This window comes from Caulobacter sp. GW821-FHT10C03, from assembly GCF_059415485.1.
This window is the reverse complement of the sequence record NZ_JBWKNI010000020.1, coordinates 1-102335: the sequence shown is the minus strand read 5'-3', so window position 1 is coordinate 102335 and position 102335 is coordinate 1. Positions and strand designations below refer to the sequence as shown.

Annotated in this window: 78 protein-coding genes and 1 pseudogene; 35 read left to right on the top strand and 44 right to left on the bottom strand. The window is 69.3% G+C overall.

The window, feature by feature from the left end; translation table 11 throughout:
* Window positions 1-322: 322 nt before the first annotated feature.
* Window positions 323-526 (top strand): annotated as a pseudogene (locus AC07NG_RS21260) (cold-shock protein); the annotation flags it as partial.
* Window positions 527-658: 132 nt separating this feature from the next.
* Window positions 659-853 carry a cold-shock protein gene (locus AC07NG_RS21255; RefSeq protein ID WP_233245359.1) on the top strand — a complete coding sequence of 65 codons (195 nt, stop codon included), beginning with the start codon at window positions 659-661 and terminating at the stop codon, window positions 851-853.
* Between the two features lie 249 nt (window positions 854-1102).
* Here AC07NG_RS21255 and AC07NG_RS21250 read toward each other — a convergent pair whose 3' ends face one another.
* On the bottom strand, window positions 1103-3403 hold the full coding sequence (locus AC07NG_RS21250; RefSeq protein WP_487292172.1) for an NADP-dependent malic enzyme: 2301 nt from the start codon (window positions 3401-3403) through the stop codon (window positions 1103-1105).
* A 417-nt stretch (window positions 3404-3820) separates the two neighbouring features.
* Here AC07NG_RS21250 and uraH point away from each other — a divergent pair, with 417 nt between their 5' ends.
* The 5 genes from uraH (at window position 3821) to guaD (ending at window position 10437) form a co-directional block, all read left to right on the top strand.
* Window positions 3821-4168 carry a hydroxyisourate hydrolase gene (uraH, locus tag AC07NG_RS21245; protein WP_494596192.1) on the top strand — a complete coding sequence of 116 codons (348 nt, stop codon included), beginning with the start codon at window positions 3821-3823 and terminating at the stop codon, window positions 4166-4168.
* Window position 4169: 1 nt separating this feature from the next.
* The gene (xdhA, locus tag AC07NG_RS21240) at window positions 4170-5648 is read left to right on the top strand and encodes a xanthine dehydrogenase small subunit (RefSeq protein WP_494596190.1); all 1479 of its coding nucleotides are present in this window, start codon (window positions 4170-4172) and stop codon (window positions 5646-5648) included.
* On the top strand, window positions 5641-7986 hold the full coding sequence (gene xdhB / locus AC07NG_RS21235) for a xanthine dehydrogenase molybdopterin binding subunit (protein ID WP_494596188.1): 2346 nt from the start codon (window positions 5641-5643) through the stop codon (window positions 7984-7986). The genes xdhA and xdhB overlap by 8 nt, the downstream gene beginning before the upstream one ends.
* Before the next feature lie 155 nt (window positions 7987-8141).
* A complete protein-coding gene (gene xdhC, locus AC07NG_RS21230) occupies window positions 8142-9167 on the top strand; it encodes a xanthine dehydrogenase accessory protein XdhC (protein WP_494596186.1) in 1026 nt (341 codons plus the stop codon).
* Window positions 9154-10437, top strand: coding sequence for a guanine deaminase (gene guaD / locus AC07NG_RS21225; protein ID WP_494596184.1), 1284 nt, complete (start codon window positions 9154-9156; stop codon window positions 10435-10437). Before xdhC ends, guaD begins: the two co-directional genes overlap by 14 nt.
* A gap of 121 nt (window positions 10438-10558) precedes the next feature.
* Here the strand turns inward: guaD and AC07NG_RS21220 are convergent, their stop codons facing one another.
* The 5 genes from AC07NG_RS21220 to AC07NG_RS21200 form a co-directional block, all read right to left on the bottom strand.
* A complete protein-coding gene (locus tag AC07NG_RS21220) occupies window positions 10559-11524 on the bottom strand; it encodes a nucleoside hydrolase (RefSeq protein WP_494596182.1) in 966 nt (321 codons plus the stop codon).
* Between the two features lie 158 nt (window positions 11525-11682).
* On the bottom strand, window positions 11683-13869 hold the full coding sequence (locus tag AC07NG_RS21215; RefSeq protein ID WP_494596180.1) for a TonB-dependent receptor: 2187 nt from the start codon (window positions 13867-13869) through the stop codon (window positions 11683-11685).
* A 221-nt stretch (window positions 13870-14090) separates the two neighbouring features.
* On the bottom strand, window positions 14091-14495 hold the full coding sequence (gene hpxZ, locus AC07NG_RS21210) for an oxalurate catabolism protein HpxZ (RefSeq protein WP_494596178.1): 405 nt from the start codon (window positions 14493-14495) through the stop codon (window positions 14091-14093).
* Window positions 14492-15886 carry an AtzE family amidohydrolase gene (locus AC07NG_RS21205; RefSeq protein WP_494596177.1) on the bottom strand — a complete coding sequence of 465 codons (1395 nt, stop codon included), beginning with the start codon at window positions 15884-15886 and terminating at the stop codon, window positions 14492-14494. The genes hpxZ and AC07NG_RS21205 overlap by 4 nt, the downstream gene beginning before the upstream one ends.
* Window positions 15883-16092: an AtzG-like protein gene (locus tag AC07NG_RS21200; protein WP_492857370.1), complete on the bottom strand. Its 210-nt coding sequence runs from the start codon at window positions 16090-16092 to the stop codon at window positions 15883-15885. The genes AC07NG_RS21205 and AC07NG_RS21200 overlap by 4 nt, the downstream gene beginning before the upstream one ends.
* Before the next feature lie 249 nt (window positions 16093-16341).
* Between AC07NG_RS21200 and AC07NG_RS21195 the strand changes: the two genes are divergently transcribed.
* Window positions 16342-17289, top strand: coding sequence for an acetamidase/formamidase family protein (locus tag AC07NG_RS21195; RefSeq protein WP_494596175.1), 948 nt, complete (start codon window positions 16342-16344; stop codon window positions 17287-17289).
* Between the two features lie 53 nt (window positions 17290-17342).
* A complete protein-coding gene (locus AC07NG_RS21190) occupies window positions 17343-17768 on the top strand; it encodes an SgcJ/EcaC family oxidoreductase (protein WP_494596173.1) in 426 nt (141 codons plus the stop codon).
* On the opposite strand, the gene AC07NG_RS21185 is transcribed toward AC07NG_RS21190, so the two are convergent.
* From AC07NG_RS21185 to AC07NG_RS21170, 4 genes are all read right to left on the bottom strand, one after another.
* Window positions 17765-17890, bottom strand: coding sequence for a hypothetical protein (locus AC07NG_RS21185; RefSeq protein WP_487292184.1), 126 nt, complete (start codon window positions 17888-17890; stop codon window positions 17765-17767). The two genes, AC07NG_RS21190 and AC07NG_RS21185, sit on opposite strands and share 4 nt — an antisense overlap.
* Window position 17891: 1 nt before the next feature.
* Window positions 17892-18461 (bottom strand): TetR/AcrR family transcriptional regulator, encoded by a 570-nt coding sequence (locus AC07NG_RS21180; RefSeq protein ID WP_494596171.1) that lies wholly within the window; start codon window positions 18459-18461, stop codon window positions 17892-17894.
* Window positions 18458-18799 (bottom strand): DMT family transporter, encoded by a 342-nt coding sequence (locus AC07NG_RS21175; RefSeq protein ID WP_494596197.1) that lies wholly within the window; start codon window positions 18797-18799, stop codon window positions 18458-18460. Before AC07NG_RS21175 ends, AC07NG_RS21180 begins: the two co-directional genes overlap by 4 nt.
* Window positions 18800-19045: 246 nt before the next feature.
* Window positions 19046-19657, bottom strand: a complete 612-nt coding sequence (locus AC07NG_RS21170) for a TetR/AcrR family transcriptional regulator (protein ID WP_494596170.1) — start codon at window positions 19655-19657, stop codon at window positions 19046-19048.
* Window positions 19658-20040: 383 nt separating this feature from the next.
* On the opposite strand from AC07NG_RS21170, the gene AC07NG_RS21165 reads away from it, so the two are divergent.
* Window positions 20041-21981 (top strand): glycoside hydrolase family 97 protein, encoded by a 1941-nt coding sequence (locus AC07NG_RS21165; RefSeq protein WP_494596168.1) that lies wholly within the window; start codon window positions 20041-20043, stop codon window positions 21979-21981.
* A 335-nt stretch (window positions 21982-22316) separates the two neighbouring features.
* On the opposite strand, the gene AC07NG_RS21160 is transcribed toward AC07NG_RS21165, so the two are convergent.
* Window positions 22317-24053, bottom strand: a complete 1737-nt coding sequence (locus AC07NG_RS21160; RefSeq protein ID WP_494596167.1) for a glycoside hydrolase family 43 protein — start codon at window positions 24051-24053, stop codon at window positions 22317-22319.
* Window positions 24054-24257: 204 nt separating this feature from the next.
* The gene (locus AC07NG_RS21155) at window positions 24258-25241 is read right to left on the bottom strand and encodes a LacI family DNA-binding transcriptional regulator (RefSeq protein WP_494596196.1); all 984 of its coding nucleotides are present in this window, start codon (window positions 25239-25241) and stop codon (window positions 24258-24260) included.
* 285 nt (window positions 25242-25526) lie between these two features.
* Between AC07NG_RS21155 and AC07NG_RS21150 the strand changes: the two genes are divergently transcribed.
* The 3 genes from AC07NG_RS21150 (at window position 25527) to AC07NG_RS21140 (ending at window position 27755) form a co-directional block, all read left to right on the top strand.
* Window positions 25527-26573 (top strand): LacI family DNA-binding transcriptional regulator, encoded by a 1047-nt coding sequence (locus tag AC07NG_RS21150; protein ID WP_370444001.1) that lies wholly within the window; start codon window positions 25527-25529, stop codon window positions 26571-26573.
* A gap of 38 nt (window positions 26574-26611) precedes the next feature.
* Window positions 26612-27241: a TonB family protein gene (locus AC07NG_RS21145; RefSeq protein WP_494596165.1), complete on the top strand. Its 630-nt coding sequence runs from the start codon at window positions 26612-26614 to the stop codon at window positions 27239-27241.
* 127 nt (window positions 27242-27368) lie between these two features.
* Window positions 27369-27755 (top strand): YciI family protein, encoded by a 387-nt coding sequence (locus AC07NG_RS21140; RefSeq protein WP_494596163.1) that lies wholly within the window; start codon window positions 27369-27371, stop codon window positions 27753-27755.
* Here the strand turns inward: AC07NG_RS21140 and AC07NG_RS21135 are convergent.
* From AC07NG_RS21135 to AC07NG_RS21125, 3 genes are read right to left on the bottom strand one after another with little or no spacing between them, the layout of a single operon-like run.
* Window positions 27752-28684 carry an ROK family protein gene (locus tag AC07NG_RS21135; protein WP_494596162.1) on the bottom strand — a complete coding sequence of 311 codons (933 nt, stop codon included), beginning with the start codon at window positions 28682-28684 and terminating at the stop codon, window positions 27752-27754. The genes AC07NG_RS21140 and AC07NG_RS21135 overlap by 4 nt on opposite strands.
* Window positions 28681-29868: a glycoside hydrolase family 88 protein gene (locus AC07NG_RS21130; RefSeq protein ID WP_494596161.1), complete on the bottom strand. Its 1188-nt coding sequence runs from the start codon at window positions 29866-29868 to the stop codon at window positions 28681-28683. Before AC07NG_RS21130 ends, AC07NG_RS21135 begins: the two co-directional genes overlap by 4 nt.
* Window positions 29869-29870: 2 nt before the next feature.
* Window positions 29871-31148, bottom strand: a complete 1278-nt coding sequence (locus AC07NG_RS21125) for an oligosaccharide MFS transporter (protein ID WP_494596160.1) — start codon at window positions 31146-31148, stop codon at window positions 29871-29873.
* 270 nt (window positions 31149-31418) lie between these two features.
* Between AC07NG_RS21125 and AC07NG_RS21120 the strand changes: the two genes are divergently transcribed.
* The 8 genes from AC07NG_RS21120 (at window position 31419) to AC07NG_RS21085 (ending at window position 46125) form a co-directional block, all read left to right on the top strand.
* Window positions 31419-32843 carry a glycosyl hydrolase family 28 protein gene (locus tag AC07NG_RS21120; RefSeq protein ID WP_494596159.1) on the top strand — a complete coding sequence of 475 codons (1425 nt, stop codon included), beginning with the start codon at window positions 31419-31421 and terminating at the stop codon, window positions 32841-32843.
* Window positions 32840-33118 (top strand): GntR family transcriptional regulator, encoded by a 279-nt coding sequence (locus AC07NG_RS21115; protein WP_492857356.1) that lies wholly within the window; start codon window positions 32840-32842, stop codon window positions 33116-33118. The genes AC07NG_RS21120 and AC07NG_RS21115 overlap by 4 nt, the downstream gene beginning before the upstream one ends.
* 336 nt (window positions 33119-33454) lie before the next feature.
* The gene (locus AC07NG_RS21110; RefSeq protein WP_494596157.1) at window positions 33455-36364 is read left to right on the top strand and encodes a TonB-dependent receptor plug domain-containing protein; all 2910 of its coding nucleotides are present in this window, start codon (window positions 33455-33457) and stop codon (window positions 36362-36364) included.
* A gap of 83 nt (window positions 36365-36447) precedes the next feature.
* On the top strand, window positions 36448-38787 hold the full coding sequence (locus AC07NG_RS21105) for a hypothetical protein (protein ID WP_494596156.1): 2340 nt from the start codon (window positions 36448-36450) through the stop codon (window positions 38785-38787).
* Window positions 38788-38790: 3 nt separating this feature from the next.
* A complete protein-coding gene (locus AC07NG_RS21100) occupies window positions 38791-39453 on the top strand; it encodes a putative 2OG-Fe(II) oxygenase (RefSeq protein WP_494596154.1) in 663 nt (220 codons plus the stop codon).
* A 71-nt stretch (window positions 39454-39524) separates the two neighbouring features.
* Window positions 39525-41837: a heparinase II/III domain-containing protein gene (locus AC07NG_RS21095; RefSeq protein WP_494596153.1), complete on the top strand. Its 2313-nt coding sequence runs from the start codon at window positions 39525-39527 to the stop codon at window positions 41835-41837.
* A 230-nt stretch (window positions 41838-42067) separates the two neighbouring features.
* Window positions 42068-45016, top strand: a complete 2949-nt coding sequence (locus tag AC07NG_RS21090; protein ID WP_494596151.1) for a TonB-dependent receptor — start codon at window positions 42068-42070, stop codon at window positions 45014-45016.
* A 227-nt stretch (window positions 45017-45243) separates the two neighbouring features.
* Window positions 45244-46125 carry a hypothetical protein gene (locus tag AC07NG_RS21085; RefSeq protein ID WP_494596150.1) on the top strand — a complete coding sequence of 294 codons (882 nt, stop codon included), beginning with the start codon at window positions 45244-45246 and terminating at the stop codon, window positions 46123-46125.
* Window positions 46126-46130: 5 nt separating this feature from the next.
* Here the strand turns inward: AC07NG_RS21085 and AC07NG_RS21080 are convergent, their stop codons facing one another.
* The 3 genes from AC07NG_RS21080 to AC07NG_RS21070 form a co-directional block, all read right to left on the bottom strand.
* Window positions 46131-47594, bottom strand: a complete 1464-nt coding sequence (locus AC07NG_RS21080; RefSeq protein ID WP_494596148.1) for a glycosyl hydrolase family 28 protein — start codon at window positions 47592-47594, stop codon at window positions 46131-46133.
* Window positions 47595-47836: 242 nt separating this feature from the next.
* On the bottom strand, window positions 47837-49351 hold the full coding sequence (locus AC07NG_RS21075; RefSeq protein WP_494596146.1) for a tryptophan halogenase family protein: 1515 nt from the start codon (window positions 49349-49351) through the stop codon (window positions 47837-47839).
* On the bottom strand, window positions 49348-50865 hold the full coding sequence (locus AC07NG_RS21070; protein ID WP_494596144.1) for a tryptophan halogenase family protein: 1518 nt from the start codon (window positions 50863-50865) through the stop codon (window positions 49348-49350). Before AC07NG_RS21070 ends, AC07NG_RS21075 begins: the two co-directional genes overlap by 4 nt.
* A 309-nt stretch (window positions 50866-51174) precedes the next feature.
* On the opposite strand from AC07NG_RS21070, the gene AC07NG_RS21065 reads away from it, so the two are divergent.
* Together AC07NG_RS21065 and AC07NG_RS21060 are read left to right on the top strand one after the other, a co-directional pair.
* Window positions 51175-54387, top strand: coding sequence for a TonB-dependent receptor (locus tag AC07NG_RS21065; protein ID WP_494596142.1), 3213 nt, complete (start codon window positions 51175-51177; stop codon window positions 54385-54387).
* 109 nt (window positions 54388-54496) lie between these two features.
* Window positions 54497-55621 carry an endo-1,4-beta-xylanase gene (locus tag AC07NG_RS21060; protein WP_494596140.1) on the top strand — a complete coding sequence of 375 codons (1125 nt, stop codon included), beginning with the start codon at window positions 54497-54499 and terminating at the stop codon, window positions 55619-55621.
* An 88-nt stretch (window positions 55622-55709) separates the two neighbouring features.
* Here AC07NG_RS21060 and AC07NG_RS21055 read toward each other — a convergent pair whose 3' ends face one another.
* A complete protein-coding gene (locus tag AC07NG_RS21055; protein ID WP_494596139.1) occupies window positions 55710-55859 on the bottom strand; it encodes a hypothetical protein in 150 nt (49 codons plus the stop codon).
* A 153-nt stretch (window positions 55860-56012) separates the two neighbouring features.
* Here AC07NG_RS21055 and AC07NG_RS21050 point away from each other — a divergent pair, with 153 nt between their 5' ends.
* Window positions 56013-56513: an FKBP-type peptidyl-prolyl cis-trans isomerase gene (locus AC07NG_RS21050; protein WP_487292206.1), complete on the top strand. Its 501-nt coding sequence runs from the start codon at window positions 56013-56015 to the stop codon at window positions 56511-56513.
* 137 nt (window positions 56514-56650) lie between these two features.
* Here AC07NG_RS21050 and rutA read toward each other — a convergent pair whose 3' ends face one another.
* The 6 genes from rutA to AC07NG_RS21020 form a co-directional block, all read right to left on the bottom strand.
* Window positions 56651-57709 (bottom strand): pyrimidine utilization protein A, encoded by a 1059-nt coding sequence (rutA, locus tag AC07NG_RS21045; RefSeq protein WP_110118773.1) that lies wholly within the window; start codon window positions 57707-57709, stop codon window positions 56651-56653.
* A 165-nt stretch (window positions 57710-57874) separates the two neighbouring features.
* Entirely contained in the window at window positions 57875-58681 is an 807-nt protein-coding gene (rutD, locus tag AC07NG_RS21040; protein WP_494596137.1) for a pyrimidine utilization protein D, read from the bottom strand.
* Between the two features lie 8 nt (window positions 58682-58689).
* A complete protein-coding gene (gene rutC, locus AC07NG_RS21035; protein ID WP_110119273.1) occupies window positions 58690-59079 on the bottom strand; it encodes a pyrimidine utilization protein C in 390 nt (129 codons plus the stop codon).
* A gap of 79 nt (window positions 59080-59158) precedes the next feature.
* Window positions 59159-59860: a pyrimidine utilization protein B gene (gene rutB / locus AC07NG_RS21030; RefSeq protein ID WP_492857338.1), complete on the bottom strand. Its 702-nt coding sequence runs from the start codon at window positions 59858-59860 to the stop codon at window positions 59159-59161.
* Between the two features lie 196 nt (window positions 59861-60056).
* Entirely contained in the window at window positions 60057-61775 is a 1719-nt protein-coding gene (locus tag AC07NG_RS21025; RefSeq protein ID WP_494596135.1) for a sensor histidine kinase, read from the bottom strand.
* A gap of 102 nt (window positions 61776-61877) precedes the next feature.
* Window positions 61878-62927: a LacI family DNA-binding transcriptional regulator gene (locus AC07NG_RS21020; protein ID WP_494596133.1), complete on the bottom strand. Its 1050-nt coding sequence runs from the start codon at window positions 62925-62927 to the stop codon at window positions 61878-61880.
* Window positions 62928-63358: 431 nt separating this feature from the next.
* On the opposite strand from AC07NG_RS21020, the gene AC07NG_RS21015 reads away from it, so the two are divergent.
* Entirely contained in the window at window positions 63359-65836 is a 2478-nt protein-coding gene (locus tag AC07NG_RS21015; RefSeq protein WP_494596132.1) for a glycoside hydrolase family 3 protein, read from the top strand.
* 172 nt (window positions 65837-66008) lie between these two features.
* On the opposite strand, the gene AC07NG_RS21010 is transcribed toward AC07NG_RS21015, so the two are convergent.
* From AC07NG_RS21010 to AC07NG_RS20980, 7 genes are all read right to left on the bottom strand, one after another.
* Entirely contained in the window at window positions 66009-66863 is an 855-nt protein-coding gene (locus AC07NG_RS21010; protein WP_494596131.1) for a LytTR family DNA-binding domain-containing protein, read from the bottom strand.
* Between the two features lie 14 nt (window positions 66864-66877).
* Entirely contained in the window at window positions 66878-67552 is a 675-nt protein-coding gene (locus AC07NG_RS21005) for a DUF2306 domain-containing protein (protein WP_494596129.1), read from the bottom strand.
* A 251-nt stretch (window positions 67553-67803) separates the two neighbouring features.
* Complete coding sequence (arr, locus tag AC07NG_RS21000) at window positions 67804-68205, bottom strand: NAD(+)--rifampin ADP-ribosyltransferase (protein ID WP_494596127.1); 402 nt, start codon at window positions 68203-68205, stop codon at window positions 67804-67806.
* 131 nt (window positions 68206-68336) lie between these two features.
* Window positions 68337-70406: an ATP-binding protein gene (locus AC07NG_RS20995; protein WP_494596125.1), complete on the bottom strand. Its 2070-nt coding sequence runs from the start codon at window positions 70404-70406 to the stop codon at window positions 68337-68339.
* Window positions 70407-70509: 103 nt separating this feature from the next.
* Window positions 70510-70770, bottom strand: coding sequence for an Hpt domain-containing protein (locus tag AC07NG_RS20990; protein WP_492857330.1), 261 nt, complete (start codon window positions 70768-70770; stop codon window positions 70510-70512).
* Complete coding sequence (locus AC07NG_RS20985; RefSeq protein ID WP_494596123.1) at window positions 70767-71147, bottom strand: response regulator; 381 nt, start codon at window positions 71145-71147, stop codon at window positions 70767-70769. Before AC07NG_RS20985 ends, AC07NG_RS20990 begins: the two co-directional genes overlap by 4 nt.
* Window positions 71144-73663: a CHASE3 domain-containing protein gene (locus AC07NG_RS20980; protein ID WP_494596121.1), complete on the bottom strand. Its 2520-nt coding sequence runs from the start codon at window positions 73661-73663 to the stop codon at window positions 71144-71146. The genes AC07NG_RS20985 and AC07NG_RS20980 overlap by 4 nt, the downstream gene beginning before the upstream one ends.
* 184 nt (window positions 73664-73847) lie before the next feature.
* Between AC07NG_RS20980 and AC07NG_RS20975 the strand changes: the two genes are divergently transcribed.
* The 3 genes from AC07NG_RS20975 to AC07NG_RS20965 are packed head-to-tail and all read left to right on the top strand — an operon-like array spanning window position 73848 to window position 76819.
* Window positions 73848-75440 (top strand): fatty acid--CoA ligase, encoded by a 1593-nt coding sequence (locus AC07NG_RS20975; RefSeq protein ID WP_494596194.1) that lies wholly within the window; start codon window positions 73848-73850, stop codon window positions 75438-75440.
* Window positions 75440-76333, top strand: coding sequence for an oxygenase MpaB family protein (locus AC07NG_RS20970; protein ID WP_494596120.1), 894 nt, complete (start codon window positions 75440-75442; stop codon window positions 76331-76333). The genes AC07NG_RS20975 and AC07NG_RS20970 overlap by 1 nt, the downstream gene beginning before the upstream one ends.
* Window positions 76334-76378: 45 nt before the next feature.
* Window positions 76379-76819, top strand: a complete 441-nt coding sequence (locus AC07NG_RS20965) for a hypothetical protein (protein ID WP_494596118.1) — start codon at window positions 76379-76381, stop codon at window positions 76817-76819.
* Window positions 76820-76944: 125 nt separating this feature from the next.
* Here the strand turns inward: AC07NG_RS20965 and AC07NG_RS20960 are convergent, their stop codons facing one another.
* The 3 genes from AC07NG_RS20960 to AC07NG_RS20950 form a co-directional block, all read right to left on the bottom strand.
* Entirely contained in the window at window positions 76945-78282 is a 1338-nt protein-coding gene (locus AC07NG_RS20960) for a GntP family permease (protein WP_494596117.1), read from the bottom strand.
* On the bottom strand, window positions 78279-80585 hold the full coding sequence (locus tag AC07NG_RS20955; protein ID WP_494596115.1) for a glycoside hydrolase family 3 N-terminal domain-containing protein: 2307 nt from the start codon (window positions 80583-80585) through the stop codon (window positions 78279-78281). The genes AC07NG_RS20960 and AC07NG_RS20955 overlap by 4 nt, the downstream gene beginning before the upstream one ends.
* A 110-nt stretch (window positions 80586-80695) precedes the next feature.
* Window positions 80696-80920 carry a hypothetical protein gene (locus AC07NG_RS20950; RefSeq protein WP_487292345.1) on the bottom strand — a complete coding sequence of 75 codons (225 nt, stop codon included), beginning with the start codon at window positions 80918-80920 and terminating at the stop codon, window positions 80696-80698.
* 143 nt (window positions 80921-81063) lie between these two features.
* Between AC07NG_RS20950 and AC07NG_RS20945 the strand changes: the two genes are divergently transcribed.
* Entirely contained in the window at window positions 81064-83349 is a 2286-nt protein-coding gene (locus AC07NG_RS20945; protein ID WP_492857322.1) for a glycoside hydrolase family 3 N-terminal domain-containing protein, read from the top strand.
* A 62-nt stretch (window positions 83350-83411) separates the two neighbouring features.
* Here the strand turns inward: AC07NG_RS20945 and AC07NG_RS20940 are convergent, their stop codons facing one another.
* Window positions 83412-84086 carry an aspartyl/asparaginyl beta-hydroxylase domain-containing protein gene (locus AC07NG_RS20940; RefSeq protein ID WP_494596114.1) on the bottom strand — a complete coding sequence of 225 codons (675 nt, stop codon included), beginning with the start codon at window positions 84084-84086 and terminating at the stop codon, window positions 83412-83414.
* Window positions 84087-84142: 56 nt separating this feature from the next.
* On the opposite strand from AC07NG_RS20940, the gene AC07NG_RS20935 reads away from it, so the two are divergent.
* Window positions 84143-85312, top strand: a complete 1170-nt coding sequence (locus AC07NG_RS20935; RefSeq protein ID WP_494596112.1) for a sulfotransferase family protein — start codon at window positions 84143-84145, stop codon at window positions 85310-85312.
* Between the two features lie 105 nt (window positions 85313-85417).
* Here the strand turns inward: AC07NG_RS20935 and AC07NG_RS20930 are convergent, their stop codons facing one another.
* The 3 genes from AC07NG_RS20930 to AC07NG_RS20920 are packed head-to-tail and all read right to left on the bottom strand — an operon-like array spanning window position 85418 to window position 91184.
* Complete coding sequence (locus AC07NG_RS20930) at window positions 85418-86821, bottom strand: efflux transporter outer membrane subunit (protein ID WP_494596110.1); 1404 nt, start codon at window positions 86819-86821, stop codon at window positions 85418-85420.
* Between the two features lies 1 nt (window position 86822).
* Entirely contained in the window at window positions 86823-90017 is a 3195-nt protein-coding gene (locus tag AC07NG_RS20925; protein ID WP_494596108.1) for an efflux RND transporter permease subunit, read from the bottom strand.
* Between the two features lie 12 nt (window positions 90018-90029).
* Window positions 90030-91184 (bottom strand): efflux RND transporter periplasmic adaptor subunit, encoded by a 1155-nt coding sequence (locus AC07NG_RS20920; RefSeq protein WP_487292349.1) that lies wholly within the window; start codon window positions 91182-91184, stop codon window positions 90030-90032.
* Between the two features lie 190 nt (window positions 91185-91374).
* On the opposite strand from AC07NG_RS20920, the gene AC07NG_RS20915 reads away from it, so the two are divergent.
* A complete protein-coding gene (locus tag AC07NG_RS20915; protein ID WP_110119296.1) occupies window positions 91375-91971 on the top strand; it encodes a TetR/AcrR family transcriptional regulator in 597 nt (198 codons plus the stop codon).
* 31 nt (window positions 91972-92002) lie between these two features.
* Here AC07NG_RS20915 and AC07NG_RS20910 read toward each other — a convergent pair whose 3' ends face one another.
* The 4 genes from AC07NG_RS20910 to AC07NG_RS20895 all read right to left on the bottom strand — a co-directional run bounded on the left by AC07NG_RS20910 (window position 92003) and on the right by AC07NG_RS20895 (window position 97054).
* Window positions 92003-92614: a hypothetical protein gene (locus tag AC07NG_RS20910; RefSeq protein WP_494596105.1), complete on the bottom strand. Its 612-nt coding sequence runs from the start codon at window positions 92612-92614 to the stop codon at window positions 92003-92005.
* Window positions 92615-92658: 44 nt separating this feature from the next.
* Window positions 92659-93528: a rhamnogalacturonan acetylesterase gene (locus AC07NG_RS20905; protein WP_494596103.1), complete on the bottom strand. Its 870-nt coding sequence runs from the start codon at window positions 93526-93528 to the stop codon at window positions 92659-92661.
* A gap of 135 nt (window positions 93529-93663) precedes the next feature.
* The gene (locus tag AC07NG_RS20900; protein WP_494596102.1) at window positions 93664-95301 is read right to left on the bottom strand and encodes a family 43 glycosylhydrolase; all 1638 of its coding nucleotides are present in this window, start codon (window positions 95299-95301) and stop codon (window positions 93664-93666) included.
* A 316-nt stretch (window positions 95302-95617) separates the two neighbouring features.
* Window positions 95618-97054, bottom strand: coding sequence for a sugar porter family MFS transporter (locus AC07NG_RS20895; RefSeq protein WP_494596101.1), 1437 nt, complete (start codon window positions 97052-97054; stop codon window positions 95618-95620).
* Window positions 97055-97455: 401 nt separating this feature from the next.
* On the opposite strand from AC07NG_RS20895, the gene AC07NG_RS20890 reads away from it, so the two are divergent.
* Window positions 97456-99612 carry a TonB-dependent receptor domain-containing protein gene (locus tag AC07NG_RS20890; protein ID WP_494596099.1) on the top strand — a complete coding sequence of 719 codons (2157 nt, stop codon included), beginning with the start codon at window positions 97456-97458 and terminating at the stop codon, window positions 99610-99612.
* 124 nt (window positions 99613-99736) lie between these two features.
* Here the strand turns inward: AC07NG_RS20890 and AC07NG_RS20885 are convergent, their stop codons facing one another.
* Window positions 99737-100705, bottom strand: coding sequence for a magnesium and cobalt transport protein CorA (locus AC07NG_RS20885; RefSeq protein ID WP_494596097.1), 969 nt, complete (start codon window positions 100703-100705; stop codon window positions 99737-99739).
* Between the two features lie 143 nt (window positions 100706-100848).
* Between AC07NG_RS20885 and AC07NG_RS20880 the strand changes: the two genes are divergently transcribed.
* The 3 genes from AC07NG_RS20880 to AC07NG_RS20870 are packed head-to-tail and all read left to right on the top strand — an operon-like array spanning window position 100849 to window position 102259.
* Window positions 100849-101142, top strand: a complete 294-nt coding sequence (locus tag AC07NG_RS20880; RefSeq protein WP_492857309.1) for a PadR family transcriptional regulator — start codon at window positions 100849-100851, stop codon at window positions 101140-101142.
* Window positions 101142-101705, top strand: a complete 564-nt coding sequence (locus AC07NG_RS20875) for a hypothetical protein (RefSeq protein WP_494596095.1) — start codon at window positions 101142-101144, stop codon at window positions 101703-101705. The genes AC07NG_RS20880 and AC07NG_RS20875 overlap by 1 nt, the downstream gene beginning before the upstream one ends.
* Entirely contained in the window at window positions 101702-102259 is a 558-nt protein-coding gene (locus tag AC07NG_RS20870) for a hypothetical protein (protein ID WP_494596093.1), read from the top strand. Before AC07NG_RS20875 ends, AC07NG_RS20870 begins: the two co-directional genes overlap by 4 nt.
* Window positions 102260-102335: the final 76 nt, after the last annotated feature.

Below are 102335 nucleotides of genomic sequence, written 5' to 3'. Positions count from 1 at the left end.
CGGGGTGGAGCAGCCCGGTAGCTCGTCAGGCTCATAACCTGAAGGTCACAGGTTCAAATCCTGTCCCCGCACCCACTTTCCTGATAGACCGACAAGGTCGATGTCGTCCGGCGTCGGCCTTTTTTGACGCCGTCGCTTACCACCCATAGTGGTATTTTGGCGACAGCTGAGCCTCCGCGCGCGAATTTTTCTGGCCAGCGGCCGCTTCCCACCCATAATCTCCGTGCAAAGGGCGTAGCGCGTGCCGCAGTTTTGCGTCATGAGTTGCTGTGGAAGGACGCGGGCCGGCAATTGGCCCGTCGATTGAGGTTTTGAGGATAAGATGGCGAACGGTGTCGTTAAGTGGTTCAACCCGGCCAAGGGCTTTGGCTTCATTCAGCCCGAGGACGGCGGCCAGGACGTGTTCGTCCACATCGCCGCGGTTGAACGTTCGGGCCTGTCGGGCCTGAATGAAGGCGATCAGGTGGCTTACGAGCTGGAAGAGGACCGCCGTTCGGGCAAGACCTCGGCCGGCAATCTGCGCGTGACCGGCCATGGCGCCGTTCCGGCCGGCGGCGCGCCGCGTCGTCCGCAGCGCAGCTTCGACGCTCCCCGCGGCGGCGGCTACGGTGGCGGCGGCGGTGGCGGCGGCGGCACCGGCGAAGCCGGTACGGGCGTCGTGAAGTGGTTCAACAGCACCAAGGGCTTCGGCTTCATCCAGCCGGACAACGGCGGTGGCGACATCTTCGTGCACATCTCGGCCGTCGAGCGCGCCGGCCTGCGCGGCCTGAACGAAGGCCAGCAAGTCGGTTACGAACTCGAACAGGACCGCCGCTCGGGCAAGACCTCGGCCGGCAACCTGCGCATCCTCTAAGGGATCGGTCTATCGGCCGGGCGCGGAGCGTCTGGCCGACTGCCGACCTGGCGAATTAGGCCCCGTCGGGACCTGACTTCTGTCGCTGCGACAGGGGTGGGTTCCGGCGGGGCTTTTTCGTGCGCGTTACACGCCCCTAGGATGGCCTTCCGCCGGCCTGGCGACGCCCAAAAAGAATGGCGGCCTCCCTTGCGAGAGGCCGCCATCCAGATCGCAAGGTCGCCGCCCCGAAAGCCGGTGGAGGCCTGATCAGCCGGCCTTGGCGGCCCGCTCGGCGGCGGCCTGGTTCACGGCCAGGGCGGTCATGTTGACGATGCCGCGGGCGGTGACGCTGGGCGTCAGCACGTGCACAGGCCGGCTCATGCCCAGCAGGATCGGACCGACCAGCAGGGCCTCGGTGGCGGCCGTCAGCAGGGTGAGCGCGATATTGGCCGCGTCCAGGGTCGGCATGACCAGCAGGTTGGCCGAGCCCTTCAGGGTGCTGTCGCCGACCAGGCGGTCGCGCAGGGCCTGGGAGAGGGCGGCGTCGGCGTGCATCTCGCCGTCGACCTCGAGCTCGGGCGCGCCGGCGCGGACCAGCGCCAGGGCCTCGCGCATCTTGCGGGCGGTCGGCGAGTTGGAGGCCCCGAACGAGGAGTGCGAGAGCAGGGCGGCCTTGGGCGTCAGGCCGAAGCGGCGCACCGATTCGGCGGCCAGCAGCGTCATCTCGGCCACCTGCTCGGCGGTCGGGTCGACATTGACGTGGGTGTCGCAGAAGAACAGCGTGCCGTTGTCGAGGATCAGCGACGACATGGCGTAGACCCGGCCGACGTTCTCGCGCTTGGGGATGATCGGCAGGACGTAGGTCATGTGCTGCCACCAGTCGCCGCTGCCGCCCACGAGGGCGGCGTCGACCTGGCCGGTCTGCAGCAGCATCGAGGCGGCCACCGTGCGGCGGCCTTCGACACGGCGCTTGGCGGCCATCGGCGGCACGCCGCGACGGCCGACCAGGTCCTGGTACTGGCCGATGATCGGCTCGAACAGTTCGCGGTCGGCCTGCGGGTCGAGGATCTCGACCGCGCCGCCCAGGTCGAGGCGCAGGCCCATCTCGGCGGCCTTGGCCTTGATGACCTCGCGGCGGCCGATCAGCACCGGCGCGGCGAGGCCCTCGTCGACCACGGTCTGCACGGCGCGCAGGACGCGCTCGTCCTCGGCCTCGGCATAGGCGACGCGGACCTTGGCGGCCTTGGTCGCCTTGCGGGCGCGCTCGAACACCGGACGCATCAGCTGGCCAGAGCGGTAGACGAACAGCTCCAGCTCGGCGCGGTAGGCGTCGAAGTCGGCGATCGGCCGGGTGGCGACGCCCGACTCCATGGCCGCGCGGGCCACGGCCGGGGCGATCTGCAGGATCAGGCGCGGGTCGAACGGCTTGGGGATGATGTACTGCGGGCCGAACATCGGGGCCGCGCCGCCATAGGCCGAAGCGACGACTTCCGAAGCCTCGGCGCGGGCCAGTTCGGCGATGGCCTCGACGGCCGCCACCTTCATGGCCTCGTTGATCTCGGACGCGCCGACGTCGAGCGCGCCGCGGAAGATGAACGGGAAGCAGAGGACGTTGTTGACCTGGTTGGCGTAGTCGCTGCGGCCGGTGGCCATGATGGCGTCGGGGCGCTGGGCGTAGACCAGTTCCGGCAGGATCTCCGGATCCGGATTGGCCATGGCCAGGATCAGCGGCTTTTCGGCCAGCAGCGGCAGCCACTCGGGCTTGAAGACGCGCGGGGCCGAGAGACCCAGGAAGATGTCGGCGCCGGGCAGCACGTCGGGCAGGGTGCGCGCGTCGGTCGGACGGGCGTAGCGGGCCATGTTGTCCGGCATGTCCGGATCGCGGCCGGCGTGGACCACGCCCTTGATGTCGGTGAGGGTGACGTTCTCGACCGGCAGGCCCATGGAGACCAGCAGGTCGACGCAGGCCAGCGCGGCCGCGCCGGCGCCCGAGGTGACCAGCTTGACGTCCTTCAACTGCTTGCCCTGGACGAGCAGGGCGTTGCGGACGGCGGCGGCGCAGACGATGGCGGTGCCGTGCTGGTCGTCGTGGAAGACCGGGATGTTCATCCGCTCGCGCAGCTTGCGCTCGATGATGAAGCACTCGGGGGCCTTGATGTCCTCGAGATTGATGCCGCCGAAGGTGGGCTCCAGGGCCGCGACGACTTCGATGAAGCGGTCGGGATCCTTGGCGTCGACCTCGATGTCGAAGACGTCGATGCCGGCGAACTTCTTGAAGAGGACGGCCTTGCCCTCCATCACCGGCTTGGAGGCCAGCGGGCCGATGTCGCCCAGGCCCAGCACGGCGGTGCCGTTGGAGATCACGGCCACCAGGTTGCCGCGGGCGGTGTAGTCGCGGGCCAGATCCGGGTCCTCGGCGATGGCCAGGCACGGGGCGGCGACGCCGGGGGAGTAGGCCAGGGCCAGGTCGCGCTGGGTGGCCATGCGCTTGGTGGCCTCGATGGCCAGCTTTCCGGGCCGCGGCAGCCGGTGGTAATCCAGGGCGGCTTTACGGAAATCCTCGTCCATCGATCGGTCCTGTTCTGCGCAGCGCGTGGCGCGGGCCGTCTCTTTGTCGCGCTCCCGGGGTTGGGATTACGCACGCGGCCCGTCTGCCGGTGTTGCTACCGGGGTTGGCCGCGCTTTTCCAACCTTACGCAGCGTCCGCCGACCATTTTTTGCGATTCTGCGTCCGTTTGGCTTCGGGCGGGGTCGGCGGGGCGACGCAACGGGCGCGTCTGGTAAGTAATAAAAGACTTATATACGCTCAATCGGCGGGCGCCGGTCGCCGCCTGGCTGGGCGAACCGGCCGCGAACCCGCCACGGGCGGACGGTCCGGCGGCGGCGAGGCTGGACAGCGGACGCGCGCGGTCCCAGCCTCCGAGCATCAACCTCTCTGGAGAGGTCGAAAGAGCGTATGATGACCCCGATCCCGCAGGACCAAGCATGAGCGGCCTGACGACCCACATCCTCGACACCGCCGCCGGCCGCCCGGCCGCCGGGGTGGCGGTGCGCGTCTATCGCCGGGTGGAAGGCCCGCCGACGCTGCTGCTGGCGACGACCACCGACGCCGACGGCCGCGCGCGGCTGGTCGAGGGCGAGGCCCTGGCGGTCGGCGGCTATCGCCTGGAGTTCGAGATCGCCGCCTATTTCGCCGCCAGCGGGGCCAAGGTCTCCGACCCGCCATTCCTCGACGTGGTGACCATCGATTTCGCGGTGGCCGATCCGGCCCAGCACCATCACGTGCCGTTGCTGGTGTCGCCGTTCGGCTATTCGACCTACCGGGGCAGCTGAGATGGGCGGGACGATCCGGTTCCTGCTGAACGGCGAGGCCCAGGAGGCGGCGGGCGTCGACCCGACCACGACCCTGCTGGAGCACCTGCGCGGGCCGCTGCGCAAGACCGGAACCAAGGAAGGCTGCGCCGAGGGCGACTGCGGCTCGTGCACAGTGCTGGTCGGCGAACTGACGGCCGGCGACGCGCTGAAGCCGGTTGCCTGGCGGGCCGTCAACGCCTGCATCCAGTTCCTGCCGATGCTGGACGGCAAGGCGGTGATGACGGTCGAAAGCCTGGCGACCGAGGGTGTGGGCGCCTGCGCGGGCAAGCCGCATCCCGTTCAGCAGGCGATGATCGACAAGCACGGCTCGCAGTGCGGCTTCTGCACGCCGGGGATCGTGATGTCGCTGTACGGCCGCGCGGTCGGGGCCTGCGGGGCGGGGGCGCCGGTCGAGGACGTGCTGGCGGGGAACCTCTGCCGCTGCACCGGCTATGGCCCGATCCTGGAGGCGGCGCGCGAGGTGGTGCGCGAAGAGGCGCCGGACGTGGCCGGTTCGCTGAAGGCGATCCAGCGCGAGACCATGCTGAGTCTGGCGCATGAGGATCCGGTGCGGGGCGTCACCCGCCGCTGGCTGGCGCCGCGAAACCTGTCCGAGCTGGCGGCCGCCGCCGAGGCCAATCCGGACGCGGCCTTCGTGGCCGGGGCGACCGACGTGGGGCTGTGGGTCACCAAGCTGCGCAAGCCGCCCCAGACCCTGATCGACATCGGCCGGGTGGCCGAGTTGAAGACCATCACCCGGGTGGGCGACGCCCTGCGGATCGGAGCCGGCGTTCGCTATGTCGAGGCGATCGAGACCCTGGCCGGCCGCTATCCCAGCCTGGGCGAGATGATGCGGCGGCTGGGCTCGACCCAGGTGCGCAACAGCGGCACGATCGGCGGCAACATCGCCAACGGCTCGCCGATCGGCGACATGCCGCCGGCCCTGATCGCGCTGGGCGCCACGCTGGTGCTGCGCCGGGGCGAGCAGACGCGCGAGATCCCGCTGGAGGACTTCTTCGTCTCCTACGGCCAGCAGGACCGCCAGCCCGGCGAGTTCGTCGAAGCGGTGATCGTGCCGCGCGGCCCGGCGGGGCAGATCTTCAAGGTCTACAAGCTCTCCAAGCGCTTCGACCAGGACATCTCGGCCGTCTGCGCGGCCTTCGCGATCACGGTCGTGGATGGCGTGGTGGTCGAGGCGCGGGTGGCGTTCGGCGGCATGGCCGGCACGCCCAAGCGGGCCGACGCCTGCGAGGCGGCCCTCATCGGTCGGCCGTGGAACCCCGAGACGATCGACGCCGCCGCCGCCAAGCTGGACGAGGACTACACGCCGCTGTCGGACATGCGGGCCTCGGCGGGCTATCGTGCGCGCACCGCGAGGAACCTGCTGGTCCGGGCCTATCTGGAAAGCGCCGAGCCGGGCGTGGCGGCCAGCGTGCTGGCGGAGGCCGCCCATGGCTGATTCCGGCGCTTCGCTGAAAGTCACGCCCTTCGTGGGCGTGCATGCCTCGGTCCCGCACGACAGCGCTTTGCGCCACGTGACCGGGACGGCGATCTATGTCGACGACCTGCCCGAGCCGGCGGGCCTGCTGCACGTGCATCTGGGCATGAGCACCAGGGCCCATGCGCGGATCGTGTCGATGAACCTCGACGCCGTGCGGGCCTCGCCCGGCGTGGTCTGCGTGCTGACCGCCGCCGACATTCCCGGCGAGAACGACGTCAGCCCGGTGATCCACGACGACAGGCTGTTCGCGGCCGGCGAGGTCTATTGCGTCGGCCAGAGCCTGTTCGCGGTGGCCGCGACCTCGATCGCCGCCGCCCGCGCCGCCGCCGCCAAGGCCGTGGTGGAGTACGAAGACCTGCCGGCGGCGATCACGATCGGCGAGGCCGAGGGGCTGGACCTGAAGATCGAGGCCAGCCAGCGCATGGCGCGGGGCGACGCGGAGGCGGCCCTGGCCGCCGCGCCCAACCGCCTCCAGGGCCGCCACGCCATCGGCGGCCAGGATCACTTCTATCTGGAAGGCCAGGCCTCGCTGGCGACGCCGCGCGAGGAGGGAGACGTCCACGTCTGGTGCTCGACTCAGCATCCGACCGAGGTGCAGCACCTGATCGCCCGCGTGCTGGGGCGGCCGGATCATGCGGTGACCGTCGAGGTGCGGCGCATGGGCGGCGGCTTCGGCGGCAAGGAGACGCAAGCCTCGCTGTTCGCGGCGGCGGCCGCGCTGGTGGCGGTCAAGACCGGCCGCCCGGCCAAGTGCCGGCCCGACCGCGACGAGGACATGGTCATGACCGGCAAGCGGCATGACTTCGAGGTGGAATACGACGTCGGCTTCGACGACGAGGGGCGGCTGCTGGGGATCCGGCTGGAGCTGGCCTCGCGCTGCGGGGCGACGACGGACCTTTCGCCGGCCATCAACGACCGGGCGATGTTCCACGCCGACAACGCCTACTACCTGCCGGCGGTCGAGATCGTCTCGCACCGCTATCGCACCCACACCGTCTCCAACACCGCCTTCCGGGGTTTCGGCGGACCGCAGGGCATGGCGGCGATCGAGCGGGTGATGGACGCGGTGGCGCAAGCCACGGGCCTCGACCCGCTGGAGGTGCGCCGGCGCAATCTCTATGGCGCCTATGGAGAAGGAGGCGGCCGAAATCTGACGCCCTACTATCAGGTGGTCGAAGACAACGTCGCGCCGGAACTGATCGAGGAACTGGCCAAGTCGTGCGACTACGCCGCCCGGCAGCAGGCGGTGGCCGCGTTCAACGCCGCAAATCCGATCCTCAAGAAGGGCCTGGCCCTGACGCCGGTGAAGTTCGGCGTCTCGTTCACCACCACCCACCTGAACCAGGCGGGCGCCTTGATCCACATCTACGCCGACGGCTCGATCATGCTGAACCACGGCGGCACCGAGATGGGGCAGGGGCTCTATCTGAAGATGGCGCAGGTGGCGGCGCAGGCGTTTCAGGTTCCGCTGGAGCGGGTGAAGATCACCTCGACCACGACCGACAAGGTGCCCAACACCTCGGCCACGGCGGCTTCGTCGGGGGCGGACCTTAACGGCATGGCGGTGCTGGACGCGGCGGGCAAGCTGAAGGGGCGGCTCACGGCTTTCGCGGCCGAGAAGTGGGGCGTGGATCCCTCGCAGGTGGCTTTCACGCCCGAGGGGGTGAAGGTCGGCGGCGAGACGGTGAGCTTCCCGGATCTCTGCCGCCAGGCCTATCTGGCGCGGATCTCGCTGTCGGCGACGGGTTTCTACGCCACGCCCAAGATCACCTATGACCGCAAGACCCATCGCGGGCGGCCGTTCTACTATTTCGCCTATGGGGCGGCCTGCAGCGAGGTGGTGATCGACACCCTGACCGGCGAGAGCAAGGTGCTGCGCGCCGACATCCTGCACGACGTGGGCCGCTCGCTGAACCCGGCCATCGATCTTGGCCAGGTGGAGGGCGGCTTCATCCAGGGCATGGGCTGGCTGACGACCGAGGAACTGGTCTACGACGCCAAGGGCGTGCTGAAGACCCATGCTCCTTCGACATACAAGATCCCGACGGCGGGCGACCGGCCGCGCGTGCTGAACGTCAAGCTCTGGGAGCCCGGCCGCAACGCCGAGCCGACCGTCCACCGCTCCAAGGCCGTGGGCGAGCCGCCGCTGATGCTGGCGATCTCGGTGTTCAGCGCGATCACCCGGGCGGTGGCGGCGGTGGGGGATCACAAGGTGATGCCGAACCTGGACGCGCCGGCGACGCCGGAGGCGGTGCTGGCGGCGGTCGAGGATGTGAGGCGGCGGGCCAATGGGTGAGGTCGCCGCTTTTTCACACCTCTCCCAAGGGGAGAGGGAGGGGCCCGCCGCGAAGGGGGGGGGGGGGGCGGGGGTAAACCGCTCGCCGTCGAAACCCCTCACCCTCCCACGCCTGACGGCGTGGGCCCCTCCCTCTCCCTATGGGAGAGGTTAAATTGCTCGCGACCCACAAGAACTGGGCCCGCGCGGCCCTGTCGCGCCTCGACGCCGACGACCACGCCGCCCTCGTCACCGTGCTGGCCACCGAAGGCTCGGCCCCGCGCGAGGCCGGGACCAAGATGGTGGTCTGGGAGGGCGGGCAGTCGGGGACGATCGGCGGCGGCAATCTGGAGCACCAGGCGACCAGCCAGGCGCGGCGGATGCTGGTGGGATCCCAGGCCGCCTTCGCGATCCAGGACTATCCGCTGGGGCCGCTGCTGGCCCAGTGCTGCGGCGGCCGGGTGCGGCTGATGATCGAGCGGGTCGAGGCCGCCAGCCGCGACTGGCTGACCGAGGCGGCCCGCCGGATGGACGCCGACCAGCCGTTCGAGCTGCGCACGCGGTTCGACCCAGGCCTGTTGACCAAGACGATCGCGCCCATCGCCGCGCTGGAGGCCGATCCGCCGGCCGTGGTGCTGGGCGGGGCGCCGGCGGCCGCGCGCGGCAAGCGGCCCGACCTGGGCGACGAGCTGGTCGAGCGCAGCGAGAGCCCGCGCCGGCCGGTGCTGCTGTTCGGGGCCGGTCATGTGGGCCAGGCGATCGCGCGGGCCTTCGCGCCCCTGCCGTTCAAGCTCTTCTGGTACGACAGCCGGCCCGAGGCGGCCGAGGTTCCGGGCGTTGTGGTGCGCGCGCCGGCCGAACTGGCGGCCCTGGCCATGGGGGCGTCGCGTGACGCCTACGGCCTGATCCTGACCCACGACCACGCCCTGGACTACGCCCTGGCCTCGGCCGGGCTGGCCGGCGGCGGCTTTGACTATCTGGGCCTGATCGGCTCCAAGACCAAGCGGGCGCGGTTCATGCACCGGCTGCGCGACGACGGCTTTTCGGCGGTGACGCTGAACCGCCTGACCTGCCCGATCGGCCTGCCGGGGCTGAAGAGCAAGGCGCCTGAGGTGATCGCCGTGTCGGTGGCCGCCGACCTGCTGATGCGGCTGGAAGCCGCTCAGGCCAGTAACGACGAGGGTTCAGTTGCGAGCGTTTAGGGCGTCGATCCTCCATCTCCTGGAAGATCCGACCAAGAGCGGGGAAGCGATCGGCTTTCACGAGGACGGGCTGCTGGTCATCGACCAGGGCAAGGTGGTGGCGTGCGGCGACTATGCCGAGTTGGCCCCGGTCCATGCCGATGTCCCGGTCGAGGACCTGACCGGCTGCTGGATCACGCCGGGCTTCATCGACACCCACATCCACTTCCCGCAGGTCGACATCGTCGCCGCTCATGGCGCGCAGCTGCTCGACTGGCTGGAGCAGCACACCTTCCCGGCCGAGGCGGCCTTCGCCGATCCGGGCCATGCGAAGGAGGCGGCGGGCTTCTTCGTCGACGAGTTGCTGCGCAACGGCACGACCACGGCCCTGGTGTTCGGCTCGGTGCACAAGGGCTCGGTCGAGGCGCTGTTCGCGGAAGCCTATGCGCGCGACATGCGGCTGATCGCCGGCAAGACCCTGATGGACCGCAACGCGCCCCTGGGCCTGACCGACACGGTCGAGACCGCCCGCGCCGACATGAAAAGCCTGATCGCCGACTGGCACGGCAAGGGGCGTCTCGGCTACGCCGTCACCCCGCGCTTCGCCATCAGCTGCACCGACGCCCAGCTGGAGATGGCCGGAGAAGTGCTCGCCGAGCATCCGGGCGTCTGGATGCAGACTCACCTGTCGGAAAACCCGCGCGAGATCGACGAGACCGCGCAGCTGTTCCCGGGTTCGGCCGACTATCTCGACGTCTACGAGCGGTTCGGCCTGGTGCAGAAGCGTTCGGTCTTCGCCCACTGCGTCCATCTGCGGGGCGAGGCGTTCCAGCGGCTGGCGGCCAAGGATGCGGCGGTGGCCTTCTGCCCGACCTCGAACCTGTTCCTCGGCTCGGGCCTGTTCCCGCTGGACGAGGCCTGTTCGCACGGTGTGAAGGTGGGCATGGGCACCGACGTCGGGGCCGGCACGACCTTCTCGATCCTCCACACCCTGGGCGAGGCCTACAAGGTGGGGCAGCTGCGGGGCTCGGCGCTGGATCCGTTCCAGGCGCTGTATCTGGCCACCCTGGGCGGGGCGCGGGCGCTGGATCTCGACGACCGCATCGGCAACCTGGCGCCGGGCAAGGAGGCCGACTTCCTGGTGCTGGACCTGGCCGCGACGCCGCTGCTCAAGCGCCGGCTGGCGGCGGCCAAGGGGCTGGAGGACCGGCTGTTCGCCCTGACCGTGCTGGGGGATGACCGCGTCGTGGCGCGGACGTATCTGGCCGGGGTGGAGCGGCATCGCAGATAGGGAAAAGGCCGCGCGATGCGCGGCCCCCTCCGGCCCTCCGGGCCACCTCCCCCAGAGGGGGAGGATTTCGCGGTGTAGATGCTCCCCCTCTGGGGGAGCTGTCGCGGAGCGACTGAGGGGGTTAAGCCACCACCCCGTTCATCGTCCGCGCATAGAGCGCCAGCAGGCGATCCGCGTCCACGGCGATCGCCGCGCTGTGGATCGGCTGGTCGTCCCAGGCCGAGGGGCCGTAGAGCTCGCCTTCCACCTTCTGCAGGGTCTGGCCCAGGGCGATGCCTTCGGTGACCACGCGCACGGAACCGCGGCGGACCTCGAACAGGCTCTCGTCGATGACATAGGCCACGGCGGCGGCGTCGTGGACGCAGCAGCCGACGATGCCGTCGCGGCCGCCGTAGAAGGCGGCGTAGGGCTTGGAGATGGCGTTGAGGAACTGGCCGGCCGGACCGGCCGAGGCTTCCAGGGCCTCCATGTAGTCGGGGCTCATGATCACCTGGGTGGTGACGTCCAGGCCGATGACGGCGACATGCCAGGGGGCGGTGAAGACGCGGTCGGCGGCTTCCGGATCGTTCCAGATGTTGGCCTCGGCCACCGGGGTGACGTTGCCCGGCTTGCCGGCGACGGCGAAGGCGCCGCCCATGATCACCACGCCCTTGAGCAGGGGCGCCACTTCAGGATCGGCGTCGAGCGCCAGGGCCAGGTTGGTCAGCGGGCCGACGGCGACCAGGGTGATCTCGCCGGGATTGGCGCGGGCCAGGTCGATGATCGCCTGGTGGGCCGGCTTGGCTTCCGGCTGGGCGGGAACCAGGCCCGTCAGCTCGACGTCGCCCAGGCCGTTCTCGCCGTGCACGAAGGTGGGCGAGGGATTGCGCGGGCGGACAAGCGGCTTGTCCGTGCCCTTGAAGATCGGCGCGGTCAGGCCGAAGCGGTCCTTCAGATAGAGGGCGTTGCGGGTGGTGGTGTCGATGTCGGCGTTGCCGAACACGGTCGTCACGGCCACCAGGTCGAGGGCCGGGCTGGCCTCGATGAACAGCAGGGCCATGGCGTCGTCGATGCCGGGATCGGTGTCGAAGATGATCTTGGTCGTCATCGGTGGGCGGAACTCTTCTCGTTGTTCTGCAAGCGCTTTTGGACGCCGTGAAAGCCGACCACCTTAGCCGCCGCCAGCGCCGCTAGCATGTCAAAACGACAACGGCCCGGGCGTTTTTCAACGCCCGGGCCGCCATCAGGTCAGTCTGTCGAGATCGCTTAGCGGCGGGCGCTCAGCGAGATGCCGACGATGCGCGGCTCGTTGACGAAGCTGGTCAGGTTGTTGAAGTCGATCGCGCCGCGCAGGTTCACCTCGTTGGTGATGTTGCGGGCGAACACGGCCACTTCATACGCGCCGTCGGTGCGGGCGTAGCCCAGCTTCAGGCCGCCTTCGAAGGTGTTCTTGCTGTTGTATTCCTTGCTCTCGTAGATGAGGAAGTTGGTGTAGCCCTGACGGAACCAGTCGGTCTGAGCGAACAGTTCGCCGCCGTCACCCACCGGCACGTTGTAGCGGGCCGAGAAGTTCAGGATGTATTCCGGCGCGTTCGGGAACGGGTTGCCGTCGACCAGGGCCTGGCTGGAGCCGTTCAGGGGGTCGGTCACCGTGCACTGGGCGAAGGCGCAGGTGGCCACGGCCAGCGTCTTGTCCTTGATTTCGGTGTGGTTGTAGCTGTAGCCGGCGGTGACCAGCAGGTTCTGGGTCACCTTCCACTCGCCGTCGATCTCGAAGCCGTAGGCCTCGCCCTTCTTGGCGTTGATCAGACGGTTGGAGTTGCTGGTCCCGCCGATGGCGGTGAACTGCGGATCGTCGATCGTGTAGGTGAACACCGCGCCGTTCAGGCGGACGCGACGGTCGAACAGCTCGCTCTTAACGCCGGCTTCCCACGACAGGATGGTTTCCGACTGGGCGACCGAGGGCGGATTGCCGAAGGCGATGTCGCGACCCTGGATCGACGGACCGCGGAAGCCGCGGGCCACCTTGCCGTAGACGCTGACGTCGTCGGTGACGGCGTAGAAGGCCGACAGGTCCCAGCTGGCCTGGCTGTCGGAGACCGACACTGGGGCGATCGCGCCGTACGGGTTCGACAGGACGGTCATGTCCTTGTCGTCGTCGGTCCAGCGGACGCCGGCGGTCACCTTCAGGGCGTCGGTGAACTGGTAGGAGCCCTGGCCGAACACGGCCCACGAGGTGTTCTTGTGCTCGAGCGTGGTGGCCGAGACGTAGAACGGGTTGGTCGTGACGGTGAAGGCCGACTTGAAGTAGTAGGCGCCGACCTGCCACGAGACCTTGCCGTCGGTGTCGCTGGCCAGGCGGACTTCCTGGGTGACCTGGTCCAGGTCGCCGATCGAGTCCTGGGTGTCGGAATCGAACGGGATCACGCCCGGGCCGACGCCGGCCACGCCGCCGTCGATGTCGCCGCGGCTCAGGCCCTTGGCGGTCTCGTAGGCGCTGATCGAGGTCAGCTTCACGCCGCCGAAGTCGTGGTCGACCTTCAGCGAGACGCCGGTCGCGTCGTACTTCTGCGGGTTGTTGGCGCCGCCGTTGTAGCTGACCTTGTCGCGGTCGAAGTTGCCGTTAACGTCGTTGCTGCCCTTGGTGATGATGTTGGCGCGGAAGATGGCGGCCGTGCCGTCCAGCGACCGGGTGTGGACGTTGAACAGGACGTCGGTGTCTTCGCTCGGCGACATCAGGATCTGCAGGCGGGCGGCCTTTTCGTCGTAGCCGCCGATCGCGTCCTTCACCTTGGTGTAGGTGTTGTCGATGTAGTTGTCGCGGTGCTGGTACAGGCCCGACAGGCGGATGGCGACCTTTTCCGGAATGATGGCGCCGCCGACGCCGCCTTCGAAGGTGGTCGAGCCGTAGGTGCCGTAGGTGGCCGTGCCGTTGGCCTTGAACGTTTCGCTCGGCTTGACGCTGTCGAACTTGACGATGCCGGCGGTGGTGTTGCGGCCGAACAGGGTGCCTTGCGGGCCGCGCAGGACTTCGACCTGCTCGATGTCGTAGATCGGCGAGCTCTTGAGCACGACGTTCTCGAGGACGACGTCGTCCATGATCACCGAGACCGGCTGCGAGGCGGCCAGGTCGAAGTCGGCGTTGCCCAGGCCGCGGATGTAGAAGCGCGGGGCGGCGCGGCCGTTGGAGCTTTCGATGTAGAGGCCCGGCACGCGGCTCGACAGGGCCAGCACGTCCTCGCCGGCGGCGAAGATCGCGGCCAGCTTCTCGCCCGAGACGGCGGCGACGGAGACCGGCACGTCCTGGATGTTTTCGGAGCGCTTCTGGGCGGTGACGATCACGTCGTCGAGGGCGGTCGGCGCGTCCTGGGCGAGGGCCGGGGCCGCGACGGCGGCGGCCAGCAGGAGCACGCCGAAGGCGGCGCTGTTGCGCAGCTTGGCTTGGGTGGTCATTTCGAAATCCCCTTCGAACACCGGTGGAGGACCCGGTTGCGTGGGGTGCAATGCACAATGGCCGCGTCGAAATCAAAAGGCTTGATGACGACTCCGTCTCACTAGCGTGAAGTTTGTAGGGACCGTGTCACTATTTGACCACGCTGCGACAACGGCGCCCAAAACTAGGTCATAAGTCAGGACATACTTACTTATTGTCCTTGGACGGAGTATCCGCGGGCCTATGGCGCAAGGCGTTGGTCGGCGCCGGCCTGGAGCAGGGAAACGTGCGCCGACACGATTTTCCAGCCGTCTTCGGTGCGCAGCCAGGTCTGGCTCTGGCGACCGGACTGTTTTGCCCCGGTTCGCAGGAATTCGACGTTCGCGATCGCGAAATCGCGCCCAAAAGTGGTGATTTCCGTGCGCAGCCGATCGCGCAGCGGCGAGCCGCCGGTGCGTCCGATTCGAAAGGCGGCGATCTCTTCGAAGCCGTAGAGGTTCTCGGCCACGCCGTAGCGGACGGTCTCCGGCGCGTCGCGGAAGAAGCCGTCCAGCGCCTCGACGTCGTTGGTCATCAGGGCGGTTTCATAGGCGTCGACGGCGGCGGTCACCTCGGCCAGGACGTCGGGGGCGTTGATGACGGTCATGCGGGCTCTCGACGGATGGGAGGACGGTGGGCGGCGATGACGCCGGCGCGCTCCAGGCGCAGGGCGGCGGCGAAGGCCAGGTCTTCGCGCCAGGCGGGCGCGATCAGCTGCACGCCGATCGGCGGCTTGCCGGGGCGGTTCACCGGCGCGGCGATCACGGGCAGGCCGATATAGCTGATCGGCTGGGTGTAGGCGCCCAGGGTCTTGCGCACCGAGACGGGGACGCCGTCGAGATCCATTGTCGCCTGGCCGATCGGCGGGGCCGGGCAGGGGGCGACGGGGGCCAGCAGCAGGTCGAAGTCTTCGAACACGCGGCGCGCCTCGTCGCGGAAGGCGGGGCGATAGCGGCCGGCGGCTTCGGCGACGCCGTCCGGCAGCAGGGCGCCGGCCAGCAGGCGGTCGCGCACGGCCGGGTCGTAGTCGAGGGCGCGTTCAGCTAGGTCGTCGAAATGCAGGCGCCCGCCCTCGGCGGCGGAGAGGGCGAAGGCGGCGGCGCGGGCGGCCTTTGCCCCCGGCAGTTCGACGCCGCGCCGGGCCTGGAGGGCGTCGGCGACGATCTCCAGCGCCTCGACCACCTCGGGGAAGGCGCCCTGCTGGAACCAGCCGCCCAGCACGCCGACGCGCAACGGCTGGTCGGCCAGGGCGTCGAGGCGGGCGGACAGGGGATCGGCGGGCGGCGGCGACAGGTCGTCGAGCGGGTCCTCGCCCTGCAAGGCGTCATAAGCCAAGGCGAGGTCGGCGGCGGTGCGGGCGAACGGGCCGATGTGGTCCAGGCTGTGCACGAACGGGAAGGCTCCGGCGCGCGACAGGCGGCCCAGGGTGGGCTTCAGGCCGAACACGCCGCACAGGCCGGCGGGGATGCGGATCGAGCCGTTGGTGTCCGACCCCAGGGTGAGCGGCAGGAGCCCGCCCGAGACGGCGGCGGCCGACCCGCCGGACGAGCCGCCGGCGATCCGCGTCGGGTCGTGCGGGTTGCGGGTGGGGCCGTCGTGGGCGTTCTCGGTGACGAAGCCGTAGGCGAACTCGTCCATGTTCAGCGCGCCGACCAGCACCGCGCCGGCGGCCTTCATCCGGGCGACGGCCGCAGCGTCGGCGGTCGCGGGAGCGGCGTCGCGGCGGATCTTGCTGCCGGCCAGGGTCGTGTGGCCGGCGACGTCGAACAGGTTCTTGACCGCGAAGGGCGCGCCGGCCAGCGGGCCGGGATCTTCGCCGGCCGCCAGCGCGGCGTCGACGGCGTCGGCTTGGCTTAGCGCTTCGTCCTCGAAGATGGCGGTGAAGGCGTTGAACGGCTCGGCCTTGGCGGCGGCGATGGCCTTTTGCGCCTGTTCGCGGGCGGTGGTGCGACCCTCGCGTACGGCGCGGGTGACGGCCTGGGCGGTGTCGAAACTCATGGCGTGAAAGGCTCGACCGGCGCGTTGGCGTCGGTCAGGCCAGCGAACAGGGCCGTCTGGTCGCGCAGCAGGGCGAGGTTCTCGGCGACGCCGGCGCGACAGCTCTCGGGAATGCGCAGGCCGAGGTCGGCGCTGCGGGAGTCCAGATAGGCGGCGACCTTGGCGTCGGAGAGGTTTTGGAAGGCCGACAGATCGCCGCCCGACATGGGAAGTCACTCACGCTAGAAAGTAATTAGATACTTCATAGCGACCCCACGATAACGCCGCTAGGCCAGACGTTTCAAGGGGCTAGGAAGGATTGATCGCCCGCCGGATGCGTGAGGTCCGTGCAGGCGGCGCCCAGCGGGCAGGCAGGATGGCGAAAGCGGCCGTGTCGATGGTCGCGCCGCTTCGCCGCCGCGCCGATGCGGCCGGAGACTGGGGACCGTTTCTTCGTTTCCGGTTCCGCCGTCGCCATGCACCACCACCTGTCTTCCACGCCGCAGACCGTCCGCTTCGGCATCTTCGACGCGGCCTTCGACCCCGTCCTGACCATCCAGCCGGGCGACAGCGTCACCTTCGACTGCGTCTCGGGCGGGCCCGAGGTGATGCCGGGGCCGGAGTCGTGGCTGACCATCCCGCCGGCCCTGCAGGCGATCCACGACGCCAAATTGGACCGGATCGGGCCGCACATCCTCACCGGTCCCGTGGCCATCGCCGGGGCCGAGCCGGGCGACACGCTGGAGGTCCGTATCGAGGCGGTCGAGCCCAACAACGACTGGGGCTACTGCGCCGTGCGGCCGCTGGCCGGCACGATCCCGGAGGACTTCCCCGACCGCTATGTCAGCCACATCGCCGTCGACAAGGCGCGCGGGGTCTGCAAGCCGCAGTGGGGGCCGGAACTGCCGCTGCGGCCGTTCTTCGGCACCATGGGCGTGGCCCCGCCGGCCAAGTACGGGCACCTGTCCAGCCGCGAGCCGCGCGAGCACGGCGGTAACATGGACAACAAGGAGCTGGGCGCGGGCGCGACCCTGTTCCTGCCCGTCTGGGTTCCGGGCGCGAACTTCTCGGCCGGCGACGGCCATGGCCGCCAGGGCGACGGCGAGGTCTGCGTCAACGCCCTGGAGATGGGCCTGACCGGGACCTTCACCTTCATCCTGCACAAGGCGTCGGACATCGGTGTGGCCACCTGGCCGCGCGCCGAGACCCCGACCCACTACGTGATCATGGGCTTCAACGAGGACCTGGACCTGGCCATGAAGCAGGCCCTGCGGGGCATGATCGACTTCATCGTGGCGCGCTCGAACCTGACCCGCGTGCAGGCCTACCAGTTCTGCTCCCTGGCCGTGGACTTCCGCGTGACCCAGACGGTCAACGGCGAGAAGGGCGTGCACGGCCTGCTGGAGAAGGGCGTTCTGTTCTAGTCGGTCGCCGCGCGGCTGCTATCCTTCCGCCCGCTTCATGACGGGAGGAAGCCATGGCGCCGATGACGCGACCAGAAGACCTGCCGGCGGCGTTCGAGGCCTCCTGGAACGCTCACGACATGGAGGCGCTCGGCGGCCTGTTCGAAGCCGACGCGACCTTCGTGAACCGCTTCGCGACCTTCAGGCGCGGGCTGGACGAGATCGTCGAGCTGCACCGGACCATCCACGAGACCGTCTATCGCGGCTCGGTGATGGCCAATGACCTGCACGCTGTGGACCTGATCGCGCCGGGCGTGGCGGTGGTGCATTTCTGGTCGCACCTGACGACCAGCCAGGCTCATCCGGCCGGTGTCCATGAGGTCGAGACGCTGCTGATGGCGGTGCTGGTCGAGCGCGACGGCGCCTGGCGGATCAAGGCCGCCGAGAACGTGACCTTCACCGATCCGAGGTCGGGCAAGCTTTTGCTGCGCGACGTCTAGGCGGCGGCCGGGGGCTCCTCGGCCTCGACCGGCGCGGTGTCCGCGGGCGGCGCTGGCGGGACCTCGGCCGGCGGTGACGGCTCGGTGGCCAGCAGGGCCCAGTGGGTGCGGAAGAAGGTCATGTCAGTTCTCCCGGGTCATGGCGATGAGGCGGGCCTGCAGCGCCTGCGGCGGTTCGCTGCCCGGATCGCCGTCGTGCAGCACGCGGGCGAACCAGTAGCCGTCGGCGGCCAGGCGAACGACGTGCAGGTGCGGATCGAGGTCGGTGGCGGCGTGGCGCACGAGGCGCGCGTCGATCCAGTCGCGCCAGCGGCGGCGCAGGGCCGGGTCGGTGACCATCGAGATCGACAGGGCCTGGCCGCTGAGCGCCATGTCGCAGCACTCGAAGGTCGAGACGACATAGGCGCGGGTGAAGCAGCCGTGCGTCCCCTGGCCTTGTTCGTCGTCGGCCATCAGCCGGTCCAGCGCCTCGTCCATCTGTTCGAGCATGAAGTCGAAGACGGCGTCGATCAGGGCCTGCTTGCTGGCGAAGTGGTGGAAGAGGCCGCCCTTGGTGACGCCGGCGCGGTCGGCCACGGCCTGGACGGTGATCCCGCCCAGGCCCTGCTCCTCGGCCAGGGCGACGGCGGCGTCCAGCAGGGCGCGGCGCACCTGCTCGGGCTGCTTGGGGCGGTTGTAGGCGGTGGTGTTCATCCGTGGGCCACGCTGCGCGAGAAGAGCTGGGTGACCAGCACGCCGGAGACGATCAGGCCGATGCCCAGCAGGGCCGGCGCGTCGAGCTTCTGGCGGAACAGCACGACGCCGATCACCGCCGTCAGCACGATTCCGACCCCGCCCCAGATGGCGTAGGCCACGCCCAGCGGCACGTGCTTGAGGGCCTGGGACAGGAAGTAGAACGCGGCGGCGTAGAGCCCGGCCATGGCCAGGGTCGGGACCAGCCTGGTGAACTGCTCCGACTTCTGCAGGAAGGTGGTGCCGGCCACCTCGGCGGCGATGGCCGCGGCGAGCATGGCGTAGGCGGAAGCGGGGATCGACACGGGCGGGCCTCGGTGGTGACGACTCAAGATACCGCTTGGTCGGTTTGTTTTCAAGGTGGGTGCAAACGATCCTTCTCCCCTTGCGGGAGAAGGTGTCGGCGATAGCCGACGGATGAGGGGTCTCTCAGAACCCGGCGGCCGCACCCAGTCGGTCGGCCCATAGGGCGGTAAGGGTGTTCGACCCCTCACCCTCCCACGCCTGCGGCGCGGGTCCCTCCCTCTCCCGCAAGGGGAGAGGGATCAGAGGCCCAGCAGCCGCCTCACCACGAACTCCAGCATCTCGGGCGTCAGGGGGCGGCGGGTGGCCTGGTTGTTCATGGCCAGGCCGCTGATGACGTCGATGATCAGGTCGGGATCGATCTCGGGGCCGATCTGGCCGCGCTCGACGGCGCGTTCGACGACCTGGCGGTTGTAGGCGCGGCGGCGCTGGAAGTCGTCGCTGGCGCCGTGGAAGAGCTCGGGCCGCACGCGGCTCTCGGCGATCAGGAAGCTCATGCACGGCCCCACGACCGGGTCGTTGTAGAGATCGATCATCGCCTGGCCCAGGGCGACGAGGTCGGTGACGACGTCGCCGGTGTCGGGCAGGCGGGCGAACAGGAAGGCCTCGTTGAAGGCCTCGCCCACCGCCTGCATCGGCGTGGCCCAGCGGCGGTAGAAGGTGGCGCGCGGGGCGCCGGCCTTGTCGCAGATCTTCTCCAGGGTCAGGCCCGACATGCCGTGGGCGGCCAGCACCTCCAGCGCCGCGCGCTTGAGGCGCTTTTCCACCTCGGGGTCGCGCGGCCGGCCGGGGCCGCGGCGGGGAGCGGGCGTGTCGGCGGGCGGGGCGGGCGTCTGTCCGGCGTCGAAGTCCATGACCGCAACCTAAAGGTAAATGCGAACAGCGGTCAAAAAAAGCGGCGCATCCTGGGGAGGATGCGCCGCGAAAACGCGCGATCCTGGGAAGGCTGTCCGCGCGAGGTCCGGGTCGCTGTCAGAACTTGCCTCGCGGCCCGGCGCGGGCGCTGGCAAGGTAAGGTCTCTGCGTCGATGTGGTCATACCTTAATTCGGCAATGAGGTAAGGCCAATAGTTGGCGTGGTCGAGCAGGCGTCGAGCGGCGGCTTGCGTGATATTTTTGATATCGATATCAGTTTGTCGATCCCGGTTTGGTCGCGGTGCGGCCGGCCGGGCTGTGAACGATAATCGACCGCCCGCGCGCCGATGCGCCGCCGAGGTGGAAGGGGAGGAGGCGACGCGATGAAGCCCACACGCCGCGACCTGGTCGCGCTGGCCGCGATTTCCGGCGCCGCGACGGCGGCCCAGGCGGGAGAGACCGCGCGGAGTCACCAGATCGCCTCGCCCGACGGCCGGTTGAAGGCGGTGGTCGACGTCTCGGGCGCGATCCCCCGCTGGAGCGCGACCTATGACGGCAAGCCGCTGCTGCTGCCGTCGGACCTGGGGCTATGGCTGGCCGAAGGGCGGCTGCTGGGCGAGGGCGCGAAGCTGGCCGGCGTCACGCCGCAGGTCTTCGAAGGCGACTGGTCGCCGCCGTTCGGGCAGTCGGCCCGCTACGACCAGTCGGGCCGCCAGATCACCCTGCACATGGTCGATCCCAAGGCGGGGATCCGGTTCGACATCGTCCTGCGGGTGCTGAACGGGGCGGCGGCGGTGCGCTACGTCCTGACGGGCCTCGCCAAGGGCGAGAGCCTGGCGCTGATGGGCGAGCGGACGGGCTTCCGCTTTCCCGATACCGCGCGGCTCTACGCCAGCCGCGACGAGGGCGACATCCACGTCTCCACCCAGGGCGGCCTCGCGCCGCTGGAGCATCCGGACCTGACGGGCTCGTCCGACAAGGGACCCTATGCCGATCTGCCGATCACGGTGGACGTCGGCAACGGCGTCTACGGCTTCATCGCCGAGTCCGACCGGCTGCACTATCCGCGCTGCATGGCGCGGGCGCACGACAAGGGCGGCCTCGTGACCTACCTGATGCGCTATCCGGGCCGGGCGACCGGCTGGGGCGGTCAGGACGACACGCCGGAGGAGGCGACCTTCGAGATTGCCGTGGGCCAGAAGACGCCGTGGCGCGTGCTGCTGGCGGCCGACAGCGCCAAGGGGCTGATCGAACGCCACCACGTGGTGCCGACCCTGGCGACGCCGAACCAGCTGGGCGACGTCTCGTGGGTCAGGCCCGGCCACGCCTTCCGGATCATGAAGCCCTATTCCACCGAGGCCTCGCTGAAGGCGGTCGATTTCGCCCAAAAGCGCAACATCGCCTACGTGCTGTTCGACGCTCACTGGTACGGCGACGGGACGGACGCCTCTGACCCCACCGCGCCGATCGCGGCCTTGGACCTGCAAAGGGTGATCGACTACGCCAAGGCGAGGGGTATTGGCGTGCTGGTCTATATCGACCGGGTGGCGGTGACCAAGGCGCTGACCGACATGTGCCGGCGCTACCAGCGCTGGGGCCTGGCGGGGGTGAAGCTGGGCTTCATGTGGGAGGGCCGGCAGTCGGACGTCGATTTCATCACCAAGGTGGTGCGGGCGTTCGGCGAGCACGGCATGGTCGTGAACCTGCACGACAACCTGCGGCCGGCCGGGCTGGAGCGCACCCTGCCCAACTACCTGACCCTGGAGGGGGTGAAGGGCAACGAGCAGTTCCCGGCCCCGCGCCACCACGTGAACCTGGCCTTCACCCGCCCGATCGCCGGGCCGATCGACTACACGATCTGCTACGCCCAGGAGCGCAACCAGACGACCAACGCCCACCAGCTGGCGCTGGCGGTCACCTGCTACAGCCCGCTGACCCTGCTCTACTGGTACGACAAGCCCGAGAAGTACGAGGGCCAGCCCTGGCCCGAACTGGAATGGTTCGACGCCTGCCCGACCACCTGGGACGAGACCCGGGCGATCGCCGGGGAGCTGGGCGAATACGTCGTCATCGCTCGCCGCAAGAGCCGGACCTGGTTCCTCGGCGCCCTGACCAACGAGATGGAGCGGCGGCTGGACTTGGATCTGGGCTTCCTGGGCGCGGGTAAGTGGACCGCCGTGCGCTACAAGGACGGCGACCTCGCCCGGCCGGCCAACCGCACCAAGGTGGTGATCGAGCGCCAGGCGGTGGAGGCGGGCACACGTCTTCGGTTGCAGCTGAACGCGGCGGGCGGGCAGGCGATACGGTTCGAGCCGGTGGGGTGAGGGCGGGGCGGCATTCAGAGCCCTTGGCCATTTTTCACCGAGCATCCCCGCGAAGGCGGGGATCCAAGCTGGCGTTCAGGATGAGGCGCGGCCGTTGATCACCCGCGGAATTCGGCTTGGATCCCCGCCTTCGCGGGGAACTGACGGACTGGGATGGCAGCCGGGACTGAAGGCAAAAAAACGGGGCGCCGGGCAGACGGCGCCCCTTGGTCTTGGAGTCGGGAGGAACTTGCATCCAAGAAGTGAGCGCCGCAGGGTGGCGCTTCAAGATTTGATATCGATACCAATCTATGTGATCGCTGTCAATCGGCGTTCGGCGAGAGCGGTGAGCGCCTCTACCGCGTCACCCAAAATCCGTCGAAGTCCGTCCAGCCGATCCGCGTCGCGGTGTTGGACGGCGTGCCGGCCGGGGCCTGGGCGAAGAGGCCGACCTGGCTGCCCACCCAGCGCCCCGGGCGGCTGACGAAGGGCGCGCCGACGGGGGTGAAACTCTGGCCGTCCAGGCTGTAGCTGAGGGTCACCTTGGCGTGCAGCGAGCGCAGCATCGAGGGCCAGTAGGGCGAGAACTCCGGCGGCGGATCGGCGACGACCACCGGCTCGGCGGTCATTCGCAGCCAGACGGCGGCCGGGGCCTTGGCTTGCACGACCTCGACCCGCTCGGGCTGGAACTTGTCGGCGCCCAGGCGGTCGACGCGCACCAGGGCGGGGCCGGCGGCGGTGTTCTGCAGGCCGATCCAGGCGTAGTCGGACCCGAACATCACGAGGCCCGCCCGCTCGCCGACCGCCTTGGGCGCGAAGTCGAGTTTCGTGGTCACGGTGAAGCGTTCGGCCGGCAGCTTCTGGGTCAGCAGGGCGCCTGTCTCCCACAGGTTTTCCGGCGAGGAGATCGCCTTCAGCCGCAGGCGGCCGGGCGCGGCCTTTAGGTCGGCCCAGTCGTCGGCCGGATTGGCGTTCCACTGCCAGCCCAGCGACAGGGCGCCGTCGAAATCGTCGCTGTCCTGCGGCGCGAGCAGCGGGGAGGGGGTCTTGGTCGCCGGCTTGCGGTGAGTCAGCACCGGCTGGCCTATGCCGTCGCCGTCGGGATCCTCGCCGATGACGGGCCAGCCGTCCTTCCAGGCCATGGGCTGCAGCCAGACCCGGCGGCCGTAGGAGTCGGCGTCCTGGAAGTGCAGGAACCAGTCCTCGCCGGTCGGGGTGCTCACCCAGGCGCCCTGGTGGGGGCCGTTGACCTGCGTGGGGCCCTGGTCGAGCACGTCGCGGCCCTCGTATGGGCCTGCCAGTTTGCGCGAGCGGAACACGCCCTGCCAGCCGCCCTTCACGCTGCCGCTGGGCACGAACAGATAGTACCAGCCATCCCGCTTGTAGAGCTTGGGGCCTTCGGTGGTCATCCACGGGAACGGGCCGCGCGAGGTCTGCACCTTGGGCTGCTTGTCGCCCTCGACCAGGGTGATCGTCTCGCCGACCGCGCGGTCGCCGGCCTTGTTGAGGCGGCGGGCGGTGATGACGTTGGCGAAGCCGGCGCGGCTGCGGGCGAAGGCGGTGACCAGCCAGCCCTGGCCGTCGTCGTCCCAGAACGGGGCCGGGTCGATGACGCCGCGGCGGTCGTCGACCAGCACGGGCTTGGACCACGGTCCGGCCGGGTCCTTGGCCTTGACCAGGAACACGCCGAAGTCGGGATCCGGATAGTAGATCAGGAACTCGCCGTTGCGATGGCGGATGGCCGGCGCCCAGACCCCGCCGCCGCGACGCGGCGTAGAGTGGTGCGCCACGGGGGTGATCTGGGGCAGGGCGTGGCCGATGATCGTCCAGTTGACCAGATCGGTCGACTTCAGGATCGGCAGGCCCGGCGCGTTGGTGAACGACGAGGAAACCAGGTAGTAGGCGTCGCCCACGCGGACGGCGTCGGGGTCGGAATAGTCGCCGGCCAGGACCGGGTTCCTGTAGGTCCCGTCGCCCAGGTCGGGCAGCCATGCGCGCTCGGTTTTGGGCGGTTCGGCCGCCGAGACCGGAAGCGCCGCCAGCGCCGCCGCGAGCAGAATCCACCCGCCGAATGCTCGACCCAAGCCCGCCATCACGCCTCCCGGTGTTCTTATTTTGATATCGTTATCATTGACGAAATGCCTTGTCATCCCGGCCGTAGCGAAGCGGAGCGCCGGGATCTCCCACGGCGGCCACATCTGAAGCGTGGGAGGTCCCGGCTCTACGGACCGCTGGCGCGGTCCTTCGGCCGGGATGACAAGTTTTCTGGCCTCGCGATGGAGCGTGGAGCCCGGCCTCTAGGACGGCGGCGGAGCCGTCGAGGCGCGTTCGATCAGCTGAAGTTGCGCCTGCACGTGGCCGCCGGGGTCGGCGCCGGGGCGGGAGAGGTCCATGGCCAGCTGCACGGCCGAGGCGGCCATGTCGGCGATCGGCTGGCGGATGGTGGTCAGCTCGGGCCAGACGGTGGTGGCCACCGAGGTGTCGTCGAAGCCGGCGATGCTGAGGTCGCTGGGGATCGACAGGCCAAGGCCGTGGGCGACGGCGCTGACGGCGGCGGCCATGTCGTCGTTGGCGGCGAAGATCGCCGAGGGCCGGCGGCGCAGGTTGAGCAGGTGTCGGGCCGCCTCCAGCCCGCCGCGATAGCTGAAGCCGCCGTCGGCGACATAGGCCTCGTTCACCGCTAGGCCGGCCTGCGCCATCGTCTCGCGGAAGCCCTGCTCGCGGCGCTGGGCCGTGGAGTGGGCCGGATCGCCGCGTACGAAGGCGATGTCGACATGGCCAAGGTCGATCAGATGACGCGTCATCATCCGCGCGCCGGCGAAATCGTCGATGAACACGGCCGGCGCGCCCTCGCGCGGAAAGGCGGTGGCGAAGCTGACGGCCCCGACGCCGGCCTTTTCCAGCGACTCCAGGATCGCGGCGTCATCGCACAGGGGCGGGGGCAGGATCACCGAGCCGACGCCGGCGTCGACCAGCTTCTGCACGGCCTGGGCCGGGGTCGGGTGGGCCTGGCTGGGCTCGATCAGCAGCTGGCAGCCGCTCTGGCTAGCTTGTCTAAAAGCGCCCATCAGGTAGTTCGACAGGTTCGACGAACTGGCGTTGGAATACAGCATGCCGATCAGCGAGACGCCGGTGCGGGTGGCGCGGGCCAGGGAGTTGGGCCGGTAGCCCAGGGTCTTGATGGCTTCCTCGACCTTGTCGCGCACGGCCTGGCGCACGTGCGGATAGCCGTTGACGACGCGAGAGGCGGTCATGGAGGAGACGCCCGCGGCCTGCGCCACGTCGTGGATGGTCGGCGCCTGTCGCCTCTGCGTGCTCAAGGAGTCCTCGCCCAAACTGCGACTCTCTACGGGTCGCGGCGCAGTCTAGCGAACACCGCACCGATAAGTCCAAGCGAGAGAAGGAGAAGCGCCCGGCAGCCGAACGCGCGTTTTTGCGCTGGCGTGGGCGGTGAGCGCCGTTAGGATAGATTGTTATCGTGAACAATCGCGATGCGTTCCGAGGATGGTGCGTTGGTGAAGAGTCCCCGCAAGGCCAGGCCGGCGTCCGGCGCGGAAGCGACGACCGTGACCGCGCGACCGGCCCCGCCCCGGACCTCCACCATCCACGACGTCGCCCGCCACGCCGGGGTCGGCTCGATGACCGTCTCGCGGGTGATCCGGGGCACGGCCAATGTCAGCCCGGCCATGCGCGAGCGGGTAGAGGCCTCGGTGCGGGCCCTGAACTACCAGGTCAATGTCGCGGCCCGGGCCACGCGCTCGCGCGCCTCGGCCGCCCGGGTCGGCATCCTCTACAGCAACCCCAGCGCCTCCTATCTCAGCGACATCATGATGGGCGGGCTGGAGCAGAGCTCGAAGCTGGCCAGCCACCTGATCCTGGAGCGCTGCGAGGGCCTGGCCGGCCAGAAGCAGGCGGTGAAACGGCTGCTGGCGGCGGGGGTGGACGGGGTGATCCTGCCGCCGCCGCTGTGCGACTCGCGCCAGACCATCGCCATGCTGCGGGCCGAGGGGGTGACGGTGCTGGCCTTGGCGACGGCGCGGCCGATGGTCGACGTCTCCAGCGTGCGCATCGACGACTTCGAGGGTGCGCTGGCCATGACCCGCCACCTGATCGCCCTGGGCCATCGCGACATCGCCTTCATCAAGGGCGACCCGCAGCACACCCCGACGCAGCTGCGCTACGAGGGCTTTCTGGCGGGGATGGCCGAGGCGGGGCTGGACGTGCGGCCCGAATGGGTGGCCCAGGGCCTCTTCACCTACCGCTCGGGCCTGGCGGCGGCAGAAAAGCTGTTCGAGGCGCGCCTGCGGCCCAGCGCCATCTTCGCCAGCAACGACGACATGGCCGCCGCCGCCCTGGCCGTGGCGCACGGCCGCCAGATCGCCGTGCCGCGCGACCTGACCGTCTGCGGCTTCGACGACACGGCTGTGGCCACCACCGTCTGGCCCGAGCTGACCACCATCCACCAGCCGATCGCCGAGATGGGCCGGGCGGCGGTCAGCCTGATCGTCGAGGAGATCCGCGCCCGCAAGCTGGGCGGCGATCCGGCGCCGGTGCACCACCTGCTGCCCTTCACCCTGATGGACCGCGCCTCGTCCGACGCCGCGCCGCCCTGAGGTGGCGCCGCGCGGCGGCCATTGCTAAGCTTGCGCGCATGAAGAGCGTTCTGCGTGTGATCGCCGGCCTGGCCGGCTCCCTGGTGCTGTGCGGCGTCGGCGCGGCTGACGAGAAGAGCGACAAGCCGTCCTGGCCGCAGGAGCGGATCAAGACCCTGGAGTTCCGTTGCTCGGTGATCGAGGGGCCGAAGCTGACGGCCTGCAAGCCGCTGAAGGCCGAGAAGGTCGATCCGCGTACGGTCGAATACTCCAAGGCGGCCGTCGAAGGCCTCGAAAGCTGCAAGATCGACAACTTCAAGCCGGGGACCAAGGTCACCTACGCCTATCCCTATGTCGATGATCCCAACTATCTCGACGATCCGATCAATCCGCACGTCATCAAGCGCCCGGACTATGCCGAGCCGCCGCCGCTCGCGCTGATCAAGCGGCTCTATCCGGAGCAGGCCAAGGGCAGCGGCGTGACGGGGCGGGCGGTGATCGCATGCCGTGTCGGTCTCGATGGCCGCGCGACCGACTGCAGGATCGCCGAGGAGACGCCCGTCGGCCTGGGGTTCGGCGAGGCCGGGCTGATCGCGCTGAAGGCCTTCCGTTTCACGCCTAAGCTCTATGACTGCCGGCCCGTCGACGACGGCAATATCCGGATGCCGATCGTCTTCTCGCCGCGCTGAGCGCCGCGGCCACGCATCGAAAACTTGCAGGGGCTCTGTCGGCGCGGGAGGGTTTGGATCGTCGTTCCGGGCGAGAGGTCGGCGTGGTCGGCCCCTAAGGCTGTTGGCCTAAGCGAGGAGACGAGCGATGCGAGTGATGGTGCTGGTCAAGGCCACCGAGGACAGCGAGCAGGGCTTCGTCCGCTCGCCCGAGACGATGGCGATGATGGAGGCCATGGGCCGCTTCAACGACGAACTGGCGGCGGCCGGGATCCTGGTGGCGGCCGACGGCCTCAAGCCCTCGTCGGCGGGCAAGCGGGTGGCGTTCGACGGCGCGACCCGCACGGTGATCGACGGCCCCTTCGCCCAGCCGCGCGAACTGGTCGCCGGCTTCTGGCTGTGGGAGGTCAAGGATCTGGACGAGGCGGTCGCCTGGGTGAAGCGCTGCCCCAACCCGATGCCCGGACCCAGCGAGATCGAGATCCGGCCGGTCTACGAGCTGGCGGATCTGATGGGGGATGACGCGCCCGCCTAGGCCACCTGCTCGCTCAGCAACTGGCGCGCCTCCTCCAGGCTCCACAGCCGCGCGGCGCCGCGCACGCCGGAGGCGTCGCCCCAGACGGCGGGCTTGATGCGGGTGCTCCAGCGGTCGGCGAACACGCGCCCGGCGACGAGGCCCGGCAGGCGCTGGCAGACCTCGGGCACGTTCGACAGGCCGCCGCCGACGACGATGGCGTCGGGGTCGAGGATGTTGCACAGCACCGCCACCGAGCGGCCCAGGCGGTCCATCAGCCGGTCGAAGGCGGCGGTGGCGGCGGCGTCGCCGGCTCGCCAGGCGGCGATGATCTCCTCGCCGCTGCGCGTAAGTCCCGTCGCCTCCTGGAAGTCGCGACGCAGGCCCGTGCCCGACACCCACATCTCCAGGCAGCCGTTCTGGCCGCACCAGCAGCGGGGGCCTTCGCGCTCGTCGGCGCTGGGCCAGGGCAGGGGCATGTGGCCCCACTCGCCGGCGATGCCGTTCTCGCCCTCGATCAGCTTGCCGTCGACGACGAGGCCGCCGCCGCAGCCGGTGCCCAGGATGATGGCGAACACCACCCGCGCGCCCGCGCCGGCGCCGTCGACGGCTTCCGACAGGGCCAGGCAGTTGGCGTCGTTGGCCAGCCGCACCGGCCGGGCCAGCGCCTGCGACAGGTCCTCGCGGAAGCGGCGGCCGTTCAGGTACAGCGAGTTGGCGTTGCGCATCACGCCGGTGGCCGGCGAGATCGAGCCGGGCGCGCCGATTCCCAGGGTGCCGCGCGCGCCGAGCTTCTGCTCCAGCTCGCCGACCAGGTCGCGGACGACGCTCAGGGCCTTGTCGTAGTCGCCCGGATTGGGAACGCGGGCCTTGGCCAGCACCTTGCCGCTGGCGTCCAGGGCGGCGGCCTCCACCTTGGTGCCGCCGAAATCCACGCCGATCTGAATCACCAGTAGGGCTCCCAAACCCGGGTGAGGCGGACCAGCGCCTCGAGGAAGAAGTAGTCGCCCCACAGGCAGGCCTCGTCGACGCCGACGCGGTTGGGCATGTGGTAGACGCCGTGGGCCAGGATCCCGGTCCCGGGCTCGCCCAGCGGCAGCAGGTAGCGCTCGCCCAGCGTCTCGACCATGGCCAGGGCGGCGGCCTCGTAGGTCTCGCGGTCGGGATCGGCCAGCGGCAGGGCGCGGGCCAGCTCCAGCAGGCCGCAGGCGGCGATGGCGGCGGCCGAGCTGTCGCGCTCGGCGTCCGTGAACACCAGGTCCCAGCAGCAGATCAGGTCGCCTGGCAGGCGGTTGAGGAAGTAGTTGGCCAGCCGCGCCGCCAGGGCGATCAGGGCCGGATCGGCCTTGTAGCGATGCACCAGCGGGAAGCCCGAGACGCCCCAGGCCTGGCCCCGCGCCCAGCACGAGTCGTCGCTGAAGCCCTGGTGGGTGCTGCCGCGCAGCGGCGCGCCCGATTTTGGGTCCATGTAGAAGGTATGGAAGGTCGAGGCGTCGGGCCGCACGATGTGGCGGGCGGCCTCCTCGATGTGACGATCGGCGGCGATCCTGAAGGTCGGGTCGCCGGTCTCCTCGCTGGCCCAGTAGAGCAGGGGCAGGTTCAGGTTGCAGTCGATGATCATCCGCCCGGCCTGCTCGGGATCGGAAAGATCGCCCCAGGCCTGGATGATGCCGGCGGCCGGCAGGTAGCGGGTCATCAGCCGGCGAGCCGCGGCCAGGGCCGCCTGGCGGGCGCCGATGTTGCCGGTCAGCTTCCACCCCGCCACGCAGGACAGCGAATAGAGGAAGCCCAGGTCGTGGTGGTCGACGTTGATCTCGCGGTCGATGCGGTCGCGGAAGCTCTCGACCTGGCGCTCGGCGGCCTGGCGGTAGCGGGGCTCGCCGCTGGCCTCGAAGGCCAGCCACAGCATCCCGGTCCAGAAGCCGTTGGTCCACTCGGTGTTGTCCATCGGCGCATAGACCCCGCCCTCGCTGGAGGGCCTGGGAAAGGCGTCGGTGAAGCGGTCGAGGCTGACGTCGATGCGGGCCAGGACGGCGGCGATGATGGCGTCGAGCCTGGCCCGGTCGGGGCGCGGGCGCGCCAGGATCTCGTCGGCGCGGGCGATGGGCTCGCGGGCGGTGGTGGTGTCGGGCATCTTCAGTTGACCTTGGCCACGTCGGCGCCGCCGAGGTCGGCCTGGGCTAGAGCCGGATCGGGCTCGGCGTCCTTGGCGGGCCGGTCTTGCGGCGGGGTGGGCGAGAGGGCGAACACCGAGGCGACCCAGAAGGCGGCCGCGAACAGGGCGATCAGCAGGTAGGTGCTGGGGAAACCGATCAGGTCGTAGCTCTTGCCGACGATCGGCGACAGGATCGCCAGGCCCAGCGAGTGCCCGAAGCTGACGCCGACCAGATAGAGCGTCGAGGCCAGGCGGCTTTCGAAGTGGAAGGCGATGTAGCGGAAGATCGACACCACCAGGATCGGCAGCTCCAGCGAGTGCAGCATCTTCATCGCCGAGATCGGCACGGGGCCGTGCACCAGGCCCGAGCCCGCGATGCGCACGATCATGATCGCCGCGGCCAGCAGCAGGCCGTTCTTGGCCCCGATCCTGTTCACGACGAACGGCGCGACGAACAGCATGCCCGCCTCGAGGAAGATCTGGGCCGAGTTCAGGTAGCCGAACATGGCCGCGCCCTGTTTCGGGTCGGCGAAGTGCGAGGCGTAGAAGGCCGGGAACTGCTGGTCGTAGACGAGATAGAGGTTGGTCACGCCCAGGATCAGCACCATGAAGCCCCAGAACTTCGGCAGCCGGAAGATGGCCATGGCGTCGGCGGGCTTCAGCGCGTCGGAGCGCTCACGCTCGTCGGCGCTGGGCTCGATCTTGGCGAAGGCCAGCAGCGGCAGCAGGACGAGGCCCGCGCACGAGGCCAGGGCGAAGTTGTAGAGCGGATCCATGTTGAACAGCCGGCCCGAGAAGAAGGCGGCGGCCGCGAAGCCGAGCGAGCCCCACAGGCGGGCGCGGCTGTATTCGAAGCCATACTTGCGGCCCACCCGGTCGACGAACGACTCCAGGGCGTAGCTGCCGGCGATGAAGGTGATCCCGAGATAGGCCCCGCCGGCGATCGCGCCCAGCAGCAGGTTGGTCTTCAGCAGTGGACCGTAGACGAAGGCGAAGAAGGCGCCCGACAGCACCACCAGGCCGCTGATCAGCCACAGGACATGCTTGCGCAGCCCGACCTTGTCGGAAACGAAGCCGTAGAGCGGCTGGGAGAGCATCGCGAAGATGAAGTTGGCGGCGAAGACCACGCCGGTCTGCGCGCCGGAGAGGCCCAGGGTCCGCTTCAACCACAGGGCCAGCAGCGAGATGCTCATGGCCTGGGCGAAGAAGTAGAAGAAGAGGAAGGCGCTCAGCAGCGCGTAGTTCTTCCGGAAACCCATGCGACTCCCTCCCATCGCCGCGCCGTCCGCGCTTCATGGCGCGGTCGGTCCAGCCGTTCGGTCATAGACCAAACTGATAACGATACCAAGCGCTTTTGCGCCCTTCTCCGCCTGCGAAGCCGGGGCTTGCATGGCGTGTCTGATATCGATATCAATTAGCAGCCTTCGGGCGTCCCGCAAGCGATTTCGACGCGCCGTCTCTTTCGGGGCGCCGGCCGTCCGGGCCAATCAAGACGCCGCGTCAGAGCGTCGACCAGGGGAGAGACAAGGATGCGTTCGCCTGCTCGTGGAATTCCGGCCCTGCTCGCCGCCGTTGCGTTCGGCGCGCTTCTAAGCGGCGCGGCCTGGGCGGAAGAAACGCCCGGCCTCGTCATCCATCCGTTGCCGCCGGGCGGGCTGTTCTACACCATGCACAACGACACGTTCACGGTGCGGGTGCGCAAGCCGGGCGGCCCCTGGCGCGACCTCTACGAATACACCGCCAAGGTCGATTCCGACGGACCCAGCGACGTGTCGGTGGTGCAGTTCGACTTTACGGGGCCGGTCGAGATCGGCGTGCGCAAGAACAATGGCGACTTCAAGCGCGTCGAGGTGCGGCCCACCCGCAACGCCATCAGGCACAAGGTCGAGAAGGGCGTCGTCACCTTCACCATCGACAAGCCGCAGAACCTGTCGGTCGAGTTCGACGGCGACCGGCTGCACAACCTGCTGATCTTCGCCGGCGCGCCGATCGCGCGGCCCGCGCCCGGCCCCGACGTGGTGTTCTACGAGCCCGGCCTGCACGCCCCGCCCGGCGGCGGCCAGTATTTCCCGGTCAAGTCGGGTCAGACGATCTACGTCGCCGGCGGGGCCGTGCTGCAGGGGACCTTCAAGCCCGAGGGCGTCGAGAACGTGCGGATCATCGGCCGCGGGATCATCGACCGGCCGGCCGAGCAGCTGGTGGTGCAGGGCTCGAAGAACGTCACGGTCGAGGGCCTGACCTTTCTGACGCCCAAGCACGGCACGATCGCCTGCGCGTCGTCGAGCAATGTGACCTTCCGCGACTTCCGGACCCTGTCGAACGGCTCGTGGTCGGACGGCGTCAACGTCTTCGCCTGCAGCGACGTGACCGTCGAGCGGGCCTTCATCCGCACCTCCGACGACAGCGTGGCGGTCTACGCCACCCGCAAGGACGGCAAGGGCGACACCCGGCGGGTGCGGGTGCGCGACTCGATCTTCTGGCCCGACGTCGCCCACGCGGTGTTCATCGGTCTGCACGGCGACAGCGAAAAGCCCAACGTGCTGGAGGATCTGCGCTTCGAGAACATCGACATCCTGGGCCTCGACGAGGACGACCCCGAATACCAGGGCGCGCTGGCGATCAGCGCCGGCGACACCAACACCGTGCGCGACGTGGTGTTCGACGGAATCCGGGTGGATCAGATCGAGGAGGGCAAGCTCTTCAACGTGCGCACGGTGTTCAACGCCAAGTACGGCACGAGTCCGGGGCTGCTGGTCGACGGGGTGGTCTTCCGCGACATCGACTTCACCGGCGACGGCTGGCCCAGCCCCTCGACGCTCTCGGGCTACGGGCCTGACCGGCCGGTGAGGAACATCCGCTTCGAGAACGTGACCATTGGCGGAAAGCGGCTGAAGGCGGCCGATCCGGCGGTGATCGAGATCGGTCCCAATGTCGAAGGGGTGAGCTTCAAGTGACCGCCTCGCCTGGCCTCTTCTGGGCGCCGCTGAAGCGCACCGGCCGTGTGGCGCTGTACCGGCAGCTGGCCGACCGGCTGCGGGCGGCGATCCTCGATGGCGAGCGCCGCCTGCCGACCGAGCGCGAGCTGGCCAGCGGCTTCACGGTGGCCAGGATCACCGTCCGGGCGGCGCTCGACCTGCTGGCGGCCGACGACCTGATCTCGCGCCGGCCCAGGCATGGAACGGTGGTGAAGGCGCGCGACCGCGCAGGTGAAGTATCGCTGCATGCATGAAATCGGTCGGCACGATCGAGAGTGAAGTCATCGCGCCGCATGCATCCTGAAGTTTTCATTCGGCGCTGTGCTGATCGCACGTAGCGGACGATGTCGCATTGATGATCGAAAGCTGTCGGCATTGCTGGCGACGCGCCGTCTATCGTGCGTTCACGTCGTGCGAATGTTTCCGACATGTCGGCGTCGAAACCCCGTTGACAGCGTTCAAAATGCGCTGATATCGATAACAACAAGCCGATCGGGGCGCCTGGGGCGCTCTCGAAAACGACAAGGCGGTCGGCGCGCCGGCCCCGCCGCGAGGCGAGGTCGGGCTGAAAGTCCGAAGGGGAGGATAGGATGGCTGGTTACGGCCCGAAGCGCGGATGCAACCGCGCCCTGCAGGTTTCTCACATGGTTCTGGCCCTGGCCGCCGGCGCGAGCGCGATGTCGGTCGCCGCCGCGGCGCAGGCCCAGGCGCCCGCCAAGACCACGGCGGCCGAAGCGGCCAAGCCGGCGCCGGTCACGGTCGAGACCACGGCGGTCGACGAGGTGATCGTCACCGGCGTCATGGTCGGCACCGCCGCCAAGAAGGCCAATGTCTCGTTCTCGGTGCTGAACGAGGACGACATGAGCAAGTTCACGCCGATCAGCGCCGACGACATGCTGCGCGACATGCCCGGCGTGGTGGTCGAGTCCAACGACGGCGTGGCCCGCAACGAGGTCTTCACTCGCGGCATGACCATCGGCACCGGGGCCAACACCTCGGGCTATTTTTGGACGACGATCCTGGAAGACGGCCTGCCGGTCGTGCCGTTCAAGTTCAGCGGCTTCCAGGACGGCTATTTCTACCGCGCCGACATCTCGACCAGCCGGGTCGAGTCGGTGCGCGGCGGCTCGTCGGCCACGGGCGTCACCACCTCGGTCGGCGCGACCTTCAACTACATCACCGGCAAGGTGAAGCCGGGGGCGGTGATCCAGACCCGCATCGGCTTCGAGGGCGAGGACCTGCACCTGTCGTGGAAGCAGGTCGACGCCGCCTACGGCTGGGTCAATGACAAGGGCGACTTCGGCGTCGGCCTCAGCGGCTTCTACCGCAAGTCCAGCGGCCAGGTGGATCCGGGCTTTGACCTGAACCACGGCGGCCAGTTCAAGGTGAACCTCTACAAGGACTACGACACCGCCAACGGTTCGGGTTCGTTCAACCTGATCTACAAGCACCTGGACGACACCAACGCCGAGCTGACCACCTTCCAGCAGCCGACCTACGGCTACCAGGATCCGGAAGAGATCCCGGGCTTTGGCCGCGACGTGAACCTGTTCATGAACGGCGGCCAGCAGACGGTGCCGAACTACTTCAAGAGCGGCACCCACAGCCTCGATCCGTCGGACGGCTATCGCTACAAGCAGGACGCCCTGTCGCTGCGCTGGAACCACGACATCGGCGAGCGCCTGACCTTCACCGGCGCGGCGCGGATCCAGAAGTCGACCTATCGCGGCCAGTCGTACAAGCCCCAGGGCCTGGCCTCGCTGGGCTCGGCGGCGGCGACGCGCGAGCGCTTCGGCCTCAACATCAACAACCTGGACCGCACGCCGGGCTATTACGTCTTCACCAACGCCGCCGGCCAGGAAGTGGCCCGCGTGGCCAACAACGTCGCCGGCTCGCAGCTGGGGACCAACTACCGCACGGGCGTGGCCTGTCCGCGGGTGACGGCGACGACCTTCCAGACCGCCAGCCTGTGCATCGTCGGCAACACCCTGCCCAACCGCGACATCGACATGCGCGGCGGCCTGGTCACGGCCACCATCCCCAGCGCCGACGGCAGCTACAATTCCGGCACGGTGCCCACCGGCACGAGCTCGCAGGACCTGGTGCTGCTGACCCGGGCCGAGGACAACTACCGTGAATCCGTCGACTACATGGGCAACTTCACGGCCACCTATCGCGGCGACACCTGGAGCGTGAACGGCGGCCTCTACGTCTCGCGCTCGGAGCAGGTGAACGACAACTGGGCCAACGGCCTGGGGGTGTCGGCCTGGGCCGACGGTCAGGTGCAGAACCTGAACGTCAAGTACGTGACCAACGGCGGCACGAGCTACCAGCTGACCGACGCCGGCGGCTGGGGCTCATACGGCAGCGGCCTGTTCACCACCGTCTCGCAGCGCGCCCGGATCATGGAGCTGTCGCCCTATGCCGGCTTTGCCTGGTCGCCCAACAAGCACTGGGATTTCAACGGCAGCATCAAGTACCAGTACTTCCACGCCCGGACCTATTCGGAGACCTGGGACACCCGCAATTCCGGCGCCGCCTCGCTGACCAACGGCGGCCTGGATGGCGATCCGCTGACCGTCTACGACAACGTCTACATGACCAAGACGGCCTCGAAGATGATCGGCGCCGACAAGGACCTGAGCCTCGTCGATTACAGCGTCGCCATCGGCTACAACTTCACCGACAAGCACAAGATCTATTACCGCTACACCGACGCCAAGCAGCCCTCGTCGGGCGTGGTCAACCGCTACTCGACGGCGGCGACCCTGGTGCGGCCGCTGGGCCCGACGGCCTACATCAAGGGCCACGAGGCCGCCTACACCTTCGGCGACCGGCGCTTCAACGGCCAGATCACCTATTTCTACCAGAACTTCGCGGTGAACGATTATCCGACCGCGGTCGATACCGACAACGTCTCGACCTACCTGCTGCCCGAGAACTTCAACCGCTACTTCACGCGCGGGGTCGAGGCCTGGGCCAAGTGGAAGGTGACGCGGAACCTGGAATGGAACCCGTCCGTCACCTTCCTGAACGGCAAGACCACCGAGGCCTATGTCTGGCTCAACACCGGGGCCAACGGCCTGGGCGCTTCGGACGACGTGCTGCGCGTCGATGCGGGCATCCTGTCGCGCTCGCCCAAGTGGACGCTCAGCAACACGGTATCGTACCGCTACGGCGACTTCCGCTTCAACGTCCGCCATCGCTGGATGGACGTGCGCAAGCTGAACACCAACTCGCTGGATCACCGCTACCTGCCCGAACAGGACAACCTGGACATCTCGGTCCAGTACAGCGGCCTGAAGAAGACCCAGGTCACGCTCGACGTCCGCAACGTGCTCGATAAGGACTACATCTCGGCCTACGACCCGATGATCAGCACCAACCTGCCGACCAATGTGCAGGTCTATGACGTGGTCGCGCAGCTGCCGGAGTCCGGCTACCTGATCAAGCGCAACGCCCCGCGCTCGGTGTGGCTGACCGTCCGCAAGGAGTTCTAGGCCCTCGGGTTGGAATTCCCGGTGAGGCGAGGGCGCTCCTCGCCTCACCGGCCTGTCTCAACACTTCTCGGCGAGCGGCGCGCATGACCCGACATCGACTGATCCTCGGCGCCGGCGCGCTGTTCGGCCTGATCGCCTCGTCGGCCCAGGCCGCGTCCCCGCTGATCGACAAGGTCGTGTTCGGCGACGCGGCTTCCGAGACCGCTCACGCGGTCGACGCCAAGGCCTCGGAGCTGGTGACCGGCGGCCTGGGCGTCGCGGCCCGACGCCTGCCGCCCGCGGCGCCGGGCGAGCGCTTCAGCGGCGAGCTGAAATTCAGCCTGGCGGTCGATCCGGCGATCCAGAACTACGCCTCGATCCGGCTGTGGGGCGGCGACGTCAACGACGGCAAGCTGGTGCTGTTCTGCGACGGCCGGCAGGTGGGCTACCGCCACCTCGGTGACGTCGAGATCCTCGACATCGGAACCCAGGCTCCGCCCTTCGCCGGGCGCTTCACCTACCGCACCTTCCCGCTGCCGATCACCCTGACCAGGGGCCGTTCACGGCTGGACTGCACCATCCGCGCCAGCGGGCCGTTCGCGGTCTACACCCAGAAGTTCGAGAGCTTCCAGAAGCCGATGGCCCAGGCCTCGCGGCCGATCTACGCGCTCTACGTCCACGCCGATCCGTTTCTCGACAGCGGCGATGCGACGGGCCAGGCGCCGCCCCTTGCGGCCGCGCCGACGGCGGGTCCCGAGGTGCTGGACGAGCTGAAGGTCCGGGTGAACCGCGAGATCGAGCGCAAGCTGGCCCAGCCGGGTCCGGTGGAACTGCTCGAAGCCCAGTTCCTGGCCCGCGCCTATCGCCTGGACTGGACGAAGGCCTACAAGAACCCGGCCGTGCTGAAGAAGCTGGTGCAGGCCGGCGACGCCTATGCCGTGCGGTTCCAGGCCGATCCGACCAGCGTCTTCGTCGACGGCTCGCGCACCAATCCCGACTGGGAGGTGCTGGGCCCCTACGGCAAGGTGCTGCGCCTGCTGGACGCCGACGTCGCGCCCTATCTCGACGCGCCGGTTGAAGGCGGAACGGGCAGCCGCCGCGAGGCCTACGCCCGGATGCTGGACGCCGGGCTGCGCTACGCCCTGACCCATCGGCGGCTCTACACCAACCAGTCGATGATCGTGGACCTGCAAGGGATCTACTGGAGCAACGAAGGCCTGCGGGCCCTGGCCAGTCCGCTGGCGCGGCCCGAGCCGCAGATGCGCCGGTTCCTCTACGAGTCGATGGGTCTTTCGCCCTGGAGCGGCAGCCTCGACGAGGCTGGCAAGCCGACCTTCTCCAGTTCCGCCGCCGACACGGGCGGCTTCCGCTCGGCGGACGGCTACAGGCTGTTCACCGAAGCCGGGCTGTCCAAGGAGCTGGGCTATGTGGGCAGCTACGGCGAGATCCTCGACTGGGCGGCGGGCATCTATCTGGCCACCGCGCCAGGGCTGGGCGGGCAGGGCGATCCGGCGCTGCGCGACCAGCTGCTGAAGATGGCCTGGGCGCGCCTGCCGTTCCGCTATCCGGGGATCGACGGCGAGGGCGCGGCGACCATGCTGCTGGAGGCGCCGATCGGCTGGCGCGATCCGGTCTATCCCGGCGCGACCACCTATGTGCAGAAGTCGGGCTGGGACAACACGCCGTTCCAGGTCGCCGTCGCCACCCGCGATCCGCAACTGATGGCCATCGCCCGCCAGGCCCTGGACGACGGCCAATACTACGCCGTGCTGCGCGACCGCCTGAAGGACAGGAACCAGCGCACCACGATCGGCCTGCTCGACGCCTATGACGAATGGCTGGCGGTGAAGGCCTGGCCCAAGTCGAACGTGAAGCTGCCGATGACGTCGGGCCAGCCCGACTTCGTGTTCGCCGATCCCGAGGACGGGGTGGTGGCGATCAAGAACGGCGACGAGGCGCTTTACGCCTCGCTCTACTGGCGGGCCAATTGCGGGGTGAACCGGCTGGCGCGGTTCCACTACCAGACCCCGACCATCGACCGCATCGCCACCATCGCCGCGCGGGTGGACTTCGAGCCCAGCGGCAAGACCTGCGTGCGCCGCGCGACGCCGCACATCTCGGCCGGCTCGATCCCGATCGTCGCCTATCCGGGCGAGGCGCCGGCGGCGCTGGAGGGCGAGGTGCTGCCGGTGGCCAAGGGCCCGCCCGAGGCCCGCTACAAGGACCAGGACAATCCCTATGCCGGCCGCGGCCAGTACTACGAGGCGACTTACGGTCCCTACCGCATCGCCATGAACGCCGGGACCAAGGCGGTGGTCGTCGCCCTGCCCAAGGCGGCGGGCGAGCGGGTCGATCTGGTGAGCAAGCGCAAGCTGGCGACGGACGCCGCCAGCCTGACCTTGGCGCCGGGCGCGACGGCGGTGATCTGGTCGCCGGGGCGGTAGGCCATGACCCACGATCACGACCTGCGACTGGTCGCGCCGTTCAGCCCGACGATCATCAAGGCGACGATCCCGCCGGCCCTGGTCGAGCGCCTGAACGCCCGCATCGACGAGATCGTCGCCGATCGTGAGGCGGTCGCCGCCCGCGACTGGTCGGCGCATCTGGCCGGGGCGGTCAGCACCGAGATCCGCTTCACCGACGTGATCCGCGAGACGGGCGAGCTGGCCGACTTCCTCTACGACGTGGCCCGCACCTTCACCTACCGGTGCGAGAACGCCCTGATGCACTTTTCCGACTACGAGCGCACCGAGGAGTTCGAGGCCAAGAAGCTGCGCATCGAGATCAAGGAAGGCTGGATCAACGACATGGTCGCCGGCGACTACAACCCGGCCCATTTCCACCAGGGCTGCCTCTATTCCAGCGTCGGTTTCCTGCGGGTGCCGCCCGGTTACGAGGCCGAGTTCGCGGCTGACAAGGCTCGCCAGAACACCGCCGGCTGCCTGCAGTTCATCGACAGCCGCAGCGCCGTGGGGGTCAAGAACCTGTTCACGGTCAAGCCGGTAGTGGGCGACTTCTACCTGTGGCCGTCGTGGATGCTGCACTGCGTCTACCCGTTCCGCAGCCCGGGCGTGCGGCGGTCGATGGCGGTGAACCTGGCCCTGGCCTGAGGCGGCTTGCGCCTTGTTCTGATATCGATATCATAATCACAAGCCGGAAGAGCTTGCGGGGAGTGTTGCGCGTGAAGAGCCTGATGAAGCTGACGGTGTCCGGCCTGGCCCTGGCGGCCTGTCTCGTGGCGGGGGCCGCCCAGGCCCAGACCCTGAAGTCGGGCCATCCGTACCTGACCTTCAGCGACGCCCACGTCGCCCAGTTCAAGGCCCGCGTCGCCGAGGATCCGAACGCCAAGGCGGCCTGGACCAAGGCGAAGGCCGACGCCGACGCGGCCCTGGCGCGCAAGCCGGCCAACGACCGCGAGCTGAACGCGGCGCTGATGGGCCTGTCTTTGACCTACCGCATGACCGGCGAGCGCAAATACGCCGACCGCGCCAAGGCCCTGCTCGACATCTATGCCGGCCGCGCCAACTGGGTGACCGACAAGCCGCTGCTGGCCCGCGACCCGGTGTGGAACTCCGACCTCGGCATGGGGACCAGCGCCTACACCTTCGGTCTTACGTTCGACGCCATCCACGACGCCCTGACCCCGGCCGAGCGCGACCGCCTGGCCAAGGCCCTGGTCAAGGGCGCGATCGCCCCGACCCTGAACGACTGGGTCGACGGCAAGGCGCGCATCCACAGCCTCGACACCATGGGCCACAACTGGTTCAGCCACATCGTGTTCGGCGCGGGCGTGGCGGCGATCGCGATCAAGACCGACGAGCCGCAGGCCGACGCCTGGATCCGCCGCATCGACGAGGCGGCCGAAGAGTGGGCCAACTACGACGGCAGCGCCATCGAGACCAAGCCGCAGCACTTCGCCTCGAACGGGGCCTTCGTCGAGAGCGTCAACTACGCCGACTTCGCCGCCGAGGGTTACCTGCGCTTCAAGCGCGCCTGGCTGGACGCCTTCAAGGAAAAGCCGGCGGCGACGCCGCGCCTGACGGGGCTGGGCGACTACTTCATCCAGAACCTCTACCCGACCGCCGGCGGCTTCCTGTCGACCAACTTCGGCGACGGCAATCCCACCTCCAGCGGGGCCAGCGCCATCGCCAACCTGTGGGCCACGGGCGACCAGCAGGCCCGCTATCTGTGGTATCTGAACACCGTGCGTCCCGATCTCAAGCAGGACGTCTTCGCTGAGCCCGAGAACCTGGTGCAGTGGCCCTCGGCCAAGGCCTGGGCGTCGGTCGGCAAGGGGCCGGGCCTGCCGACCAGCTGGATCGACGATGACCTGGGGGCCGCGACCATGCGCTCGTCCTGGGCGCCGGACGCGACCTTCCTGGCGCTGCGCTCGGGCTTCACCTGGAACCACAACCACGCCGACGCCGGCAGCTTCATCCTCTGGCACAAGGGCAAGCAGCTGCTGATCGACTCCGGCAACAGCAGCTACGCCCGGCCTGAATATGACGGCTACTACCGCCAGAGCGTGGCCCACAACGTCGTCACCCTGGATGGCCAGGCCGAGCCGGAGAGCAACACCTACAACGGCTCGCATTTCGTGGGGCGGGTGGAGCACCTGGTCGACGCCGGCGACCTGCGCTTCGTCTGGGCCGACGCCACAGGGCCGAACGCGGCGACCTTCGAGCGCAAGTACCGCAGCTTCCTGTGGGTGGGCGACACCATCCTGGTCATCGACGACCTCAAGGGCTGGAAGCCCGGTCGGTTCGAGTGGCTGCTGCACTATGAGGGCGAGGCCAAACGCCAGGGCCAGGTGATCACCGTCAAGAACGGCGAGGCCGAGGTCGCCGTGCGGCCGCTGTTCCCACAGACCCTGCCGGACGGCGGGCTGTTCAGCGACTATCCCGAACTGCTGCGGATGGCCGAGGGCAAGGGGCTGAAAGACCACGCGCCCGACGAAGCGCAAGCCTATCTGCGCCTGCAGGCGCCGGGCGTCACCGATCGCACCAAGTTCGTCGTCGCCCTGACGCCCAATGGTCCGGATCCCGCGCCGAAGATCGAGCGGGTCGAGGGCAAGGACTGGCTGATGACGCGGATCACCCAGAAGGGCGAGGTGACCGAGGTCTATCTCAACCTGCTGGCCGACGGCCGCATCCGCCACCGCAACGCCAACGCCGAACTGGGCGGCTGGCGGACCGACGCCTACCTTCTCGCCCTGACCTATCCGGAGGGTGGCTCGCCGCAGAAGCCCAGGCGGTGGTTCGTCGCCGACGGCAGCTATCTGCGCCGCGACGGCAAGGTGGAGCTGGACAGTCTTTCGAAGGCCTTCGTGGTCAAGACCCGGACCGGGCAGGGCGTCGAGGCCAGCATCCAGGGCCAGCCGACCTACGCCGTCCGCCTGGCCTGTGACGGAGCGAAAGCAATCAGGATCGACGGCGCCGCCAAGGCCTGCGAGGGCGACGTCGCCCTGGCCCGGCGCTCGCTTCCGCCGCGCTGAGAAACCTCTGAGACCTATTGTCGCATTTGTCAGACAAAAGAGTTGCCAGCTAACGATGATATCGATAACAATTGAGATGTAGCCGGTAAGGCGCGCCGTTCGAGCGCGCCGCCTGCTCGGGAGTGAAACGGGGCGCGCCAAGCGCCCGACGCCAACAGGAGAGCCCGCGCAAGCGGGACCAGACGGACCGCGCTAGCTTATCGGGCGCAGGTCTCGCAGGAGGGGAAACCATGCGAACCGAATTCCGCGCGCGGCTGCTGCTGACCGCATCGACCGCCGCCGTCGTCCTGGGCGCGGCCGGTCTGGCTCATGCCCAGACCGCGGCCCAGACCGGGGCTGCAACCACGGCCGCGCCGGCGACCGAAGAGACCGTCGAGGCGGTGGTCGTCACCGGCATCCGCCAGAGCCTGCAGTCGGCCGTGCAGGTGAAGAAGAACACGATGGAGGTCGTCGACTCCATCCGCGCCGAGGACATCGGCAAGCTGCCCGATCCCAACGTCGCCGAGACCCTGACCCGGATCCCGGGCGTGCAGGGCTATCGCTACGGCGGCGAGGGCGCTTCGCCCGTGGGCGTCGGCTCGGGGCTGACCATTCGGGGCCTGTCGGGCCAGACCGCCTCGCAGGTGGACGGCCGCTCCTACTTCACCGCCGGCGGCAGCGAGTTCAACATCGAGGGCGCCATCCCCGGCATGATCGCCGGCCTGGACGTCTACAAGAACCCCTCGGCCGAGCACATCGAGGGCGGCATCGGCGGCCTGATCGACATCAAGACCCGCCGGCCGCTCGACCTGCCCAAGATGTCGGGCAGCGTGGCGATCTCGGGCCGCTACAACGACATGGTCCAGCAGATGCAGCCGGAATATTTCGGCCTGGTCTCGCACAAGTGGGACGTGGGCGACGGCGAGATGGGCCTGCTGCTCGGCGCCAACTACCAGAAGAGCTGGAACCGCTCGGACAATGCGCCGGGCCCCGGCGGGACCAACCTGCGCCGCGTGGCGCGGGCCGACAGCGGCGACTGCAACGCGACTAATCTGGGCTCGGCCTACAACGCCAGCTACACCGGCCGCTCCGACGTCTCGTGCCTGATCGGGGTGACCGACGCCCAGGCCCTGACCATGTCGGCGACCGACCGCGCCAACCTGGTCAACATGGCCGGCGTGCAGATCAACATCAACGAAGAGGACATCCAGCGGACCCGCAAGGGCTTCGCCGGCGCCTTCCAGTGGAAGGTGCGCCCGGGCCTCGAGTTCTATGTCGACGGCAACTACAACTCCTACCTCTACCACCAGAGCTATCGGTTCCTGAACGGCTCGGACAGCCGCTACGTCCAGGGGCTGACGACGACGGGCTTCAGCACCACCGAGGGCCTGGCCAACCGCAACAGCAACGGCGGGACCGACGAGGTTCTGGCCGGCCAGCGCTTTTCCAGCGGCACGCTCCTGGGCTCGACCTTCAGCTCGATCGGCGGCGACGAGCATCGCCTGTACGAGACCTGGATCCTGGCCGGCGGCGCCAAGTGGTCGCCGACCGACGACCTCGACCTGAAGGCCGACCTCTCCTACGTGAAGGCCGACCAGAGCCAGGACAACCGCTCGGTGACCATGACCCCGAAGGCGGGCCTGACCTGGGACGTGAAGCGCTCGATCGGCACGCCGCAGACCGTGTCGATCAGCGGTCCGGACCTGGCCAATCCGGCCAACTGGGTGCTGGTCAACTACGCCAACGGCACCAACAACGTCTATGACGACGCCGGCCTGGCCGCCCAGTTCGACGGCAAGCTGCGCATCCACGACAGCTTCATCAAGGACGTGAAGTTCGGCGCGCGCTACTACCGGAAGAAGTCGAAGTTCTACAACTACTCCTTCAGCGGCAAGAACCTGACGACCGATGGCCTGGCCCTGACGGCCACCCAGTCGAACGGCATACTGGCCTCGACCGTGCAGGACCTGGTCGAGGGCTCGCACACCAACTGGTTTGACGGCGAGGCCGGCTATTCCGGCGGCTTCCTGACCTTCTCGCCCGACGCCCTGCTGGGCGACAACGTCCGCAACCGCTTCGCCCTGGCCGGAATCCCTTCGGAGGACTCGCTGCCCGAGGTGCTGCTGTCGCGCCGCAAGGCGGTGGAAGAGACCCTGGCCGCCTACGGCGTGGTCGACTTCGCCTTCCTCGACGACCGCATCCGCGGCAACGCCGGCGTGCGGGTGGTGCGTACGAACCTCGAAGCCGAGGCCCGGGTCACCGACACCAGCGGGACGACCTCGGTCATCGTCCCCAACACCAAGAGCAACGAATATACCGACGTCCTGCCGACCCTGAACGTCACCGGCTACATCCAGGACGACCTGCTGCTGCGCTTCGGCTTCGGCAAGGGCCTGACCCGTCCCAGCGTCGGCGACATCAACCCGACGGTCTCAGTCAACCTGACCAGCGGCACCGGCAGCCAGGGCAACGCCAATCTCCAGCCGCTGCGGGCCTACAGCTACGACCTGTCGCTGGAGAAGTATTTCGGCTCGACCAGCTACGTCTCGGCCGCCGCCTTCTACAAGAAGGTCGACGGCTTCCCGATCGGGGTGGAAAGCTGCCAGACGGTGGCGACCTCGCAGCCCTATACCGGCGTGACGCCCAACAACTGCCCGACCGGCCAGTTCCGCATCACCCAGACCCAGAACGCCGATCCCGGCTTCGCCAAGGGCGTGGAGTTCGCGGCCCAGACCTTCTTCGACTACGACTTCGTGCCGGAGTTCCTGCACGATTTCGGGGTCCAGGGGTCCTACACCTGGGTCAAGACCGAGCTGCCGATCCTGATCAACGGCAAGGTCGTCAAGGTGCGCCAGCCGTTCCAGTCGGACCAGAACTGGAGCCTGGCGGGTCTCTACGAGAACAAGATCGTCTCGGCGCGGCTCGTCTACACCTACCGCTCGGACTACGTGCTGTTCGGCGTGGCCGCCAACCCGATCGACGGCCGCTACCTGAAGGGCTACGGCCTGCTCGACGCCTCGGTGAACCTCAACCTGCGCGAGGATCTCACCCTGTCGCTGACGGCCTCGAACCTGACCAACAAGGCCCCGATCCGCTATGTCGGCGAGCCCGACAACGGCTACGACACCGACGTCCTGCGCCAGTACTTCATGAACGGCCGGGTCTACGGGATCAGCCTCCGCTACAAGTTCGGCGGCTAGCCGCCGGACGCATCCTTTCTTCTCCCGAGGGCTGGGGCGCCGTCCGCGAGACGGCGCCTTTTCTTTTTGGCGGAGGGCGTGACGGCTCGACTGAAACGCTTCCGATACGCCGGATAGGAACCGACACGCTCTCGTTGTTCGCCGTAGCCGGGCGCACATCTGGGGGACTCAAAACCAGACTGAACTGACCCCGAGGGCCGCAGTCGGCGGCCGGGAAAGCGGTCAGCATGTCGATCTACGAAACCGTCTACAGACTGATGGTCTCCCTGCCTTCGGCCGACGGCGAGATCCACGAGCCGGTCAAGGCCGCCATCCGCAGCGCCGGCGCCCGCAACCGCCAGATCCTGCTGTCCTATCCGCCCAAGGTCGGCGGCACCTTCATGCGCACGGCGCTGATCCACCTGCTGGGCAAGCACTACAAGGCGGGGCTGTCGCGCGGCTCCTACGCCAATTGCGACCACTCCCGCGACCCGTACTTCCCGCTGCTGCTGAACCAGCACCTGGTGAAGGGCGAACGCCCGCAGGCGACGGTGATGCACCTGCACATGTACCCCAACCGCCATGCGACCGACATTCTGGAGGTCTTCGGGGTGTCGGTGGTGCTGGCCTCGCGCAACATCTTCGACGCCCTGGTCAGCCTGCGCGACATGCATGAGAAGGCGCAGGCCGACGGCCGGCGGATGGACGACGCCCTGCTGCATTCGGGCCGCAGCTATTACGAGATGAGCGCCGACGAGCGCCGCCACAGCCTCGTCCACATCGCGCCGCTCTGGTACGCGCGGTTCTACGGCCAGTGGCTCGACCACCAGCGGCGCCGCCTGGCCGAGGGGCGGCCCGCGCCCCTCTGGCTGAAGTACGAGCAGCTGCGCACCGACCCGCGCGGGGCCCTGGCCCTGCTCGCCGCCCATGTCGATCCGGGCAACGCCTACAGCGAGGCCGAACTCGACGCGGCCCTGGCGCTCAGCCTGACCGACAAGGAGAGCGTCCGTCTCAACAAGGGCGTCGCCGGACGTGGCGACGCCTTCTTCTCGGACGAGGAGAAGCAGGCGATCCGCGCCATCCTGGCGCCCGCGGGCGAGGAGGCGCTGGTCGAGTTGGGGGTGCTGTAGGGCGCCTACCGGAACGTCAGGCCCACCACCTCGCCGGAGACCGCGATGTCGCCGTCCTGGGGCGCCTTGATCGGCTTGCCGCCGATGGTCAGGTTGTCGATCGTGACGTTCTTGACGGCGGTGGTCGCCGACAGGCCCCGGATGATCGACTGGCTGGGCAGGCCCTCGCCGGTGAAGGCGACGTTGCGGATCACGACGCCGTCGATCCCGCGTCCCGCCGCCTTGTTGTAGCGGGGGTTGTTTCCGGCCACGAGGTTGATCAGCTTGCCCTCCTCTATCCGGTCTACGCGGATGTCGCTGAAGGTGATGTTCCTGATCAGGGTGCTGTCGCCGGAATAGGCGGCGATCACGCCCTCCCAGTCCGGATCATCCTCGTCGAGATTGGCCACGTCGATGTTGGCGAAGGTCACGTCGCGGATCGTGCGAGGATCGGCGTTGTCGCCGAAGTGGCCGACATAGAGGGCGTGGGCGACGTCGACCCACAGGCGCATGTTCGAGACCTTGATGTCGAAGGTGTCGCCCGGCGGGTTGGGATCGGGAACGCCGGTCTGGGCGGCCTTGGCGCGGCACAGCGGGCAGTCGGCGACCGCGTAGACCACCACGGCGTCGTCCGACACCCGCAGATAGCCGTCGGCCACCGTCACGTGGCGCGAGGTCGAGATGTTGATCCCGTCCGACCACTTGCCCGAGGTGAAGCCGGTCAGCTGGCTGACGCTGACGTTCGCCGAATTGCGGATGTTCATCACCCGGGCGGCGTCCTTGCGGTCGCTGTTGACGATGATCAGGTCGGAGACCTCGACGTTGCTGGCCTTCTCCAGGTCGATCGCCCGGCCCGGATCCCACAGCAGGCCACGGCCGGAGATCTTCACGTCGCTGACGCCGGAAAGCTCGAAGGCGCCCTTCAGCACCGCCCCGCCGTCGAGATAGACGCGCTGGCCCGACTTGACCGGGAAGTAATCGAGGCCCGCAGGCGGGGTGTGGAAGCCGGGGCCGAAATAGACGACGTCGCCGCCGGCCGGGCGCGGCGGGGGCAGGGCGCCGGCGACGATGTGCAGGTTGCGCAGGCGGTCGTCGTCGAACTGCAGCGAAAAGCGCTCGGGCCTGGTCAGGGTCATGCGCAGCACCGGGCCCTGGCGCTGGGGCTTCACGGCGCTCGACAGCGGCGCGACCGAGACCTCGGAAAAGCGGCCGTTGTTCTTCATCACCTCCAGCTCGACCGTCCCGTCGAAGTCGAAATAGACCATCGAGGCGTTCTGCTTGGTGTCGGTGTCGACCTGCACCCGGTATTCGTAGAGATCGCGCCACTGTCCGCCCGGCGCGCGCACCCGGACGGTGAAGTCGTCGTTGTGGGCCGCGTACAGCAGCTGCGGCGGAACCGGATAGGTGCGCAGCTCGCCGGCCAGGGCCGTCCCGCCCAGCATCAGCAGCGCGGCCAGCGCCGTCGCGGCGCGTGTCTTCCCGTGGCTCATCCGTCTCCGCCCGTATTGGTTATCGATCTTATGATATCGATATCAATGGTGGGTGTGGGAGGCAAGCGGGCGAAGGGCGGGCGGCTTGCAAACAAGCTTGTCATCCCGGCCGGAGGCGCGCAGCGCCGTAGAGCCGCGACCTCGCACACTGGCAGTTTCTGAACGGTGCGAGGTCCCGGCGCTCCGCTGCGCTACGGCCGGGATGACAAACTTCCTTGGCCGAGCGAGGCTCTCGCTGAACCCTAAGCCGCCTCCGCCTGCCGCACGCGGTCGGCCACGAAGGCCATGTGGTCGGGCATGGTGTCGGCCGAGCGGGCGATGACCGCGCGGATCTCGTTCATCCGCGCGCGCAGCAGGTCATCGCTCATGACGTCGGCCATCGGGTCCCAGCCCTTGGGCTTGAGGCCCTGGCCGACCATGACGGCGAACCAGGAGGTGTCGTTGAACAGCTCCTCGTTCTCGCGGAAGATCCGGCCGTGGCTCTCGAAGACGGCGATCTTGTCGGCCAGGTAGTCGGGGATCGGCATCTCCCGCAGATAGTCCCAGTAGGGCGTGTCCGAGCGCTCGGTGGCCTTGTAGTGCAGGATGAGGAAGTCGCGGATCTTCTCGTACTCGAAGGTCATCACCCGGTTGTAGCGGTCGATGTCGGGCTGCTGGAACCGGCGGTCGGGGAACATGGCCAAGAGGCGCGAGATGCCCACCTGGATCAGGTGGATGCTCTGGCTTTCCAGCGGCTCCATGAAGCCGGCCGACAGGCCGATGGCCACGACGTTCTTGTTCCAGCTCTTCTTGCGGCGGCCGGCCTTGAAGCGTAGCAGGTTGGGATCGGCCAGGGGCTCGCCGTCGAGATTGGCGAGCAGATAGGCCGTGGCCTCGTCCTCGCTGATGTGCGCGCTGGAGAAGGCGTAGCCATTGCCGATGCGGTGCTGCAGCGGGATCCGCCACTGCCAGCCGGCGGGGCGGGCGGTGGCGCGGGTGACCGGGTCGGTCGAACCGCCGGAAGCGCAGGGGAGCGCCACGGCGCGGTCGTTGAGCAGCCAGTGCGACCAGTCCTCGAAGCCGCTCTTCAGCGCGCCCTCGATCAGCAAGCCCCGGAAGCCCGAACAGTCGATGAAGAGGTCGCCCTCGACGAGCGTCCCGTTCTCCAGCGTCACCGACTCCACGAAGCCGTCGGTCCCGCGCAGGGCGACGTCGGTGATCCGACCCTCGATGCGGCGCACGTGACGGGCCTCGGCGTAGTCGCGCAGGAAGCGGGCGTAGAGGCCGGCGTCGAAGTGGAAGGCGTAGGCGATGTCGCCCAGCGGCGAGTTCTTCTGGCCGGTCGGGCGCTGGAACTTGGCCTGCGAGGCCGCCAGCGACTGCAGGGAGTATTCGGAAAGGTCGGCGGCCTCGCCCATCGCCTGGTAGCGCAGCCAGTAGGCGTGGAACGACACCCCCTCCATGTCGACGCCGTAGGGGCCGAACGGGTGGTGATAGGTATGGCCGATCTGCTTCCAGTCGCGGAACTCGATGGCCAGCTTGTAGGTGGCCTTGGTGCGGCGCAGGAAGTCGTCCTCGTCGAGCCCCAGCATGCGGTTGAACATGTTGATCTGGGGGATGGTCGACTCGCCGACCCCGACTGTGCCGATGGCCTCGCTCTCGATCACCGTGACCTTGGTGACCCCGTCCTTGAGGAAGCGCCCCAGGGCGGCGGCGGTCATCCAGCCGGCCGTGCCGCCGCCGACGATGACGACGTGGCGGATGCGGTCGTTCGTCATGCGGGAACTCCTTCGCTGGCCCCGCAGTAGCGGGCGACGAAATCGGCGTGGCTGGGCATGGCTTCGGCCGTGCGGGTGATCAGGGTCGAAAGGTGCGAGAGGCGCTGCAACACCTGGTCGCCTGGCAGGCTGTCGACCAGCGGGTCCCATTCCTCCGGCACGATCCCCTGGCCCAGCAGCACGGCCAGCCAGTTGGGCTCGTGGAAGAGGTCGTAGTCGGAGGGGAACCAGCGGCCGCGATGGGCGAACAGCTCCATGCGCCGGGCCAGGCTGTCGGGCACGGTCATCGACGACAGGTAGCGCCAGTAGTCGGTGTCGTCGCGCCGGGTGGCGTGGAAGTGCAGGACCACGAAGTCGCGGATGCGGTCGACCTGCTCGGCGGTCAGGCGGTTGTATTCGTCGATCTCCAGGGGATCGACGCCATGGCCGGGGAACAGGGCCAGCAGCTTGGTGATGCCGGCCTGGATCATGTGGATGCTGGTGCTTTCCAGCGGCTCGATGAAGCCGGCCGACAGGCCGATCGAGCAGACGTTCTTCTCCCAGGCCCGCTCGCGGCGGCCCGGCGTGAAGCGCAGGAAGTTGGGCTCGTCGGTCGGCCGCCCGTCGAGATTGGTCAGCAGGGTGTCGAGCGCCCGCTCGTCGTCGACGTGATGGCTGGAATAGACGTAGCCGTTGCCGATGCGGTGCTGCAGCGGGATGCGCCACTGCCAGCCGCCCTCGCGGGCCGTGGCCCGGGTGAAGGGCGTCAGGCCGTCGCCGCCCAGTTCGCACGGGATGGCCACGGCGCGGTCGTTGGGCAGCCACCGGCTCCAGTCCTGGTAGGGCACCTTCAGCGCCTGGCCGATCAGCAGGCCGCGGAAGCCTGAGCAGTCGACGAAGAACTCGCCCTCGACGCGGCGGCCGTCCTCCAGCACCACGGCCTCGACGAAGCCGGTCTCGGCGCGCTGGTCGACCTGCGCGATCCGGCCCTCGACGCGGGTGACGCCACGGGCCTCGGCGAAGCCGCGCAGGAAGCGGGCGTAGAGGCCGGCGTCGAAATGGTAGGCGTACCTGAGGCTCGAGATCACCTTGGCCGGATCGGGATCGGGCAGGGCGAAACGCCAGCGCCGGGCGGCGGCCTCGGTCAGGTTGAAGTCGCCGATCGGGCCGGCCTGCCTGGCGAACTTGCGCCAGACCTGGTGGAACTTCACGCCCTCCAGGTCGAGGCCGAAGGTCCCGAACGGGTGGTGGTAGGTCTCGCCGATCGCGCCCCAATCGACGAACTCGATGCCCAGCTTGAAGCTGGCCTTGGTGGCCCGCATGAAGGCTCGCTCGTCCAGGCCCAGCATGGCGTTGAAGGTCAGGATCGGCGGGATGGTGGCCTCGCCGACGCCCACCGTGCCGATGGCCTCGGATTCGACGAGGGTGATCTTCAGGCCCTGGGCGCTGAGGGTCTTGGCCAGGGCGGCGGCGGTCATCCAGCCAGCCGTGCCGCCGCCGACGATGACCACGGACTTCAGCCGTTGGTCTGACATGGTAAGCCCCTTCCACCCCGAAGATCTTATGTCTGGACGGCCTTTTTGACCGTTTCAAGCGGGTCGTAAATTGACGGCGCTGTCGGCCTTTGTCACCTCGTCTTCGCCAGAAAAGCGCTTTCAGGTCGCTAAATCAGCGAGATAATTCAGTAAAAACAGCAGCTTGATCTCCGTGTTGCGTCAGATTGCAGAGTTCTTTCAACACCCTTGACGTGGTCGACCTTTGCCATATCATCAGACCAATAATGGTCTCGACATATGACCAATGGTAGCGCTACCGAGCTACCGGGACTGGGGAGGAATACAAGAATGAGCTCCGCAAAAGGAGCGTCCGCGACCCGTGGGCGCCACACTCTCGGCGACAATCTGAAGTTCGGCCTGCGCTGCGGGGCCTCGGCCCTGGCGATCAGCCTGGTGTTCGGCGCGACGGCCATGGCCCAGACGGCGGCCAAGAAAGACTCCACCGAGGACACGGTCGACGAGGTGATCGTCACCAGCATCAAGCAGAGCCTCAAGAGCAGCCAGCAGCTGAAGCAGTCGTCCGAGATCATCGGCGACTCGATCACCGCCGAGGACATCGGCGCCCTGCCGGACCGCTCGGTGACCGAGGCCCTGCAGCGCGTGCCCGGCGTGTCGATCAACCGCTTCGCCGCCGGCGTGGACCCCGACCACTTCTCGGTCGAAGGCTCGGGCGTCGTGGTCCGCGGCCTCAACTTCGTGCGCTCCGAGCTGAACGGCCGCGACACCTTCACCGCCAACAACGGCCGGATCCTCAGCTTCGCGGACGTGCCGTCCGAGCTGATGGGCGGCGTCGACGTGTTCAAGAGCCCCTCGGCCGACCTGATCGAGGGCGGCATTTCGGGCACGGTGAACCTGCGCACGCGCCTGCCGTTCGACAGCAACAAGCGCATCCTGTCGCTGTCGGCCGAGGCCAGCTACGGCGACATGGTCAAGAAGTGGAAGCCGACCTACTCGTTCCTCTATAGCGACCGCTTCGACACCAACATCGGCGAGATCGGCGTCCTCGCCAGCTTCGTGAACTCCGAGCTGGCCAGCCGCAGCGACGCCATCCAGGTGTCGAACTTCGGTTGCCGCACCAACCTGGGCGTCACCACCGGCGACTGCGGCAACGGAACCAAGGGGGTGTGGTTCCCGCGCGGCGCGGCGTTCCGCTCGACGACCAACGAGCGCGAGCGCCAGGGCCAGGCCGGCGCCATCCAGTGGCGGAGCAACGACGGCACGATGCAGGCCGCGTTCCAGTACCTGCGGTCGAAGTCGACGACCAAGTGGACCGAGCACGCCGTCGAGATCGCCACCGACAACGTGACCAGCAACGGCGACTCGCGCCCGGCCGCCGGCACCACCTTCACCTTCGACGAGGACGGCGTCTTCACGAACGGCATCATCACCGGCACCACCGGCTGGCGCGCCGATCAGAACGGCTCGGATCCGCGCACGCCGATCAACGGCCTGCAGTCGAACAACATCCGTCGCGACGAGCAGACGACCAACCTCACCACCGACTACGGCTTCAACTTCAAATGGACGCCGAACGAGCACTGGGGGATCCAGTTCGACGCCCAGCACGTGGATTCCAAGGTCGATGCGATCAGCATGGGCCTGTGGGGTTCGACGTTCCAGAACGCGGCGATCACCCTGAACGGCACGGACGCGCCGACCGTGACCTTCCTGCCGCCGGCCAACGGCACCTCGGTGGTCACCTGCACGACCTACAGCGCCAGCTGCCCGTCCTACGCCCAGGGCACGCACACCAGCCTGAGCGACCCGTACAACAGCTTCTGGCGCTCGGCGATGGACCACATCGAGCAGTCGGAAGGCACCGAGGACGCGGTCAAGATCGACGTCGAATACAAGTTCGACAACGACAGCTGGCTCGACTCGATCAAGGGCGGCGTCCGCTGGTCCGAGCGTGACCAGACCACCCGCTTCTCGGCCTACAACTGGGGCGTCATCAGCGAAATCTGGGGGAGCGGCGGCCCGGTGTGGATGACCGACGCCATCAACAGCAACCCGTCCACCGCCGGCGGTTCCGACAGCACCGCCCTGATCGAGAAGTACGTCTTCGACAACTTCATGCGCGGCAAGGTCGCCGTCCCGACCGGCTCCGACGGGCGGCTGTTTTATTCGCAGAACCTGATCGAGAACTACGCGGCGGTCTCGCAGTTCGCCCTGTCGGTGGGCGACGAGTGGCGCACGCGCCTGGTGAACGGCTGTCCGCAGAACTGGGTGCCGCTGGCGCAGCGCTGCAACGTCGTCTCCGGCACGCCCTTCCGTCCGCAGGAGATCAACCCGGTCAACGAACAGACCGAGTCCGCCTACCTGATGGCGCGCTTCAAGGGCGTGACCGGCGACTACAAGGTCAGCGGCAATGTCGGCCTGCGCTACACTAGGACCGAGCGCGTCGCCGACGGCTACCTGGCCTTCCCGCTGGTCTCCAGCCTGCCGACCGAACTGGACTGCGCGTCGGTTCCGGCCGGACAGACGCCTTCGCCGTTCTGCCAGCTGACGCCGGCGGTTCGCGCGGCTTCGCGCCTGTGGGCCAACGGCGCGCTCGTGCCCAGCCGGGTCAGGACCTCGTTCGACTACCTGTTGCCGAGCTTCAACCTGAAGGTCATGGCGCCGCACGGCCTGCAGTATCGCCTGGGTCTGTCGAAGACGATCACGCCGCCCGACATCGGCCTGACCCGCAACTTCTACAACCTGACCCTCAACACCAACGCCGACGGCATCACCAACGGCGTGCCCAGCGGCAACGTCCCCGTCGGCAATCCCTACCTGAAGCCCACCCAGTCCAAGAACATCGACGCCTCGGTGGAATGGTACTTCGCGCCGGTCGGTTCGCTGACCTTCGCGGCCTTCTGGAAGGAACTGACGGACGTCGCCTATAACAAGACCAGCCGTGTGCCGTTCACCAACAACGGCGCGACGTTCGACGTGGTTGTCACCCAGCCCGGCAACTCCGACGTCAAGGCCACGGTCAAGGGCTTCGAGATCGGCTACCAGCAGTTCTACGACTTCCTGCCCAAGCCGCTGGACGGGTTCGGCATCAACGCCAACTACAGCTACATCGAAAGCAGCGGGGTGCCGCAAAGCACGCTGTCGGCGACCGACCCCGACGTGGCCGCCGGCCGCATCACCACGGTCGACACCAGCAAGCTGCCGCTGCAGGGCCTCTCGAAGCACAACGTCAACTTCGCGGCGATCTACGAGAAGGGGCCGGTGTCGGCGCGCCTGGCCTACAACTGGCGCTCGGACTTCCTGCTCACCGTGCGCGACGTGATCGTGCCCTACGCCCCGATCATGAACGAGGCGACTGGGCAGCTGGACGGATCGTTCTTCTACACGATCAATCCGAAGATGAAGATCGGCGTCCAGGGCGTGAACCTGCTGAACGAGACCACCCGTACGACCCAGGTGCTCAACAGCAACCTGCTGAAGACGGGCCGCTCGTGGTTCGTCAACGACCGGCGCTACACCATCGTGTTCCGCGCCAGCTTCTAGATCTTCGACGGGGCGCGCGGCAGCTTACCGCCGCGCGTCCGCCTTCCTGCCGACTTTGTCCGCGCATCGTCTATGGCGGTGCGCGGTTTCTTTTGAGTGCGAGGCTTTCATGATCAACCGCCGCCGCGTGTTGTTGTCTGCCGGAGCCGCCGCCCTGGCGTCGCCGGCCCTGGCCGACGGGAAGGCGCTTAAGGACCTCGCCGCGGCTAAGGGCCTGATCTTCGGCAGCGCCGTCGGGGCGGGTCCGCCCGGATCGCTGACCGGCTCGTTCGAGGACGGCCGCTACCGCGCGCTGCTGGCGGCCGAGTGCGGGGCGCTGGTGCCCGAGAACGAGCTGAAGTGGTACGTCCTGCGGTCGGCCGAGCAGACCTTCGCCTTCGCGCGCGCAGACCGCATCGCCGCCTTCGCGGCCGAGCACGGCCAGGCCCTGCGCGGCCACACCCTGCTATGGCATCACCCGCAGTGGTTTCCCGGCTGGCTGAAGGGTTACGACTTCGGGGCCAAGCCCGCCGCCAAGGCGCAGGCGCTGATCACCGAACACATCGACCGGGTCTGCGCCCGCTATCCCCAGGTCTATTCCTGGGACGTGGTCAACGAGACCGTCGATCCCGCCGACGGCGCCCTGCGCCGCACGGTCTTCTCCGACGCCATGGGCGGGGTCGAGCCGGTGCTGGACCTGGCCTTCCACGCCGCCCGCAAGGCCGCGCCAAAGGCCCGGCTGGTCTACAACGACTACATGAGCTGGGAGGCCGGCAACGAGAAGCACCGTTACGGGGTGCTCAAGCTGCTGGAGGGCTTCCGCAAGCGCGACGTGCCGGTCGATGCCCTGGGAATCCAGAGCCACATCGGGGCCGAAAACGCCGACAGCTTCACAGGCTTTGGCCGGCCGCAGGAGAAGGACTGGCGGGCCTTCGTCGATGCGGTGACGGGCCTGGGCTACGAGCTGGCGCTGACCGAGTTCGACGTGCACGACAAGGGCTTGCCGGTCGACTTCGTCCAGCGTGACGCGGCCGTGGCCGCCTATGGCAAGGCGTATCTGGACCTGATGCTCGACTACCGCCAGACCCGGGAACTGCTGGCCTGGGGCCTGGTCGACAAATATTCCTGGCTGCAGAACCAGTGGCTGCGCCAGGACAAGGCCCCCAAGCGGCCGACGCTCTATGACGACGCCTATCGGCCCAAGCCGCTGCGCGAGGCGGTGGCGGCGGCTTTGGCCGCCGCGCCGTCGCGATAGGGGCGGCCCATGGGGGAGGGGCGGCGGCGGCATGCGGAAGCGCATACGTCTGGGCCGCCTAATTTCCTGATGTTCGCCGAGCGCGCGTTCAGGTGGGCGGCGTAAGGCGCGGGCCCCATTGCAGGTAGGCGGCGAAGGCCAGCGAGCCGATCACCACCCAGCCGACGAAGAGCGCGAACATCGGATGGCGTTGCCACCAATGCGCTCCGTTCAGCGCGCCGCCAGAAGACCTGGCCATGACGTTTCCTTCCCGACGAGCGAAGAACGGTCTAAGTAGAAAATAGCCGTTCTTCTTCTCAGACCAACGAGAGCCCTCGGTTTTTAGTGTGCTCTCGTTCGGTCGGATGTCTATTCTGACATTTCGTCGCACAAATAACACGAGTCGCCGAATATGCGCACCGCTCTCATCGCCCTGGGGTTGATTCTCGCCGCTGGTCCGGCCCTGGCCCAGACGCCGTCGCCGGCCCCGGACGTCACCGTCAACGCCGCCGGCGACAACCTGGCCAAGTCCACGGCCTGGCTGGCCGCCAACGCCAAGCAGCCGGGCGTGATCAGCCTGCCGTCGGGCCTGCAGTACAAGGTCACGACCTCGGGCGCGAAGACCGCGCCGTCGCCGAAGGAGGGCGACATCATCAAGGTCCACTACGAGGGCAAGCTGGTCGACGGCACGGTGTTCGACAGCTCGTTCGAGCGCGGCCATCCGATGATCGCGCCGCTGGGCGGCCTGGTGCCGGCCTGGATGGAGGCCATCCCGAAGATGAAGGTCGGCGACGAATGGACGCTGTTCGTGCCGCCGAGCCTCGGCTACGGCGACCGCGACGCCGGCCCGATCCCGGCCAACAGCGTGATGATCTTCCGCGTGAAGCTCATCGACATGATGACGGCGGACTAAAGAGAAACCTCCCCCTGTGGGGGAGGGGATCGCGTAGCGATCGGTGGGGGGCGTGACCGCAGGCCAGGCAAGCGCCGAGGCAGCTGAAAACGTCCCCCCACCGGCCTTCGGCCGCCTCCCCCAGAGGGGGAGGTTCCCTACTTCCTCGACTTCATCAGCGGCTGAATCTTCGTGCCGAAATCGTCCATGCCCTGGACGAAGTCGTCGAAGGTCAGCAGCACGCCGCCGGTGCCGGGCACTTCGGCGATCTCGTCCAGCATGCGGGCGATGCTTTCGTAGCTGCCCACCAGCGTGCCCATGTTGAGGTTCACCGCCGATTCCGGGGCGGCCAGCTGGGCGGTGTTGGTGGTCGAGCCCGCCGCCGCGTTGGGCGCGGCCTGGTTGGTCAGCCAGGCCAGGGCGTCCTGGTCGGCGCCGTCACGGTATTTCTGCCACTTGGCCAGCGCCTTCTCGTCGGTCTCGTCGGCGATGATCATGAACAGGATGAACGAGGCCACGTCGCGGCCGGTCTTGGCGGCGGCCGCTTCCAGCCGCTTGTTGACCGAGGCGAAGGCCGTGGGGGTGTTGGTGCCCTTGCCCAGGGCGAAGCTGTAGTCGGCGTATTGCGCGGTGAACGCCAGGCCCTCGTCGGACGAGCCGGCGCAGATCAGCTTGGTGTCCTGCGGGTGCGGGCTGACCCGGCAGTCGTCCATGGTGAAGTACTTGCCCTTGAAGTCCGAAACGCCGGTCTCCAGCAGGTCCTTCAGCACGGTCGCGTATTCGGCCAGGTAGTTGTAGCGGTCGGTGTAGTGACCCTCGCCGGGCCACAGGCCCATCTGGCTGTATTCGGCCTTCTGCCAGCCGGTGACCAGGTTGATGCCGAAGCGCCCCGGGGCAATCGAGTCGATGGTCGAGGCCATGCGCGCCACGATCGCCGGCGGGATGGTCAGGGTGGCGACGGTGGCGAAGATCTTGATCTTCTGGGTCACGGCCGCCAGGCCCGCCATCAGGGTGAAGCTCTCGAGATTGTGCTCCCAGAACTGCGTCTTGCCGCCGAAGCCGCGCAGCTTGATCATCGAGAGCGCGAAGTCGAGGCCGTATGCCTCGGCCTTCTGGACGATGGTCTTGTTGAGCTCGAAGCTCGGCATGTACTGCGGCGAGGTCTCGGAGATGAGCCAGCCGTTGTTGCCGATGGGGATGAAGACGCCGACCTGCATGGGATTACTGCCCCCTTCTGTGATGTGAGTGGCGCGACGAGAAAGATGCTCCCCCTGTGGGGGAGCTGTCGCGAAGCGACTGAGGGGGATTAGCGCCGGCGCTGGCCCCCTCCGGCCCTCTGGGCCACCTCCCCCAGAGGGGGAGGATTTGAGCGGAGGGCCTCGTCACGCCCCCTCCAGGAACCGCACCAGCGAGGCGTTGAACCCCTCCGCGTCGGTCACGCTCGAGGCGTGGCCGCCCCAGGGCAGCACGTCGAGCGTCGCGTTGGGCAGGCGCTCGGCGAGGCGGTGGGCGCAGGTGACGGGCACCAGCATGTCGTCGGCCGTGGCGCTGACCAGCACCGGATGAGTGATGCGCGGCAGGTCGGCGTCGACGTCGAAGGCCAGCAGGGCGCCGATGCGGGCCAGCATCACCGCCTTGGGCGGAAAGCCGGCCACGTGGTGCGGTTCCTCGGCGGCCAGACGCTCGCTGTTTTCCGAGATCCAGGTCGCCGGATAGAGGAACAGGGCCTGGGCGTGCACATAGGCCGCTGGCCCGGTGTCGTTCAGTAGGTGCAGGCGGGTGTCGAAGCAGCGCTTGATGTGCGGATCGGGCCGCGACCAGCCGTTGACGACCACCAGCTTGCCCAGCCGGTCGGGGTGAGAAAGGGCCAGCGCCAGGCCGGCGTTGCCGCCGGCCGCGTGGCCCACGACGTGGGCCTTGGCGATCCCCAGGGCGTCCAGGACCTTTACGATGTCGTCGGCCATGTCGGCGACGGCGTAGGGCTTGTCGGTCGGCAGTTCGCGGACGCTGCGGCCCGTGCCGCGGTGGTCGTACAGCACGACCGGCCAGCGCGCCGTCAGGGCCGCCATCTGCGGCCCCCAGAAGCTGCCCGAACCGCCCAGGCCCGACGACAGCAGCACGACCTCGCGGCCGGCCACCGGCCCGCCGTGGAGTTCGTAGTGGAGGCCGTCGACGGTCCCAGTGTGCACGGCGTGCGTCACTTCTTGCCGATGTGGGCGACGGTGGCGATCTCGACCAGGAAATCGGGGCGCACCAGGCCGCACTGGATGCAGTAGCGGGCCGGCTTGTCGCCCGGGAAGTACTCGGCATAGACCTTGTTGATGGTCTGGTAGTTGGCCCAGTCGGTCAGGAAGATGTGGTTCATGGTCACGTCCTCCATCGTGCCGCCGGCCGTCTCGATCACCGACTTGATGGTCTCCAGCACCTGGCGCGTCTGACCCTCGGCGTCGCCGACATGGGCGACGTTGTTGTCCTTGTCGAAGGCCAGGGTGCCCGAGACGTAGACGATCCCGTCGGCCAGCGTGCCCGGCGAGAACGGCGCGATCGGCGTGCCCGTGCCGGGCGGGGTGATGACGGTCTTGGGCATCGGGTCCTGTCCTTCTAATAATTAAGTTCTTCATTCCGTCCGAAGACGGAAAACCTTGCTGGCCAAGCGCTCGACGCGCCTATTTCGGCGCGATCTGGCCGAACGCGCCCTTGAAGTCGGCCACGGTCGAGACCCAGCCAAAGAAGGTCTCGATGTTGTAGAGCGTGGCCTTCTGAACGAAGTCGGGACCGGCCTGGTGGGTGGCGTCCTCCAGCACCGTGCCGAAATATTCGAGGAAGAAGCCGTCGCGCAGGGTCGACTCCACGCAGACGTTGGTGGCGATGCCGACGAAGACCAGATTCTTGATGTTCCGCGACCGCAGCACGCTGTCGAGCTGGCTGTTGAAGAAGCCGGAATAGCGGGTCTTGTGCAGCTGGATGTCGCCCGGCTGGGGTGCGAGCTCGTCGACCAGCTCGTAGTCCCACTGGCCGCGGGCCAAAAGCTTGCCCTGCAGCTCGGGCTTGGCGCGCATGGTCTTCAGGGCGTTGGACTTCCACCAGTTGGGCGAGCCAGGGCCGCCGGCCTCGACATACTGGTCGTCCCAGCCGTTCTGGAAATAGATCACCTGCATGCCGGCCGCGCGGGCCGTCTCGAGCACGCCCTTGATCTGCTGGATGCAGGCGGCCGCGCCGCTGATGTCGAAGCCGGCCAGATCCAGATAGCCGCCGGGCGAGGCGTAGGCGTTCTGCATGTCGATGACGATGACGGCCGTGCGCTCGGGCGCCAGCGGGATCGGCTCGGGCCGGGCCGGCAGCATCACGGAGTCATCTGTGGCGATCATGAACGCTCTTCCCTCAGGTGCGGCTCTGCGGCGTGCATCCTGAGCGTCATGGAAGATCAATCTACGCGGCGACGCAATACGATCGATCCGACGGCGCCCCAGGATGGGTGCAGAGCGGATCGACCATCACCATGAGCGGAAGAACGGCGGTCAAGCGCCGGGCCGGCGCTTCGCGCCCGCGCCCGCGGCTGCCTGTTCAGGCGTCGGACAGCGAGGGCTCGTCGCCCAAAGCTTGGGCGCCGGACGGGTCGGGCAGGCGCACCGACAGGGCGCAGACCAGGCCCGTGGGCAGGTATTCGAACACGGCCTCGCCCTTCAGTTCGTTGCGCAGGCTGGCGGCGATCAGGCGCGAGCCGAAGCCCTTGCGCTGGGGTGGGCCGTCCAGCTTGGGTCCGCCGCTCTCGACCCAGCGCAGGGCCAGGCGCTGCGGATCGAGCGGATCGCGACGCCAGGTCACCTCCACCCGGCCGTTGGGGGTGGAGAGGCCGCCGTACTTGCTGGCGTTGGTGGCCAGCTCGTGGAAGACCATCGACAGGGCCAGGGCGGCGCTGGGCGGCAGGGCGGCCGGCGGCCCCTCGCAGCGGGCGCGGTCGCCATAGGGCTCCAGCGTCTGGCGCACGACGTCGGTCAGGTCGGCGCTCTCCCAGACGGTGCGGGTCAGGAGATCGTGGGCGCGGGCCAGGGCGTAGAGCCGCTCGTTGAAGGCGTTGAAGCCCGGGGCGGCCTCGCCGCGGCCCAGGCTCTGCAAGGCCAGGGACTGCACCGTCGCCAGGGTGTTCTTCACCCGGTGGTTCAGCTCGTTGATCATCAGCTGTTGGCGGGCGGCGGCGCGTTTTTCGCCGGCCTCGCGGGCCCGCAGCTGGCTGGAGGCCGCGTGCAGGGCCTCGCGCACCTCGCCGATCTCGCGCAGGCCGCCGCTGGTCTGGGCCGGCATCTCGCCGCCGGCCGCCATGATCCGGGCGTCGGTCACCAGGGCCCGCACCTCGCCCGAGATGCCGCGCGAGAACAGCAGGGCCGCCGTGGCCCCGATGGCCAGCAGGACGAGGCCGGCGGTGACCAGCAGGGCCAGGGACGACAGGTTGGCGCGATCCAGCTCGGCGCGCGGCACGCCGACGATGAAGGTCCAGCCATAGGCGGCCGAGCGGCTGAAGGCCGACAGGGTGGGGGTGCCGTCGAGGGTGTAGGTCTCGAGCACGCCGTCGTTGTCGCGCGCCATGGCGTCCAGCATCGGCCGGCTGGCCGAGCGGCCCAGCATCTTCTCCTGGTCGCGCGAACGGGCCACCAGCTTGGCGTTGCGGTCGACGATGCTGGCCGTCCAGCTGTGCGGCACGCCCTGGGCGGCGAACAGCGGGGCGAAGGCCGCGGGGGTCTGGATATAGGCCAGGTCGTAGAGCTCGCCGGCGACGATCACCGGCATGTCGATGGCCACGATCGGCTGCTTGACCACCTTGCCGAAGGTCAGGTTCGAGACGGTGGTGCGGCCCGAGCGCACGGCCGCCCAGCGTTCGGGCGGCAGGCCGGCGCTGCGGGGCGGGGCCTGGCCGGGCGGCAGGCGGGTGTTGACCACCTGGCCGTGGGGCGAGATCAGCACGATCCAGGCCGCGTCGGCGCCGATGGCGGCGCGGGCCTGGCGCTCGAAGCTTTCCAGGTCGCCAGAGGCGAGAGCGGGCGAGACCGACAAGGCCTGCAGCGTACTCTGGCCCTGGGCCAGCTGGCGATCCACGGCCAGGCCCAGCGCCCGGGTGGTGGCCACCAGCTGCTGCTCGTAGCGGCCCCGGCTCTGGCCGTATTCGGCGCGGGCCAGCAGGGCCATGAAGACGATGGCGGGCGCGACCAGGCACAGCGCCATGATCAGCAGGCGCCGCCTTACGGTGGGCGGCCCGGCTGCGGCGGTTGCGGCGTCGACCTGGGTCATGTCTCTGGCCAAACGCGAGCGGCTCCAACTTGAAGTGGCAAGAGAAAAGGGTGCGCTGACCCGCTGGTCAAGCTCCCCGCGACATCCCGTCGCGGGGGCTGATTAGCTCGCTGACTGCGGCGCCGTCGAGGCGCGCAGGGCCAGTTCGAACGGCAGCAGGCGATCGCCGCGCGGCGGCTTGCCGTCCTTGGCTGCGCTGGCGACGAGGATGTCCACGGCCTCGGCCGCCATCTCGGCCACCGGCTGGCGCACCGTGGTCAAGGGCGGCAGCGACAGGCGCACGCTGGGGGTGTCGTCGAAGGTGGCCAGCGACAGCTCGCCGGGGATGGCGACCGACAGCCGCCGGGCGACGTGCAGCACCGCCAGGGCGGTCTCGTCGTTGCCGGCCAGTATGGCGGTGGGGCGGTCGGGGCGGCTCAACAGGGCCTCGGCGGCGGCCACCCCGCCCTCGAAGGTGAAGTCGCCCGGAACCAGCAGCGTCTCGTCGACGGGCAGGCCGGCCTTGGCGAGGGCGTCACGATAGCCGTCCTCGCGGGCGCGGCTGGCCAGGAAGCGCGGGCTGCCGGTGACGAAGCCGACGCGGCGGTGGCCGAGCGTGAGCAAGTGCTCCGTCAGTTGGCGGGCGGCGGCGGCGTCGTCCATTCGCACCCGCGCGCCGGGGCCGGCCTGGGCCGAGCCCAGGCGCACGAACGGAATCTGGGCCTTCTTCAGGGCGGCCAGCACCGTCGGGTCCTCGCAGTTGGGCGGCGTCAGGATCACCCCGTCGGGCCGCAGGGTGGACAGCACGTGTTGCACGCGCCGGGCCAGCTGGTCGGACTCCAGGTCGATCAGCTCGCACAGCAGGTGGTAGCCGTGGACGTCGCAGCGGAGCATGGCCCCGTACTGCATGCGGTCGATCCAGTTGTTGCCGCGGTCGCTGCGCCAGTTCTCCAGGGTCAGGGTGCGGTCGTTGAAGGCGACGATCAGGAACGAGCGGCCGCCGCCCATCCGCCGGGCGGCGATGTTGGGGCTGTAGCCCAGCTGCTCGATGGCCGCCTCGACGCGGGCGCGCAGGTCCGGGGTGACCGTCGGCTCGTTGTTGACCACGCGCGAGACGGTCTTGACCGAGACCCGGGCCTTTTCGGCCACATGGACGATGGTGACGTTGCGCATCGGGCCCCCGGCGCCGGTTGTCGGCGCGCTGACCTAGCGATAGCCCGGGCCCGGCGGCCGAGTCGAGCCGGTTCGCGGTCTTCGGCCTTCAATAGAGTACGCGAAAGTCTCAGTAAGACATCATTGTCAGAAAAATTCTCTGCTGCATCTTCGCCTTTTCCGCAAAAGATATTGGCCAATTTGTCCTCAAGTGGACAAATTAAATCGTGTTGACATCAAGTAAGACAACGTTGTCTCGTATCGATGTGAGGCGGTCGCGAGCAGACGACCCCGCGACGGGAGGCCAAGGCCATGCGCGATCGCGCGTGCGGACTTCCGCGCGCGGCGTCCGCCCTCGACGTCTCATCCCATGACGCTGCTCCCGCGGCGTGCTTTGGGCGCGGCGGCTCCTTCCCCTTTGCCGCCGCGCCTCTTTTTCGATCGAGGTCGCCGTGACGCCGTTCCGTGTTTCCGCCCTGGCCCTGCTGGCCGCCACCAGCCTGACCGGTCTCGCCGGCGCGCAGACGCTCGCGCCGGCGGGCAAGGCCGCGGCCCATGTCGCCGCCTGGCCGGCGGCCAGGAGCCCGGCCGCCCTGACCGACGCGGCGACGGAAGCGAAGATCACGGCGCTGATGGCCAGGATGTCGGTGCGCGAGAAGGTCGGCCAGACGATCCAGGCCGACATCGGCTCGATCCGTCCCGAACAGCTGCGCGACTATCCGCTGGGCTCGATCCTGGCCGGCGGCAGTTCGGGCCCGAACGGTAACGACAAGGCGATGGCCAAGGAATGGGCCGATTTCATCGACCTGTTCCGGACGGTGTCGCTCGAACAGCGCGACGGCCACGTGGCCATCCCGATCATGTTCGGCATCGACGCCGTGCACGGCCACAACAACCTGGTCGGCGCGACCCTCTTTCCGCACAACATCGGCCTGGGCGCGACCCGCGATCCCGACCTGATCGAGCGCATCGGCAAGGCGACTGCGGAAGAGGTGGCGGTCAGCGGCGGCGACTGGACCTTCGGTCCGACGGTGGCCGTGCCGCGCGACGACCGCTGGGGCCGCACCTACGAGGGCTATGGCGAGGATCCGGAGATCGTCAAAAGCTACGCCGGCCGCATGACGCTGGGCCTGCAGGGCAAGCTCGTCGCCGGCAAGGCGCTGGAGGCCGGCCACATCGCCGGCAGCGCCAAGCACTTCCTGGCGGATGGCGGCACCACGGGCGGCAAGGACCAGGGCGACGCGGCGGTGTCGGAAGCCGACCTTGTCCGCCTGCACGCCCAGGGCTACCCGCCCAGCATCGACGCCGGCATCCTGACGGTGATGGCTTCGTTCTCCAGCTGGAACGGCGTCAAGCACACCGGCAACAAGACCCTGCTGACCGACGTGCTGAAGGACCGCCTGGGCTTCACCGGCTTCGTGGTCGGCGACTGGAACGCCCATGGCCAGGTCGACGGCTGTTCCAACGTCTCGTGCCCGCAGGCTTTGAACGCGGGTCTGGACATGTACATGGCCCCCGACAGCTGGCAGGGCCTGTTCGACAATACCTTGAAGCAGGTCGAGGCCGGCGAGATCCCGGTGGCGCGGCTGGACGACGCCGTGCGGCGGATCCTGCGGGTGAAGGTCAAGGCGGGGCTGTTCGACCGCGTCGCCCCGCCCGTGCAGGGCCGCTTCGAGCGCGTCGGCGCGCCCGACCATCGCGCCCTGGCCCGCGAGGCGGTCGCCAAGTCGCTGGTGCTGCTGAAGAACGACGGCGTGCTGCCGATCAAGGCGGGCGCGAAGGTGCTGGTGGCCGGCGACGCCGACGACATCGGCAAGGCGGCCGGCGGCTGGACCCTGTCGTGGCAGGGCACGGGCAACACCAACGCCGACTTCCCCAATGCCCAGTCGATCTGGAGCGGCCTGAAGGAAGCGGTCGAGGCCTCGGGCGGCAAGGCCACCCTGTCGAAGGACGGCTCCTTCGCCGACAAGCCGGACGTGGCCGTGGTGGTGTTCGGCGAGACGCCCTACGCCGAGTTCCAGGGCGACCTGCAGCACCTGGAATACCAGCCCGGCGACAAGACCGACCTCGCCCTGCTGAAGAAGCTGAAGGCTCAGGGCGTGCCGGTGGTGGCGGTGTTCCTCAGCGGCCGGCCGCTGTGGGCGAACCCCGAGATCAACGCCTCGGACGCCTTCGTCGCGGCGTGGCTGCCGGGCTCGGAAGGCGGCGGGATCGCCGACGTGCTGGTGGCCGGCAAGGACGGCAAGTCCAGGCGCGACTTCACCGGCAAGCTGTCGTTCAGCTGGCCCAAGCGCGCCGACCAGGGGCCGCTGAACCATGGCGACGCCGGCTACGACCCGCAATTCGCCTATGGCTACGGCCTGTCCTACGCCAAGCCCGGCAAGGTGGCGCAGCTATCCGAGGTGTCGGGCGTCAGCGGCGCCAGCGCCAATGTCGACAAGTACTTCGTCGCGGGTCGCTCGCCGGCCCCATGGCTGCTGTCGACCGCCGGCGGGGTGACCCTGACCGCCATCGACGCCGCCGCCCAGGAGGACGCCCGCCTGGCCGCCTGGACCGGTCCCGGCGCCCTGCTGGTCAACGGCCCGCCGGCCGACCTCACCCGCCAGACCACCGGCGACCTGTCGATCGCCCTGACCTACCGCGTCGACGCCAAGGCTGCGGGACCGGTGGGCTTCTCGGTGTCGTGCGGCGAGGGCTGCGCCGGCGGGGTGGATGTAACGAAGATCTTCGCCGAGGCCCCGGTGGGCGAGTGGCGCAAGACCCAGATCAAGCTCTCGTGCCTGAAGGCGGCGGGGGCGGACATGAGCCGCATCTCCTCGCCCGTGGTGCTGTCGGCGCAGGCCGGCTTCAAGCTGGCCTTCCGCGAGATCCGCCTGGAGCCGACGGATGCGCACGTGGCATGCCCGGGGGAGCTGAGGGGGGCGACCTGATCCTTATCCTCCCGTCATTCCCGCCCTTGTGGCGGGAACCCCTGGTTCCGCTCGCAAGTGAGGCGCAAGCGACGTGCTGAGCACGTCGCCCCAACTGCCCTTGCGGCTGACAGAGGGTTTCCCGCCACAAGGGCGGGAATGACGGGAGAAAGGGGGAGGGCGGTGAAGCTGCTCAGCCGCCCCGACCGCCCAGCCGCTCCAGCAGCGCGTCCCGATAGGTCCGGCTGGTCACCACCTCGCCGCCGCTGGCCAGGGTCAGCCGCCAGGAGCCGTCCGACAGCGGCTGGGCTTCGCGCACGTGGGCGAGGTTGACCAGGCTCGAGCGGTGGGCGCGCGCGAAGAGCCTTGGGTCCAGCCGCGTCTCCAGTCCCTGCAGCGTGGCGCGCAGCAGGCCCTCGCGGCCGGCCCCCTCGCGATCGGCCCAGTGGACGACGACATAGTTGTCGGCCGCGCCGAACCACTCGACGGCCGAGATATCGACCGGGATGCGCCGGGCGCCCGACATCACCATCAGCCGTTCGGTCTCGGGCGCGGGGGAGACGGCGCGAGCTTCGGCCAGGGCGCTCTCCAGCAGGGCGTTGCGGGCCCGGGCCTCAGCGGCGCGGCGGTGGTGGACGGCCGCCAGCCCGACCGCGACGATGGCCGAATAGAGCAGCAGGCAGACCGGCGTGCGCCCCAGCATCCGCGCCCCGAAATCGCCCGCGCCCAGGAAGCCGGCGTCGATCAGGCTGGAGATCGCCGCCTGCGCCGGAACCACGACGATTCCCGCGACGAAGCTCGCCGCCAGGCCTCGCGCCCCGGCCCCGAACCGGCGCAGCAGCCACCAGACGATCGCCGCGGCCGGCAACCAGGCGGCGTAGATCGAGCCCTGCCAGACCAGCGACGGCGCGACGCCCAGCGCCTCGCCGCGATCGGCGGCGAACCGGCGGGCGAACCAGGCGGCGCTGACCGTGGTCATGGTCCAGCTGTAGGCGACGAAGGCCCAGACCCAGGCGCTGGTCGGGGCGGCCTTAAGGCGGGCGACCATCAAGCGGGCGCCCATCAAGCGGGCAACGGGGTTCGCCGCCGCCGGATGATCAGCACCGCGATCCAGCCCATGGCCAGCGGTTGGAACAGCAGGGTCGGCCAGAGCTGGCTCCATGGCGTCGGCAGGAAGGTCAGGAAGTTGCCCGAGAAGGCGCTGATCACCGCCCCGTAGGCGGACAGCATCTTCGCTAGATGCTCGTAGGTCCAGAGGTCGGGGCTGAACGGCCAGCCGGCGGGCCGCGCGAACCGCCAGAGGTCCCAGCCGCCGAAGGCGAAGGCGGCGTAGGCCAGGCCTAGGGTCGGCAGGCGCGGGCTCTTCGAGGCGCCGGTCAGCAGCAGGACCACCACCCAAGCGCCGATGGCGACCACGGCCAGGGCCGCCGCCCAGTCCAGGGGCTGGGCGCGCTGGCGCGGATCGAGGTCGGGGCGCTTGCGGCCCAGCACCCGGAAGCCGGAGAACAGGCCGATGCTGGCCGTCGCCGACAGGGCGGCGAAATAGGCGTTGAAGTGCAGGACCGTCATCACCCAGGCCGCCGCCAGCAGCGTGCCCATCACCGCCACATAGACCCGTCCCGACAGCCGGTGCAGGCGCGAACCCTTTCGGGCCAGCAGCGGAACGAGGCCGGCGGCCACGGCGATGAAGCCGCAGGTCACATGCAGGGCGAGGGCGGGGGAGAAGAGGCTGTCCATGGCCGCCGTGATGGCCGGCGAGCGGAGGCTGCGACAGCGGCCTGGGGCGAGTTGCGGCGGATGGGGGCGAGGTGGGGGCGCCCGCCCCCATTGGCACGCCCCTCATGCCACCCCAACTCCGCCGTTCCCCGCGAAGGCGGGGATCCAAGCGGACATCTCAGGATGTGGCGCGGCCGTGGGCTATCCGCAAACTCGGCTTGGATCCCCGCCTTCGCGGGGATGCTCGGGGAAAGGGCCGGGGCCAGGAAGCCTCAGTCCTCGATCGCCTCGATCCCCTGTGCGTCGAGCCGGGCCAGGTGGTCGCGCATGGCCTGGAGCTGTTCGGCCGGATGGCCCGTCCAGTCGGTCACCTCGCCGACCACCCGCAGCGGATCCTTGGTGCGGTACGACAGGGTCGGATTGCCGGGAAACTTCTTGTCGGTGAGGTTGGGATCATCCTCGAACGGCCCCATCGGCTCGACGATGTAGATCCGGCCGCGCCCCTCGCCCCGGGCCAGTTCCGCGCCCCAGGTCGCCGCGTCGAGCGTGGCGCTGAAATAGACATAGGCCGCCGTCCGGCCCGCGCCGTAGTTGGAGGCGTAGCCGGCGCCGATAAGGTCGCCGGTTCGCAGGTCGGCCTTCGTGCCGTGATAGAACGCGGTCGTGGAGATCATGGTCGGGGCCCTTGTCGATGGGGCCGCGGCCCCGCGTCGAAGGCGCTAAAACCTGCGCATAATTCGCCGGCCGACAATTCTTGAACTTGGGTTTTTCGATCCCAGATCAGTAATGCGCGAGGGCGAGCCGATCAGGCCGCTGCGCGTTCCCCCGCCCAGGCCTCGATCGTCGCGTAGAGCAGCTCCTTCTGGATCGGCTTGGCGACGTGGTCGACCATGCCGGCCTCGCGGCACAGGGCGACCTGCTGGGGCAGGGCGTCGGCGCTCATGGCGATGATCGGCACGGCTCCGGCCGGGCCGGGCAGGGCGCGGATGGCGCGGGTGGCGGTCAGGCCGTCCATGCCCGGCATGTGGATGTCCATCAGCACGACGTCGAAGCCGCCGGCGCGGGCCATCTCGACCGCCTCTTGGCCGTTGTCGGCGGTGGTCACCTCGCAGCCGGCCAGGGCCAGGAAGGCGCCGCCGATCTCGCGGTTCATCGGGTGGTCGTCGACCAGCAGCACGCGGGTCCCGGCGATCCGGCCGGCCGCCGCCAGCGGCGTGTGGCGGGGCGCGTCGCACGCCTCGGCCGTCAGCTCGATCCAGAAGGTCGAGCCCTGGTCGGCGTTGGCCTCCATGCCGATCCTGCCGTCCATCAGCTCGACCAGCGCCTTGCTGATCGCCAGGCCCAGGCCCGCGCCGCCAAAGGCGCGGGTGACCGAACTGTCGCCCTGCGAGAAGCGCTGGAACAGCCGGTCGCGCAGCTGCGGCGGCACGCCGATGCCGGTGTCGCTGACCTCGATCCGCAGACGGTCGGTCTCGGGACCGGGCGTCACGATCAGGCGGGCGGTCACCTTGCCGGCCGGGGTGAACTTGACGGCGTTGTTGAGCAGGTTGAGCAGCACCTGGCGCAGGCGGGCGCCGTCCAGGCCGTGGTGGCGATCGGCGTCGCCGACGACCTCGATCTCCAGCGCCAGGCCCTTGGCCTGGGCGTCCTGGGCGACGATGGCGGCGGCGTCGCGCAGCACGGTCTCGGCCCGGGCCGGCGCGATCTCCAGCTCGACCCGGCCGGCCTCGACCCGCGAGAAGTCGAGCACGTCGTTGACCAGGGTCAGCAGGGCGCCGCCGGAGCCGTCGATCAGGGCGACGTGGCGGCGGGCCTCGGGGGCCAGGTCGTCGCGGTCGGCCAGCAGGCGGGTGAAGCCCAGCACGCTGTTCAGCGGCGTGCGGATCTCGTGGCTCATGGTGGCCAGGAACTCGGTCTTGGCCAGGCTCGCGGCCTGGGCGCGGGCCTGGGCCTGCCGCGCCAGGGCCTGCCGGCGCACCAAGAGCTGCTTGAGGCGCTGCTGGTTGGCCAGCACCAGGGCGGCGGCCAGGCAGGTGAAGAAGAGGGCGCTGACCAGCAGCTGCAGGGCGTGGGCGCGTTCGGACGCCTGGGCCCTCGTCGCGGCCTCGGCGACGATGCCCAGCACGCTGAGCGGCGTGGCGATGGCGGCGGTGATCAGGGTCGACCAGGCCGCGCCCTTGGGGCCCAGCCGGAAGGCCACCAGCACCCCGGCCGGGAACACCAGGAACGGCAGGGTGTGGCCGGGACGGCCGAACGCCGCCAGGGCGGCGACACCGACCGCCGCGTAGCAGGCGGCCTTCTCCCAGGCCGAGCGCTCGAAACCGCGCTTCATCCGGGGATCGAACAGGATCAGGGCGGCGGGCAGGCCGACGCTCATGCCCAGGATGTTGATGAACAGCCAGTTCTTGATCAGCACGGGCAGGGGCACGTGCAGCATCGGCGCGGTCGCGAAGGCGCCGACCACGGCCAGGGTCACCGTCACCGGCAGGGCCAGGCCGACCGCCCGCGCGGCGCGGCCCAGGTTCTTCAGTCGGGGCGGCCCGCCGAAAGCCTTGGACAGGACCAGGGCGATCAGCACCGCCTCGGTCGAGTCCAGCGTCGTGAACAGCACGGTCATGGCCGGCGGCGTGCCGCCCAGGCCGTCGAGCAGCAGGTGGCTGGCGGCGCTGAGCACCAGCAGGATCGCGCTGCGGCCCGGCGTCAGCAGCATCAGGCCGGCGGCCAGCAGGCCGTTGCACGGCCACATCGAGGCCATGCCCGACGGGCCCCGGGTCAGCAGGTCGCAATAGGCGATGGCGACGGCGTAGGCGGCGATCAGCGACAGCAGCAGGCGGGTCTGGCTCGCCTCGCCCTCGAAACGCTTTACTGCAAACATGACGCCGTACCCGCTCGTCCCGTTCGAACTCGAGGGCAAAATCGGGCGCAACCCCGCCTATAACGTTAAGGCGCGGCCGATTTCGATGAAAATGGGCGGGGGTCTAGGCTTCCAGGCCTTCCAGCGCCGAAATCAGCGCGGAAAACGCCTCCGGCGGGGCGTCGCCCTGGGCCAGTAGCAGGTCGTCCAGTTCTCGGGCCAGTTCGGTGACCTCGCCATAGCCGAACACGCCCGCCGCGCCGGCCAGGCGGTGGACGACGTAGTGGCGGTCCTTGATCGAGGCCTCGTCCGACCGCAGCAGCGCCAGGTCCTGCGCCGCGCGGGCGAGGAACTTGGCGCGCAGCGGGGCGAGGGGGTCGTTCATCGCGCCAGGATCGCCCGCACGTCCTGGGCCAGGGTCATCGGGTCGAAGGGCTTGGTGATGACGTCGGCGGCGCCGAAGCCCAGCAGGCGGGCGCGTTCCTCGGCCTGGGCGCGGGCGGTGATGAAGATCACCGGCGCGCCGTCGAGGTCGCCGCGCTCGCGTAAGCGCGCCAGCACGGCCGGGCCGTCCATGTCGGGCATCATCACGTCCAGCAGCACCACGTCGGGGCGCCAGGCGTCGCGGTCGAGCATGGCGAAGGCCTCGGCGCCGCCGTCGGCGGCCCGCACCTCGATGCCCGGATCCAGCTCCAGCGAGAAGGTCGCAACCTCGCGGATGTCGGCCTCGTCGTCGATGTAAAGGAGCTTCAGGTCGGTCATCGGCGTCTCTTGGAATCGGCGTCCGCGGCGAGCTTGCGCACAGTTCGGGCCAGCTGGTCCAGAGTGGTCTTGGACTTGGTCAGCACCGCGTCGACCGAGGCCGCCAGGGCCTTGTCCTCGATGGGCTGGGCCGAGAACACGATGACCGGAACCGGGTCGTCGCCGTCGTGCAGGTCGCCCAGCAACTCCACGCCGTTGCCGTCGCCGAGGCCGAGATCGAGGATCACGACGTCGGGCCTGGCCAGCGACAGGGCGGCGCGGCCGGTCCGCACGCTGTCGGCGTGGCGGACGGTGCAGCGGTCCAGCAGGGCGTCGCGGACCACGGCGTGGACGTCGCGGTCGTCCTCGACGTGCAGCACGTCGATACGGCGGGTGTCGGCGTGGCCGTTGACGGCCCGATGGACGGCGGTGCGCAGGCGCTCCAGGTCGATCGGCTTCTGCAGCCAGTCGACCACGTCCAGCGCCTCGCCCCGGCCCTCGGCGGCCTCGGCCGAGATCACCAGGGCGGGGATGTCGCGGGTGTTGGCGTCGGCGCGCAGGCGGCGCAGCAAGTCGAGGCCGCTGCCGTCGGGCAGGCGCACGTCGGTGACGAAGGCGTCGAAGCCGCCGATCTCCAGCACCGCCCGGGCCGAGGCCACGTCGCCGACCGTGTGCACGCGCACCCCGGCCTCGCGCAGGGCCTGGGACAGGATCTCGGCGATGTCGGGATCGTCCTCGCACAGCAGGACGCGGGCCCCGCCGTCGCCGGCCTCGATCGTCCTGGGACGGGTCTCGACGGTCGCCAGCTCGAACTGGAAGGTCGCGCCCTGGCCCGGCTCGGACTCGAACCACAGCCGGCCGCCGTGGCGCTGGACGATCTCACGCGAGATGGCCAGGCCCAGGCCCGTGCCGCCCTTGGCGCGGGTGTCGGAGGCGTCGGCCTGGGCGAACTTCGAGAAGATGCGGTCGCGGAAGGCCTCGGGCACGCCGGCCCCGTGGTCGCGGACCGAAAACCGCAGCAGGTCGGGACGCGGGGCGTAGACCCTGACCTCGACCACGCCGTCGGGCGGCGAGAACTTGGCGGCGTTCGACAGCAGGTTGGCGGCCACCTGGGTCAGGCGGTCGGCGTCGCCGCGCACCGGCGGCAGGTTCGGCGCGACGTCGAGCTTGAAGGCCACGCCCATCTGGCCGCCGAGCCCGCCCATGCCGTCCACCGCCCGCTGGGCCAGCTCGCCGAGGTCGAGCGGGCGGAGGTCGAACTCCATCTGGCCGGACTCGATCTTCTCGATGTCGAGGATGTCGTTGATCAGCCGCACCAGCCGCTGGCAGTTGCTGTGGGCGATGCCCAGCAGGCGCGCGGCGCGCTCGGGCAGGGCGCCGGCCGCCCCGCCGACCAGCAGGCCCAGCGACCCGGCGATCGAGGTCAGGGGCGTGCGCAGTTCGTGGCTGACGGTCGAGACGAACTCGGCCTTCAGCTTCTCCACCCGGCGGCGCTCGGTGATGTCGCGCACCGAGGCGGTGATGCGCTCGCCCTCGGGCAGGCGGACGAGGCCGATCGAGGCTTCGACGGGAAAGGTGCTCCCATCGGTGCGGTAAGCGACGAACTCGCGCAGCACGCCTTTGGACAGGTCGTCGCCGCCGGCCAGGTGCTGGACGAACAGCTGGCCGCGGTCGGGCAGGTCCACGAACTGCGACAGCGCCCGGCGGACCAAGGTTTCGCGCGGCAGGCCGAACATGGTCTCGGCGGCCTTGTTGACCGTCTCGATGGTGCCGCTGGGATTGAGGGTGATGACGGCGTCCTGGGCGTTGTCGAGGATGGCGTCCAGCCGCCCGGCCGTGGCCTGGGCCACGGTGAACAGCTGCTGGCGGGCGCGGATCTGGCGCGACAGCAGGATGAAGGCGGCCAGCAGGAACACCACCAGCACCGCGAACAGGGTCTGGGTCAGGCGCTCGGTGCGCAGGGTCAGGGCGTCGTTGGCGGCGATGCGGCGGTCGAGGGCGGCCTTGTCGGAGGCCTGGAGCTCGCGGGTGACGAGGCGGATCTCGTCCATGATCACCTTGCCCTTGCCGCTGGAGATCAGGGTGCGGGCCGCGTCGTGGCCCTGTTCGCGGCGCAGGCGGATGCCCTCGGCCATCGTCTTTTGCTTCTGCTCGATCAGGGCTTCGAGGCGATCGAAGACCGGATCGTCGTTGGCGATCAGGTCGCCGACGTCGCGTTGGCGAAGAGCGCGCAAGGACGCCAGCTGGCTGGGCAGGCGGCGCTGGGCGGCGTCGTAGGGCTCCAGGAACCGATCCTGGCCGGTGATGACGAAGCCGCGCTGGCCGGTCTCGGCGTCCTGCATCAGCGAGAACACCGTCTGCAGCTGCATGCGCTGTTCGTAGGAGTGATCGACCGCGTCGCGCAGCATGCGGCCGCGGGTGAATTCGCGCTGGATCTCCCAGGTGGTCAGCAGCAGCAACAGCGGCGCGACCACCAGGCCCAGGATGACCGAGATCAGCAGGCCGCGCTGCTCGCGGCGCAGGAGGAAGCTGGTCATGGGTGTGCTTTTCCTCGCGGCTTTCGAGTCACAGCTTACGGCCGGTCGCGGGGACGACTCAACGCGCCATTCCAACGGTCTTCGACTCGGCCCCTCCACCCGACGTTGACTTACCCGGGGTCACGCCGAAAACCATGTTCTTCGAACGGCCGCGTCAGACGGCTTCACCGGGAGAGCAGCGATGATCCAGGACGCCGTCGATTTCGCCCGCATGCCGACGCTGGGCGACGTGCCCCGCTATCACGCCCAGGTGCGGCCCGACGCCGTGGCCTTCGCCTTCGAGGGGCGCGAGACCAGCTTCGCGCAGCTCGACCGCCGCACCAACCAGGTGGCCCGCGCCCTGATCGCCGAGGGGCTGAAGCCCGGCGACCGCATCGCCTATGTCGGCAAGAACAGCGACAGCTATTTCGAACTGCTGCTCGGCGCCGCCAAGGCCGGGGTGGTGATGGCCCCCGTCGGCTGGCGCCTGGCCCCGGCCGAGATCGCCTACATCGTCGCCGACACCGAGGCGAAGATGGTCTTCGTCGGTCCCGAACTGGTCGAGCACGTGGGCGAGGTGGCCAAGCTGCTGGCCGGACCCCAGCCGCCCGTGGTGGCGATGGAAGGCGGCGGCGACCTGCCGGCCTTCCCCGCCTGGCGCGACGCCCAGGATGACGCCGATCCCGCCGTGCCGCTGCGCCCCTCCGACGTGGTGCTGCAGCTCTACACCTCGGGCACGACGGGCAAGCCCAAGGGCGCGATGCTGACCCACGACAACCTGTTGGCCATGCGCAAGGCCGCCGCCGAACAGACGGCGATGCCCTGGAACGTCTGGGGTCCCGACGACGTCAGCCTGGTGGCCATGCCGGTGGCCCATATCGGCGGCACCGGCTGGGGGCTGGTGGGCCTGTTCAACGGGGCCAAGGGCGTGGTGGCCCGCGAGTTCGATCCCTTCAAGGTGCTCGATTTCATCGAGCACGACCGGGTGTCGAAGATGTTCCTTGTGCCGGCCGCCTTGCAGATCGTCGTGCGCCTGCCCCGGGCCCGCCAGATCGACTATTCGCGGCTGAGCTACATCCTCTATGGCGCCGCGCCGATCCCGCTGGATCTGCTGCGCGAGAGCATCGAGGTGTTCGGCTGCGGCTTCGTCCAGCAGTACGGCATGACCGAGACCACCGGCACGGTGGTCTATCTGCCGCCGGAAGACCACGACCCGGCCGGCAACACCCGCATGCGCTCGGCCGGCCTGCCGATGCCGGGCGTCGAACTTCGCATCCTCGACGAGGCCGGGCGCGTTCTGCCCGCGAACACCGTCGGAGAGATAGCCGTGCGCAGCGCCTCGAACATGGCCGGCTACTGGAAGCTGGACGCGGCCACCGCCGCGACCATCGACGCCGACGGCTGGCTGCGCACCGGCGACGCCGGCTATCTGGACGACGACGGCTATCTCTTCATCCACGACCGGGTGAAGGACATGATCGTCTCCGGCGGCGAGAACATCTATCCGGCCGAGGTGGAAAGCGCCGTCTACGGCCATCCGCACGTGGCCGAGGTGGCGGTGATCGGCGTGCCCGACGACAAGTGGGGCGAGGCGGTCAAGGCGGTGGTCGCGCCCAAGCCCGGGATCACGCCCGACGCCGAGGACATCATCGTCTTCGCCCGCACGCGGATCGCGCATTTCAAGGCCCCCAAGAGCGTGGACTTCGTCGAGGCCTTGCCGCGCAACGCCTCGGGCAAGATCCTGCGCCGCCAACTGCGCGAGCCCTACTGGGTCGGGCGCGAAAGACGGGTGAACTGATGGCCGATCCCCTCTCGCGGGCCGCCGCGCGACTGCTGACGCCGGACGGGGGACCGGCGATCGACTTCTCCGCTCCGCCGGGGGCTGCCGCCCTGATCGCGCCGGACTCGGTGTCGTGGCGGCTGTTCAAGAACCCGGTGTCGCTGTTCGTCGGCGGCATCACCGCGGTGCTGCTGGAACTGGCGGAGCCGCGCGTGCGCTCGGGCGTCTGGGACCATTCCAGCTTCAAGGCCGAGCCGCTGAAGCGCCTCAAGCGCACGGGTCTGGCGGCCATGGTCACGGTCTATGGTCCGCGCGAAACGGCCGAGAAGATGATCGCCGGCGTGGTGCGCATGCACGGCCATGTGACGGGGGAAACGCCCGGCGGCGTCGCCTACCAGGCCAACGACCCGGTGCTGCTCGACTGGGTGCAGGCCACCGCCAGCTTCGGCTTCATCGAGGCCTATCACGCCTACGCCCACGCCCTAACGGCGGCCGAGCGCGACGCCGCCTTCGCCGAGGCCGCCCCCGGCGCGCGGCTCTACGGCGCGACCGGGGCCCCGACCAACGAGGCCGAATGGAAGCGGCAGATGGCCCTGATGCTGCCCAGCCTGGAGCCCTCGGACATCGTCTTCGAGTTCCTCCACATCATGACCTCGACTCCGCTGCTGCCGGGGCCGCTGCGGCTGATCCAGAAGCCGCTGGTGCGGGCGGCCGTGGCGATCACCCCGGTCGAGGTGCGGGCGCGGCTGGGTCTGGGCGAGGCCTGGCAGTTGAACGGTGTCGAGCGGCGTCTCGTGCGTCTGGCCGGGGCCAGCGCCGACAAGGTGCCGATCAAGGGTTCGCCGGCCGTGGAGTCCTCGCGCCGCATGGGCCTGCCGGACGACTATCTCTATCGCCGCCGGGCCGCCTGAGGCAGTCTCCTCCCCAGAAGAAAACCATGACCTGGGGAGGGCATGATGAGCCAGATCAAGAGCAAGACGCCTTGGCACCTGTGGCTGGTGGGCGCGGTCGCCGTGCTGTTCAATTCCGTCGGCGTCTTCGACTTCGTGATGAGCATGGCGCAGGGGCCGGCCTACATGGCCAGCGCCGGCATGACCCAGGCCCAGATCGATCACTACCAGCGGATGCCGGGCTGGATGACGGCGGTCTGGGCGATCGGCGTGTTCGGGGCCTTCGCCGCCTCGGTGCTGATCCTGCTGCGCAACAGGCTTTCGGCGCCGGTGTTCGCGGTGTCGCTGGCGGCCTTCCTGCTGAGCCTCGTCTACACCTACGTGCTGAGCGACGGCGGCAAGGTGATGGGCCAGCAGATGGCCGTCACCAGCGCGGTGATCGCCGTGCTGCTGGCGCTGTTCCTGGCCTATGCCTGGTGGCAGGCGCGACGTGGCGTGCTGCATTGAAGCACGCCCTTCACCCGTAAAATCCCCGCGAAAGCGGGGACGCAGGTGTTTTATCGTCGAGCGCCCAGGGTTGCAGAAAAAGCCTGGGCCCCCGCTTTCGCGGGGGTTTTACGGTGGAGGGAGCGTCACACCAGCGCCGACGCCACCAGCGCCGCCGCGAACGCCACGAGCCCCGCCATCGTCGAGGCCACCGTCCAGCTGCGGAACGTCTCGGTCTCCGACAGGCCCAGATACTGGCCGACCAGCCAGAAGCCGGCGTCGTTGACGTGGCTGACCACGGTCGCCCCCGCGCCGATGCCGATCACCACCAGGGCGATCTGGTTGGCGTCGAGCCCGGCCGCCGTCGCCAGCGGGGCGGCGAGGCCGGCGGCGGCGACCATGGCCACGGTGGCCGAGCCCTGGGCGATGCGCATGATCGCGGCGATGAGAAAGCCGAACACCAGCGGCGACAGCCGCGCGCCCTCGACGGCGGCGGTCAGGTGGGCGCCGGCGCCACTGTCGATCAGCACCTGCTTGAAGGCCGCGCCCGCCCCGATGACCAGGGCGATGGCCCCGGCCGGCTCAAGGGCGCGTCCGGCGATCCCCAGCAGCCGATGCCGGTCGACGCCGCGCCGGCGCAGCAGCACCCAGGCGTAGCCGCAGGCCACGGCCAGGGCGACGAACGGATGGCCGAAGAACTCCAGCCCCGTTCGGACCGGTCCCTGCGGCAGGGCGGCGTGGGCCACGGCGCCGGCGACGATCAGGACGAGCGGCGCCAGCATGCCGACCAGGGCCGGCCACAGGCCGATCAGGACGTCGGCGGCGCCGTCGTCAGCGACGGGGGAGGACTCCGGCGCGACGTAGGATCCCTTGCGGAAAGCGGCCAGGGCGTAGAGCGGGCCTGCGACCAGCACGGCCGGGATCCCGCAGGCCAGGCCCCAGAGAGCGATGCGGCCATAGTCGGCGTGCAGCAGCTCGGCCGCCGCGACCGGTCCCGGATGCGGCGGCAAAAGGCCGTGCATCACCGCCAGACCGGCCAGAACCGGCAGGGCGACGAAGGCCACGGCCTTGCCCGAGCGCTGGGCCACGCCCAGCATCAGCGGGGCCAGGATGATCAGGGCGACGTCGAAGAAGAGGGGAATGCCCACCAGGATCCCGATCGTCGCCAGGGCCCAGGGCGCGCGCCGCACGCCGAAGCGGTCGAGCAGGGCGCGGGCCATGACGCCGACCCCGCCGCCGGCTTCCAGCAGGGCGCCGAAGATCGAGCCCAGGCCCAGGATCACCGCCACGAACCCCAGGGCCTCGCCCGCGCCCTTCTTCACCGAAGCCAGCACGCTGACCGGCTCGGCCCCGAAGGCGATGCCGGCGGCGATGGCGGTCAGCAGCAGGGCGAAGAAGGCCGGCAGGCGCAGTTTCAGCGTGGCGAAGACCACCAGGGCCACGCCGGCGGCGACGACCAGCAGGGTCCAGAGCGGCCCGCTCACGCTACGCTCACGGGCGTCAGGATCGCCGTCGCCGGATCGCGGCCCTTGCCGGGCGCGGTGATGGTGAAGGCCCCGCGCAGGAGGATGTCGGCCGATGACGAGCCGATCATGACCTCGACCTTGCCGGCCTCGATCACCCAGCCCGCCGGGCTCCAGATCGCCAGCTGGGCGGGCGACAGGGTGAAGGCGATGCGCTTCTTCTCGCCGGGCCCCAGGGTCACACGGATGAAGCCGCGCAGCTCCTTGACCGGCCGGGCGACGCTGGCGACCGGGTCGCGGACATAGAGCTGCACCACCTCGTCGGCGGCGACCTGGCCGGTGTTGGCCACGGTGAGGGCGATCTTCACCGCGCCGCCGGGGGCGACGGTCTCGCGGTCGAGCGCCAGGTCGGAATAGGCGAAGGGCGCGTAGCTCAGGCCGTGGCCGAACGGGAACAGCGGCCCGATATCGACGTCGTGGTAGCGGACGGTGTCCTTGGCCAGATCCGGGTCGGCCGGGCGGCCGCTGGGCGTGTGGGCGTAGAAGGTTGGCGACTGGCCCGTGGCGCGCGGGAAGCCGACCGGCAGGCGGCCGCCGGGGGCTGCTTTGCCGAACAGGATGTCGGCCAGGGCCGGGCCGGCCTCGACGCCGAGGAACCAGGTGGCCAGCACCGCCGGCGCCTTCTCCAGCACCTCGGGCGCGACCAGGGGACGGCCCGACGGCAGCAGCACGACGACGGGCTTGCCGGTCGCCAGCACGGCGCGGGCGAGGGCGCTTTGCGCGCCGGGCAGCGACAGGTCCGAGCGGCTGCGGGACTCGCCGCTGTGGTCGAAGTCCTCGCCGACCATCAGCAGCACGAGGTCGGCGGCTCTGACGGCCTCGACGGCGGCGGGGATGCCGCTTTCATCAAGACTGCGCGGCGAGGCGCCGGCGACATGGACGATCTCGGTTCCCGCCGGGGCCGCGGCTTGCAGGGCGGGCAGCAGCGGGGCGACGTCGGCGGCCTGGCCGCGCGCCTTCCATGAGCCCAGTTGCGAGAGGTTGTCGGTCGCCAGGGCGCCGATGACGGCGATCTTCTTCTTGGTGGGCGCGATGGGCAGCAGGCCGCTGTCGTTCTTCAGCAGCACCACGGCCTTGCGCGCCGCCTCGCGGGCGATGGCGCGATGCGGCGGGCTGAGGAACACCGTCTTCTCCCGTTCAGGATCGCCGAAGCGGTAGGGATCGTCGAACAAACCGAGCCGCATCTTGGCGGTCAGGATCCGCGTCACGGCCTGGTCGAGCAGGGGCGCGAGCGACGGATCGGCGGCGATGGCGGTCTTCAGGTGGGCGGCGTAGACGCCGCTGGCCATGTCCATGTCGACCCCGGCCTTCAGGGCCAGGGCGGCGGCCTGGACCGGGGTCTCGGCGATCCCGTGGTTGATCAGTTCGAGAATGGCGTTCCAGTCGCTGACCACCAGGCCCGGCCAGGTCCACTGGGTCTTGAGCACGCCGCGCACCAAGGCGGCGTTGGCGGTGGTCGGCGCGCCGTTGAGGTCGTTGAAGGCGGTCATCATCGTGCCCGCGCCGGCTTTCGCGGCGGCATGGAAGGGCGGCAGATAGACCTCGTTCAGCGTGCGGTCCGAAAGCTCGGCGGCGTCGTAGTCGCGCCCGCCGGCCGCCGCGCCATAGGCTCCGAAGTGCTTGGCGCAGGCCAGGATGGAGTCCTTGCTCGACAGACCTTCGCCCTGGAAGCCGCGCACCTGGGCCGTCGCCATCACCGAGCCGAGATAGGGGTCCTCGCCGGCCCCCTCGACGATGCGGCCCCAGCGCGGGTCGCGGGCGATGTCGACCATCGGGGCGAAGGTCCAGTGCAGGCCGCTGACCGCCGTCTCCACCGCCGCCATCCGCGCCGTCGCCCGCACGATCTCCGGATCGAAGGTCGCCGCCATGGCCAGCGGCACGGGGTAGAGGGTGCGAAAGCCGTGCACCACGTCGATGGCGAACAGCAGCGGAATCTTCAGCCGCGACTCCTCGACCGCCGTGCGTTGCAGCTCGCGCAGGAACGCCGCCCCGGCCACGTGCAGGTACGAGCCGACCCCGCCCTTGCGGACCAGCTCCAGCGCCGTGGCGTCGATCTTGGAGTTCAGCGCCTTCTGCCGCCCGCCGGCCGGCTGGTGGGTCTGGCCGATCTTCTCGTCCAGGGTCATCTGCTTCAGCAGCGACCGGACGCGGGCCTCCTGGTCGGCGGCGAGGGCGGCGAGGGCGGGGGCGAGGCCCAGCGCGGCGGCGGCCAGCAGGGCGCGGCGGCTGGGTCCTTGGGCGCTGTTTGCCTGGGCGTCGTGCATGGGCCTCCCTCGATCGTCGAACGCGGTCGTTGGGTTGGGAGAGCACTATGCTTTGACAACGCTGTCAACGAAGTTGTGGCGACTGGGCGCCTCAACCCTTCGGCGTCGCCTCAGGCCTCGCCCTGATGCTCGACGTGACCCTCGCTGACCTCGGTGCGGGAGAACACCTCTTCCTGGCCGTCGAGCAGCAGTTCCTCGGCGGCCACGTGGTCGCGTTCGGCCTCTTCGAGCACCTGACGCAGGGCCTCGACCTCGGTGTCGGCCTCGACCAGCACGCTGCGCAGGGGGGCGTGGCCTTCGCCCAGTCGGATCTCGATGCGCCATTGGGCGGTCATGGTCGTGTCTCCCTTCAGCCAGACTGATAACGCAAGCGGACGGTTCAAGTTCGGAATGGGCTCGCCTGGCAGGTTGCGAGGCGTTGCGCGGCGGGCCGTCCTCGGCGAGGTTGCCCGCCGAAAGGTCAGTCGGAAGGGATTCTATGGATCGGCGTGAGGCGCGGCTTGAAGGGATCAGCCGTCGCGGACTGATGGCGGGCGGCGCCGGGATCGCGGGGCTGGCCCTGGCCGGCAAGGCGGCCGCGCAAGGCCGGGGCTCGGATCGCGTCGAGGCGCTGATCGCCCAGATGACCATCGAGGAGAAGGCCGGGCAGCTGTCCTGCTACGCCGACATGATCCGCCCGCCGGTGGGCGACATGAACCCGGCGGTGAACCTGCGCAACACCCAGCAGCTGCTGGCCGAGACCCGGGCGGGCAAGATCGGCACGCTGATGAACGGCGTCGGCGTCGAGGGCGCCCTGCTGGCCCAGACGGCGGCGGTGGAGCATTCGCGGCTGGGGATCCCGCTGCTGCTGGCGGCCGACGTCATCCACGGCTTCAAGACCGTCTATCCGATCCCGCTGGCCGAGGCGGCGTCCTTCGACCCGCCGCTGGCCGAGCGCACCGCCCGGGCCGCCGCGCAGGAGGCCACGGCCCACGGCCTGCACTGGACCTTCGCGCCGATGGTCGATGTGGCCCGCGACGAGCGCTGGGGCCGGGTGGCCGAAGGCTCGGGCGAGGACGTATTCCTTGGGGAAGCCCTGGCCCAGGCCCGGGTGCGCGGCTTCCAGGGACCGGACCTGAAGTCGCCGGACTCGATGCTGGCCTGCGCCAAGCACTTCGCCGCCTACGGCGCGGTGGCCGCGGGCATGGACTACAACACCGTCGAGATCTCCGAGGCGACGCTGCGGGAGGTGCACCTGCCGCCGTTCCAGGCCGCCTTCGAGGCCGGGTGCCTGACGGCCATGTCTGCCTTCAACGACATCAACGGCGTGCCGGCCACGGCCAACAAGGCCCTGCTGACCGACCTGCTGCGCGGCGAGTGGAAGTTCCGCGGCGTGGTGATCTCCGACTACACCGCCGACCAGGAGCTGGTGGCCCACGGCTACGCCGCCGACGACCGCGACGCCGCGCGCCTGGCGATCCTGGCCGGGGTCGACATCAGCATGCAGAGCGGGCTCTACAGCCGCTATCTGCCCGAGCTGGTGGCCAGCGGCGCGGTGCCGATCGCCGTGGTCGACCAGGCCGTGCGCCGGGTGCTGATGCTGAAGGAGGCCATCGGCCTGTTCGACCAGCCGTTCCGCTCGATCGACCCCAAGGCCCAGGCCGCCCGCACGGCGACGCCGCAGATGCGCGCCCTGAGCCGCGAGGCCGGCGGCCGCTCGATCGTGCTGCTGAAGAACGACGGGAACCTGTTGCCGCTGCCGCGATCGGGCAAGCGCATCGCCCTGATCGGCCCCTTCGCCGAGGACCGCGACAACATCCTGGGGCCGTGGGCCTTCTTCGGCGACAAGAGCCTGGGCGTGGATCTGGCCTCCGGCTTCCGCCAGGCGCTGGAAGATCCGAACCTCTTGCGCACCGCCAAGGGCTGCGAGGTCGAGGCCTCGATCCGCGGCGGGATCGAGGCGGCGGTGGCCGCGGCCCAGAGCGCCGACATCGTCGTGCTGGCGATCGGCGAGGGCCAGAACATGTCGGGCGAGGCCCAGTCGCGCACCGACATCGGCGTTCCGCGACCCCAGATGCTGCTGGCCGAGGCCGTGGCCGCCGTCGGCAAGCCCACCGTCGTGCTGCTGCGCCACGGCCGGGCCCTGGTGCTGGACGGGGCGGTCAAGAACGCCCCGGCGATCCTGGCCACCTGGTTCCTGGGCACCGAGACCGGCCACGCCGTGGCCGACGTGGTGTTCGGGACGGTGAACCCCTCGGGCCGCCTGCCGGTCAGCTTTCCGTACGAGAGCGGCCAGCAGCCCTACGCCTACAATCACCGCACCACGGGTCGCCCCGCGCCCGCCGACAGCGAGATCCAGGAGTACAAGGCCCGCTGGCGGACGGTGAAGAACGAGGCGCTCTATCCGTTCGGCCACGGGCTTTCCTACACGACCTTCGCCCTGTCGGACCTGAAGCTGTCGACGACCAGCCTGGCCTGGAACGAGCCGCTGCGGATCACCGCCAAGGTGAAGAACACCGGCAAGCTGGCCGGAACCCACGTGGTGCAGCTCTATGTCCGCGACCGGGTGGCCAGCCGCACGCGGCCGGTGCGCGAGCTCAAGCGCTTCACGCGGGTGGACCTGAGGCCCGGCGAGACCCGCGAGGTGACCTTCGTCCTGCAGCGCGGGAGCCTGGCCTTCTACGGCGAGAATGGCTGGATCGCCGAGCCGGGGCTGTTCGACCTGTGGGTGGCCAACAGCTCGGTGGACGGGCTGAACGCGCAGTTCACGTTGCTGGGGGCGTAGCCAGGATCCTTCTCCCCTTGCGGGAGAAGGTGGCGACCGAAGGTCGACGGATGAGGGGTCTCTCAGACCTCGACGACCGCGCCCGGTCGATCGGCCGTGGCGGCGGACCGGGCTTTCGACCCCTCACCCGACCCGCTGCGCGGGCCACCCTCTCCCGCAAGGGGAGAGGGGAGCGGTTGCGCGAACAAACCCCGCACCCAGTCGTTGACCCGGCCGTCGATGACCAGGTGCACGCGGTCTTCCGTCCCGCGGTTGGCGACGCTGTGGGGGTCGGAGAGCTTGAGGTACCAGGCGCTGCCGGCCTCCATGATCACGCGGACGCCGTTGAGGCGGAAGTCGACCTCGGGGTTGGTGACGACCGGCACGTGGAAGCGCACGTGGGTCGATTCCGCGTCGAGCTCGAGGTCCGCGTGGGTCTTGATTACCGAGCCGGCCGCCAGCTTCATCAGCCGGGCGCTGGTGACCGGCATCGGGAAGGCGGCGATCACCTCGCGGAAATAGGGGCAGGGGGCCAGGAACGGGGTGTCCTCGAATTCCGTGGCCTCGGGGTCGGAATAGATCATCATCACCGGATGGGTCGCGCCGGCCTTGCTGCGCAGGGGAATGACGCTCCAGTCGCCCTCGTAGTTCTGCTTCACGAAGTGGGCGATCCAGTCGGTGGAGGCGGCCAGGGTCTCGAGGTCCGCGCGCAGCCGGCCAGGATCGAAGGTCAGCGGCAGGCGAAGGCGGTCTGGCAATCTCATCGCCCGAGCCTATTGTGCCGCTTCTCAACCGACAAGGGCCGGGTCCAGGCGTGCAACTTCCAGAGGGCGAGGCCCTAATCGAGCGCCTGCTCAGCGAGCCGGGCGCCTGCGCGGACCTGGCGGGGCTGTTTCGCGATGCGGATTTCAGCGCGGCTTTGGAGAGGCTCGCCGCTGACTGGGGCCTGGCTTCGCCGGACGCCGTCGCCAGCGAGCGCCTGGAACAGCGGCTGTTCGTGCACCGCCCCGTCGCCCCGCCGGCCGGTTGGCTGCCGATCGCCGTCGCCCCGGGCGAGGACGCGGTCGACTGGGCCTTCTTCGGGGCGCGGCGGTTGACGGAGTCGTTCTTCGGCGAGAGCCTGCCGCCGGTGCGCTCCTCGCCGCTGAACCGCTTTCTGCGCCTGCGCACGCCGCTGGCGGCGCTGGAGGGACTGGCGGGACCGGCGCCGGACGGCCTCGTCTTCCACATGTCGCGCTGCGGCTCGACCCTGGTGGGGCGGATGCTGGGCGCGGCGCAGGGCTCGACCGTGCTGTCGGAGGCCGCGCCGATCGACGCGGTGGTCCGTTCCGGGCTGCCGTGGGCGCGGCGGGTCGTGCTGCTGCGTGGCGTGGTGGGGGCCCTGGGCCGTGCGCGCGGGGCGGGCGATGAGCGGCTGTTCCTCAAGCTCGACTGCTGGCACGCCATGGCCTTCGATCTGTTCCGCGAGGCTTTCCCGCGAACGCCGTGGATCCACCTGCACCGCGCGCCGGAGGAGGTGCTGGTCTCGCACGCCCGCGACGTGGGCATGCAGATGGTCCCGCAGGTGGTGGCGCCGTCGGTGTTCGGCCTGGAAGAGCCGGCCGTTCCCGACGCCGACTACCGCGCGCGGGTGCTGGCGGCGATCGGCGAGGCGATGCTGGCGGCCAAGGCCCGCGATGGGGCGGGGCTGCTGATCGGCTACGAGGCGCTGCCGGCGGCGGTGAGCGAGCGGATCCTGCCGCACTTTGGCTGGACGCCGACCAAGGAAGAGGCCGAGGCGATCGGCGCGGCCGCGGCGATCGACGCCAAGGCCGCCGGCCGGGTCTTCCGTCCTGACGGGGCGGGCAAGCGCGCGGAGGTGGATGTCGCGATCCGGACGGCTTGCGTCCGCTGGCTCGACGACCTGCACGCGCGGCTGGGCACGGCTTCGATCGGAAATGAAGGGGAAGGGGTGGAAGGGGCGCGCCTGGGATTGGGGGGGTGACGCGCCCCTTCCTGGTCGCGACGTGTCCGGGGGTGGCCGCCGCGATCAACCCCGCACCGTCGCGCGGGGGTCTGGTGGGGGAGGGCCGAAGCCCTCCCCGATAACTCAAGCCTTCGGGGCGCCGCCGCCGAGGACCTTGTAGAGCGTGACCAGGTTGCTGGCGCGGGCCAGGCGCGCGTTGATCAGGCCCTGCTGGGCCGAATACTGCGTGCGCTGGGCGTCCAGCAGGGTCAGGGAGCTGTCGACGCCGCGGTCGTAGCGCAGCTTGGTCAGGCGCGCGGTGTCGGCGGCGGCGGCGGCCAGGCGTTCCTGGGCGGCCAGGCGGTCGCCGATGGTCGCCTGGGTCGCCAGGGCGTCGGCCACCTCGCGGAAGGCCGTCTGCACGGTCTTCTCGTAGGTCGCCACCGCGATCTTCTGGCTGGCCTTGGCGCCGTCCAGATTGGCCTTGTTGGCCCCGCCGGCGAAGATCGGCAGGGTGATGCTGGGCGCGAAGCTCCAGGCCTTGCCGCCGCTCTTGAACAGGTCGCCCAGGTCGGTGCTGGCGCTGCCGTACGAACCCGTCAGGCTGATCTGCGGGAAGAAGGCCGCGCGGGCCGCGCCGATGTTGGCTTCCGCCCCCATCAGGCTGTGCTCGGCCGACAGCACGTCCGGACGGCGGGTCAGCACGTCGGACGGCACGCCCGCCGGCAGATCGGGGAGGATCTGCGCGGTGATCAGGCCGCCGGCCGGCAGCAGGTCGGCCGGCACGTCGGTCCCTGCCAGCAGGCGCAGGGCGTTCTTGTCCTGCTCGACCTGGGCCGTGTAGGTCGCCACGTCCGAACGGGCGGTCTCGGCCAGGGTCTGCGAGGTGCGCAGGTCGATCTGCGAGACGGCGCCGGCGTCGAACTGGCGCTGGGTGAGGGCGAGGCTGTCCTCGCGGCTCTTCAGCGTGTCCTTGGCCAGGGCCAGCAGGTCCTGGTCGGCTGCCAGGGTCAGCCAGGCGTTGGCCGTCTCGGCGATCAGGCTGATCTGGGTCGCGCGGGCGGTCTCGGCCGTCGACAGATAGCTCTGCAGGGCCACGTTCGACAGGCTGCGGACCCGGCCGAACAGGTCGACCTCGTAGGAGGTGACGCCGATGCCGGCGCTGAAGGCTTTGACCTCCAGCGCGTCCCCGGTCTGCGAGGTCGCCGCCGGGGTGTGGCTGCGGGTCTCGCTGAGCGAGGCGTTGACGCCCGGCAGCAGGTCGGCGCGCTGGACGCGGTAGGTCGCCCGGGCCTTTTCGATGTTGAGCACCGCGACCCGAAGGTCGCGGTTGTTGGCGAGCGCCAGCTCGATCGTCCCCGCCAGGCGGGGATCCTCGAAGACCTGTTTCCAGGCCAGGTCGCCGGCGCTCACGCTCGAACCGTTGGCCGAAGCCGTCGGCCAGGTGGTGGCGACCGGCAGGGCCGGACGCTCGTGCGGGGGAGCCAGGGTGCAGGCGGAAAGCGCGCTCGCCGCCAGCAGGGTGAGGGTCAGGTTACGAAGCAGCATCTCAGTGGCTCTCGGTCGGAGCAACGGGGGCCTCGTCGTGGTGACGGGGCTTGGGCTTGAAGATCCGTTCGACGATCACGAAGAACAGCGGGACGAAGAAGATCGCCAGGATGGTCGCCGACAGCATGCCGCCGATGACGCCGGTGCCGATCGCGTGCTGGCTGCCCGATCCGGCCCCGTTGGAGATCGCCAGCGGCAGAACGCCGAAGACGAAGGCCAGCGAGGTCATGATGATCGGACGCAGACGGATGCGGACGGCTTCCAGAGTGGCTTCCACCAGGTTTCCGGTGCGCTCGTAGATCTCCTTGGCGAACTCGACGATCAGGATGGCGTTCTTGGCCGCCAGGCCCATGGTCGTCAGCAGGCCCACCTGGAAGTAGATGTCGTTGGACAGGCCGCGCAGGGTGGTCGCCAGCAGGGCGCCGACGATGCCGAGCGGGATGACCATGATCACCGACAGCGGGATCGCCCAGCTCTCGTAGAGGGCGGCCAGCAGCAGGAACACCACCAGGATCGAGATGGCGTACAGGGCCGGAGCCTGGTTGCCCGCCTCGCGTTCCTGGGCCGACAGGCCGGTCCATTCGAAGCTGATGCCGGCCGGCAACTGGGCGGCGATCTTCTCCATGGCGTTCATCGCGTCGCCCGAGCTCTTGCCCGGGGCCGGCGAGCCCTGGATGTTCATCGACGACAGGCCGTTGTAGCGCTCCAGACGCGGCGAGCCGTAGATCCAGTGGGTCGTGGCGAAGGCCGAGAAGGGCACCATCTGGCCGGTGCCGTTGCGGACGTACCAGTTGTTGAGGTCTTCCGGCTTCATCCGGTACTGGGCGTCGGCCTGCAGGTAGACCTTCTTGACCCGGCCGCGGTCGACGAAGTCGTTGATGTACGACCCGCCCCACGCGGCGCTGAGGGCCGCGTTGATGTCCGAGGTGGTCAGGCCCATCGCCCCGGCCTTGGCCTGGTCGATGTCGATCTTCAGCTGCGGGGTGTCTTCCTGGCCGTTGGGACGCACGCCGACCAGGTTGGGATCCTGGGCGGCCATGCCCAGAACCTGGTTGCGGGCCGCGGTGAGGGCGTCATGGCCCACGCCGCCGATGTCCTGCAGCTGGAAGTCGAAGCCCGACGAGGTGCCCAGTTCCGGCACCGCCGGCGGCACGACGGCGAACACCATCGCGTCGCGGATCTGGCCGAAGGCCCCCATGGCGCGACCGGCGACGGCCGCGGCCTTGAGGTTGGCGGCCTTGCGCTTGTCGAAGTCCTTCAGGCGGACGAAGGCGAGACCGGCGTTCTGGCCCGCGCCGCTGAAGCTGAAGCCCGAGACGGTGAACACCGACTGGACGGCGTCCTTCTCGCCTTCCAGGAAGTGGCTGCGGACCTGGTCCAGCACGCCCTGGGTGCGTTCCTCGGTGGCGCCCGGCGGCAGCTGGACGAGGGTGATCATGATCCCCTGGTCTTCTTCCGGCAGGAAGGCGCTGGGCAGGCGGACGAAGAGCAGGCCCATGACCAGGATGATCGCGCCGTAGATGGCCATCCAGCGGATGCTCTTGCCCAGGATGCCGCGGACGCTGTTCTGATAGCGGCCCGAGACGTCGTTGAAGCTGCGGTTGAACCAGTTGAAGAAGGTGTTGAAGACATTGACGATCGCACCCAGCGGACCCTTGTGGTCGGTCTGGAGCGGCTCGCCGTGGCCGCGGCTCGACGGCTTCAGCATGGTGGCGCAGAGGGCCGGGGTCAGGATCAGGGCGACGATGACCGACAGGCCCATGGCCGAGACGATCGTGATCGAGAACTGACGGTAGATGACGCCCTGCGAGCCGCTGAAGAAGGCCATGGGCACGAACACCGCCGACAGCACCAGCGCGATGCCGATCAGGGCGCCGGTGATCTCGGTCATCGACTTGCGGGTCGCCTCGAGGGGCGAAAGCCCTTCCTCGCTCATCACCCGCTCGACGTTCTCGACCACGACGATGGCGTCGTCGACGAGCAGGCCGATGGCCAGCACCAGGCCGAACATGGTCAGGGTGTTGATGGAGTAGCCGAAGGCCGCGAGGATGCCGAAGGTGCCCAGGAGGACGACCGGAACGGCGATGGTCGGGATCAGGGTCGCGCGCCAGTTCTGCAGGAACAGGAACATGACGATGAAGACGAGGATGATCGCTTCGATCAGCGTCTTGATCACTTCGTGGATCGACAGCTCCACGAACGGCGTGGAGTCGTAGGGCACGACGTAGCGGTAGCTGGTCGGGAAGCTCTTCTCGAGCTGGGCCATGCGCTCCTTCACCGCCTTGGCGGTGTCGAGGGCGTTGGCGCCGGGGGCCAGCTTGATGGCCAGACCGGCGGCCGGCTTGCCGTTGAACTTGGCGTTCGAGACGTAGCTTTCGGCGCCCAGCTCGACGCGGGCGACGTCGCGCAGGTGCACGATGGCGCCGCCGGTGCTGTTCTTGACGATGATGTTCTCGAACTCTTCCGGCGTCTGCAGGCGCGACTGGGCCGTGATCGTGGCGTTCAGCGCGGTGCCCTGGACGTTGGGCGTGCCGCCCAGCTGACCGGCCGAGACCTGGGCGTTTTGCGCCGTGATGGCGCTCGAAACGTCGGCCGGGGTCAGGCTGTAGGAGGCCAGCTTGTTCGGGTCGAGCCAGATGCGCATGGCGTACTGGGCGCCGAACAGCTGCACGTCGCCCACGCCGTCGACGCGGCTCAGCGGGTCCTGGATGTTGGACGCGATGTAGTCGGCCAGGTCGGTGTTGGTGGTGCTGGCGTCCTCGGAATAGAGGCCGACGACCATCATGAAGTTACGGGCCGACTTGGCGACCGTCAGGCCTTGCTGCTGCACCTCTTGGGGAAGCAGGGCCTCGGCGCTCGACAGCTTGTTCTGCACCTGCACCTGGGCGATGTCGATGTCGGTGCCGGCCTTGAAGGTCAGGGTCGTGGTGGCCGAGCCGGAGCTGTCGCTGGTCGACGACATGTAGTCCAGCCCGTCCAGGCCCTTCATCTTCTGTTCGATGACCTGGGTGACGCTGTCTTCGACCGTCTTGGCCGAGGCGCCGGGATAGTTGGCGGAGACCGAGACCTGCGGCAGGGCGATCTCGGGATACTGGGCGATCGGCAGCGTGCGGATGGCGAGCGCCCCCGCCAGCATGATCACGATCGCGACGACCCACGCGAAGATGGGCCTGTCGATGAAGAAACGGGACAACATGACGGTCCGGCCTTAGCGTTGAGCGGTGATGACGGCGGCCTTCACGGGCGCGCCGGGACGGACCTTCTGCAGGCCTTCGACGATGACCTGGTCGCCGACCTTCAGGCCGGAGGTGACCAGCCACTTGTCGCCGACCGTCTGGCCGACGGTGATCGGACGGGTCTCGGCCGCGCCCTTGGCGTTGACGACGGTCACGGTGGCGGCGCCCTTCGGGTCGCGGCTGACGCCGGCCTGCGGGATCAGCACGCCGTTGGAGGCCACGCCCTTGCCCAGGGTGGCGCGCACGTACATGCCCGGCAGCAGGGTGCCGTTCGGGTTGTCGAAGGTGGCGCGCAGGCCGAACGAGCCGGTGGTCTGGTCGACGGTGACGTCGGCGAACTCCAGGCGGCCGGCGACCGGGTAGGTCGAGCCGTCTTCCAGCTTCAGGGTCACCTGGGCCGAGCCCGAGCGGCCGATCTGGCCGCCGGCCAGGTCGCGCTGCAATTGCAGCAGCTCGGCCGACGACTGGGTCAGGTCGACATAGATCTTGTCGAGGTTCTGGATGGTGGCCAGAGCCGTGGTCTGGCTGGCGGTCACCAGGGCGCCGGGGGTCACCGAGCTCTTGCCGATGCGGCCCGAGATCGGGGCGACCACGCGGGTCCAGCCCAGGTTGATGCGGGCGCTGTCGACGGCGGCCTTCTGGGCGGCGACGTTGGCGGCGGCCTGCTGGGCGCTGGCCTGGGCGTCGTCGTTGTCCTGCTTGGAGACGGCGTTGACGGCGACCAGCTCCTTGTAGCGGTCGGCCTTCAGCTTGGCGGCGGTGTAGGTCGCCTGGGCCTGGGCCAGGCCCGCCTGGGCGCTGTTGACCGCCGCCTGGAAGGTGGCCGGGTCGATCTGGTAGAGCGGCTGGCCGGCGCGGACATAGCCGCCTTCCTGGAACAGGCGGGCTTTCACGATGCCGCCGACCTGCGGACGCACTTCCGAGACCAGATAGGCCGAGGTGCGGCCCTGAAGTTCGCTGGTCAGGGTCACCGGCTCGGTCTTCACGACCACCACGCCCACGGGCGTCGGACCGCCCGCGCCCATGCCGCCCGCGGCTCCGCCCTTGCCTTGCCCGCAGGCGACGAGGGTGAGCGAGACAGCCGCCAGAAGAACCGCCGAAGCGGCGAGCGGACGTTTGATAGCCATGGATATCCCCGGAGCGTCAGAGCGCCGCAAGGAGGGAGGGACCCTTGACGACGCGCCTATGATGAACAATTTGAGAATGAACGTTCATTCTCAATTGCGCTGGACATAGGCCCGGGGTAAGGCGAAGTCAACACCCCGGCAGGCCGGCTCGGTTGACCTGACGGAAATGTAATGGAGAGCGAGACCCTCGATGGTCGACGTGAGTTCAAGCGCCAAGCCGACGCCCGAGGCGCGGCGGCAGCAGATTCTGGATGCGGCCTGCGACATCGTGCGTCGCTCGGGCTTCCATGGCGCCAGCATGGCCGAGATCGCCAAGGCCGCCGGCCTCAGCGTGGGCCAGATCTACCGCTACTTCGAGAACAAGGAAGCCATGGTCGCGGCGATCGTCGCCCAGGACCTGGCCGAGATGCGCGAGAAGTTCGCCGAGCTGGAAAGCCGGCCGGGCACGCTGCTCGACGCCATGCTCGAGCACATCGATGACGCCGTGGGCAAGTGCTACGACCCGCGCCGCGCGCCGCTGGTGCTGGAGGTGATGGCCGAGGCCTCGCGCAATCCCAAGGTCGCCGCCATCGTCCGCGCCGCCGACGAGCAGGAGCGCCTGCTGGCCCGCAGCATGCTGGAGCGCAGCCGCAAGCCCGAATGGAGCGACGAGGAGTTCGCCGCCCGCACCGAGATGATCGGCGCGATGTTCGACGGCCTGGTCATGCGCAGCGTCAACCACCCCGACCAGGACCGCACGGCCATCGCCCAGACGATGAAGGCCGTGCTGACCTGCCTGCTGGGGTAGGGGGCCCGTTTCCTGCGTCCTTCGAGACCTTCTAGGAGATCCACAGGCCCAGGTTGCCGACGATCCGCCAGTCGCCGTAGGGGTCGCGCCGCATGAGGACGAGGCCGCCGAACCCCGCCAGCGGCGCGCCGGCGACGTCGGCATAGGCCAGGGCTTCCGTTCCGTCCGGCGAAAGCACCGGCAGGCTCAGGCCGTAGATCAGGTGCGTATAGGGTCCCGTCGGCTTGGGGCCGGCGACGGCCTCGACGGTCGCGTCCAGGCGGGCGCCGCGCTTCCCGGCCTCGTCGCGCACGGCCGCGCAGTCGAGAGCGTTGGCGGGCGTCGCCGCCTTGAAGGCGCGGATGGTCGCGGCGGCGGGCGGCGTGACGACGTCCGGGCCGTCCTGCGCGGAACGCCAACGGGAAGGCGGATAGGCGGCGATATCCAGCTGCGGATCGGCGACGAGGCGGCGGACGCTGTCGGCGGCGCCGTTGCTGAAGGCCGTCTTTCCCGGCGTAGACCGACGGAACACGTCCTCCACCAAGGTCCTGGCCGCCGCGCAGGCCTGGGCCTGTCGTGGCGAAGGCTTTTCGGCGGCCAGCGGCGGCGAGGCCAGGCCGAGGGCGAGCGTCAGGGCGGCGAGGGCGAGGCTGGGGCGGATCATGTACGCAGATTACGCGCGTAACTGGAAAGCGCCAGCCCCTGTCGCTACGGCACCAGATAGCGCCGCAGGCCCGGCACGGCGACGGCCAGTTCGTCGGTGACGATCTTCGAGAAGTAGTCGGCGCCGTCGCGGCCCAGGTGGGTGTAGTCGAACGACAGCTTGGCCTGACCCATCGGCTCGGCGGCGGCGTTGTTCTGGGCCTGGGCGACGGCGGCGGGGGCCGCGCCGGGCGCCGGGGGAGCCGCCGGCTGGGCGCTGATGGTGGTGCCGGTGCGGGCGGCGGCCAGCACTTCGGCGGGCGGCGGCTGCTGGGCGAAGCGCGTGGCTTCCGCCGCGCCCATGGCCTGGACGGCGGCGTAGGACTTGGCGTGCAGGTCCACAAGCGGCGTCCCGGTCTCGGCGGCGACCTTGCGGGTCGCTTCGGCCCAGGGACCCAGGTCGTCGATCAGCTTGCCGTCCTTGAACTGGCGACGGGTCAGCGGCGTGACCAGCACCGGCTTGCCGCCGGCCGCGCGCACCTCCTCGACATAGCGCCTGAGGTTGGCGGGGAACTCGGTGGCCAGATCGGTCGAGCGGCCCGGCTTGCCCGGCTGGTCGTTGTGGCCGAACTGGATCAGCACATAGGTGTCGGTGAAGCCGCCCGAGCCGATCTCCTTCAGCGCCACGCGCCAGGACCCCTCGGTGCGGTAGTTGCCGCTGGAGCGGCCGCCGCGCGCCAGGTTGATGCAGGCGGCGAACGACGTCAGGTGCTGGCCGCAGAAGCTGGGCCCCCAGCCGCCGATCACGGCGGTGGTGGAATCGCCGACCAGCACGACCTTCACCGCGCGGAAAACGGGCGGCTCGGGTTCCTGGGCGTGGGCGGCAAGGGGAGTTGCAATGAGGGCGGCGGCGAGGAGGAGGGACTTCAGGCGCATGTCAGCTCCGAGGTCTGGGAGGGAAGATGCTCCCCCTCTGGGGGAGCTGTCGCGGAGCGACTGAGGGGGTCTAGCGCCTGCGCTGGCCCCCTCCGGCCCTCTGGGCCACCTCCCCCAGAGGGGGAGGATCTACGGTCAGGCCAGCGCCCGGTACTTGAAGTTCCGGAACCGCGCCGAGCCCTTGCCAGCGGCGTAGAGCCCCGGTTTCAGCATCAGGAAGCCGCCGCGCACATTGTGGTGGTAGCCGCTGACCTCCATGCCGCGGTCGAACCGCTTCCAGGTCGCCCCGCCGTCGCCCGAGGTGTGGAAGGCGACGATGTGGCGGGTGTTGCGCAGGCGCAGGAGCATCTTGCTCCCGTGCGGATTGGCGGGCCGTCCGCGCTCGATGCCGTACTGGTGGGTGACGAAGTTCTTCGTGTCGAACCCCAGGCCGCAATAGAGCTGGCGGTCGTAGAACAGGATCAGCCCCGCCCGGGTCTCCGGATCGACCTCGATCTCGCACTCGATCTCATAGGCCTGGTCGCCGTTGACGAAGATCAGCGGCGAACCCGTCGACGGGGCCTCGCCCGCGCCCTTCAGGGTCAGCACGCCGTTCGCGCGGCTGATGCGGTCCTGCTCGCCCGGCTTGGGATCGAAGAAGTTCCACTGCACGCCGTATTTGTCGGCGCTGAAGTCGTCCGACAGCGCCATGCCGTGCGGGCCGCTCTTGCCGCCCTTGGGCTTCTTGATGGGCTTGGCGAGATCGCCGCCGCCGATCTCGAACCAGCCGTCCTTGGTCCAGGTGACCGGCGCCAGCAGGGTCTGCCGGCCCAGGGTCCAGTAGCCGTTCTCGTAGCCGTGATAGACCGTCCACCAGTCGCCGGGCGTGGGGCCTTCGACCAGGGTGGCGTGGCCGCGCGACCACCACTTCTCGGCGTTGTCGACGGTTCGGACCAGCGGGTTCCTCGGATGGTTCTCCCACGGGCCGGCCAACGACCTGGCGCGGGCGGCGATGACCATGTGGCCGGTCGGCGGGCCGGCCGTGCCGCCCACGGCGGTGATCATGTAGAACCAGTCGCCGCGCTTCATCACCTTGGGGCCCTCGGGCGAGAAGCCCTCGACGTCCCAGTCGTCCGGATAGCGCCAGGGATCGTAGACGTGCTCGGGCTTGCCCACGGTCGACAGGCCGTCCGGCGCCAGCCTGATGCGGTCGCCGCCGGACAGGAACAGCCAGCGCTCGCCGTTCTCGTCGACCACGTGGCCGGGGTCGATATAGCCGGGCAGCTTCAGGTCGATCGGCTCGGACCACGGGCCTTCGATCCTGTCGGCCCAGATCACATAGCTGGTGTTGTTCTTGGGGAACTTGGCCGGGATGTAGAGGTAGTAGCGGCCCTTGTGCTTGCACAGCTCCGGCGCCCAGACCGAGCCGATGTTGGTCTTCAGGGTCGGCGCCACCGGCGTCCAGTTCACCAGGTCCTTGGAATGCCAGATCAGCAGTCCCGGATAGGCGTCGAACGACGAGTGGGTCATGTAGTAGTCGTCGCCGTCCTTGAGGATCGACGGGTCGGGATGGTCGCCGGCCAGGATGGGATTGAGGAAGGTCCCGTCGCCGAGGTCGGCCTTGCGCTGGCCTTCGATCCCCTTGGTCCAGGTCGGGCCGGTCGCGGTCTTGGCGGGCAGGGCGCCGACGCCTTGCGCCGAAGCCGCGGAGGGCAGGGCGGCGGCTGCCGCCGCTCCGGTCAGTAGGGAGCCCCCCGTTAGCATCAGGGCTCCGCGGCGGCTGAGGTCGGCCATGTGTTTCCTTCCCGAAGACTGGGCCGCGCATCCTGCGTCGCGCTGGCCTGTTACCGGTCACTTAAGCGGCGTGACGTCGCTTTGTCTACCGGTGTCATAACCCATTTTCCGACGATAACGCTGTCACTGGCGAGGGCAAAAGAAAACGCCCGGGAGCAGGGCTCCCGGGCGTTTGTCTGTCGAGAAGCCTCCCCCTGTGGCGGAGGTGTCGCCGAAGGCGACGGAGGGGGGACGTTTTCAGCCGCCGAGGGCGCTGGCCTTCATCCCCCCACCGACCGCTTCGCGGTCGCCTCCCCCACAGGGGGAGGTTTTTGCCTCAACCCTCCATCGCCTCCAGCTCCTTGCCACGGGTCTCGTGGATGAGCTTCTGGACGAGGAAGAACGAGACCACGGCGCTGGCCGCGTAGAAGCCGTAGGTCGCCGACAGGCTGAGCTTCGCCATGGACGGGAAGCTGAACGAGATGGCGAAGTTGGCGATCCACTGGGCGAAGCCGGCGACGGCCAGGGCCGAGCCGCGCATCTGGTTGGGGAACATCTCGCCGAGCATGACCCACATGACCGGACCCCAGGAGAGGTTGAAGAAGATCACGTAGAGGTTGGCGGCGACCAGGGCGATCGGGCCGACCGAGGCGTCCAGGTGCAGGGCGCCGTTGACCGTGGTGGCGGTCGAGAAGCACCAGGTCAGCACGCCCAGGGTCACGGCCATGCCGGCCGAGCCGATCAGCAGCAGCGGCTTGCGGCCGATGCGGTCGATCAGGGCGATGGCGGCCAGGCAGGCCACGATCGACAGGGCGCCCGACAGGATGTTGATCTTCAGGCTGTCGTCCTCGGTGAAGCCCACCGACTGCCACAGCACCGAGCCGTAGTAGAAGACGATGTTGATGCCGACGAACTGCTGGAAGATCGCCAGGACCAGGCCGGCCCACAGGATCGGACGGATCTTGCGGGTCGTGGGGTCGAGCAGGTCGGAGAACTTCGGCTTGTGGTCGGCGCTCAGCGAGGCGCGGATCTCGGCGACCTTGGCCGCGCCCGTGCCGGCCCCGAACAGGCGCGACAGGATGGCTTCGGCCTGGGCGTCCTTGCCCTTGGCGACCAGGAAGCGCGGGCTTTCCGGAATGGTCAGCAGGGCCAGGAAGAACACGCCGGCCGGGATGACCTGCATCCAGAACATCCAGCGCCAGGCGGGCAGGCCCAGCCAGAACTCGGCGGTCGAGCTGCCGGCGGTGTGGGCCAGCACGTAGTTGGCCACGAACGCGCCGGTCAGGCCGGTGATGATCATGATCTGCTGCACCGACGACAGGCGGCCGCGGATGTTGGCGGGGGTGACTTCCGAAATGTAGACCGGGCACAGCACGCTGGCCGCGCCGACGCCCAGGCCGCCGATCAGGCGGAAGATGACGAAGACGGTCGAGGTGTGGGCGGCGCCCGTGCCCAGGGCGCTGATCACGAACAGCAGGGCCGAGATGATCATTACCGTGCGGCGGCCCCAGACGTCGGCCAGGCGGCCCGCCGCGAAAGCGCCAAAAGCGCAGCCGATCAGGATGGCGGCGACGTTCAGGCCGGTGCCGAACTCGGTGAGCTTGAAGGCGCTGTTGAGGCCTTCCTGGGTGCCGTTGATGACGCCGCTGTCGTAGCCGAACATGAAGCCGCCGATGGTGGCCACGGCCACGATGGCGGCGACGAAGGCCATGTTCACCTTCGCGCCGTCGGCGCTCATGCCGGCGCTTGGTCCGGCGCTGGAAACTGATGCCACTGGAGTCCTCCCCGAACTGGCTCCCTCTAGGAGCCATGTTTGATCCCTAACGCGCCCCCGTAGGGACCTTAGTTGCCGGCGACCTTAGTGTTACCGGTATCAGCGCGCAAGCGGCCGTTTTTGCGGGATTCCGCTTCCGGCGCCGCCCTCGTCGCCGGGGGATAGTGTCAGGTCCGGCGCGCCTCGCAAGGGGCGATGGCAACGTTGTCATCCGGCGTCGGCCAGCAACGCGTTCGGGCAAGAATTTGCGAGGTGATCGCAAGTATCGTCTCCGCCGCGCAAGAACATTGCCGAAAAGAAATTTGCTCCGCGATCAAAGCCGCGCTTTACGGCTGGAGGTCGAGACCAGCGCGGAACGTCCGCTCGCGGCGCCTCGACCGACGACCTCGGGGGAGCGCGCCTTGCGCCTGAAGACCATCCTGCTTTCCGCCACCGCCATGATCGCGGCGCCGTGCCTGGCCCTGGCCCAGACCGCCGCCCCGGCTCCCGCGCCGGCCGCCCCGAAGGGCGCGGCCCCGGCCGCCGTCGAGGGCGTGACGGTCACCGGCGACAGCACCGCCATGCGCAGCTCGATCGACCGCCGCAGCTACAGCGTCGCCAACGACCTTTCCGCCCGCACCGGCTCGATCGCCGACGCCCTGCGCAACATCCCCTCGGTCGAGGTCGACGTGCAGGGCAATGTCAGCCTGCGCGGCGACAGCAGCGTCACCATCCTGATCGATGGCAAGCCCTCGGGCATGTTCAACGGCGACGGTCGCGGCGACGCCCTGCAGGCCATGCCCGCCGACCAGATCGACCGCGTCGAGGTGATGACCAACCCCTCGGCCGCCTTCCGCCCCGACGGCACGGCCGGGATCATCAACCTGGTCACCAAGAAGACCCGCAAGTCCGGCGGCACGGGCACGGTGCGCCTGAACGCCAGCACCGACGGCCGCTACAACGGCGGCGTCAGCGGCAACTACGTGAAGGACAAGCTGACCCTGTCGGGCGATGTCGGCCTGCGCCACGAGAAGCAGGAAGCCTGGCAGTCGATCCAGCGCCAGACCGCCGCCGGCGCCAGCAGCCAGGACGGCGCCTTCGAGAACAAGGGCGACATGGTCAATCTGCGCGGCGGCGTCGACTATGACGTCACGCCCAAGGACCGCCTGAGCGGCGAGGTCCGCTATCGCCGCATGAAGTTCGACACCACGGGCGAGGAGACCTACGACTATGTCGGCACGGCCTCCGACTATGCGCGCTCGACCGACGCGTCCATGACGCGCGACAACGCCGGCGTCAGCGCCGACTGGCGTCGCCAGTTCAAGGGCGCCGAGCACCTGCTGACCGCCCACCTGGAGTACGAGGAGACCGAGTTCTCGCGCGACTCCAGCGCCGTCAACGACTACGCCGCCGCCAGCGACCTCTACGAGCGGTTCGGCTTCGGGGCCAAGCAGAAGCGCACCAACTTCAAGACCGACTACGCCCAGCCCGGCGTCGGCGGCGGCACGCTGAAGACCGGCGTCGATTTCGAGTGGACCAAGAACGACTACGACAATCACGGCGAGACCGGCCCGTCCTGGAACGCCCTGACGGTCAGCGCCGCGCGCACCAACCGCTTTCTGTACGACCAGGACGTCTACGCCGGCTACGTCACCTACGAGCACGCCTTCGGCGACTTCACCGCCCAGGGCGGGCTGCGGGCCGAGCAGGTGCAGTTCGACGCCAACCAGGTGACCAGCGGCCAGAAGGTTTCGAACGACTACTTCAAGGTCTATCCCAGCCTGCACCTGGGCTACACGGTCAACGAGAACAACAGCTTCAAGGCCAGCTACAGCCGCCGCGTCCAACGCCCGCAGGTGCAGGACCTGAACCCCTATCCGGTCTATCAGGACCCGCAGAACTACCGGGCCGGCAACCCCTTCCTGAAGCCGCAGGTCACCGACTCGTTCGAGCTGGGTTGGCAGTACCGCAAGGGTCCGGCCTACTACCTGGCCACGGCCTATTACCGCACCAGCGACGGCGTGGTGACCGACGTGGTCCGCGACCTGGGCAATGGCGTGCTGCTGACCACGCGCGAGAACCTCAGCCAGAGCCGCAACGGGGGGCTGGAGCTGGTGGCCAACGGCCGCCTGACGCCGAAGATCAGCTACAACGTCAGCGCCAACGCCTTCTGGAACGAGATCGACGCGTCGAACCTGGGCTTCACCGGCACGCGGTCGGCCACCACCCTGTCGGGCCGCGCCAACGTCAACTGGCAGGCCACGCCCAAGGACTTCTTCCAGATCAACGCCTTCAGCTCGGGCAAGCGCCTGACCCCGCAGGGCCACCGCGAGCCGTTCCAGATGGTCAATCTGGGCTACCGCCGGAAGGTCAACGACCGGCTGTCGCTGGTCGTGACGGTGCAGGACGCGCTGGACAGCTTCGAGGACAAGGTCGTCACCGACACCCCGACCCTGAAGGACGTGACCGTGCGCACCGCCAACGTGCGGGCGGCGTTCTTCGGCTTCACCTGGGCCTTCGGCGGCGGCAAGCCCAAGCCCGAACAGTTCGACTTCGGCTCGGGGGCCGTTGGGGGGTAACCATAGATCCTCCTCCTCTGGGGAGGTGGCCCGGAGGGCCGGAGGGGGTAAGCGCGGCGCTGGCCCCCTCAGTCGGCTTCGCCGACAGCTCCCCCAGAGGGGGAGCATCTTCTCGCAGCGCCCCCTAAAGCCACCCCGCCTTCTTGAAGCGGCGGTAGAGCAGGGTGCAGACGATGGCGATCACGCCGACCGTCGCCGGATAGCCGAACGCCCACTTCAGTTCGGGCATGTGCTCGAAGTTCATGCCGTAGATCCCGGCCACCGCCGTCGGCACCGCCAGGATGGCGGCCCAGGCGGCCAGCTGGCGGGTGATCACGCCCTGGCGCTGCTGCTCCAGCAGCGAACTGACCTCGAACACCGAATTGAGCACGTCGCCCAGGCTGCCGATCAGCAGGTCGATGCGGGCGATGTGGTCGCGGACGTCGCGGAAATAGGGCTTCACGTCGGCGTCGATGCACGGCGTGTCGTGGTGCTCCAGATAGCCGGCGACCTGGGCCATGGGGCCCAGCAGCCGCAGGAACTTGGTCAGCTCGCGCCGCAGGGTGAACAGGCGGGTGATCTCGGATCGGCTGAGGAAGGCGTCCAGCGCCCGGTGCTCCATCTGCGCCAGCTCTTCTTCCACCGCGTCGACAACCGGCAGGTAGCCGTCGACGATGAAGTCGAGGATGGCGTGCAGCACGTAGTCGCCGCCCTTGGCCAGCAGGGCGGGCGTGGCCTCCAGGTGGGCGCGCAGCTCCAGGTGGGCGCGGGCCGAGCCGTGGCGCACGCTGATCAGGTGGTGGTCGCCGATGAAGATCTCGGTCTCGCCAAACACGACCCGGCCGGCCTCCAGCTGGGCGGTCTTGGCGACCACGAACAGCTGGTCGCCATAGAGATCGACCTTGGGCATCTGCCGGGCGTGCAGGGCGTCCTCGACGGCCAGCGGGTGCAGGTCGAAGCGTTCCTGCAGGATGCGCAGTTCGTCCTGCGTGGGCTCAACCAGCCCGATCCAGACGAACTCGCCCTTGCGCGGCGTCAGGCCGTCGGGGTCGTCGAGGCTGAGCTCGCGCACGCGCTTTCCATCGACATAGGCGTAGGCGGCGACGACGCTCATGCGGGCTCCTGCACTGTTGCTGCCGAGATGGCGTGAACGCGGAGCCGGGGCAAGGGCGCCGCTTGACGATCTTCGCAACATATGTAGAGTTTTGGCTAACACCCCGGCCGACGCTCTGGCCGGCGTCGCAACGGAGCACGTCCATGCCCGCCGCCCCCCGCAAGCTTTCGCCCCAGTCCCTGGCCGTGCTCGAGGTCCTGCACGGACGCGAGTGGCTCTACGGCCTGGAGGTCTCGGCCGCCACGGGCCTGAAGTCGGGCAGCCTCTATCCGATCCTGATCCGGCTGGCCGACCGGGGCCTGCTGGAGAGCCGCTGGCTGGAGCCCGAGCGCCCCGGCCGTCCGGCCCGTCACGCCTATCGCATCACCGGCGCCGGCCGCTCGGCCCTGGCCGCGGCCCGTCGTCCGTCCACATCCTTGGCCCTTGGGGGAGCCTGATGACTGGAAACCATAGAGACCTCGCCGCCTGGATCATGGATCGGGCGCTTCGCAAGCCGCCCGCGGGACGGGAGGATTGGGCGCAGGCCATGCAGGCCGAGTTCGCCGCGCTCGACAGGGACCGGCTGTCCTGGGCGGTCGGGTGCCTGATCGCCGCCGCGCGCTGGCGGGCGAGTGGGGAGGCGGCCTTCGCGGGCGCCCTGGCGGCGGGGGTAGTGTTCGTCGGCTCCGTGCCCCTGGTCCTGTTCGGTCTGGTCGCGGCGGGGCTGCTCTCCAGGCCGCAGATGGCCTTGGCGATCATGCCCTTCATCGTTGGCGCGCCCTTTCTGGCCGGTTTCGTCATCGCCCTGAACTGGCCCGGTCGCAGGCTGGCGACGGCGGTGGTCACGGGCATGGGACCCTCCCTGATCGGCAACGCCATGCTCCTGATTTCGGGGGCGGGGCTTCGCACCCTGAGCCCGCAGGTGCCGATCGGCTGGGCGATCTTGGTGGGCCTGGCCTATCTCGGCGCCCTGGCGGGCTCGGCCTTGGGCCGACGCCGTATGGCGAGGATCGCGCGATGACCGGCCGTGACCTGGCCGCCGCCATCATGGCGCTCGCGACCCGCAATCCGCCCGCCGCGCATGAGGAGTGGGCGCAGGCCATGCAAGCCGAGTTCGCGGCGCTGGAGACTGGGCGGCTGTCCTGGGCCCTGGGCTGCCTGGCGACGGCGCTGCGCTGGCGGGCGCCGGGCGAGGCGGCCTATGGGGCGGCGCTGGCCGGGAGCGTCTATTTCCTCAGCACGACCATGTACTGGCTGCTCTGGCAGGTCATGGCGTCAGGCGTGGTGTCGTTCGACGTGCTGTTCGGGCGGCAGACGGAGCTCATCGCCGTCGTCCAGTTGGCGCTGTGCGGCCTGCTGGGCTTCCAGCGGCCCGACCGCCGCCTGGTCAGCGCCCTGGCCTTGGGCGTCGGCCCGATCCTGGTCGGACTCGCGCGCATCGACGGCTTCCGGCATCTGGACCAGGTGGATCCCGGCACAGCTTTGCGATGGGCCGGGATGCTGTCGGTGCTGGGCCTGGGCTATGTCGCGGCGACGTTGGGCGCGGGTCTGCGCCGGCGGCGGCTGGCGGCCTGAGATCCTCCCCCTCTGGGGGAGGTGGCCCAGAGGGGCGGAGGGGGTAAGTGCGGCGCCGGGGGGGGGGGGGGGGGGG

Coding starts and splice junctions, on each gene's coding strand:
- AC07NG_RS21250 (WP_487292172.1), bottom strand. CDS start 3,403: ATGGACGAGGATTTCCGTAAAGCCGCCCTGGATTACCACCGGCTGCCG.
- uraH (WP_494596192.1), top strand. CDS start 3,821: ATGAGCGGCCTGACGACCCACATCCTCGACACCGCCGCCGGCCGCCCG.
- xdhA (WP_494596190.1), top strand. CDS start 4,170: ATGGGCGGGACGATCCGGTTCCTGCTGAACGGCGAGGCCCAGGAGGCG.
- xdhB (WP_494596188.1), top strand. CDS start 5,641: ATGGCTGATTCCGGCGCTTCGCTGAAAGTCACGCCCTTCGTGGGCGTG.
- AC07NG_RS21220 (WP_494596182.1), bottom strand. CDS start 11,524: ATGACGACCAAGATCATCTTCGACACCGATCCCGGCATCGACGACGCC.
- AC07NG_RS21215 (WP_494596180.1), bottom strand. CDS start 13,869: ATGACCACCCAAGCCAAGCTGCGCAACAGCGCCGCCTTCGGCGTGCTC.
- hpxZ (WP_494596178.1), bottom strand. CDS start 14,495: ATGACCGTCATCAACGCCCCCGACGTCCTGGCCGAGGTGACCGCCGCC.
- AC07NG_RS21205 (WP_494596177.1), bottom strand. CDS start 15,886: ATGAGTTTCGACACCGCCCAGGCCGTCACCCGCGCCGTACGCGAGGGT.
- AC07NG_RS21200 (WP_492857370.1), bottom strand. CDS start 16,092: ATGTCGGGCGGCGATCTGTCGGCCTTCCAAAACCTCTCCGACGCCAAG.
- AC07NG_RS21195 (WP_494596175.1), top strand. CDS start 16,342: ATGCACCACCACCTGTCTTCCACGCCGCAGACCGTCCGCTTCGGCATC.
- AC07NG_RS21190 (WP_494596173.1), top strand. CDS start 17,343: ATGGCGCCGATGACGCGACCAGAAGACCTGCCGGCGGCGTTCGAGGCC.
- AC07NG_RS21185 (WP_487292184.1), bottom strand. CDS start 17,890: ATGACCTTCTTCCGCACCCACTGGGCCCTGCTGGCCACCGAGCCGTCA.
- AC07NG_RS21180 (WP_494596171.1), bottom strand. CDS start 18,461: ATGAACACCACCGCCTACAACCGCCCCAAGCAGCCCGAGCAGGTGCGC.
- AC07NG_RS21170 (WP_494596170.1), bottom strand. CDS start 19,657: ATGGACTTCGACGCCGGACAGACGCCCGCCCCGCCCGCCGACACGCCC.
- AC07NG_RS21165 (WP_494596168.1), top strand. CDS start 20,041: ATGAAGCCCACACGCCGCGACCTGGTCGCGCTGGCCGCGATTTCCGGC.
- AC07NG_RS21160 (WP_494596167.1), bottom strand. CDS start 24,053: ATGGCGGGCTTGGGTCGAGCATTCGGCGGGTGGATTCTGCTCGCGGCG.
- AC07NG_RS21145 (WP_494596165.1), top strand. CDS start 26,612: ATGAAGAGCGTTCTGCGTGTGATCGCCGGCCTGGCCGGCTCCCTGGTG.
- AC07NG_RS21140 (WP_494596163.1), top strand. CDS start 27,369: ATGCGAGTGATGGTGCTGGTCAAGGCCACCGAGGACAGCGAGCAGGGC.
- AC07NG_RS21130 (WP_494596161.1), bottom strand. CDS start 29,868: ATGCCCGACACCACCACCGCCCGCGAGCCCATCGCCCGCGCCGACGAG.
- AC07NG_RS21125 (WP_494596160.1), bottom strand. CDS start 31,148: ATGGGTTTCCGGAAGAACTACGCGCTGCTGAGCGCCTTCCTCTTCTTC.
- AC07NG_RS21120 (WP_494596159.1), top strand. CDS start 31,419: ATGCGTTCGCCTGCTCGTGGAATTCCGGCCCTGCTCGCCGCCGTTGCG.
- AC07NG_RS21110 (WP_494596157.1), top strand. CDS start 33,455: ATGGCTGGTTACGGCCCGAAGCGCGGATGCAACCGCGCCCTGCAGGTT.
- AC07NG_RS21105 (WP_494596156.1), top strand. CDS start 36,448: ATGACCCGACATCGACTGATCCTCGGCGCCGGCGCGCTGTTCGGCCTG.
- AC07NG_RS21100 (WP_494596154.1), top strand. CDS start 38,791: ATGACCCACGATCACGACCTGCGACTGGTCGCGCCGTTCAGCCCGACG.
- AC07NG_RS21090 (WP_494596151.1), top strand. CDS start 42,068: ATGCGAACCGAATTCCGCGCGCGGCTGCTGCTGACCGCATCGACCGCC.
- AC07NG_RS21085 (WP_494596150.1), top strand. CDS start 45,244: ATGTCGATCTACGAAACCGTCTACAGACTGATGGTCTCCCTGCCTTCG.
- AC07NG_RS21080 (WP_494596148.1), bottom strand. CDS start 47,594: ATGAGCCACGGGAAGACACGCGCCGCGACGGCGCTGGCCGCGCTGCTG.
- AC07NG_RS21075 (WP_494596146.1), bottom strand. CDS start 49,351: ATGACGAACGACCGCATCCGCCACGTCGTCATCGTCGGCGGCGGCACG.
- AC07NG_RS21070 (WP_494596144.1), bottom strand. CDS start 50,865: ATGTCAGACCAACGGCTGAAGTCCGTGGTCATCGTCGGCGGCGGCACG.
- AC07NG_RS21065 (WP_494596142.1), top strand. CDS start 51,175: ATGAGCTCCGCAAAAGGAGCGTCCGCGACCCGTGGGCGCCACACTCTC.
- AC07NG_RS21060 (WP_494596140.1), top strand. CDS start 54,497: ATGATCAACCGCCGCCGCGTGTTGTTGTCTGCCGGAGCCGCCGCCCTG.
- AC07NG_RS21055 (WP_494596139.1), bottom strand. CDS start 55,859: ATGGCCAGGTCTTCTGGCGGCGCGCTGAACGGAGCGCATTGGTGGCAA.
- AC07NG_RS21050 (WP_487292206.1), top strand. CDS start 56,013: ATGCGCACCGCTCTCATCGCCCTGGGGTTGATTCTCGCCGCTGGTCCG.
- rutA (WP_110118773.1), bottom strand. CDS start 57,709: ATGCAGGTCGGCGTCTTCATCCCCATCGGCAACAACGGCTGGCTCATC.
- rutC (WP_110119273.1), bottom strand. CDS start 59,079: ATGCCCAAGACCGTCATCACCCCGCCCGGCACGGGCACGCCGATCGCG.
- rutB (WP_492857338.1), bottom strand. CDS start 59,860: ATGATCGCCACAGATGACTCCGTGATGCTGCCGGCCCGGCCCGAGCCG.
- AC07NG_RS21025 (WP_494596135.1), bottom strand. CDS start 61,775: ATGACCCAGGTCGACGCCGCAACCGCCGCAGCCGGGCCGCCCACCGTA.
- AC07NG_RS21020 (WP_494596133.1), bottom strand. CDS start 62,927: ATGCGCAACGTCACCATCGTCCATGTGGCCGAAAAGGCCCGGGTCTCG.
- AC07NG_RS21010 (WP_494596131.1), bottom strand. CDS start 66,863: ATGGTCGCCCGCCTTAAGGCCGCCCCGACCAGCGCCTGGGTCTGGGCC.
- AC07NG_RS21005 (WP_494596129.1), bottom strand. CDS start 67,552: ATGGACAGCCTCTTCTCCCCCGCCCTCGCCCTGCATGTGACCTGCGGC.
- arr (WP_494596127.1), bottom strand. CDS start 68,205: ATGATCTCCACGACCGCGTTCTATCACGGCACGAAGGCCGACCTGCGA.
- AC07NG_RS20995 (WP_494596125.1), bottom strand. CDS start 70,406: ATGTTTGCAGTAAAGCGTTTCGAGGGCGAGGCGAGCCAGACCCGCCTG.
- AC07NG_RS20990 (WP_492857330.1), bottom strand. CDS start 70,770: ATGAACGACCCCCTCGCCCCGCTGCGCGCCAAGTTCCTCGCCCGCGCG.
- AC07NG_RS20985 (WP_494596123.1), bottom strand. CDS start 71,147: ATGACCGACCTGAAGCTCCTTTACATCGACGACGAGGCCGACATCCGC.
- AC07NG_RS20980 (WP_494596121.1), bottom strand. CDS start 73,663: ATGACCAGCTTCCTCCTGCGCCGCGAGCAGCGCGGCCTGCTGATCTCG.
- AC07NG_RS20970 (WP_494596120.1), top strand. CDS start 75,440: ATGGCCGATCCCCTCTCGCGGGCCGCCGCGCGACTGCTGACGCCGGAC.
- AC07NG_RS20965 (WP_494596118.1), top strand. CDS start 76,379: ATGAGCCAGATCAAGAGCAAGACGCCTTGGCACCTGTGGCTGGTGGGC.
- AC07NG_RS20955 (WP_494596115.1), bottom strand. CDS start 80,585: ATGCACGACGCCCAGGCAAACAGCGCCCAAGGACCCAGCCGCCGCGCC.
- AC07NG_RS20950 (WP_487292345.1), bottom strand. CDS start 80,920: ATGACCGCCCAATGGCGCATCGAGATCCGACTGGGCGAAGGCCACGCC.
- AC07NG_RS20945 (WP_492857322.1), top strand. CDS start 81,064: ATGGATCGGCGTGAGGCGCGGCTTGAAGGGATCAGCCGTCGCGGACTG.
- AC07NG_RS20930 (WP_494596110.1), bottom strand. CDS start 86,821: ATGCTGCTTCGTAACCTGACCCTCACCCTGCTGGCGGCGAGCGCGCTT.
- AC07NG_RS20925 (WP_494596108.1), bottom strand. CDS start 90,017: ATGTTGTCCCGTTTCTTCATCGACAGGCCCATCTTCGCGTGGGTCGTC.
- AC07NG_RS20920 (WP_487292349.1), bottom strand. CDS start 91,184: ATGGCTATCAAACGTCCGCTCGCCGCTTCGGCGGTTCTTCTGGCGGCT.
- AC07NG_RS20915 (WP_110119296.1), top strand. CDS start 91,375: ATGGTCGACGTGAGTTCAAGCGCCAAGCCGACGCCCGAGGCGCGGCGG.
- AC07NG_RS20910 (WP_494596105.1), bottom strand. CDS start 92,614: ATGATCCGCCCCAGCCTCGCCCTCGCCGCCCTGACGCTCGCCCTCGGC.
- AC07NG_RS20905 (WP_494596103.1), bottom strand. CDS start 93,528: ATGCGCCTGAAGTCCCTCCTCCTCGCCGCCGCCCTCATTGCAACTCCC.
- AC07NG_RS20900 (WP_494596102.1), bottom strand. CDS start 95,301: ATGGCCGACCTCAGCCGCCGCGGAGCCCTGATGCTAACGGGGGGCTCC.
- AC07NG_RS20885 (WP_494596097.1), bottom strand. CDS start 100,705: ATGAGCGTCGTCGCCGCCTACGCCTATGTCGATGGAAAGCGCGTGCGC.
- AC07NG_RS20880 (WP_492857309.1), top strand. CDS start 100,849: ATGCCCGCCGCCCCCCGCAAGCTTTCGCCCCAGTCCCTGGCCGTGCTC.
- AC07NG_RS20875 (WP_494596095.1), top strand. CDS start 101,142: ATGACTGGAAACCATAGAGACCTCGCCGCCTGGATCATGGATCGGGCG.
- AC07NG_RS20870 (WP_494596093.1), top strand. CDS start 101,702: ATGACCGGCCGTGACCTGGCCGCCGCCATCATGGCGCTCGCGACCCGC.